General features: G+C 38.3%; 110 protein-coding genes. 93 read left to right on the forward strand and 17 right to left on the reverse strand.

The genetic code is table 11. The features are described 5' to 3' along the window. Positions 1 to 795: 795 nt before the first annotated feature. Complete coding sequence (locus ACX9YW_RS14370; protein ID WP_460347545.1) at positions 796 to 2,058, forward strand: MFS transporter; 1,263 nt, start codon at positions 796 to 798, stop codon at positions 2,056 to 2,058. Between the two features lie 25 nt (positions 2,059 to 2,083). Here ACX9YW_RS14370 and ACX9YW_RS14375 read toward each other — a convergent pair whose 3' ends face one another. Further along, positions 2,084 to 2,284: a hypothetical protein gene (locus ACX9YW_RS14375; RefSeq protein WP_460347547.1), complete on the reverse strand. Its 201-nt coding sequence runs from the start codon at positions 2,282 to 2,284 to the stop codon at positions 2,084 to 2,086. A 285-nt stretch (positions 2,285 to 2,569) separates the two neighbouring features. Here ACX9YW_RS14375 and ACX9YW_RS14380 point away from each other — a divergent pair, with 285 nt between their 5' ends. The 7 genes from ACX9YW_RS14380 to ACX9YW_RS14410 all read left to right on the forward strand — a co-directional run bounded on the left by ACX9YW_RS14380 (position 2,570) and on the right by ACX9YW_RS14410 (position 11,566). Beyond that, positions 2,570 to 3,022 carry a MarR family winged helix-turn-helix transcriptional regulator gene (locus ACX9YW_RS14380; RefSeq protein ID WP_460347549.1) on the forward strand — a complete coding sequence of 151 codons (453 nt, stop codon included), beginning with the start codon at positions 2,570 to 2,572 and terminating at the stop codon, positions 3,020 to 3,022. Between the two features lie 3 nt (positions 3,023 to 3,025). Continuing rightward, positions 3,026 to 6,133, forward strand: coding sequence for an MMPL family transporter (locus ACX9YW_RS14385; RefSeq protein ID WP_460347551.1), 3,108 nt, complete (start codon positions 3,026 to 3,028; stop codon positions 6,131 to 6,133). Positions 6,134 to 6,289: 156 nt separating this feature from the next. After that, positions 6,290 to 7,372 (forward strand): Fe(3+) ABC transporter substrate-binding protein, encoded by a 1,083-nt coding sequence (locus ACX9YW_RS14390; RefSeq protein ID WP_460347553.1) that lies wholly within the window; start codon positions 6,290 to 6,292, stop codon positions 7,370 to 7,372. After that, a complete protein-coding gene (locus ACX9YW_RS14395; RefSeq protein ID WP_460347555.1) occupies positions 7,372 to 9,015 on the forward strand; it encodes an ABC transporter permease in 1,644 nt (547 codons plus the stop codon). The genes ACX9YW_RS14390 and ACX9YW_RS14395 overlap by 1 nt, the downstream gene beginning before the upstream one ends. Next, positions 9,015 to 9,683 carry an ABC transporter ATP-binding protein gene (locus tag ACX9YW_RS14400; RefSeq protein ID WP_460347740.1) on the forward strand — a complete coding sequence of 223 codons (669 nt, stop codon included), beginning with the start codon at positions 9,015 to 9,017 and terminating at the stop codon, positions 9,681 to 9,683. The genes ACX9YW_RS14395 and ACX9YW_RS14400 overlap by 1 nt, the downstream gene beginning before the upstream one ends. A gap of 456 nt (positions 9,684 to 10,139) precedes the next feature. After that, positions 10,140 to 10,607, forward strand: coding sequence for a MarR family winged helix-turn-helix transcriptional regulator (locus ACX9YW_RS14405; RefSeq protein ID WP_460347557.1), 468 nt, complete (start codon positions 10,140 to 10,142; stop codon positions 10,605 to 10,607). A gap of 53 nt (positions 10,608 to 10,660) precedes the next feature. Next, the gene (locus ACX9YW_RS14410) at positions 10,661 to 11,566 is read left to right on the forward strand and encodes an alpha/beta fold hydrolase (RefSeq protein ID WP_460347559.1); all 906 of its coding nucleotides are present in this window, start codon (positions 10,661 to 10,663) and stop codon (positions 11,564 to 11,566) included. A 72-nt stretch (positions 11,567 to 11,638) separates the two neighbouring features. Here ACX9YW_RS14410 and ACX9YW_RS14415 read toward each other — a convergent pair whose 3' ends face one another. Further along, positions 11,639 to 12,682, reverse strand: coding sequence for a YeiH family protein (locus tag ACX9YW_RS14415; RefSeq protein WP_460347561.1), 1,044 nt, complete (start codon positions 12,680 to 12,682; stop codon positions 11,639 to 11,641). Between the two features lie 120 nt (positions 12,683 to 12,802). Here ACX9YW_RS14415 and ACX9YW_RS14420 point away from each other — a divergent pair, with 120 nt between their 5' ends. The 4 genes from ACX9YW_RS14420 to ACX9YW_RS14435 all read left to right on the forward strand — a co-directional run bounded on the left by ACX9YW_RS14420 (position 12,803) and on the right by ACX9YW_RS14435 (position 16,045). Then, positions 12,803 to 13,696, forward strand: a complete 894-nt coding sequence (locus tag ACX9YW_RS14420; RefSeq protein ID WP_460347563.1) for a LysR family transcriptional regulator — start codon at positions 12,803 to 12,805, stop codon at positions 13,694 to 13,696. Between the two features lie 117 nt (positions 13,697 to 13,813). Next, entirely contained in the window at positions 13,814 to 14,686 is an 873-nt protein-coding gene (locus tag ACX9YW_RS14425) for a carbon-nitrogen hydrolase family protein (RefSeq protein WP_460347565.1), read from the forward strand. Positions 14,687 to 14,701: 15 nt separating this feature from the next. Continuing rightward, a complete protein-coding gene (locus ACX9YW_RS14430; RefSeq protein WP_460347567.1) occupies positions 14,702 to 15,373 on the forward strand; it encodes a GNAT family N-acetyltransferase in 672 nt (223 codons plus the stop codon). Beyond that, positions 15,374 to 16,045, forward strand: a complete 672-nt coding sequence (locus tag ACX9YW_RS14435; protein WP_460347569.1) for a GNAT family N-acetyltransferase — start codon at positions 15,374 to 15,376, stop codon at positions 16,043 to 16,045. A gap of 46 nt (positions 16,046 to 16,091) precedes the next feature. Here ACX9YW_RS14435 and ACX9YW_RS14440 read toward each other — a convergent pair whose 3' ends face one another. Both ACX9YW_RS14440 and ACX9YW_RS14445 read right to left on the reverse strand, forming a co-directional pair. After that, on the reverse strand, positions 16,092 to 17,096 hold the full coding sequence (locus tag ACX9YW_RS14440; RefSeq protein ID WP_460347571.1) for an LLM class flavin-dependent oxidoreductase: 1,005 nt from the start codon (positions 17,094 to 17,096) through the stop codon (positions 16,092 to 16,094). Between the two features lie 637 nt (positions 17,097 to 17,733). Beyond that, positions 17,734 to 18,543: a C39 family peptidase gene (locus ACX9YW_RS14445; protein WP_460347742.1), complete on the reverse strand. Its 810-nt coding sequence runs from the start codon at positions 18,541 to 18,543 to the stop codon at positions 17,734 to 17,736. A gap of 236 nt (positions 18,544 to 18,779) precedes the next feature. On the opposite strand from ACX9YW_RS14445, the gene ACX9YW_RS14450 reads away from it, so the two are divergent. The 34 genes from ACX9YW_RS14450 (at position 18,780) to ACX9YW_RS14615 (ending at position 47,549) form a co-directional block, all read left to right on the forward strand. Beyond that, positions 18,780 to 20,897, forward strand: a complete 2,118-nt coding sequence (locus ACX9YW_RS14450; protein ID WP_460347573.1) for an EAL domain-containing protein — start codon at positions 18,780 to 18,782, stop codon at positions 20,895 to 20,897. Positions 20,898 to 21,104: 207 nt separating this feature from the next. Then, complete coding sequence (gene flgM / locus ACX9YW_RS14455) at positions 21,105 to 21,383, forward strand: flagellar biosynthesis anti-sigma factor FlgM (RefSeq protein ID WP_460347575.1); 279 nt, start codon at positions 21,105 to 21,107, stop codon at positions 21,381 to 21,383. A 15-nt stretch (positions 21,384 to 21,398) separates the two neighbouring features. After that, positions 21,399 to 21,884 carry a flagellar protein FlgN gene (locus tag ACX9YW_RS14460; RefSeq protein ID WP_460347577.1) on the forward strand — a complete coding sequence of 162 codons (486 nt, stop codon included), beginning with the start codon at positions 21,399 to 21,401 and terminating at the stop codon, positions 21,882 to 21,884. A gap of 22 nt (positions 21,885 to 21,906) precedes the next feature. Continuing rightward, positions 21,907 to 23,346, forward strand: coding sequence for a flagellar hook-associated protein FlgK (gene flgK / locus ACX9YW_RS14465; RefSeq protein WP_460347579.1), 1,440 nt, complete (start codon positions 21,907 to 21,909; stop codon positions 23,344 to 23,346). Between the two features lie 12 nt (positions 23,347 to 23,358). Continuing rightward, entirely contained in the window at positions 23,359 to 24,267 is a 909-nt protein-coding gene (flgL, locus tag ACX9YW_RS14470; protein WP_460347581.1) for a flagellar hook-associated protein FlgL, read from the forward strand. 18 nt (positions 24,268 to 24,285) lie between these two features. Continuing rightward, positions 24,286 to 24,918, forward strand: a complete 633-nt coding sequence (locus ACX9YW_RS14475; protein ID WP_460347583.1) for a flagellar brake protein — start codon at positions 24,286 to 24,288, stop codon at positions 24,916 to 24,918. Positions 24,919 to 25,194: 276 nt separating this feature from the next. After that, entirely contained in the window at positions 25,195 to 25,866 is a 672-nt protein-coding gene (locus tag ACX9YW_RS14480; RefSeq protein WP_460347585.1) for a hypothetical protein, read from the forward strand. Between the two features lie 95 nt (positions 25,867 to 25,961). After that, complete coding sequence (gene fliS / locus ACX9YW_RS14485; RefSeq protein WP_460347587.1) at positions 25,962 to 26,342, forward strand: flagellar export chaperone FliS; 381 nt, start codon at positions 25,962 to 25,964, stop codon at positions 26,340 to 26,342. A gap of 10 nt (positions 26,343 to 26,352) precedes the next feature. Beyond that, positions 26,353 to 26,709, forward strand: coding sequence for a flagellar protein FliT (gene fliT / locus ACX9YW_RS14490; protein ID WP_460347589.1), 357 nt, complete (start codon positions 26,353 to 26,355; stop codon positions 26,707 to 26,709). Positions 26,710 to 26,891: 182 nt separating this feature from the next. Beyond that, entirely contained in the window at positions 26,892 to 27,206 is a 315-nt protein-coding gene (locus ACX9YW_RS14495) for a hypothetical protein (RefSeq protein ID WP_460347590.1), read from the forward strand. Positions 27,207 to 27,321: 115 nt separating this feature from the next. Then, entirely contained in the window at positions 27,322 to 27,960 is a 639-nt protein-coding gene (locus ACX9YW_RS14500) for a glucosaminidase domain-containing protein (RefSeq protein ID WP_460347591.1), read from the forward strand. A gap of 175 nt (positions 27,961 to 28,135) precedes the next feature. Beyond that, positions 28,136 to 28,528 (forward strand): flagellar basal body rod protein FlgB, encoded by a 393-nt coding sequence (flgB, locus tag ACX9YW_RS14505; RefSeq protein WP_460347593.1) that lies wholly within the window; start codon positions 28,136 to 28,138, stop codon positions 28,526 to 28,528. Then, positions 28,528 to 28,989: a flagellar basal body rod protein FlgC gene (flgC, locus tag ACX9YW_RS14510; protein ID WP_460347744.1), complete on the forward strand. Its 462-nt coding sequence runs from the start codon at positions 28,528 to 28,530 to the stop codon at positions 28,987 to 28,989. Before flgB ends, flgC begins: the two co-directional genes overlap by 1 nt. Before the next feature lie 11 nt (positions 28,990 to 29,000). After that, on the forward strand, positions 29,001 to 29,303 hold the full coding sequence (gene fliE, locus ACX9YW_RS14515; RefSeq protein ID WP_460347595.1) for a flagellar hook-basal body complex protein FliE: 303 nt from the start codon (positions 29,001 to 29,003) through the stop codon (positions 29,301 to 29,303). Between the two features lie 35 nt (positions 29,304 to 29,338). Then, complete coding sequence (gene fliF, locus ACX9YW_RS14520; protein WP_460347597.1) at positions 29,339 to 30,937, forward strand: flagellar basal-body MS-ring/collar protein FliF; 1,599 nt, start codon at positions 29,339 to 29,341, stop codon at positions 30,935 to 30,937. 6 nt (positions 30,938 to 30,943) lie between these two features. Beyond that, a complete protein-coding gene (fliG, locus tag ACX9YW_RS14525; protein WP_460347599.1) occupies positions 30,944 to 31,954 on the forward strand; it encodes a flagellar motor switch protein FliG in 1,011 nt (336 codons plus the stop codon). Continuing rightward, entirely contained in the window at positions 31,938 to 32,768 is an 831-nt protein-coding gene (locus ACX9YW_RS14530) for a FliH/SctL family protein (RefSeq protein WP_460347601.1), read from the forward strand. The genes fliG and ACX9YW_RS14530 overlap by 17 nt, the downstream gene beginning before the upstream one ends. After that, positions 32,752 to 34,074 (forward strand): flagellar protein export ATPase FliI, encoded by a 1,323-nt coding sequence (gene fliI / locus ACX9YW_RS14535; RefSeq protein ID WP_460347603.1) that lies wholly within the window; start codon positions 32,752 to 32,754, stop codon positions 34,072 to 34,074. The genes ACX9YW_RS14530 and fliI overlap by 17 nt, the downstream gene beginning before the upstream one ends. Further along, positions 34,071 to 34,502: a flagellar export protein FliJ gene (gene fliJ, locus ACX9YW_RS14540; protein WP_460347605.1), complete on the forward strand. Its 432-nt coding sequence runs from the start codon at positions 34,071 to 34,073 to the stop codon at positions 34,500 to 34,502. Before fliI ends, fliJ begins: the two co-directional genes overlap by 4 nt. A 17-nt stretch (positions 34,503 to 34,519) precedes the next feature. Next, the gene (locus ACX9YW_RS14545; RefSeq protein WP_460347607.1) at positions 34,520 to 35,140 is read left to right on the forward strand and encodes a MotE family protein; all 621 of its coding nucleotides are present in this window, start codon (positions 34,520 to 34,522) and stop codon (positions 35,138 to 35,140) included. 36 nt (positions 35,141 to 35,176) lie between these two features. Beyond that, entirely contained in the window at positions 35,177 to 35,740 is a 564-nt protein-coding gene (locus ACX9YW_RS14550) for a flagellar biosynthetic protein FliO (protein ID WP_460347609.1), read from the forward strand. Between the two features lie 131 nt (positions 35,741 to 35,871). Beyond that, positions 35,872 to 36,495, forward strand: a complete 624-nt coding sequence (gene fliP, locus ACX9YW_RS14555; RefSeq protein WP_460347746.1) for a flagellar type III secretion system pore protein FliP — start codon at positions 35,872 to 35,874, stop codon at positions 36,493 to 36,495. Positions 36,496 to 36,510: 15 nt separating this feature from the next. Beyond that, positions 36,511 to 36,780: a flagellar biosynthesis protein FliQ gene (gene fliQ / locus ACX9YW_RS14560; RefSeq protein WP_460347611.1), complete on the forward strand. Its 270-nt coding sequence runs from the start codon at positions 36,511 to 36,513 to the stop codon at positions 36,778 to 36,780. Positions 36,781 to 36,785: 5 nt separating this feature from the next. Beyond that, a complete protein-coding gene (fliR, locus tag ACX9YW_RS14565; RefSeq protein ID WP_460347613.1) occupies positions 36,786 to 37,556 on the forward strand; it encodes a flagellar biosynthetic protein FliR in 771 nt (256 codons plus the stop codon). A gap of 3 nt (positions 37,557 to 37,559) precedes the next feature. Continuing rightward, positions 37,560 to 38,651, forward strand: a complete 1,092-nt coding sequence (gene flhB, locus ACX9YW_RS14570) for a flagellar biosynthesis protein FlhB (RefSeq protein WP_460347615.1) — start codon at positions 37,560 to 37,562, stop codon at positions 38,649 to 38,651. Beyond that, on the forward strand, positions 38,648 to 40,681 hold the full coding sequence (flhA, locus tag ACX9YW_RS14575; RefSeq protein WP_460347617.1) for a flagellar biosynthesis protein FlhA: 2,034 nt from the start codon (positions 38,648 to 38,650) through the stop codon (positions 40,679 to 40,681). Before flhB ends, flhA begins: the two co-directional genes overlap by 4 nt. After that, positions 40,678 to 41,994, forward strand: coding sequence for a flagellar biosynthesis GTPase FlhF (gene flhF / locus ACX9YW_RS14580; RefSeq protein WP_460347619.1), 1,317 nt, complete (start codon positions 40,678 to 40,680; stop codon positions 41,992 to 41,994). The genes flhA and flhF overlap by 4 nt, the downstream gene beginning before the upstream one ends. A 1-nt stretch (position 41,995) precedes the next feature. Further along, positions 41,996 to 42,898: a MinD/ParA family protein gene (locus ACX9YW_RS14585; RefSeq protein ID WP_460347621.1), complete on the forward strand. Its 903-nt coding sequence runs from the start codon at positions 41,996 to 41,998 to the stop codon at positions 42,896 to 42,898. A gap of 9 nt (positions 42,899 to 42,907) precedes the next feature. Further along, entirely contained in the window at positions 42,908 to 43,261 is a 354-nt protein-coding gene (locus ACX9YW_RS14590) for a hypothetical protein (protein ID WP_460347623.1), read from the forward strand. 39 nt (positions 43,262 to 43,300) lie between these two features. Beyond that, positions 43,301 to 44,107, forward strand: coding sequence for a sigma-70 family RNA polymerase sigma factor (locus ACX9YW_RS14595; protein WP_460347625.1), 807 nt, complete (start codon positions 43,301 to 43,303; stop codon positions 44,105 to 44,107). A gap of 56 nt (positions 44,108 to 44,163) precedes the next feature. Beyond that, positions 44,164 to 44,808, forward strand: coding sequence for a response regulator transcription factor (locus ACX9YW_RS14600; RefSeq protein ID WP_460347627.1), 645 nt, complete (start codon positions 44,164 to 44,166; stop codon positions 44,806 to 44,808). Between the two features lie 99 nt (positions 44,809 to 44,907). Next, positions 44,908 to 45,723, forward strand: coding sequence for a CheR family methyltransferase (locus ACX9YW_RS14605; protein ID WP_460347629.1), 816 nt, complete (start codon positions 44,908 to 44,910; stop codon positions 45,721 to 45,723). Between the two features lies 1 nt (position 45,724). After that, positions 45,725 to 46,762: a protein-glutamate methylesterase/protein-glutamine glutaminase gene (locus tag ACX9YW_RS14610; RefSeq protein WP_460347631.1), complete on the forward strand. Its 1,038-nt coding sequence runs from the start codon at positions 45,725 to 45,727 to the stop codon at positions 46,760 to 46,762. A 31-nt stretch (positions 46,763 to 46,793) separates the two neighbouring features. Next, the gene (locus ACX9YW_RS14615; protein ID WP_460347633.1) at positions 46,794 to 47,549 is read left to right on the forward strand and encodes a magnesium transporter MgtE N-terminal domain-containing protein; all 756 of its coding nucleotides are present in this window, start codon (positions 46,794 to 46,796) and stop codon (positions 47,547 to 47,549) included. 37 nt (positions 47,550 to 47,586) lie between these two features. On the opposite strand, the gene ACX9YW_RS14620 is transcribed toward ACX9YW_RS14615, so the two are convergent. Further along, positions 47,587 to 47,814 (reverse strand): hypothetical protein, encoded by a 228-nt coding sequence (locus ACX9YW_RS14620; protein ID WP_460347635.1) that lies wholly within the window; start codon positions 47,812 to 47,814, stop codon positions 47,587 to 47,589. 399 nt (positions 47,815 to 48,213) lie between these two features. Here ACX9YW_RS14620 and ACX9YW_RS14625 point away from each other — a divergent pair, with 399 nt between their 5' ends. The 8 genes from ACX9YW_RS14625 to ACX9YW_RS14660 are packed head-to-tail and all read left to right on the forward strand — an operon-like array spanning position 48,214 to position 55,613. Beyond that, on the forward strand, positions 48,214 to 50,709 hold the full coding sequence (locus ACX9YW_RS14625) for a flagellar hook-length control protein FliK (RefSeq protein ID WP_460347637.1): 2,496 nt from the start codon (positions 48,214 to 48,216) through the stop codon (positions 50,707 to 50,709). A gap of 16 nt (positions 50,710 to 50,725) precedes the next feature. Beyond that, positions 50,726 to 51,205 carry a flagellar hook capping FlgD N-terminal domain-containing protein gene (locus ACX9YW_RS14630; protein WP_460347639.1) on the forward strand — a complete coding sequence of 160 codons (480 nt, stop codon included), beginning with the start codon at positions 50,726 to 50,728 and terminating at the stop codon, positions 51,203 to 51,205. 33 nt (positions 51,206 to 51,238) lie between these two features. Then, a complete protein-coding gene (locus ACX9YW_RS14635; protein WP_460347641.1) occupies positions 51,239 to 52,162 on the forward strand; it encodes a flagellar hook-basal body complex protein in 924 nt (307 codons plus the stop codon). Between the two features lie 48 nt (positions 52,163 to 52,210). Next, the gene (locus ACX9YW_RS14640; RefSeq protein WP_460347643.1) at positions 52,211 to 52,630 is read left to right on the forward strand and encodes a flagellar basal body-associated FliL family protein; all 420 of its coding nucleotides are present in this window, start codon (positions 52,211 to 52,213) and stop codon (positions 52,628 to 52,630) included. A gap of 37 nt (positions 52,631 to 52,667) precedes the next feature. Further along, positions 52,668 to 53,633, forward strand: coding sequence for a flagellar motor switch protein FliM (gene fliM / locus ACX9YW_RS14645; protein WP_460347748.1), 966 nt, complete (start codon positions 52,668 to 52,670; stop codon positions 53,631 to 53,633). Beyond that, complete coding sequence (gene fliY / locus ACX9YW_RS14650; RefSeq protein WP_460347645.1) at positions 53,634 to 54,761, forward strand: flagellar motor switch phosphatase FliY; 1,128 nt, start codon at positions 53,634 to 53,636, stop codon at positions 54,759 to 54,761. A gap of 36 nt (positions 54,762 to 54,797) precedes the next feature. After that, the gene (locus ACX9YW_RS14655) at positions 54,798 to 55,160 is read left to right on the forward strand and encodes a response regulator (RefSeq protein WP_495995319.1); all 363 of its coding nucleotides are present in this window, start codon (positions 54,798 to 54,800) and stop codon (positions 55,158 to 55,160) included. A gap of 42 nt (positions 55,161 to 55,202) precedes the next feature. Continuing rightward, entirely contained in the window at positions 55,203 to 55,613 is a 411-nt protein-coding gene (locus ACX9YW_RS14660) for a TIGR03826 family flagellar region protein (protein WP_460347647.1), read from the forward strand. A 29-nt stretch (positions 55,614 to 55,642) separates the two neighbouring features. On the opposite strand, the gene ACX9YW_RS14665 is transcribed toward ACX9YW_RS14660, so the two are convergent. Further along, entirely contained in the window at positions 55,643 to 56,428 is a 786-nt protein-coding gene (locus tag ACX9YW_RS14665) for a flagellar motor protein MotB (protein ID WP_460347649.1), read from the reverse strand. A 12-nt stretch (positions 56,429 to 56,440) separates the two neighbouring features. Further along, positions 56,441 to 57,232 (reverse strand): flagellar motor stator protein MotA, encoded by a 792-nt coding sequence (gene motA / locus ACX9YW_RS14670; protein ID WP_460347651.1) that lies wholly within the window; start codon positions 57,230 to 57,232, stop codon positions 56,441 to 56,443. Positions 57,233 to 57,510: 278 nt separating this feature from the next. Between motA and ACX9YW_RS14675 the strand changes: the two genes are divergently transcribed. The 15 genes from ACX9YW_RS14675 (at position 57,511) to ACX9YW_RS14745 (ending at position 71,582) form a co-directional block, all read left to right on the forward strand. Continuing rightward, positions 57,511 to 59,520 (forward strand): chemotaxis protein CheW, encoded by a 2,010-nt coding sequence (locus ACX9YW_RS14675; protein WP_460347653.1) that lies wholly within the window; start codon positions 57,511 to 57,513, stop codon positions 59,518 to 59,520. A gap of 18 nt (positions 59,521 to 59,538) precedes the next feature. Next, positions 59,539 to 59,976: a chemotaxis protein CheW gene (locus ACX9YW_RS14680; RefSeq protein ID WP_460347655.1), complete on the forward strand. Its 438-nt coding sequence runs from the start codon at positions 59,539 to 59,541 to the stop codon at positions 59,974 to 59,976. Between the two features lie 13 nt (positions 59,977 to 59,989). After that, complete coding sequence (locus ACX9YW_RS14685) at positions 59,990 to 60,466, forward strand: chemotaxis protein CheW (protein ID WP_460347657.1); 477 nt, start codon at positions 59,990 to 59,992, stop codon at positions 60,464 to 60,466. Positions 60,467 to 60,483: 17 nt separating this feature from the next. Then, positions 60,484 to 60,927, forward strand: a complete 444-nt coding sequence (locus tag ACX9YW_RS14690; protein WP_460347659.1) for a YaaR family protein — start codon at positions 60,484 to 60,486, stop codon at positions 60,925 to 60,927. Positions 60,928 to 60,967: 40 nt separating this feature from the next. Beyond that, positions 60,968 to 61,396: a flagellar basal body-associated FliL family protein gene (locus tag ACX9YW_RS14695; protein ID WP_460347661.1), complete on the forward strand. Its 429-nt coding sequence runs from the start codon at positions 60,968 to 60,970 to the stop codon at positions 61,394 to 61,396. A gap of 44 nt (positions 61,397 to 61,440) precedes the next feature. Further along, complete coding sequence (locus ACX9YW_RS14700; RefSeq protein ID WP_460347663.1) at positions 61,441 to 62,328, forward strand: flagellar hook-basal body protein; 888 nt, start codon at positions 61,441 to 61,443, stop codon at positions 62,326 to 62,328. Positions 62,329 to 62,353: 25 nt separating this feature from the next. Beyond that, on the forward strand, positions 62,354 to 63,187 hold the full coding sequence (locus ACX9YW_RS14705; RefSeq protein ID WP_460347665.1) for a flagellar hook-basal body protein: 834 nt from the start codon (positions 62,354 to 62,356) through the stop codon (positions 63,185 to 63,187). Between the two features lie 113 nt (positions 63,188 to 63,300). Next, positions 63,301 to 64,794, forward strand: a complete 1,494-nt coding sequence (gene fliD, locus ACX9YW_RS14710; RefSeq protein ID WP_460347667.1) for a flagellar filament capping protein FliD — start codon at positions 63,301 to 63,303, stop codon at positions 64,792 to 64,794. A gap of 751 nt (positions 64,795 to 65,545) precedes the next feature. Continuing rightward, positions 65,546 to 66,790 carry a flagellin N-terminal helical domain-containing protein gene (locus tag ACX9YW_RS14715; protein WP_460347669.1) on the forward strand — a complete coding sequence of 415 codons (1,245 nt, stop codon included), beginning with the start codon at positions 65,546 to 65,548 and terminating at the stop codon, positions 66,788 to 66,790. A gap of 359 nt (positions 66,791 to 67,149) precedes the next feature. Then, complete coding sequence (locus ACX9YW_RS14720; protein WP_460347752.1) at positions 67,150 to 67,251, forward strand: flagellin; 102 nt, start codon at positions 67,150 to 67,152, stop codon at positions 67,249 to 67,251. Between the two features lie 498 nt (positions 67,252 to 67,749). After that, a complete protein-coding gene (flaG, locus tag ACX9YW_RS14725) occupies positions 67,750 to 68,106 on the forward strand; it encodes a flagellar protein FlaG (RefSeq protein ID WP_460347671.1) in 357 nt (118 codons plus the stop codon). 18 nt (positions 68,107 to 68,124) lie between these two features. Continuing rightward, entirely contained in the window at positions 68,125 to 68,700 is a 576-nt protein-coding gene (locus tag ACX9YW_RS14730) for a DUF6470 family protein (protein WP_460347673.1), read from the forward strand. 164 nt (positions 68,701 to 68,864) lie between these two features. Next, complete coding sequence (locus ACX9YW_RS14735; protein WP_460347675.1) at positions 68,865 to 70,934, forward strand: methyl-accepting chemotaxis protein; 2,070 nt, start codon at positions 68,865 to 68,867, stop codon at positions 70,932 to 70,934. Between the two features lie 101 nt (positions 70,935 to 71,035). Then, the gene (locus ACX9YW_RS14740) at positions 71,036 to 71,308 is read left to right on the forward strand and encodes a ubiquitin-like small modifier protein 1 (protein ID WP_460347677.1); all 273 of its coding nucleotides are present in this window, start codon (positions 71,036 to 71,038) and stop codon (positions 71,306 to 71,308) included. A 1-nt stretch (position 71,309) separates the two neighbouring features. Further along, positions 71,310 to 71,582 (forward strand): MoaD-like domain-containing protein, encoded by a 273-nt coding sequence (locus ACX9YW_RS14745; RefSeq protein ID WP_495995320.1) that lies wholly within the window; start codon positions 71,310 to 71,312, stop codon positions 71,580 to 71,582. Positions 71,583 to 71,594: 12 nt separating this feature from the next. On the opposite strand, the gene ACX9YW_RS14750 is transcribed toward ACX9YW_RS14745, so the two are convergent. Beyond that, complete coding sequence (locus tag ACX9YW_RS14750; RefSeq protein WP_460347681.1) at positions 71,595 to 72,572, reverse strand: nuclease-related domain-containing protein; 978 nt, start codon at positions 72,570 to 72,572, stop codon at positions 71,595 to 71,597. A 644-nt stretch (positions 72,573 to 73,216) separates the two neighbouring features. After that, positions 73,217 to 75,055, reverse strand: a complete 1,839-nt coding sequence (locus ACX9YW_RS14755) for an aldehyde ferredoxin oxidoreductase family protein (RefSeq protein WP_460347683.1) — start codon at positions 75,053 to 75,055, stop codon at positions 73,217 to 73,219. Between the two features lie 183 nt (positions 75,056 to 75,238). Here ACX9YW_RS14755 and ACX9YW_RS14760 point away from each other — a divergent pair, with 183 nt between their 5' ends. Continuing rightward, on the forward strand, positions 75,239 to 76,267 hold the full coding sequence (locus tag ACX9YW_RS14760) for a ThiF family adenylyltransferase (protein ID WP_460347754.1): 1,029 nt from the start codon (positions 75,239 to 75,241) through the stop codon (positions 76,265 to 76,267). Positions 76,268 to 76,315: 48 nt separating this feature from the next. On the opposite strand, the gene ACX9YW_RS14765 is transcribed toward ACX9YW_RS14760, so the two are convergent. Next, on the reverse strand, positions 76,316 to 76,474 hold the full coding sequence (locus tag ACX9YW_RS14765) for an FbpB family small basic protein (RefSeq protein WP_460347685.1): 159 nt from the start codon (positions 76,472 to 76,474) through the stop codon (positions 76,316 to 76,318). Between the two features lie 284 nt (positions 76,475 to 76,758). Here ACX9YW_RS14765 and ACX9YW_RS14770 point away from each other — a divergent pair, with 284 nt between their 5' ends. From ACX9YW_RS14770 to ACX9YW_RS14785, 4 genes are read left to right on the forward strand one after another with little or no spacing between them, the layout of a single operon-like run. After that, on the forward strand, positions 76,759 to 77,007 hold the full coding sequence (locus ACX9YW_RS14770) for a hypothetical protein (RefSeq protein ID WP_460347687.1): 249 nt from the start codon (positions 76,759 to 76,761) through the stop codon (positions 77,005 to 77,007). 60 nt (positions 77,008 to 77,067) lie between these two features. Further along, positions 77,068 to 78,174, forward strand: a complete 1,107-nt coding sequence (locus ACX9YW_RS14775; protein WP_460347689.1) for a GerAB/ArcD/ProY family transporter — start codon at positions 77,068 to 77,070, stop codon at positions 78,172 to 78,174. Beyond that, positions 78,161 to 79,744, forward strand: coding sequence for a spore germination protein (locus ACX9YW_RS14780; protein WP_460347691.1), 1,584 nt, complete (start codon positions 78,161 to 78,163; stop codon positions 79,742 to 79,744). The genes ACX9YW_RS14775 and ACX9YW_RS14780 overlap by 14 nt, the downstream gene beginning before the upstream one ends. Continuing rightward, positions 79,741 to 80,970 carry a Ger(x)C family spore germination protein gene (locus tag ACX9YW_RS14785; RefSeq protein ID WP_460347693.1) on the forward strand — a complete coding sequence of 410 codons (1,230 nt, stop codon included), beginning with the start codon at positions 79,741 to 79,743 and terminating at the stop codon, positions 80,968 to 80,970. The genes ACX9YW_RS14780 and ACX9YW_RS14785 overlap by 4 nt, the downstream gene beginning before the upstream one ends. A gap of 28 nt (positions 80,971 to 80,998) precedes the next feature. Here ACX9YW_RS14785 and ACX9YW_RS14790 read toward each other — a convergent pair whose 3' ends face one another. Beyond that, a complete protein-coding gene (locus tag ACX9YW_RS14790) occupies positions 80,999 to 81,901 on the reverse strand; it encodes a YitT family protein (RefSeq protein WP_460347695.1) in 903 nt (300 codons plus the stop codon). Between the two features lie 205 nt (positions 81,902 to 82,106). Between ACX9YW_RS14790 and ACX9YW_RS14795 the strand changes: the two genes are divergently transcribed. The 5 genes from ACX9YW_RS14795 (at position 82,107) to ACX9YW_RS14815 (ending at position 87,241) form a co-directional block, all read left to right on the forward strand. Continuing rightward, on the forward strand, positions 82,107 to 82,937 hold the full coding sequence (locus ACX9YW_RS14795) for an amino acid ABC transporter substrate-binding protein (protein WP_460347697.1): 831 nt from the start codon (positions 82,107 to 82,109) through the stop codon (positions 82,935 to 82,937). Beyond that, on the forward strand, positions 82,924 to 83,625 hold the full coding sequence (locus ACX9YW_RS14800; RefSeq protein ID WP_460347756.1) for an amino acid ABC transporter permease: 702 nt from the start codon (positions 82,924 to 82,926) through the stop codon (positions 83,623 to 83,625). The genes ACX9YW_RS14795 and ACX9YW_RS14800 overlap by 14 nt, the downstream gene beginning before the upstream one ends. A 15-nt stretch (positions 83,626 to 83,640) precedes the next feature. After that, positions 83,641 to 84,378: an amino acid ABC transporter ATP-binding protein gene (locus tag ACX9YW_RS14805; protein WP_460347699.1), complete on the forward strand. Its 738-nt coding sequence runs from the start codon at positions 83,641 to 83,643 to the stop codon at positions 84,376 to 84,378. 783 nt (positions 84,379 to 85,161) lie between these two features. Continuing rightward, positions 85,162 to 85,890: a response regulator transcription factor gene (locus ACX9YW_RS14810; protein WP_460347701.1), complete on the forward strand. Its 729-nt coding sequence runs from the start codon at positions 85,162 to 85,164 to the stop codon at positions 85,888 to 85,890. Next, a complete protein-coding gene (locus ACX9YW_RS14815; RefSeq protein WP_460347703.1) occupies positions 85,868 to 87,241 on the forward strand; it encodes a sensor histidine kinase in 1,374 nt (457 codons plus the stop codon). Before ACX9YW_RS14810 ends, ACX9YW_RS14815 begins: the two co-directional genes overlap by 23 nt. A gap of 71 nt (positions 87,242 to 87,312) precedes the next feature. On the opposite strand, the gene ACX9YW_RS14820 is transcribed toward ACX9YW_RS14815, so the two are convergent. After that, positions 87,313 to 88,236 (reverse strand): helix-turn-helix transcriptional regulator, encoded by a 924-nt coding sequence (locus tag ACX9YW_RS14820; protein WP_460347705.1) that lies wholly within the window; start codon positions 88,234 to 88,236, stop codon positions 87,313 to 87,315. Positions 88,237 to 88,449: 213 nt separating this feature from the next. Here ACX9YW_RS14820 and ACX9YW_RS14825 point away from each other — a divergent pair, with 213 nt between their 5' ends. Together ACX9YW_RS14825 and rodA are read left to right on the forward strand one after the other, a co-directional pair. Beyond that, positions 88,450 to 89,220, forward strand: a complete 771-nt coding sequence (locus ACX9YW_RS14825; protein ID WP_460347707.1) for a DUF4931 domain-containing protein — start codon at positions 88,450 to 88,452, stop codon at positions 89,218 to 89,220. A gap of 70 nt (positions 89,221 to 89,290) precedes the next feature. Beyond that, entirely contained in the window at positions 89,291 to 90,463 is a 1,173-nt protein-coding gene (gene rodA, locus ACX9YW_RS14830; RefSeq protein WP_460347709.1) for a rod shape-determining protein RodA, read from the forward strand. Between the two features lie 23 nt (positions 90,464 to 90,486). Here the strand turns inward: rodA and ACX9YW_RS14835 are convergent, their stop codons facing one another. The 4 genes from ACX9YW_RS14835 to ACX9YW_RS14850 form a co-directional block, all read right to left on the reverse strand. Continuing rightward, the gene (locus tag ACX9YW_RS14835) at positions 90,487 to 91,563 is read right to left on the reverse strand and encodes a Ger(x)C family spore germination protein (protein WP_460347711.1); all 1,077 of its coding nucleotides are present in this window, start codon (positions 91,561 to 91,563) and stop codon (positions 90,487 to 90,489) included. Continuing rightward, positions 91,560 to 92,648, reverse strand: a complete 1,089-nt coding sequence (locus ACX9YW_RS14840; RefSeq protein ID WP_460347713.1) for a GerAB/ArcD/ProY family transporter — start codon at positions 92,646 to 92,648, stop codon at positions 91,560 to 91,562. The genes ACX9YW_RS14835 and ACX9YW_RS14840 overlap by 4 nt, the downstream gene beginning before the upstream one ends. Positions 92,649 to 92,666: 18 nt before the next feature. Then, on the reverse strand, positions 92,667 to 94,160 hold the full coding sequence (locus ACX9YW_RS14845; RefSeq protein ID WP_460347715.1) for a spore germination protein: 1,494 nt from the start codon (positions 94,158 to 94,160) through the stop codon (positions 92,667 to 92,669). A gap of 113 nt (positions 94,161 to 94,273) precedes the next feature. Then, positions 94,274 to 95,239, reverse strand: coding sequence for an ABC transporter substrate-binding protein (locus ACX9YW_RS14850; RefSeq protein ID WP_460347717.1), 966 nt, complete (start codon positions 95,237 to 95,239; stop codon positions 94,274 to 94,276). A 180-nt stretch (positions 95,240 to 95,419) separates the two neighbouring features. On the opposite strand from ACX9YW_RS14850, the gene ACX9YW_RS14855 reads away from it, so the two are divergent. From ACX9YW_RS14855 to ACX9YW_RS14875, 5 genes are all read left to right on the forward strand, one after another. Beyond that, positions 95,420 to 96,421: a FecCD family ABC transporter permease gene (locus ACX9YW_RS14855; protein ID WP_460347720.1), complete on the forward strand. Its 1,002-nt coding sequence runs from the start codon at positions 95,420 to 95,422 to the stop codon at positions 96,419 to 96,421. Then, on the forward strand, positions 96,418 to 97,473 hold the full coding sequence (locus tag ACX9YW_RS14860) for a FecCD family ABC transporter permease (RefSeq protein WP_460347723.1): 1,056 nt from the start codon (positions 96,418 to 96,420) through the stop codon (positions 97,471 to 97,473). The genes ACX9YW_RS14855 and ACX9YW_RS14860 overlap by 4 nt, the downstream gene beginning before the upstream one ends. Positions 97,474 to 97,723: 250 nt before the next feature. Further along, the gene (locus ACX9YW_RS14865; protein WP_460347758.1) at positions 97,724 to 98,542 is read left to right on the forward strand and encodes an ABC transporter ATP-binding protein; all 819 of its coding nucleotides are present in this window, start codon (positions 97,724 to 97,726) and stop codon (positions 98,540 to 98,542) included. Continuing rightward, positions 98,535 to 99,344, forward strand: coding sequence for an IucA/IucC family C-terminal-domain containing protein (locus tag ACX9YW_RS14870; protein ID WP_460347725.1), 810 nt, complete (start codon positions 98,535 to 98,537; stop codon positions 99,342 to 99,344). The genes ACX9YW_RS14865 and ACX9YW_RS14870 overlap by 8 nt, the downstream gene beginning before the upstream one ends. Next, positions 99,301 to 99,546: a DUF2573 family protein gene (locus ACX9YW_RS14875; RefSeq protein WP_460347726.1), complete on the forward strand. Its 246-nt coding sequence runs from the start codon at positions 99,301 to 99,303 to the stop codon at positions 99,544 to 99,546. The genes ACX9YW_RS14870 and ACX9YW_RS14875 overlap by 44 nt, the downstream gene beginning before the upstream one ends. 82 nt (positions 99,547 to 99,628) lie before the next feature. On the opposite strand, the gene ACX9YW_RS14880 is transcribed toward ACX9YW_RS14875, so the two are convergent. Beyond that, positions 99,629 to 99,760 carry a YuzL family protein gene (locus ACX9YW_RS14880; RefSeq protein WP_460347728.1) on the reverse strand — a complete coding sequence of 44 codons (132 nt, stop codon included), beginning with the start codon at positions 99,758 to 99,760 and terminating at the stop codon, positions 99,629 to 99,631. Between the two features lie 220 nt (positions 99,761 to 99,980). Between ACX9YW_RS14880 and ACX9YW_RS14885 the strand changes: the two genes are divergently transcribed. The 7 genes from ACX9YW_RS14885 (at position 99,981) to ACX9YW_RS14915 (ending at position 107,463) form a co-directional block, all read left to right on the forward strand. Next, the gene (locus ACX9YW_RS14885; protein WP_460347760.1) at positions 99,981 to 102,350 is read left to right on the forward strand and encodes a 3-hydroxyacyl-CoA dehydrogenase/enoyl-CoA hydratase family protein; all 2,370 of its coding nucleotides are present in this window, start codon (positions 99,981 to 99,983) and stop codon (positions 102,348 to 102,350) included. A 49-nt stretch (positions 102,351 to 102,399) separates the two neighbouring features. Then, on the forward strand, positions 102,400 to 103,575 hold the full coding sequence (locus ACX9YW_RS14890; RefSeq protein ID WP_460347730.1) for an acetyl-CoA C-acetyltransferase: 1,176 nt from the start codon (positions 102,400 to 102,402) through the stop codon (positions 103,573 to 103,575). A 15-nt stretch (positions 103,576 to 103,590) separates the two neighbouring features. Further along, the gene (locus ACX9YW_RS14895; RefSeq protein WP_460347732.1) at positions 103,591 to 105,375 is read left to right on the forward strand and encodes an acyl-CoA dehydrogenase FadE; all 1,785 of its coding nucleotides are present in this window, start codon (positions 103,591 to 103,593) and stop codon (positions 105,373 to 105,375) included. A 195-nt stretch (positions 105,376 to 105,570) separates the two neighbouring features. Next, entirely contained in the window at positions 105,571 to 105,927 is a 357-nt protein-coding gene (locus ACX9YW_RS14900; protein WP_460347762.1) for an arsenate reductase family protein, read from the forward strand. 83 nt (positions 105,928 to 106,010) lie between these two features. After that, positions 106,011 to 106,394: a glycine cleavage system protein GcvH gene (gene gcvH / locus ACX9YW_RS14905; RefSeq protein WP_460347734.1), complete on the forward strand. Its 384-nt coding sequence runs from the start codon at positions 106,011 to 106,013 to the stop codon at positions 106,392 to 106,394. A 390-nt stretch (positions 106,395 to 106,784) separates the two neighbouring features. Further along, complete coding sequence (locus tag ACX9YW_RS14910) at positions 106,785 to 107,132, forward strand: toprim domain-containing protein (protein WP_460347736.1); 348 nt, start codon at positions 106,785 to 106,787, stop codon at positions 107,130 to 107,132. Positions 107,133 to 107,139: 7 nt separating this feature from the next. Further along, the gene (locus ACX9YW_RS14915) at positions 107,140 to 107,463 is read left to right on the forward strand and encodes a thioredoxin family protein (protein ID WP_460347738.1); all 324 of its coding nucleotides are present in this window, start codon (positions 107,140 to 107,142) and stop codon (positions 107,461 to 107,463) included. Positions 107,464 to 107,684 lie beyond the last annotated feature (221 nt).

The raw sequence follows: 107,684 nt of genomic DNA on the forward strand, positions 1-107,684 counted from the left end.
CACATAATTTCATTATAGTCTTAGATTCTGTAACTCAATCATTTACACAAAATAAATTACACTCCCGTCTCATGGACAAAATGATCAAGCAAACAGCTCAAAATGTCTATGAAACGGAGTCTCATGGACAAAAAGACCAAGCAAGCTACTAGAAATGTCTATGAAATAGCGTCTCATGGACAAAAAGACCAAGCAAACTGTTGAAAATGTCTATGAAACGGAGTCTCATGGACAAAATGATCAAGCAAACAGCTCAAAATGTCTATGAAACGGAGTCTCATGGACAAAAAGACCAAGCAAGCTACTAGAAATGTCTATGAAATAGCGTCTCATGGACAAAAAGACCAAGCAAACTGTTGAAAATGTCTATGAAACGGAGTCTCATGGACAAAAAGACCAAGCAAGCTACTCAAAATGTCTATGAAATGGCGTCTCATGGACAAAATGACCAAGCAAACTGTTGAAAATGTCTATGAAACGGAGTCTCATGGACAAAAAGACCAAGCAAGCAGCTCAAAATGTCTATGAACCAGCATCTCATGGACAAAATGACCAAGCAAACACCTCAAAATGTCTATGAACCAGCATCTCATGGACAAAATGACCAAGCAAACACCTCAAAATGTCTATGAAACAGCATCTCATGGACAAAATGACCAAGCAACACCTCAAAATGTCTATGAAACGGCGTCTCAAAGAAAACAACCTTTGGTACAAATGAAATCTTTGTCCAAAATATTGAACAAAATTAAATTTATTGGTAAAATAAATCCCCTATCGGAGAGGAGTTGAATTATGGAATCCAACAATCTAAATAACTCAACGATTCCAGCAACAGCCCCAAAAACTAATATCTTTACAAATCGAGCTGTCTTGGCGATTATGTCGTCTAATTTCTTGTTACAACTCGGAATTTGGGTGCGGAATTTTGCGATTCTTTTATACGTAACGGACATCACAAACAACGACCCCATCTACGTGTCATTGATTTCGGTCGCCGAGTTTGCGCCAATCTTCATATTTTCCTTTATTGGCGGAACCTTTGCGGATAGATGGAAACCGAAGCTCACGATGATTTGGTGTGACTTTCTCAGCGCCATCTCAATTGGTATCGTATTATTAGCCTTGATTTACGGCTCATGGCATGCCATCTTCTTCGCGACACTAGTGTCAGCAATTTTATCACAGTTCTCCATGCCATCGGCGATGAAACTGTTGAAGCAACATGTGCCAGGTGAACAAATTCAATCGGTAATGGCGATGTTCCAATCGTTAATGGCAATCTTTATGGTCATCGGTCCGATGATCGGTACCTTTGTTTACCAACGATATGGAATCTACACCTCTATTTCCGTCATGGGTGCGATGTTTCTTTTATCAGCAGTGGTTTTATTAGTTCTTCCTAAAGATTTAGAGAAAGAACAAACCGAAGCGCATGATTTCAAAAAAGAATTTGCAGACGGATTTCGTTATGTGACTAATAGTAAGATTTTAAAAACGATGGGCTCGGTGTTCGCCGTTTGTGGTTTAGCGGTCGGACTAATCTCCCCACTTGGAATCTTCGTGGTGATGGAAAACCTAGGGAAGTCGAAGGATTTCCTTCAATGGATTCTCATGGCGAATGGGGTCGGGATGCTGCTCGGCGGTGGAATTGTTATGACCATTTCTAAAAAAATATCTCCGCAAAAGCTATTGGCCATCGGGATTTTTTCCAGCATGCTCTTTACGGTTGGCATTGGCTGGTCAACTAGTGCGACCTTAACCATTGCTCTACAAGTACTAAACGGCATGTTCTTCCCATGCATTCATATCGGGATTAACACGTTGATTCTCAAGAATACCGAGGAAGCTTTTGTTGGTCGCGTAAATGGGGTACTGAACCCGTTGTTTATGGGGTTAATGGTCATCGGCATGTCAGCTACAGGTGTAGTAAAAGAACCATTGACGTTATTTGGGGTTTACTTAGTTGCAGGTGTTTTGTTTTTACTGGGAGCACTTCTTGTCGTACCCTTATTTAAAATCAAAGAAAACCAAACAGCTCAAGCAGCTGTTGAATAACTGTAAAAACAAAAACCACAGTCGTTTAGTATGACTGTGGTTTTTCAATCAAAAGATGTTTTTCTCTTTCCACTTCCATGGCTGAAACAATATAAGCAAAGCCATTTAATAGAAAATAAACGAAATTAGATTGAACTTGCTGCTTTTCACCTAAGTAAGTGTTGAAAATCATACAAACGGAAAAAAACACCACAAAACATAGAGCCATTCGGTTTAAAATGATCATTCAAAAACCACCTCTTTATAAGGGTTTATAATAATCATATTGTATGATGTCTAGTCTTATTCGGACATTTCCTCCCAATCTAAAAAATCAAAATGTCTCAAATTAAAATGTAATGCTAGGAAGCTCCCCTTGGCGATAAGAATTTCCTGTTAAAATTACCGATTCCTTCAAAAAATAAAATAATTGACCTTCCCATTAGATTTGATTATAGTTAAATCCGTAAATAGTTAAATAGATGAACTATTAAATAATTGAATAAACACGAAGTGAGGTGAATAGATTTTTATGTCTAAAGCAAAAATTGCCGATTTGGTCAATCGCTACATCAATGTCTCCCATTCGGTTGAGAAAAAGGCCGGCGCCCTTGTCAAAGAGCAAATTGGCAGTGACCTTACCAATGATCAACATTTCACCCTTCGCTATATCAATCAGGTTGAGACTTGCACATCCTCAGAATTAGCGGAGGTATTTGATGTGCAAAAAAGCGCCATCACCGCCATCATTCAACGGCTTTGGGAAAAAGGCCTTATCGAACGAACTCGAGATGAAAAGGATCGTCGAGTTGTTTATTTGACGTTAACCGAAAAAGGGCTGGAACTGTATCAGAAGGCTGAACAACGAATCCATCACCTCGTCGAGTCCTTAATTACTCAGTTTGACGAAACGGAAATCAAACAATTTCTAGACACGTTTGAAAAATTAAATGGAATTCTAATCAATTACAAATTGGAGGAATAGGCAGTGAATGCAATAATCAAAAATAAATGGCTTGTTCTAATTGCTTGGATTGCCATTGTCGTTGGACTGTTCATGGTTGCCCCTAATATGGCCGACCTCGTCCGCGAAAAAGGCGAAATAAAAGTGCCGGAAGGATACTCTTCGACATTAGCACAAGAAATAATGGACGAAGTGAAATCTGACAATGGGTCTCAGGTGGCATTAGTTTTTCATAATGATAAAAAACTAACAGCAACCGAAATCAAAGAGGCTGAAAATGCCATCCATAAGCTAGAAAACCAAAAAGACGAGCTTGGCATTAAGGAAATGATCAGCCATTTCAACGAAAAGAGCTTAGCAGACCAGCTCGTTTCGAAAGACGGCAAGTCAATCCTCGCTTCTGTTACGGTTGACTTTAAAGGACGGACTGCTACCGAGGTAAGCGATGCTTTATACGAAGCCATCGATGATGCGAAAGTTGACCACTACTATACAAGCGGTTGGATGATTAGCGAAGATTTGATGAAAAGTTCTGAAGAGGGCTTGAAAAAAACTGAGGGAATTACCGTTGTCTTTATCCTTGTCGTTTTATTACTAGTGTTTCGCTCAGCGATTGCACCGATTATCCCATTAGTAACAGTGGGTTTCTCGTATCTTGGGGCACAGTCAATCATCGCGATACTTGTTGATCGGCTGGACTTTCCAATTTCAAACTATACGCAAATTTTCTTAGTCGCTATTCTATTCGGTATTGGAACCGACTATTGTATCCTGCTGTTAAGTCGCTTTAAAGAAGAGCTTGCCGGGCAGAACAGCATTCCGGAAGCCATCGTCGAAACCTATCGGAATGCTGGTCGTACCGTCTTTTTCAGCGGTGTTGCCGTCATGATTGGTTTTGCGGCAATTGGGTTTTCGAAATTTATTCTTTATCAGTCAGCAGTGGCTGTTGCAGTTGGTGTAGCGCTATTATTAATCGCCTTGTTCACGATTGTGCCGTTTTTCATGGCCATTTTAGGTTCGAAAATTTTCTGGCCATCGAAAGCGAAAGCGGAGCATGGCGATAGCAAGATTTGGGCATTTTTCGGAAACTTCTCCTTATCGCGTCCAATCCTAGCATTACTCGTTGTTGCCATCGTTTGTGTACCATTCTTGATTAAATATGATGGTAAAATTTCTTTTAACCAATTAGAAGAAATTAGCGGTGACGTCAATTCGATTAAAGCGTTTAACGCGATTGCCGAGTCTTTTCGTGCGGGTGAATCAATGCCGACTAAGATTGTCTTAAAAAATGATGAAAAAATGGACTCTGTTGAATACATCGGCCTTGCTGAAAAAATTAGTCAGGAGCTAGAAAAGGTTGACTATGTCGATACTGTTCGATCTATTACTAGACCCACAGGTGAACCAATTGAAGAATTATTTGTTGCCAATCAAGCAAAAACCTTGGAGGAAGGGCTTGGCCAAGGAAAAGAAGGTCTTGATAAAATTAGCGAAGGCTTAAACGAAGCGGGCAGCAAATTATCGGAATCCGCTCCACAACTTGAAGATGCCACCAAAGGCATCAACGACCTAATTACTGGAACGAACGACATTCAAAATGGGCTAACGGAAATTCATACAAACCTTGCAAAAATTGAAGCTGGGATTCGCCAAGGCTCAGTCGGCTCGGATCAACTCAAAAAAGGTTTAGCCGATGCTAAATCTGGAGCAGAAGAGTTGTTAGCTGGTTATAAGCAACTTTTAAAAGGCTACCAAGACATTAGAGGCAATCTCGCTAATCTTGAAAACGAATATACAAAAGTAGGGAATGGTTTAACGGCATTAAATAATGCTTTAAAACAAATTAAGGATGAAAACTTCACCTATTTAGAAGGGAAGTTCCAAGGCCTTGAAGGCGAGATGGCATACCAACAAGTAAAAGGAACCATACAAACGCTTCAACAACAGATGGAACCACTTTCCTCAGGCTTAAATAGGTTAAATGCTGGTCTAACGCAATTGAATGGTGGAATGACGCAAGCAAATACTGGTTTTGCAAAAGCTAACGACGGTGGGCAAGAGCTTGTTAGCGGTCTTGAGCAATTAATCGCCGGTATCGAAAAGCAACAAGCTGGACTTAATCAGTTAGCAGATGGTCAAGGTCAAATCGTTTCAAACATGCCAAAGTTGACTGGCGGACTAGGTGAAATCAACAATGGCCAAAAGCAATTGCTTGCTGGTTTTGGTGACTTAGGCGGTCAATTAACGCAATTAACCGAAGGACTTGGGCAAAGTTCTGAAGGGTTAAATAAAGTTTCGGAAGGGCTTGGCTCAGCGAAAGACTATTTGAGCGGACTAACAGAGTCAACAAGCGACAGCTTCTATATGCCGAAAGAAGTTCTTGAAAGTAAGGATTTTGAACAAGCTTTAGATGTCTATTTATCTGAAAATCGCAAGATTATGACGCTAGATGTCATTTTTAAATCCAATCCATATGCCAATCAAACCATTGACAGAATTGAAGATGTGAAGGTAGCTGTAGAACGCGCGACAAAGGGCACGAAACTAGAAAATGCCAAAGTCGCGGTAGGTGGAATGACAAGTGTGAATAACGATTTACGTACTGTTTCAGGAGAGGATTATTCTCGTACCGTTGTGTTAATGTTAGTCGGAATCTCGATCATCCTTGTGTTCCTTTTCCGTTCTTTAATCATGCCAATCTATATTATTGGCTCACTGATTTTAACGTATTTCACATCAATGGGTATCAATGAAACCATTTTCGTTGACATCCTTGGCTATACCGGCATAAGTTGGGCCGTGCCATTCTTCGGCTTCGTTATATTGATGGCGCTTGGTGTCGACTATAGTATTTTCTTAATGGATCGTTTTAACGAATATAAAGATCTCTCAGTCGGTGAGGCCATGTTTATTTCGATGAAAAAGATGGGCACGGTTATTATCTCTGCTGCGATAATCCTTGGTGGTACGTTTGCTGCGATGATGCCATCAGGTATGCTGTCACTTTTACAGATTGCAAGTATTGTATTAGTAGGATTATTTTTATACACCTTCGTGGTTCTACCGATGTTCATACCAGTCATGGTAAAAAATTTCGGCAATGCGAACTGGTGGCCGTTTAAACGAGTTTAGATTAGAAGATTAAGAGAACGTCTCCTTTAGGGGACGTTCTTTATTTTGTCACAAAAATTTCATTTACATAGTTGACTTGAGAATGATACTCAATTAGAATGAGAATGTGATTGATAATAATTATCATTTTCAGGTAATATATGGGGGTTAAACAATATGAAATTATCAAAATTATGGATTACCATTTTAGCAAGTATCATGTTAGTATTAAGTTTGGCAGCTTGTGGGGCAAACGATAACGCCTCGGACTCTGATAACAAAAAAGAACCGAAAGAAGACACCGAAGAAAAAGTTGTCAATGTATTTACAGCTAGACACTATCCTGTTGACGAAGAAGTCTTCAAAAAGTTTACAGAAGAAACAGGTATTACTGTTAATGTAGTAAAAGCAGAAGCTGAAGAATTAATTGAACGTCTGAAGCGTGAAGGTGAAAGCACAGCAGCCGACCTATTCATTACCGTTGACGGTGGTGTCCTTGCCAACGCGAAGAAAAATGACATCTTACAGCCGGTATCATCAGAAGTAGTGGAAGCAAATGTACCGGAAAACCTTCGTGATGCAGAAAATAAGTGGATTGGAATGGCTACTAGAGCTCGTGTTATTGTATATTCCAAAGACCGAGTAACGCCTGATCAATTGTCTACATATGAGGACTTGACAACTGACAAATGGAAGGGAAAAGTGTTAGCGCGATCCTCAACGAATCTTTATAACCAATCACTCTTAGCTTCGTTTATTGAATTAAACGGCGAAGCACAAGCCGAAGAGTGGGCAGCAGGTATCGTGAAAAACTTTGCGCGCCAGCCAGATGGCGGTGACCGCGACCAGGCAAAAGCGATTGCAGCAGGTACTGGTGATGTAGCCATCATGAATACGTACTATGTAGGACTTATGTTGAATTCTGAGGACTCTGAAGAAGTCAAAGTGGCAGAAAACATCGGTGTGTTCTTCCCGAACCAAGAAACGACAGGTACTCATATTAACATTAGCGGAATTGGCTTAACCAAACATGCAAAACATCCAAAAAATGCGACTAAACTAATCGAGTATATGACTAGCGTAGAAGCACAAGAATATATATCAGCGAACAACTATGAATTCCCAGTAAACCCAGAAGCAGCGAAAGCAGAATTACTGCAATCTTGGGGCGATTTTAAAGCACAACAGTTAAACTTTGATACATTAGGAACTCATAATGCAAAAGCACTTGAAATTTTTAACAAAGTAGGCTGGAAGTAATGAATCCGAAAAAGATCAAACGTTTCGTTCGTAAGGAACTTAACGGCTGGTGGATTATTAGTATTATTGGAGCGGCGGTCGTGTTACTGCCACTCCTTTTCATCTTATTCTCCATATTTCAAGAACCGAATGAAAACTGGTACCAGGTCCGCCAATATTTATTGAAAACATATGTGGCAAATACGTTCATTCTAGTGGGATTAACAGGATTGTTCACCGCTTTTCTAGGTATAACTTTAGCTTGGCTAGTGGCGGCTTACGATTTTCCATTGAAAAAATTCTTTCGTTGGGGCTTAATTCTGCCAATTGCCATTCCTCCGTATATTGGTGCCTATACCTATCGTACGATGTTAAGTTACACCGGAGTCGTTCAAACAACACTTCGAAATCAGTTTGATTATCAAATTGACCCAGAGTTACTGGCAGTATCATCACTGCGCGGGGCGATTTTTATTTTCACGATTTTTTTGTTTCCATATGTTTATCTCATCACTCGGCCATTTTTAGAAAATCAAAGCTCGGCCTTTATTGAAAATGCACGACTGCTTGGTAGCAAGCCTTTGGCACTATTCTTTAAGGTCATTCTCCCTCTTTCACGGCCAGCAATTGTGGCAGGAACGGTACTTGTGGTGTATGAAGTATTAAGTGACTATGGAGTAACCAGTTATTTTGGCATCCATACCATCACAACGGCTATTTTTCAAACATGGTTTGGCATGTATGATGTCAATACCGCTTTAAGACTTGCCGCCTGGCTCATGGTCGTTGTCGTTGGTTTGTTTTTTCTCGAAAGATTACTTCGCAGTCGTCGGAGGTATAATCTTAGTACAAAGTCTAGACCAATCTCGCCGGTGAAACTAACTGGCATGAAGGCACTGCTAGCAAGTCTATATTGTGGCATTATATTATTAGTGGGATTTTTGATCCCGGTCATCCAGCTTGTTTCCTGGGCGAAATTAACCTTTGTAAAAGTGTGGAATGAAACCTTTCTTGATCTTTTGGGCAACACCGTATTTATTGGGGTGATATCGAGCGCGATTATTATCATCGTGGCCGTAATTGTCGCCAATGTTTGCCGGAAACAATCGACCATCTCATTTGTTTTGGCAAAAATTGTGACCGCAGGCTATTCGATTCCTGGAGCCATCATCGCAATAGGCGTTCTAGCCTTGTTCATATCCCTGGATAAATGGTTAGCTCCTGTGTATTCGGCTATGGGATTAGGCAACGCCCCACTTGTTTTAAGTTTATCGATTTCGATGTTGATTTTTGGCTATACCATTCGATTTATGGCGACAGGGTATAATGCTGTTGAAGTCGGTTTTGAAAAAATGGGTGCTAAATTTAGTGAGGCGTCAAGAATGTTGGGCTTAGGTATGACGAAAACCTTCTTTCGGATTGATCTACCTTTGATTAAAGGAGCCTTATTGAGCGGCTTTATTCTAACCTTCGTTGAAATATGCAAAGAGCTACCATTAGTCTTACTTTTACGGCCGTTTAATTTTGAAACCTTGGCCACTAAAACGTTTCAATTTGCCAAAGACGAGCGTATACATGAAGCATCAGTATCATCGTTAATGATTATTGCCATCAGCATTTTATCGGTTGTGGTCTTTCAATGGATTGAAAGGAGAAATAAATGATGAATATTGTTGAGATAAGCAAACTTTGTTTTTCGTTTTCCAAAAAACAACCAGATGTCATCAACGATTTTTCGTTCTCGATTCGCGAGGGAGAAATTGTCGGTATTCTAGGTTCGAGCGGCAGTGGAAAAAGCACGTTGCTACGTCTTATTGCCGGGTTAGAACTACCAAGTGCAGGTTGGATTAAAATCGCCCAACAGCCTGTCGTGACGGATAAACTCTTTATTCACCCCGAGGACCGCGGAGTTGGCATGGTCTTTCAAGATTACGCTCTGTTTCCACATATGACCGTAAAGGATAATATTTTGTTCGGGCTTTCCAAACTGCCTAAAAAAGAACGGCAAGGCCGTCTGGAGGAAATGCTTGATCTTGTTCATATGAGAGGCTTCGAAAAACGATATCCCCACGAACTAAGTGGTGGACAGCAGCAGCGGGTAGCCTTAGCACGTGCCTTAGCACCGAAACCAACCGTCCTATTAATGGACGAACCGTTTAGTAATTTGGACGCCGACCTAAAGGAATCGATCCGTGAAGAGCTTCAATATATTTTAAAAAAGGCCAATATGACCTGCATTATTGTCTCCCACGATCACAAAGACATTGAATCCATTTGTGACCGTAGCATCGTTATAGGGCAGACACCGACTCGAAAAGAAAAAGTCATATGAAGAAGCAGATTCCTATGAGGAACCTGCTTTTATTTTTGTGATTTGCTTAAGTTTGAAGGAAAATAACGTGAGTTTTATAGCTTTTACCCAAAAAGGGCAACCTTTTAGCTAAATTTCAGCAATTTTTAGAAGAAATGGTATAAAATCTGAGATCTTTCTAAAAATAAATGCCCAACTTTTACGCTTTATGCCCAACTTTCCCCCGATATGCCCAACTAAAAAATTATATGCCCAACTTTTCGCAACTTATTTCCAACTTTTCAGATATATGCCCAACTTTTCGTAACTTATTTCCAACTTTTTAAATAAATGCCCAAGTTTCTATCTTTATGCCCAACTTTTCCAGGATATGCCCAACTCTCAATTAAACCCATGCATTTCAAAAAAACGCTTAAAGTAATTTAACATTTAACTTTACTTAACTATTAACCGTCGTTTATAATAAAGTCATAAGAGGTGATCGAATTGGATTCAAAAACAGCCAAAATTTGCAGCCAGATTATTGATTATTCTAATGCCTTAAGCGCACTTTTCCTAGAAGATTATAAAAACCTAACTACCGATGAATATGCGGAACTCTCGACTAAACAACAGGTCATACTGGAACTACTTCGCACCGAAAATCGGACGGTGAACGAAATCTCGCATTATTTTGGTATTACCGCCAGTGCGGCTAGCCAATTAATTTCGAAACTCGAGAAACAAGGCTACGTAAAGCGCGAAATCAACCCGGACAATCGTCGTGAAATCATCGTTCACATGGGTGAAAAAGGACAGCAATACAACGAAATGGTCGATCGAAACCAGCTTTATATCATCGAAAAGTATTATGCTGAGCTGCCCCAAGAGGATTTAGAAAAACTATTAGACATTCATGAAAAGCTATACCATATTGCGCTAAAAGCCCAAACAGAGAAGGAATAAATTTTTTTTATTTAATATTTAAGTAAAGTTAATTATTAAGGAGGCTAACCTATATGAAAGATTTAACAGTGCAATTAAACGATGGTCGAAAAATTGGTTATATCGAATATGGTGATCCAAACGGAATTCCAGTCATGTTTTTCCACGGCACCCCAGGGTCAAGATTGCTGTTTTTAGAGGATGATGAAACCTCCAAGGAATTGGGAATCCGGCTTATTTCCTTAGACCGACCTGGTTTTGGAATTTCTACCCAGAAGCCGAACCGGACTGTTCTCGATTGGGCAGACGACGTGAAGGAAGTAGCTGATCACCTAGGCATTGATAAATTTTCGATTATTGGCGTTTCTGGAGGTGGAGCCTTTGCAGCCGCCTGTGCTTACAAGCTACCGAATCGGGTGACAACAGTGGCTTTGGTCTCCAGTACAACTCCATGGGAGAACGGAAAAGCTCCAAAAAGTGAGATGCGAGCAAACAAAATTGCCTTTTTTCTTGCAAGAAGATTACCTTGGCTCTTAAAAGCGAGTTACCGTGCCCAAAAGAAACTGATCCACCAGCACCCAGAAAAGTTTATGAAACAAATGAAAGAAGGTAACAAACACTTACACGAATGGGACCGCCAATTTTTACAAACCGAAGAGCAGTTGAAAGGGACGATGATGCATTTAGGAGAGGCTTTCCGAGTCTCAGTAGATGAGTGCGTCAATGAACCAGCCTTACTTACAAAACCATGGGGTTTCTCGTTATCTGATATTGAAATTCCTATTGATATTTGGCATGGTGAAGAAGATACAATGGCGCCAACCCAAGAGATCAAAAAAATCGCCCCAACCATTGCTAATTGTCAAACTCACTATATTCCAGGGGCCGGTCATTTTCTGACTGAAGATAAAGAAACATGGGAGAACATTTTAAAAACGATCATCGATCATGAAGAAAAACTAATAAAGACAGCCCTTTAATATAGGGAATATAGGGTATAGAACCGATTGTTCTGTACCCAAACCATATTTACTCTCATGGGACAGTTATTTTTAGACAATAAAATAAGCTAATATAGAGAGGCAGATTGAAGTAATCCCCATTGCGATTAACGGTCTTAATGCTTTCGTACGGAGATCCCTCAGACTTACATTTAATCCGAGTCCAACCATTGCTGCTGTTAAACACCAAGTAGTAAGCTTTGAAATACCATCCATCCATACCTTTGGTACGGGAATAGCTGGGCCAAGAAGATAACTTCCAATAACGCTCATCAAAATGAAACCGATTAGAAACCATGGAAATTCAACCTTAGTCTCAGATTGTTCTCTAGATCCATTTCTTTTCATGATGTAAATAAAAATGAAGCACAGTGGAACAAGTAAAAATACTCGGCCTAATTTTGCAAGTAAACCTGTCGCAAGCGCATCTTGTCCGCCTGTTGCTGCAGCTAAGGCAACGTGGGCAATTTCATGCAAGCTGATTCCTGACCAAATGCCAAATTCGACATCAGACAACGGTAAGAAGGGCCGTAATATCGTATAAGAAATCGCAAAAATGGTTCCAACTAAAGCAATAATGCCTACTGCTATAGCCGTATCTTCATCTTTTGATTTAATGATGGGCGCAATGGCTGCGATGGCTGCAGCGCCACACACTCCTGTTCCGACTCCAAGAAGAAGTGAAATGTTTTTATCCGCCTTCAACAATCGAGCTAGCCACACCGTTACCAAAATAGCAAAGAGTATTACTCCAGTATCTCGAATGAGCAATCCCCAACCATCCTGTAACACCGTTCCAATATTGAGCTTTAGTCCATATAAAATAATGGCAACCCGTAACAATCTTTTCGAAGAAAATACGATACCCGAACGGAGGATGTCAGGATAACCAAAAAATTGCCGATACAAGACAGCAATCACAATCGCGGATGCTAATTGACCGACATGATCAAATCCAGGCATTTTTGCCAAAAGATAGCCTAGTGAGGCAATGATAAAAGTAAAGCCGATTCCACCAATCCATTTCCCAAAAGCTAAAGATTTTTTCTTGGGATTAATGGGTTCTTTATTTGCTCTAGCGTATTGCGCTTCCATCTCAACACCACCTTATCCTAAGAATAATTCTTTTCTATTCATAAGAAAAATAAATATTTATGATGCTTATCATAAGTAAAATCATATAATAAGAAATAAACGGAAAAAGGGTTGATAACAATGGATCAACATTTACATGTCTTTGTTAAGGTAGCTGAAATGGGAAACTTCTCACGTGCGGCAGAGGAGTTGCATATGACACAACCTGCAGTAAGCCAATATATTCAAGCTTTTGAGCGTACTATGGGGACAAAATTGTTGGATCGCAGCAATAAATTCGTAAAGCTTAATAAAGCTGGAGAAATTGTCTATCATCACGCAAAGGAGATATTAGGCCTATATAAGAAAATGCATTATTTAATAGATGATCTAACCAACAAGGCGAGTGGACCTCTTGCAATTGGTGCAAGCTATACATTTGGAGAATACGTTTTGCCACATATTATGGCAAAAATGCATGAGGACTATCCATTGATTACTCCTGCCATTACGATCGCGAACACAAAGGAAGTAGCAAACTTAGTACTGGGGCATCAATTAGATATCGGAATTGTGGAAGGGGAATTCAAAGATAAAAATCTAGTCATCGAACCTTTTGCTGAAGATTCTATGTTTCTAGTGGCTTCACCAAAACATAGATTGGCACAAACAAATGCAGAAATTAACCTATTGGACTTAGCAGAAGAAACATGGATTATCAGGGAAAATGGTTCTGGAACTAGGGAAGTAACGGAGAAAATGTTCCGATTATTTGAAATGACTCCGAAGAAAAGATTAGAATTTGGAAGTACCCAACTCATTAAGGAATCAGTAGAAGCCGGCCTTGGTATTAGTCTGCTTTCTTACTGGACGATTCGTAAAGAACGTTCAATAGGAGCTTTAACCGTCTTAAATGTGAGGGGACTTCCAATTAAACGGAAATTTTCAGTTCTTTTAAGGTCTCCATACCAGACAAAAGCATTAAACGTATTTTTAGAACTATTAAGAGAAAGCAAGGCACTATGTGATGGTTGAAGAGTTTTACAATAGTTGGAAATCCCTCTAAAATAAACACTTGAGTTGCCTTTAGTGATAATTTTGGATCATTCATCTATAATAAATGTATTAATTTAGGAAAGTGAGGGATTTACGATGCAGCTTCGCGTATCTGCTGTCCAATATCATTTACATACGATTCACTCTTTTGAAGAGTTCGCTCATCAAGTCGAGCATTATATGAAAACGGCTGCCGAATTCAGCAGCGATTTTATTCTTTTTCCGGAGTTTTTTACGACTCAATTAATGTCGATTGGTAAGGAAGGTCGGGCATTGACAATTGATGAACTACCGGAGTACACCGAACAGTATCGTGAATTGTTTAGTAAACTGGCTAAGCAATACGGTATGCACATTATTGGTGGAACCCATGTGATTAAAAAAGGGGACAAGCTTTATAATGTCGCCCATTTATTTTATCCAGATGGTCGGGTCGGAGAGCAGGCAAAGCTTCACATTACCCCAACCGAAGTGAATGAGTGGAATATGTCGGCAGGTGAAGGGCTTGAAGTTTTCCAAACCGAAAAAGGCACGATCGCGATGTTAACCTGCTATGACATTGAGTTCCCTGAAATTGTTCGTATCGCGAAGGCAAAGGGTGCTGACGTGATTTTCTGTCCTTCCTGCACGGATGATCGTCATGGATTCCACCGCGTTCGTTATACAAGCCATGCCCGTGCGATTGAAAATCAAGTGTATGTTGTGACAACAGGAACCGTTGGCGCACTTCCAACCGTTGACTTTATGCGTTTAAATTTCGGTCAGGCTGTTGTAATCACACCAAACGATGTCCCGTTCCCGCCAGAAGGCATCGCTGTTCAAGGGGAAATCAACCAGGACATGATTGTTACCGCTGATCTAAATCTAGAGCTATTATATCAAGTTCGTAAAAGTGGTTCGGTCACAACATGGCGTGACCGCCGCAGCGATCTTTACCCGGATTGGGAAAAAGAGGAGTTTTCTAAGTAAGGGGGACATTGAGGCATGTATCGAAAAGAGTTTTTCGTTTTCGACGGTGACCGGCCAGTCCCGGCTGTCATTCGAAATTATCAGGTACAGGACTTTCCCGGCTTAATTTTAATCCAACAAGAAAGCTTTCCTCCACCGTTCCCATCAGAATTATGGTGGAATGAAGAGCAGTTGAAAAACCATGTCACACTTTTTCCGGATGGGGCTTTATGCATTGAAGTTGACGGCGAAATCGCCGGTTCCATGACGGGATTGCTCGTCGATTTTGACCCGGCGAATCCCGACCATTCTTGGGAGGAAGTCACCGATAATGGCTACATCCGCAACCACAAACCGGACGGTAACACATTGTATGTGGTCGATATCAGCGTTCGTCCAAAGTTTCGAAAGTTGGGACTTGGCAAATGGTTAATGCTCTCCATGTATAATGTTGTCGTGCAACTAGGTCTCGATCGTTTGCTTGGCGGCGGCAGAATGCCCGGTTATCATAAACATGCTGCGTCGATGTCCGCCGAGGAGTACCTGGCTGCGGTTTTGCGTGGTGACATAAAGGATCCTGTCATTACCTTCTTAATGCGCTGTGGTCGCACACCTGTAAAAGTGGTCGCCAACTATTTAGAGGATGAAGAATCCTTGAATTATGGAACATTAATGGAATGGAAAAATCCGTTTAAGGGGGAAAAGTAAATGGAATATGTAAGAATCACGAATATTGAAGATTCTTTGTTTGCGCAAATGCATCAGCTCATGCAAGATGTTTTTCCAGCAGAGGAAGTGTTGGAATATGCGCTTTGGAAGGAGCCGCTCGAGGATCCAGGCATCCGCGTGTTTGTGGCCGTTCATGAGGGCAAAGTGATCGGAGCGACCGAATACCGTTACTACGAAGATTTTAATGTCGCGATGACTGATTTTACCATCATCGGCCAAGCAGGTCTTGGAATTGGCGCATTTTTAGCAAGTAAGCGTGCTGAAGATTTACAAGCTTTAGCCACTGCTAATGGTAAAAGACTAAAAGGCATGTTCGCGGAAATTTACGATCCATACCGAGTAGACCACTATGAATTTGGTGGCGTTAAGCCAATGGACCCGTATGTTCGTCGCGAAGTATTGTCCCATTTAGGCTACAAACGCTTAGACTTCCCGTACGTTCACCCATCCTGGAACAATGATGGCGAAGCGGTGGAAGGATTGGACCTTTGCTTCCTACCGATGGAGGCAGACCACAGCCAATTAGAAACCTCCCTAATCGTGGCGTTTCTAAAACGCTATTACACCGTGCTACCAAATAAGCCACAGGCATGGTATGACATGGTGGAAGGGTTAGAGTCCAAAGAATCAGTTGCTTTATTACCATTATAAAAAAAAACAGCAGCCACAGACAAATTTCGTCGTCGCTGCTGTTTTTTTATTTTACCAACTCTGAAACAATTTCAAATGAGCGAAGCCGTTCCTGATGGTTATAGATCATCGCATTGACGATCATTTCATCGACTTCTGTTTCGGCTAGGAATCTCTCCAATCTTTGCTTCACCTTTGTCGGTCCACCCACAATGGATGAGCCGAGTTGTTTTTCTAATGCTGATTTTTCATAAGCGCTCCATAGCTCATCCATATTTTGAACTGGTGGCTGGAGTTGAGTCGGTTTGTTACGAACTAAGTTCAAGAATGTTTGTTGCATCGATGTGGCTAAAAATTCTGCCCGTTCATCGCTGTACGCCGCTATTACATTCACCCCAACCATTGCATATGGCTTATCTAATGCCTCGGATGGACGGAAACTCCGGCGGTATAAATTTAATGCTGGAATCGTATATTCCGGTGAAAAATGACTTGCAAATGCAAATGGTAACCCCAGATGCCCAGCCAATTGGGCGCTAAAGCCACTTGAACCGAGCAACCAAATTGGTACGTTCAAACCCTCACCTGGAATGGCGCGAACAGGGATACTGCCGCTAGCTAAACTCGGGTCAAAATAAGCACGGAGTTCAGCAAGCTGTTCCGGAAAATCCTGCCCATCACTTCGGCGATCTCTTCGTAATGCATGAGCTGTTAATTGATCCGTCCCTGGGGCACGACCAAGGCCTAAATCAATTCGACCTGGATAGAGGCTTTCTAAAGTACCGAATTGCTCAGCAATGACAAGTGGCGCATGGTTTGGGAGCATAATTCCACCAGACCCAACTCGAATGGTTTTCGTTCCTCCTGCAACATGACCGATCACAACAGAGGTTGCTGAACTCGCGATTCCAGGCATATTATGATGCTCAGCAAGCCAAAAACGGTGATAGCCCCATTTTTCAGCATGTTGTGCCAAATCTAGCGTGTTGCGCAAGGACTCGGTTGCAGAGCCACCAACCGTAATCGGAGCAAGATCCAAGATAGAAAAACGAATATCTTTTAAAGACGACATGTTACGTCACCACTTTCACAATCATTAGTTACCCTTTTATTTTAGCAATAATATTTAGTGTATCAAAATGTTTGGCTTTTAATATCCAAAGAGGTAGATTAGGAAACCAACTTCAAAGTTATTCCCAAACCCAGAGGTCGCTGGTAAGTTTGGGAATAACATTTTTAAAGTCATTCCCAAACTCGGAGGTAGTAGGTAAATTTGGGAATAACATCAGCAAAGTTATTCCTAAACTCGGAGGTCGCCGGTAAGTTTGGGAATAACATCAGCAAAGTCATTCCTAAACTCAGAGGTCATAGGTAAGTTCGGGAATAACATTAGCAAAGTCATTCCTAAACTCAGAGGTCATAGGTAAGTTTGGGAATAACATCTGTAAAGTCATTCCTAAACTCAGAGGTCATAGGTAAGTTCGGGAATAACATTAGCAAAGTCATTCCTAAACACGAAGGTCGCTGGTAAGTTTGGGAATAACATCAGCAAAGTCATTCCCAAACTGGGAGGTCATGGGTAATTTTAGGAATAACAACGTCAAAGTCATTCTCAAACTTGGAGGTCACAGGAAAGATTCATCAGCTACCTACCCATCCACCCACACAAAAAAAGCACATAAAAAAGGCAGAATCCCACAGGATTCTGCCTACTCTTTATGAAACACAATGGCCTGAGAACCCATTTGCTCCCATGCCTTCACAAAATTGTTCCGATTAACCTTTTTATTTTTCCCGCCGTATGGGTCATTGATATAAATATGGTCTTTATCATAACCCGTCATCACGACACTATGCATTTTAAAAGTCACACCAACTGGTCCTTGCGGCGTTTTCCAGGTTTGCAGCGGGGCGACCTGTGAAAATGATGAAGTGGTTATCACCCAAACTGGCTCACCTTGGGCAACACTTTTTATCAAAGAATAAAAGGATTGATGAGTTAGATCTTCGGCACGCTTCCCAACATAGGCTTTAGCTAGTTGAAAAATAGGTCCATGATAAACCCCTAACCCAGGTCCATCCTCCATATTTCCGACAAAGCCAACATTCGGATTGCCGTATTTGCCGTCTTTATACTTTAGTGGAACGCGTTTTATTTTATCAGCGAGCTCATTTTTCGTCACATCGACGCCGTGAAAATTTAGCAACATTGCCAAACTAGTAACCTCGCAGCCATTATATAACCTTGGTGCATCCATTTGTTTTAAAAGTGGTACATCCAGAACGATTTTTTCGGGTAGTTTAATTGGTTTTGGCAGTGGAGGCTCTGGCATTTGCGCTTCAATTGGCTTGCTTGCCACAGTGGAAAATGGTTGTTCAGGTGCTGTATCTCTACTGGTTGCTACCTTAACAGGTTCAATCGTTGGTTGAGACGTAGGAAAAGGCAAGTAGTCCCAGTAGAACCCAAGGAACAGTACCGTTGCACCAAACAAAGCGGTGATACCAATCGTCAAAAACATTTTCAAAAATAACTCCCTCCTACCACTCTAGAAGTTAAGTAAAATAAAAAATGGTGCCTGAGCACCATAATTTAATAATAACCTATTTTCGAAGAATTACAATGTACAAATAATGAATAAGAGTCATTAGACTTTTGAGATAAATATTTATGTTTTTCTAAACATTTTTCATTTTCTTACCGATAAGAAAGAATAGACTAACTGTCTTGACAAATAATTTGAGGAGGTGATTCTTTATGAAAAATTACCTTCACGACGAAGTGTTTTTTTCGAGTATTTATAATACCCATTTTGACAAAAATATTGATGCTTTTTTTGTAATAAATAATAAAGGAAAGTTTATTATCGTCAATGAATCTGTCTGTCGATTAACTGGTTTTTCTGAGGATGAACTATTAAAACAATCCTTCACTTCCATTGTTAATGAGGAGGATATTAAGGATGTTAAGAGTACTCTTGGTAAAATAGTAAAGGGAAAAAAAGAAACATTCAATATTAACATTGTTACTAAAGAATGTGAAAAGATTGATTTGATAATATCGGCATTTCCAGTCTTGGATGAGCAAAAGTTGATTAGGATTGCTTGCTTCGCCAAAGATAGTAAAGATGATAATAAAGATAAATTACAAGTTGAAATCTTAAGAAACCAATTTATAAATATATTAAATTCGATTGATGTTTGTTTTTGTTCCTTTACCCCTGAAACCACTCAGATTAACCCAATATCCACGAATTGCGAAAAAATATTTGGGTATGCTGTTGAGAATTTTAGAAATAAACCTTTATTTTTGCAAGAAATGATTCATCCAGATGATATAAATATATTAGAAAATATTAATCAAAAACTATTGGATGGAAAATCCGTCAAGGGTGAGTATCGGATTATAAACGCTGATAGTCAAATAAAGTGGGTACGATCAAGCACAATTCCTGTCTTCAATGATGAAAAAGAATTAATTCGAATGGATAGTATTGTGATTGATATTAGTCAACAACGAATAGCAGAAGAATCATTGAAGTTTATAGCATTTCACGACACATTAACAGAACTTCCCAATCGAAGAAAGTTTTTTTCACTGATGAAGGAAGCAATTGAGTTAGCTGAGGAAACTAAAAAGAAAATGGCAGTTTTGTTCATTGATCTTGACCATTTTAAATTAATTAATGAAACACTTGGTCATAAGACTGGAGATGGAATTTTACAAATTATTGCAAAACGTCTAGTTGATTGTTTAAGCCCAACTGATGTGGTTTCCAGGCAAAGTGGAGATGAATTTACTATCCTCCTTACAGAAATAAATGACATAATAGATGTGGAACTTGCAGCCAAAAGGTTACTTCAGACCATCACTCAGCCCTTACATTTAACCGGTCATGATTATACCTTAACAGCCAGTATTGGGATAAGTATCTACCCTGATCACACTTTGAATCCAGAAGACCTTTTGAAACAAGCAGACTATACGATGTATCTTGCGAAAAGTAATGGAAAAAATACGTTTCAATTTTATAGAAAAGAAATGACAAAGAATATTGGCAGGACTATGGAACTTGCACAAAGTTTATTGAAAGCATTGGAGAAGGATGAGTTTAGCCTTCACTACCAACCGATCATTAACGTGAAAGCACAAGAAATTGTTGGTTTAGAGGCGTTGCTACGTTGGAACCACACGAAAATTGGAAATATCTCACCGGTAGAGTTTATCCCGATTGCCGAAAATCTAGGACTTATCATTCCTATTGGAAAATGGATTATTCGAACAGCTTGTACACATGGAAAGCAGATGCATGATAAAGGGTTTACTTCCATGTATATTTCAGTCAATGTTTCTGCCAAACAATTCGAGGAAAAGCATTTTGTAAATGATTTGTTAAATATTTTAAATGAAACAGGGTTTAACCCTAACTACTTAAAAATTGAAATTACTGAAAGTACAGTTATGAAGGATTTAGAAGATTTAACAATCAAACTTCGATTATTAGAAGAATTAGGAATTGATGTTTTACTTGATGATTTTGGAACAGGGTATTCTTCCTTAAGTTATTTGAAAAGGCTTCCAATTAGAAAATTGAAGATTGACAGATCCTTCATTCAAGATATCGATGTAGATATCAATCAAGAATCAATTATTCGAACGATTGTGACAATGGCAAAAAGTTTAAGAATCGGTGTAATAGCAGAAGGAGTAGAACTTGAAAGCCAAATGTCTTTCCTAGAAGGAATCGAATGCTTTGATTTACAGGGATACCTCTTTAGTAAGCCAGTTCCTTATGAGGTAATAAACGAATTACTTCAGAAGTGGAATTGGCATAATTCCAAAAATCAGTATGAGATGCAGCTTGGAGAACCGTAGTGGTTCTTCATTTTTTTTGGAATCCTAAACTTTTAAAAAAATATGCCGATTAAACGTAATAGTTGGATTTTCTTTCATAATTTTTATCCTGTAAAGTTAATGAAAGATATTGACAAATTTGATAAAATAATAGGATAAATATGTTCTTTTAGTAATCATACTTTTAAAATAACCGAAAATACAGATAGAGTTAAGGAGGTACGTAATATGAGAATCAACGATATGAAATATGGTCTATATTCCTATCAAAATCAACAGAACCGTTCAAATATAGCTAATACACCTAAAAAACCATTAAACGTATCAGATGATGTGAAAATCTCCACACTTGGGCGGGAAATTTCACAAACAATGATGTCAGAGCAAACCCAACGGCAAAATCGGATTCAGGAATTAAAACAACAGATTGAATCAGGAACCTATAAGGTTGATAGCAGTAAGATTGCTGATAAGATGTTGGATTTCTGGAAAAGCAATTCAAAATAGGAGACTGACTAAATCATGGATTCTATAATGGCAGTTATTAATATCTTGAACCAACAGGTAGAAACTCATAAGAGATTACTCGATATAGCAAAAGAAAAAAGAACCATCCTTGTTGAAGGTCATTTAGAAAGTCTTCAAACGATTATGCTCCGTGAAGGCGAATGTGTGGAAAAAATTCAAAAGCTCGAAGAACAAAGAATGCAATTTGTACAGAAATATATTATGACCAAGGGGCTTAAGGTTTCAAATTATTCTCTTGAAGAATTGATTCAGCTTGAAATGGTTGAGCCTTTAAAAAATAGGTTACAATTCATTGCTAAACAGCTCCGAGAATTAATAGAGGACATTACTTTATTGAATGAGAGTAATCAGCAATTAATCCAAACCTCTCTTTCCTACATTCAATACTCTATCGCAATGTTCGTCCGCAAAGAACCGGCCATTGGTTACGGGCCGAATAACACCAATCGATATGCCAGTCTTTTAGATGCAAAAGTTTAAATATTAAAAGGAGGGAGAAAATATGGCTTCGACGTTTCATGGGTTAGAGGTTTCAAGAAGAGGTTTAGTTGCCCAACAAATGGCCCTAAATACTACTGGACACAATATCGCGAATGCTAACACGACCGGATATACGCGTCAACGCGTAGAAACACAGGCAAGTAAACCGATATCTGTCAATGGGTTACAATTAGGAACAGGGGTAGAAATAGCGAAAATTGTTCGTCTTAGAGAAGATTACTTGGATGTTCAAATTCGAGGGGAAAATAAAAACACTGGATATTGGGAAGCAAAAAGTGATACATTTTTAAAAATCGAAGAATTATTAAATGAACCCTCCGATACTGGACTTGCTAATTCGCTCGATCAATTTTGGGCTGGATGGCAGGAGTTAGCGAATCACCCGGAAAGCGCTTCTGCTCGAGCCGTTGTTCTTCAAAGAGGTTTAGCTGTATCCGACACGTTTAAAAACATTATGGCATCCTTAAATAATATTGAGATGGATATCAAAAATGTGATTGAAACAAAAACGAAAGAGATCAACTCTATAGCCAAGCAAATCGCAGAGGTAAATGATCAAATTGCCCGTTTAGTACCAAATAATTATCAACCAAACGATCTATATGACCAACGGGATGTCTTGATAGATCAATTATCTAAATTGACTAGTGTAAAAGTCACCCAATCAACAAATGGAATGGTTGATGTTTTAGTTGGAACGGAAAAATTAGTTTCAGGTAAAAATACGAACGAACTTACAATTGATTTTGATCCAACTACAGGATTAGTAGATCCTTCCAAAATCAAAATAGGTGGGAATACGGTTACATTAGAAGGCGGAGAACTGCTTGGCCAAATTGAATCCTTTGGTACAACAACTGGTGGAGCTGAATTGATCTTACCAAATATCAAAAAGCAAATTAATCAATTAGCAACTGGGTTTATGAATGAAGTAAACAAAATTCACCTTAGTGGGATGAATTTAAATAATATTGATGGGACATCTAATCAAAAGTACAATTTCTTTGTCGGGAATGATGCTACCGATATTAATGTTCATCCTGAAATTATTAAATCCCTGAATTGGATCGCTGCTGCGAAAGAGGAATCACCAGGAAATTCATCTTCAGGGAACGGTAAAAACGCTCAAGTGATAGCAGATATTCAATTTGGCACGATTAACTTTAATGGATCAGATTCAACCATTAGCGATTTTTATCGTAATATTATTGGAAAACTTGCTATCGATTCGCAACAATCACAACGTAATCTTGAAAACTCAGAATTGATCGTTAAACAAATCGAAGTGAGACGCCAGTCCGTATCAGGCGTATCTTTAGATGAAGAGATGACTAATATGATAAAATTTCAACAAGCATATAATGCAGCTGCCCGCGTTATTACAGCGATGGACCAATGCTTGGATAAAGTAATAAACGGTATGGGCAGAGTAGGACTGTAGGAGGTTAAACAAATGAGTCTACGAGTTACCCAAAGCATCCTCAACCAGAATTTGTTATTTAATTTACAGCGTGGAAATAGAAGTATGGAGAAATATCAGGACCAGTTATCTACCGGGAAAAAAATTAACAAACCATCTGACGATCCAGTAACAGCTGTAAGAGGAATGTTTTATCGTTCTTCGTTAAATGAAATTGATCAATATAAAAGGAATTTGGATCATGGGTTATCGTGGATGACAGCTACTGACGAAGCTCTTAATGAGGTAACAGAAGTTATGCAACGAGTGCGAGAGCTCACTGTACAGGGATTAAATGGTACAAATGATCCAGCAGCACGATCGGCGATTGCTGAAGAAATTAATCAATTAAAAGAGCATCTTGGGGAAATTTCCAATTCGCAGTTTGCGGGCAAGTATATTTTTGCTGGAACTGATTTAAAGAATCCTCCATTTCGCTCTGACTCAGCGATACAGAATTCTATTAAAGAATTCAGGAATGATAATCATGAAAAACTAGAACTGCAAGTAGGAATGTCAACAAACATCCAAATTAACGTTCGAGGTACTGATATTTTTAATAATCAGGATATTGGCGGATTGTTTAATGTGCTAACGGACATTGTTAATCATCTTTCAAGTAATAGTAGTGCCAATGGGGATTATCTTGATAAACTAGATAAACAAGTAGATAATATATTAAAGGAAAGATCTGATTTAGGTGCGCGGATGAATCGTATTGAGTTAGCGATGTCGCGAATAGATGGACTTGAGGTTTCTACTACTCGCCTTCTATCAAAAGAGGAAGATGTTGATATATCGCAAGTTATCATGAATCTTAAAGCTCAAGAAAATGTCCAACGTGCTGCACTTTCAGTGGGGGCTCGAATTATTCAACCCACATTAGTAGATTTTTTACGTTAAGTTAGTTAGGTGGATTCTATGTATCTTAAAGTAAATCAAACTATTATTGTAAGTTTAGAGATAGAGGATAGATCATTTCAGTCAATCGTGGCAGAGGTCAGTGAAAAGGAATTTAAGATTACCTTGCCGGTTGAAGGAATCGAGTTACGGAATCTACCGGCAAAAACGAAGGTCGCGGTTTTCTTTTACACAGAAGATAATCAATTCAAATGCCAAACTGAAATTTTGGGGAAGACAATGGACCAAATTCCTTTATATCGAATCCAAATGCCTCCCAAAAAAGATATTATTAAAATACAAAGAAGAGATAATTTTCGTGTGAAAAGCAATTTATCCCTTCAAATAAATGATTTGGAGCTTAGCACAATCAATATTAGTGCAGGTGGAATGCTGTTTTCATGTAGTAAAGACCAAATACATAATGTTGGAGACGTAGTATCTGGAATCCTCTTTATTCCTGGTGTAGATAATAAGATATCTAATTCCATTCCCTTTACAGGAAAAATCAAACGAATTCATTCTATCGCTGAAAGGGAAATAATGAATGTCGCATTGGAGTTTTTTGGATTGAATAACCGTGATCAACAGAGTATCGTTCAATACTGTTTCCAAAAACAGAAACAAAATCGTTTAATACAAAAAAATTTATAGCTATAACAAACCCTTCATTAAAAAGTAGGGTTTTTCTTTTGGAAAAATATTCCCTATTAGTCAAGTAGCTAAGTTTACAATTACTTTCACATTAATTTATAATAGATTTAATATTTGATGTTGAAATTTGAAACAAGTAAATGGTGAAAGAAATTTTATTGATATCCTCATAAAATACCATTCAATATCGAAATATTTATCGAAAAGAAACAAAATTAATTTGATAAATTATTTTTGATATGCGTATAATAATAATTCTGAAAAGGAGTGATTTTGGTGGCTTCCAAAAAAGTTAATCGTAAATGGACAAAAAAGGAAATTGAGGTAATGCTTCAATATATTAAGGAACGTCAGGAAGAGGGCTCCATAAATATTACAGAGTTATTAGAAGAAGTGGCGCAACTACTAAATCGTGGATATCAGTCCGTTAACTATAAATACTACGCAATTCAAAAGGAATTGAATGAACAACAGAATAAAAAACTAAAAGATTTTACCTTTATGACGATCAATCAAACTGAAGTTCCAGTAATTTCAACAGAAGTCATTCATGATAAAACTTTTGTATCAAAAATAAATTCTCCCACTACTTCAGTAAATGGAATTGATTTAATAGATATTCTTTCAGGATTAATCACAAATGTTCAACAACTTCCAGGAATTGATTTACATGTTCTTCTTAGAAGTCTGTACCAGTTAAGCAATATGGCGATTCAAAATCATGCACCAATACTCAATATAGAACATCTAACCAAATTAGAACATCAACTAGCCGTTGAGAAAAGAAAAAATGAGCAATTGCAATCAAAGCTAGCGAATATTGCAAGTGAAGTTAAGATGTTTAGCCAATTAGACGATGCAGAAAAAATTAAGGATTTAAAATCATACAATACACGGTTAAATCTAATCATCAATGATTTTGAAGAACTACGGAAATTAGGAAGCTAATTTTATGAAAATAATTGATTCGCTCCTTAACTTTGTGGCAGCCTAACCGATAACTATGAATATGAAGGAAATGTTATAAGAGAGGAGCAAAGAAATTGGCTTTTAGTAACCCTTATCAAACCTATCAAAAACAAGCAATTACAACCTCTAGGCCGGAAGACCTAACATATATGCTTTACCAGGGTTTAGTGAAATATATTCGAATCGCGAAAAGTGGATTGCAAAATAGCAATTATGAGGAAAGTAATGCTAACAATCTTCGTGCACAAGATATTCTAACGGAGTTAATTATAACGCTAAATAAAGATTACCCGATTTCAGCTTCGTTGCACTCGATGTATGATTATATGAAGCAACGTTTGATTGAGGCGAATATTAGTAAAAACTTGCAAATATTAGAAGAGGTCGAAGGTTTTGCTGCAGAATTAGTGGAAACTTGGTCCGAAGCTATGAAACAAATGAAAGTAAAAAATTGAGGCATTAATAATGATTGAATTGCTTAAGAAAATATTTCAAATCACTTTAGATTTAGAGCGGGCTATTAATGAGGAACAGTATGAAGAGTTTGAAAATTTGCTGCAAATTAGACTCGCTGCGATGAGTGAAGTGGATGAATATAAAGCAAATCATGCTGGTAAGAATTACTCAGATAATGAGAAACAAATATTGAGGGACATAGTCCAATTGAACCAAATGATTACAAAGAAAACAGAAGAGCTTCATAACCAAATACAGCAATCTATGAATAAAGTTAATGCAGATAAACAATTATATAAGTACAAACCGTATTTCAAACAAACTAGTGGAATTTTTGTGGATGAAATATTAGGTAAAAAAAGGTAGGAGTCAAGTTACTTCTACCTATTTTTGTATTTCGTGAACACGAATAAATGGTGATATTTGAATTTAAATATTGCGTAATCACGAAATAGGTTTTCGGTTAATTTTTGAAATTTATCAGATACAATATCTCTAGAAATATTTGTAGAATTATGTCGGCTTCTCCGGAAGAGAGGAAGTTTCACTTGAATAAACATTCAAATATATCTTTCAATCAAAATAAAACAAAACTATATAACTTTTTTGAATACCAAAACAGGAAGCCCTTCTTTAAGAATCAAATGCATATAACAGTAGGAAATCCCATTAATGAAACGTATTTTTTGGTGAAAAATGTCGTATTTAGGGACAAGCAAATCCTTGTACTGCAAAGAGAAAAAGGTTCAAATACAGTCATTTTAGTAGAAGCAAAGATTGTAAACGGGAAACTAGCTTATATCTCAAAGCTTCAGGATGACTTTTTTGGTGATGTAAGTCAGATGTTAATCGGGAATATCTAAGGGCTACAGGGTTGAATAATAGCGTCGATCACGTACATGCGCGGTCCGCGCTTTTTTTATGACTTGTCATTATTTGGATTATTTTCGTTAAGATAGAGTAAAAGGGTGAATGAATATGAGTATCGGTGATGAATGGTTTATTAAATCAATGATTGTGAATACGCTTTATCGAACGGAGAAACAACAATTTCCTCAGTCAAAATCAGTTGAACAGGAATTAAATAATAAGAATTTCTCCACCATTATTAACCAATTATTATCTGAAAATAATATGCAATTAATGCTTCCAACCTTACCCATCGCTATTAATTCCAATATTAATCTAAATGGAGAAATACAATCAATTCGTTTTCAATCTATAAGTGCTGAACAGTTGAATCAAAGTTTAGATGGCAAACTGAAAGGAATGGGTGAAATATTCCTCCGTGAGGGGAAACGTTTTAATATCGATCCTGCGCTATTGGTGGCAATAGCTAAGCACGAGACAGGGAATGGTCATTCAAATGCTGCTCATGAAAAAAACAACATTGCCGGGATGATGGGTTCGAATGGTTTAAAGACATACGAATCTGTCGAAGCAAGTATCATCGATATGACCCGGAATCTAAGTAAAAATTATTTGGATATAGGACTAACTAGTATTCAAAAAATCGGAGCCAAGTATGCACCTATCGGAGCAAACAATGATCCAACTGGACTTAACAATCATTGGGTTAATGGGGTTACCAAATACTATGATCAATTAAGAGGGTAAAATTATCCAATTATACCAATAGTTGTTTTCGACAATATCTACCAATCTGTGTCAATATCAAAAATATTGTAGAAATATGTCTTCTGGTTGTAGTATTCTATAAAAAACTAACTCGTTTTGATGTCTAATCGAATTTCTATCAAAAAGTCAAATTTAGGTGGAAGGAGTGAAGAGTTTGAGCCAAGTAAATCTTTTACATGCAGCGCTAAATGCATCAAGCTTGCGCCAAGATGTTATTTCAAATAACATCTCCAATGCTGAAACACCTGGATATAAATCGAAACAAGTCGTGTTTGAAGAGATACTTAAACAACATGTAACTAATCAAATGAGCTTTAAGGGTATTCGAACAGATTCACGTCATTTACAAATTGGTAGACAAATGGATCTGCCTTCACCTCAAACTGTGGAATTAACTGAAACAGTTGTCCAAAACAGTGGAAACAATGTTGATATTGAAGAAGAAATGACCCGGTTAAGCAAGAATGCTTTATGGTATTACACATTAACTCAGCAACTTAATAGTGAGTTTCAAAAATTGTCGATAGCCATTAAAGGAAGGGTATGATACATATGTTTAATTCCTTAAATATTAGTGCTTCCGCTTTATCAGCCCAAAGGCTAAGAATGGATGTCATATCTTCAAATATTGCCAATGCTTCCTCGACAAGAGGTACATATATAGACGGAAAATGGGAACCATACCGACGCAAGATGGTCATGATGGAACCAAGAGAAAAATCATTTGAACAGGTGTTACAAGGCGAAATGCAAAAACAATCCGATTCATCGTCTAAGTTAATGGGGGTGAGGGTAACAGGTGTTGTGAATGATGTCTCTCCTTTTAAAATGGTTTTTGAGCCTACACATCCTGATGCAAATGCAGAAGGGTTTGTAATGATGCCTAATGTAGATTTGTCAAAAGAAATGGTAGATTTACTTTCGGCATCAAAAGCATATGAGGCAAATGTAACAGCGTTTAATACAGGTAAATCCATCATGTTAAAAGCATTAGAAATTGGGCGTTAGGAGGATTTTAATTGGACATTTCACGGGTCGGTAGTGATTTTATCAAAATCAATCAAAATACCTTTCAAAAAACATCAATTGAGCCTATATCTAAGGACTCATTTGCTGGTGTTTTAAAAGGATACTTGCAAAATGTAGATACAACGATCAAACAATCCTCAGAATTAACTAATAAGTTGGCAACTGGGGAAATCAATAATATACATGATGTGACGATTGCGGCACAAAATGCGAAGGTGGCTTTAGAGCTTACTGTTACGGTAAGAGATAAGGCAGTTGAAGCTTACAATGAAATTATGAGAATGCAATTGTAACTGTAAATATGTTAGAAAGCTGGGCATGGTGAAAAATGAATCGATCATGGATAGATCAAACCAAACAAACTAAAGACCTCTTTGCCAAATATTGGAGTGCCCGTAGTTCGAAACAGAAGGGACTAATAATTGGTACATTCCTTTTCCTTTTCGTTACTTTTTCTACCTTTATTTTTTTTGCATCTCGTCCACAGTACGTTCCGTTGTACACAGGACAATTAACCCAGCGTGAAGTTGGAGATATTAAGGCGGAGTTGGATAAGCAGGGGTATTCAAATTACCAACTATCGGAAAATGGAACGATGCTAAATGTTCCTCGTAAAGATGCTCCTGATCTTTTAGTGAGCCTTGCCGCAGCAGGATATCCAAAAGACAATAAAATTAATTACGATATTTTTAGTAATAATCTTACTTTTGGGGCTACTGATCGGCAATATGACATTCTTGAGCGAGAAGCAATGCAGAATAAGTTAGCAGATGTTCTTGAAAATGTAGACGGGATCAAAAATGCCGAGGTTATTTTAACATTGCCTAAGGAATCGGTATTTATTCGGCAAGAAGATGACCAACAAGCAAGTGCATCTGTTTTCGTTGATGTGGAACCGGGAGTACAACTAAACAATCAACAAATTAGAGCCCTATATACCTTAGTTTCACGCGGCGTACCAAAACTTCCAATCGAAAATATAACGATTGTTAATCAATATAGTGAACCTTTAGCCTTGGTAGATTCTCAATCAGGGGATAATTCGGTCGAAAAATATGATGAACAACGGAAGATTCAACAAAATGTTCAACGCGATATTCAACAAAGTATTCAAAGTTTACTTGGCACAATCCTAGGTACTAATAAAGTATATGTTCATACGTTTGTTCGATTAAATTTTGATAAAATCAAAACGCAAGAAAATATTGTACAGCCAACAGGCGAAAAAAATAATGGTTTGCCAGTTAGCTCCGAAAAAGTGTCAAAATCCTTCAGTGGAGAAGGCGGAGGCGCAGGAGGAGTTGTGGGTACTGGTCCAAATGATGTTCCTGGATATGTCGGGACAAATTCAGGTGGGGAAAGTAACTATGAAGAAGTACAGGAACGCGTAAACTACGAGGTAAACAGGATTAATAATGAAATTACGAAAAGCCCGTATCAGATTGAAGATATTACGATTAACGTTGGCGTAGAACCACCTAGTTCAGATGAGACAAACTCCTTATCAAAAGAAGCGGAAGAAAATATCCGAAATATTGTTGCCAATACGGTTCGAACGGCACTTGGTCATCCGGAATTATCCGATGAAGAAGTAAATCAGCGAATTACTATCTTTAAACACACATTTGCTGAAAATACACCTAGTGAAAGTAAAATTGCGAACAATAATTGGATGTATATAGGAGGTATGGTGGCTGCTGCAGTCGTTCTTCTTGGGCTGATTATAGCTTTCGCACTTCGCAGAAGATCAAACCATGTAGAAATAGAAGAAATTGCTGCAACTCATTCTCAACCGGCAATTGAAGAAGTAGATTACTTTGCAGAAGAGGATATGGGAATAGAAAGTCAGTTGAAAAAATTACTGGACCAAAGGCCTCAAGATTTTACAAACGTGATTAAAACTTGGCTTCATGAAGAGGAGGCATAACAGCTCATGGCTACGTATCTAAGATTGAATGGAAAACAAAAAGCAGCCATTTTGCTGATATCGATGGGGAAAGATACTTCCTCTAAAGTTTTTAAACATTTAACGGAAGAAGAAATTGATCAGCTTACCTTGAGTATCGCCAATATACGCAAGGTGGATGCAAAGGAAAAAGAAGAAGTTTTAAGAGAGTTTCATGAAATGTGCATCGCCCAGGATTATATTAGCACCGGTGGGATTTCATATGCACAAGAGGTTCTCGAATCTGCTATGGGTAAAGATAAGGCTAAACAAATTATCCAAAGACTAACAGCGCAACTTCAAATGAAACCATTTGATTTTGCTCGACGTGTTGATGCGATGCAAATATATAGTTTCTTACAAAACGAGCATCCTCAGACAATAGCGCTGGTCTTAGCTCATTTAGAACCGGAGCAAGGCTCACAAATTCTTGCCTCGCTTCCTACTGATCTTCAATCTGATGTTGCAAGAAGGATAGCGTTACTTGAACAAACTTCTCCAGAAGTAATTAAAGAAGTTGAAAATATCTTAGAACAAAAACTGGCTACTACAATCCGCAATGAATATAGCGTGGTCGGAGGAATCGAATCGATTGTCACCCTATTGAATGGAGTCGATCGAAGTACGGAAAGAAGTATCTTAGAGCAGCTTAGCTTGAATGACAAAGATTTAGTGGAAGAAATCAAAAAGAGAATGTTTGTGTTTGAGGACATCATTGGTCTTGATAAACGAGCGATTCAAAGGATTATTCAAGAGGTTGATAATCAGGATTTAGTACTTGCCTTAAAGGCTGCAAGCCCAGAGGTGAAAAGGACTATTATGGAAAATATGTCGAAACGGATGGCAGAATCATTCGAAGAGGAAATGCAATATACTGGCCCTGTTCGAATTAGGGATGTAGAAGAAGCACAAGGCAGAATTGTCTCCATTATTCGCCGACTAGAAGATACCGGTGAAGTAGTGATTGCAAGAGGTGGTTCGGATGACCTATTACTCTAAAGTATTTAAGGCTTCTCACCTTTCTGTTGTAAAAGATGTAAAAGTCATTTCGCAGACACAAGTTCCAAGTCAAATTCAAAATATTGGAACTGATCAACCTATCCAGCCAGTTATTGATTTGGCAAAAGAAAAAGAAGTGGCTCATCAAATCATCCAAGAAGCACAGTTAAAGGCTCGGGAGATCATCAAAGAGGCTGAGCAAAGGGCTAGCCTTATTATTGATGATACAGAAGAAAAGGCTTCGATGTGGTGGAAAGAAAATGAACAAAGGTTAGAGAACCTTTCACAAGAGGCTAAGGACAAAGGTTTCCAGGAAGGGCTGAACATTGGTAAAAAAGAGGCAGAGGAAAAAATAAATCAAGAATATAAACAAAAAATAGAAGAAGTCCAAGCTTTATTGGAACATGCCTACAAACAGAAAGAAACAATCATATTAGAGGCAGAGCCATTTTTACTTGAATTGAGTTATGCGATTTCTTCACAAATCATAAAACAGGAATTAGAAAGTTACCCGGACAAATTTATGGAACTCATAAAACAGCATATTCTCCGTTTCAAGGAGAAAGAATTTATTACTGTGTGTGTGCATCCAGAGGATTTCGATTTTATTCAATCGCAACGGGCACTATTACTTGCTGTTGTGAATGGTGAAACGGAAATCAAAATCATACCAGATCATTCTGTTTCACCAAAAGGCTGTATCATACGGACAGCCTATGGGAGTATCGATGCTCGGATTGATACTCAAATCGAGGAGATTAAAAAAGTGATACAAGAAGCCAGGAGGGTTCCTGAAGGTGAAGTTTTCAGCTGAACATTATATTAAATTGATTCGGAATTGCGATCCAGTTCGAGTAAACGGGAAAATAACGCAAATAATTGGGCTAACAATTGAGTCACAAGGCCCAGATGTTCGAATTGGAGAACTGTGTTATATTTACCCAACGAACTCGTCAACCCCTATTCAGGCAGAGGTTGTTGGAATCAAGGAAAATAAAGTTTTGTTGATGCCTTTAGGGGAAGTGAGGGAGATTGGGCCAGGTTGTGATGTGGTTGCAACTGGGAAACCGATTACGGTAAAAGCAGGGAATCAATTACTAGGTAGAATATTAGATGGATTAGGTCAGCCGATGGACGGGAAGCCACTTCCACTAGGTCTAGAGGAAGTTCCAACCTATACTCAGCCTCCTAACCCACTTACTAGACCTCGTATTCATTCCCCTCTTGGGGTAGGAGTTCGAACGATCGATGGATTGCTTACAATGGGGAAAGGGCAAAGAATTGGAATATTTGCTGGTAGTGGTGTTGGAAAGAGTACGCTTCTTGGAATGATCTCAAGAAAATCAACTGCCGACGTTAACGTGATTGCTCTGATTGGAGAGCGTGGGCGTGAGGTATTAGATTTTATAGAGCAAAATTTAGGTGAAGAAGGTTTGAAAAAATCTGTCCTAATCGTTGCAACTTCTGATCAGCCAGCGCTTATTCGAATTAAAGGGGCATTAACTGCCACATCAATTGCTGAGTATTTTCGCAATCAAGGAAAGGATGTATTGCTTGTAATGGATTCTGTTACACGGTTTGCGATGGCAGGTCGTGAAATCGGACTAGCAATTGGTGAACCGCCTACAACAAAAGGATATACACCATCAGTATTTGCCATGTTACCTCAATTACTAGAACGTTCCGGAACAGGACCAGTTGGGTCGATATCCGCCATTTATACAGTACTTGTTGATGGTGACGATATGAATGAACCTATTGCTGATGCAGTCAGAGGTATTTTAGATGGACATATCGTGCTAAATCGTGCTATTGCAGGTAAAGGCATATTCCCTGCTATTGATGTACTAAATAGTGCTAGCCGGGTCATGACCGATATTACTTCCGAAGAACATCAAATTGCCGCCCGTAACTTTAAACGATTACTGGCTGCCTATAAAGAAGCAGAGGATTTAATTAATATTGGAGCCTATAAAAAAGGTTCGAATCGGGATATTGACATGGCGGTAAGGCTTAAAGGACAAATGGATAGCTTTTTGCACCAAGGTATTTTTGAACCATCTGAATATGAAGAGGCTACTTCTTTTATCATTTCACAATTTGGAGCGATCATGAGATGAAATTTAATTTTTCTTTTCAAAAAGTTCTTGATTTCAAAGAAAAAGAGAAAGAAATCGCAGAGCAAGAATATGGCATGGCCAAGATTCAACAACAAGAGCTAGAAGAGCAACTTGGGAATTTGGAAAATGAGAAAAACCAGTTCTTTGCTCATTACGATCACGTTCATCAGAAGTCGATTTTAGAAATTTTAGACGCCCAAACAGGAATTGATTATCTAAATCATCAAATTAAACAACTAGAATCTAAGTCGCATCAAATTCAGCAGGAAGTTGACCAAAAATACGATGTTCTGATTGAAAAGACACAGGAATCGAAAATGTGGAATCAATGGAAGGAAAAGTCGAAAGATATCTTTCAGAAACAACTACTTCAAAAGGAACAAGCCATGTTGGATGAAATGGCAGTGATTAGGTACTTCCGTAAGTAATAAGGAGAATGGGAAAAATGAAAGAAAAAATGATTGAGAAATTAGGCAGTATTTTTTATTTATGTTTATTTCCGATTCTTTTTTTTGTTATTTTTGCCGGAGTAAGTGTCTTTTTTTTTGATACACCAATATGGAAATATCTAACCTTTGCGGGTTCAAATAAAAATGAAGCTAATCTTTCAAAAAGCAGTGATGATTGGGAAAATCGTTATCATGATATCGAATTGGAATTAAAAGAAAAAAATACAAAGATTTCAGAATTGGATCAATTGCTTCGCTCCAATCAAAAAAAGGTTAATGAGCTAATTAAGAATAATGAGGATTTACAAAATCAGTTAACAACAAAAAAATATCAGGATTTTCATAATCAGATGCAGCAAGTAGCTGAACTATACGAAAATATGACACCATCAAAAGCGGCTTCAATTTTCCAAACAATGCCATTAGAGGAAGTTGTTCAAATCGTGTTATTTCTTGATCGGGATCTACAAAGTGACATTATAGAAAAAATGAAGGATACCAAAAAAGCTGGACAGATTACATTAATCATGAAAGAGGTATCGGATTTAACGGAATATGATGAAACAACATTAAAACAACATATCAAGAAATTAACGACCCAAATACAACAAAAGTAGAATTATGGGATAATTACTCCAAGGAAGGAGATCAGCATGAAGAACTCTTCTCGTTTTATTCTCTTACTGTTATTGATTTTTTTGTTTTCTCAACCACCCACCATCCTAGCAGAAGGCTCCACATCCTCTAAGGAGCCGATGGTCTACGATACGATGAAAAAGGAGGAAGGAAAGGCATCAAAACCTTCACCAGAAGTCGTAGAGGGGTCATCAATTAAATTAATTCCCTCACTTATGAAATTTCTATTTTCATTTATTTTAGTTATCGGTTTATTAATTTTATTGTTGCGTTATTTAGCAAAACGAAACCAAGCATTAACTGCAAATGGTCCCGTCCTACCATTAGGTGGCTATCCTCTTGGTAATAATAAATCTATTCAAGTGGTGATGATTGGACAAACGATTTATATCGTTGGAGTTGGTGATGACATTAGCTTAATTCGAGCCATTCCACCAGGGGAAGAATACCAGCATCTATTAGAGAGCTATGAAAATCAAGGAGAATCTTCTAGCTGGCTCTCAAATGATTCAAGGATGGCATGGACATCTGTTTTCGAAAAACATTTAAAAAAGATGATAAAAACGAATCGGGAGGAATAGGAACTATGATTCGAAAATTTACCATCATTCTTCCATTCCTTTTATTAGGGTTTATTTCAAATGTACATGCGGCCGAAACAGTAGGGACAATCCTACCAGGTCTAGACTTGGGCGATAGTAAAGATCCTGGTATGGTATCCGACACTTTACGAATCATTATATTAATTACTGTTTTATCCATTGCTCCTTCATTCTTAATTTTAATGACAAGTTTTACTAGGGTTGTGATTGTTCTAGGATTTGTAAGAAGTGCTATAGGGACACAACAAATGCCGCCAAACCAAGTGTTAATCGGCTTGGCATTATTTATGACCTTTTTTATTATGGGACCAACCTTCTCGCAAATCAATAAAGAGGCATTTCAACCGTTTTTAGCGGGTGAAATGACGCAAGAAGAAGCGTTTGATGCAGCAAGTACCCCCTTAAAAGAATTTATGACGAAACAAACAAGGGAAAAGGACTTGGCTTTATTTATGAATTATGCCAAACAAGAAAGGCCAAAAGAGATTAAGGATATACCGCTTACTTCATTAGTTCCGGCTTTTGCGATTAGTGAGCTTAAAACCGCTTTTCAAATGGGTTTTATGATTTTTATCCCGTTTCTCGTTATCGATATGATTGTCTCGAGTGTGCTAATGTCTATGGGGATGATGATGCTTCCCCCAGTCATGATCTCACTCCCTTTTAAAATTCTATTATTCATCTTAGTCGATGGATGGTACTTAATCACAAAATCCATATTAGTTAGTTTTTAGGAAGGGGGGATTTGTATGTCTACTGAGATGTTATTACGTCTTGCAGAAGAAACCATTTATACAATCCTCATTGTCATTGCACCTGTATGTGGTGTCGCATTATTAGTAGGTTTATTGGTTAGTATTTTTCAAGCCACCACACAAATTCAAGAGCAAACACTGGCATTTGTTCCGAAAATTGTTGCTGTTTTTATTTGCCTGCTTTTTTTCGGTGGATGGATGCTGAAGCAGGTTGTCAATTTTACCGAGAACTTATTAGGTAGTCTTTCTAATTTTGTGGGGTGAGAACCATGGAGACATTTTCCTGGTGGAGCTTTTTACTCGTATTTGTACGAATTACTACCTTTATGGTTGTTGTACCTGTATTTTCGGGGCGACAAGTACCAAACATTTATAAGATTGGTCTTAGCTTAGTACTCACAGGATTATGTATAGGGGTTATCAATGATCCAATCGAAGAGCCTCCTTTTGAAACTCTGATTTTATTAATCTTAAAGGAATTCATGATTGGGATTTTTTTAGGGCTAGTTCCGAAAATCCTCTTTTATGCAGTCCAAATTGCGGGAAGTATGCTGGATATTCCAATTGGATTTTCGATGGCTAGTCTCTTTGATCCAAGTTCTGGGGTAAATGTCCAATTAACAGGGCATTTTAAAAATATTTTTGCCATTTTAGTCTTGTTGGCAACAAATGGACATCATCTTCTTATACAAGGGATTTTAGCCAGCTTTGATTGGGTTAGTCTTGAGACGCTTGTTCCTTCCTTTTTAGATGGGAGTTTGTCTACGATTTTGATAGATAATGTTCAGAAAATGTTTTTAATTGGGTTTATGATGGCTGCGCCCATTCTTGGGACTATGTTTGTATTAGACATTGCTTTGGGATTAATGGCAAAAACAGTTCCTCAAATGAATATTTTTGTCGTTTTTCCACCTATTAAAATACTATTACATTTTTCAATCTATATCGTCGTTTTACCTAGTTTTTTCTATCTTCTAAAAGTACTATTTGAAACGATGTTTGAATCGATGTACGCGATATTACAAGTAATGGGGGGGTAAGGGATGCTCCGTCTAGATTTGCAGTTTTTTTCTGGAGAAAAAACGGAAAAGGCCACACCACATAAGCGAAAAGATGCTAGAAAAAAAGGGCAAATTGCCAAGAGTATGGAAGTATCGCCGGCCTTTACCTTACTATTCACTTTTTCCTTTTTATTAATCTTTGGCAAACACATGCTAGAAGGCATGTTAAATATCTATCGGCACTCCTTTCAAGAATATCTGCTCTGGGATGTGACGATGTCAAGCACGCGAGTATTATTTAATCAGTTAGTAGTCGATTCGGTCAAATTGGTCGCTCCGATTTTTCTAGTTGTCGTATTGGTCAGTTTGGTAGCTAATTATATCCAGGTTGGATTTATGTTTAATCCCGACTTATTAAAAGTTAAGTTTGAAAAGCTCAATCCGATTCAAGGGGCTAAGCAAATACTTTCCATTAAATCACTAGTGGAATTATTAAAAGCACTTTTCAAAATTCTCATTATCTCGTTTCTTTCGTATAAGTTGATCATGGGCAAAATGCCTGATCTAGTAAAGATTAGTGAAAAAGGGATTTGGGATGCAACAAGACTGATAGGGTTACTTTCGGTTCAAATTGGTATCGTGATTTCCGCTAGCTTAATTGTATTATCCGTATTTGATTATTTATTTAAAAAGCATGAACATGAAAAAAAAATCCGCATGTCTAAACAAGATATTAAAGATGAGCATAAGAAGATGGAAGGGGACCCACATGTTAAGGGGCAACGTAAAGCAATCCAGAGGCAAATGGCTCAAAATCGGATGATGCAAGATGTCCCAAAAGCGGATGTGGTCATTACGAACCCAACACATTTTGCTGTTGCGATTCGTTACGATATGAAGGAAATGATAGCTCCAATAGTGATCGCAAAGGGTCAAGACCATGTTGCCCTAAAAATAAAAGAATTGGCAAAAGAAAATAAAATTATGATTGTTGAAAATAAACCTCTAGCACGGGCGTTATTCTCTTCTGTAGAAATCGGGGAAGCTATACCAGAAGATTTATTTAATGCAGTCGGTGAAATTTTGGCCTATGTGTATTATCAAGAGGGTAGGTATAAGGGGATGATGGCATGAAAATAAAAGATATATCGGTATTAATTGTTGTCATCATGATTGTCGCCATGATGATTGTTCCTTTACCAACTTTATTATTAGATTTTCTATTAATCTGTAATATTTGTATATCCTTATTGATCTTGTTGGTATCAATGAACACAAAGGAACCATTGGAATTTTCTATTTTTCCAACGGCGATATTGCTTACAACCTTATTTCGGTTAGCGCTAAATGTATCAACAACTCGTTCGATTCTCTCAAAAGCTGATGGTGGTGCAGTCATCGAAACATTTGGATCATTTGTTATTGGTGGGAACGCTGTCATTGGTTTTGTCGTGTTCCTAATTTTAGTTGTCATTCAGTTTATCGTTATTACGAAGGGGTCTGAGCGTGTTGCTGAAGTTGCAGCACGATTCACCTTAGATGCCATGCCGGGTAAACAGATGAGTATTGACGCGGATATGAATGCAGGATTAATAAGTGAACAGGATGCGCGCTTACGCCGTAGAAAAATTGAACAAGAAGCAGACTTTTATGGATCAATGGATGGGGCTAGTAAATTTGTAAAAGGGGATGCTATTGCCGGGATTGTTATTTTGATCATTAATGTTATTGGTGGTTTTATCATAGGTATGACGATTCATGGAATGGGATTTGCTGAAGCGGCTAGTACGTTTACCCTATTATCAGTGGGTGACGGACTAGTCAGCCAGGTGCCAGCACTGCTAATTTCAACTGCCACAGGGATTACTGTTACCCGTGCTGCTTCGGAAGGGAATTTAGGTACAGATATCATCCAACAAATCTTCAATTATCCGAAGTTATTGTATATTGTGGCTGGAATGATATTACTTCTCGGTGTCTTTACACCAATTGGTCCTTTCTTAACCCTTCCTATAGCAGGTTTGCTTGGATTTAGTGCTTATACAATGCAAAGAAGCGCCCAGAGGGAAGTGGCTGCAGCAAATGAAATAACGATGGAGCAAGAGGAAGAGGACATTCGCAGCCCTGAAAAAGTGATTAATCTATTGCAATTGGATAAGCTAGAGCTAGAAATTGGTTATGGACTTATCCCACTTGCCGACCAAAAGCAAGGTGGAGATATATTGGACCGAATTATCATGATTCGTAGACAATTTGCAATTGAATTAGGGCTTGTTATTCCGACAATCCGAATCCGAGATAATTTACAACTTCCACCTAATGAGTATGTATTGAAGTTTCGCGGAAGTAAAATTGCGGTAGGGGAAATTTATTTAGATCATTTCCTAGCGATGAACCAAGGTACAATGGATGACGAGATCGATGGAATTCAAGTCATTGAGCCTGCCTTCGGTTTACCAGCAACATGGGTGAATATTGAAGCGAAGCAAAAAGCAGAACTATTAGGATATATGATTGTTGACCCACCTTCGGTCATAGCTACTCATTTAACAGAAGTTTTAAAAAGATACGCGTTTGAGCTTCTAGGGCGGGAGGAAACGAAGGAGTTAGTCGATAATCTAAAAGAGACCCATCCTAGTCTAGTAGAGGAACTTGTACCAAATCTTATGTCAATTGGAGAAATTCAAAAGGTATTAAGAAATCTCCTTCGCGAACAAATTTCGATTAGGGATTTACCGACTATCTTTGAAACGTTAGCCGATTATTCTCTATATACAAAGGAACCGAAAGTGTTAACAGAATATATCAGACAATCATTAACCCGACAAATTACAGAGCAATATGCAGAAAATGGAGTCATTCGGGTACTGACAGCTGGTTCTACATTGGAAAAGGGGATATCAGACAGCATACAGCAGACAGAGTCCGGAACCTATTATTTAGCGATGGACCCTCAAATGGTCCGGAAAATCACAGAAGAATTACATGAGCAAATAGCTCGGGTGATGAAAGCGGGAGGACAACCGATATTCCTAACTTCTCCTTCCATCAGAATGTATTTAAAGCAGCTAGTTGACAAGATTATGCCAACTGTACCGGTACTTGCTTATACAGAGCTTGAACCAGAAACAGAAATTCAAAGTATAGGAGTGGTAAACATTTGAAAACGAAAAAAATCATTGCCGATACAATGCCGCTCGCTTTAAAAAAGGTGCGACAAGAGTTAGGGGAAAATGCCATTATCGTCAATACGAGAGCCATTAAGACGGGTGGTGTATTGGGCTTATTTAAGAAACAAAAATATGAGGTTACGGCTTATTCCATGGATATAGGAAATGCGAAAGAGGAGCAATCTTTTAGCGTTGAACAGCCGAAATCCATGACTGAAAAAAGGCATCCCGAAATGAAAAAATTTGATAATCATAGAGTGGAAATCGAGAATAATATTACAAGCTATAATCAAAATCCGCAAAAACGATATCAATATTTTTCACAATCTCACATCGTTGAGGAAAAGTCGGAGTCAGCACTAAATGAATCTTCAGAGGTTGAATCAGCACCAAGTATTGAAACTTCCGTACCAAATAAACTCAAAGAAAACAATGAGCCATTACTTGATGAAATAAAGCAAATGAGAAAACTAATGATGAATTTTATGATGAACAATCAGGATTCCAAATCGGTGCCCTCGGGTTTAGTGAAATGGGTAAATCTTTTAAAAGCCCAGGGCGTTCAAGAAGAAGTTATTGAATTTATAGTTGGTACGTTATTTAAAAAATTCGAAGCCATTTCAACCATATCTGATGATGAAATAAAGCAGGAAATCATCGGAATTATTCAGGAGATTTTTCAAAAACGTCTACCTGAAACAAATGCAGTACGGGAGAGTACCCGCATTATCAATGTGGTCGGGCCAACTGGTGTTGGAAAAACAACATCGATTGCCAAATTAGCAACGGAACAAATTTTAAAACAAAAGCGAAGAGTGGCCATGATTACAACAGATGTCTATCGGATAGGGGCAGTTGAACAGTTGAAAACTTATGCCGGCATCTTAAATGTTCCGATTGAAGTAGTTCGTTCAGCCGAGGAATTGGAAAAGGCTTTGGATACTTTAAAAAATTTTGATCTTATTTATATGGATACAACGGGACGTAATTATAAAGAGGTAAAATTTCTTGATTCGGTAAATGAGTTCTTAAAACAGCCGATTGAAAGTGATAGTTATTTAGCCTTAAGTTTGACAACAAAGTATGAAGATATGAAGATCTTGTTAAATCGATTTTTGGGCAGTCCAATTAAAAAGCTTATTCTTACTAAATTCGACGAAACGAGTAGCTATGGCTCTATTCTAAATATTGCTTTTGAATTTCCATATCAAATAGCCTACATTACCAATGGTCAGAGTGTGCCAGAGGATATTACAACTATTGATCCAGCGATACTTACTAGTTACTTATTAGGAGATGTTAATTAAGATGGATCAAGCACATAGTTTACGAGAATATATGAATCGGCTCAATAGGCAGCAGCATCCACAGCCGCCACTCAAAAAACATTGGGCAAAAATCGTGACTATAACGAGTGGCAAAGGAGGAGTCGGTAAATCTAATTTTACTGTTAACTTTGCTTTAGCCCTTCAAGAAGCGGGAAAAAAGGTTTTAATTCTAGATTTAGATTTATCAACTAATAATATCAATATTTTGATGGGTACAACACCAAGATATAGTTTAATTGACGTTTTATATCAACAAAAAGAAATTTTAGATGTAATCGAAAAAGGTACATCAGGTATTGAATATATCTCAAGTGGTCTTGATTTGGATTATCTTATGGATTTAGATGAAAATACACTTGCATTTTTTTGGAGCCAAATTGAAGCACTGCAAACTTATGCTGATTTCATATTATTAGATACAGGAGCGGGAATATCGAAAGAATTAATTAATTTTATTCTTGCTTCGGATGAAACGATTATCTTGACAACTCCAGAACCAACGGCGATTGCCGATGCATATGCAGTTTTAAAAAATGTCATGCGCTATACAAAAAAGGTATCAAAATTTCATTTAATCGTTAATCGTGCTCATACTTATGCAGAGGCAGTAGAAACTTCTCGTTCCTTAAAAAATGCTTGCCGAAGTTTCCTTCATTTTGATCTTCCAACTTTAGGATTTTTATTGGAAGATACTCATGTTAGGCAAGCTGTTAAAGCACAAATGCCATTTTATATTACAAGTCCAAATTGTGTTGCTGCAAAGAATATTAGAGAAATCGTTCATTCCTATTTACCTGATTATCATAAGAATTCTTCCGTTCAAACCACTGGACTTAAGGGTTTTTTTGAAAAATTATTGTCTTTGAAGAAATCAAGAAAATAGGTGGGGTATATGGTCGGGAATTTGCGTTTTAACTTTATCATTGGAGTTGCTGCCTGGTTAGGTACGTTTTTATTTTCCTTACCAAATAATACGTGGCAAACCTCCTTATTTAGAGGGTTAATTGGTTTTTTTATCTTTTTTATCTTCTCCTATTTCATCCGTTCGATCATACACATCATTATTTCGATGAAAGATGCTGCAGTGAAGACACCAGAGCAAGAAAAAAAGGCAGAAGACTTGCGTTTCGCTGAAACAGACGAAATAGAGCAAGTAACGGAAGATATTCAAGATGATGATTCAATGTTCCAATCGATTCCCCTGCACTCTTTGCATAAAGAAGCTGGGTTAAATAGATCCGAATAAATCAAAATCTTATCAAAATAGCGGTAAGAGGGGGGATATATGTTGAGACCAGCTGTCAAGGATTCTTTGGCAAATATTTCAGTATGGAAAAAGTATCGTGAATGCAATGACAATCTATCACATGAAAATCTTGCTAAGCAATATTTATATTTAGTCGAGCAAATGGCTAAACGGATCAGCCAGCACATCCCGCAACGATTGATTCCAAAGGAAGACTTAATGGGCTTTGGTTATATCGGCTTACTTGAAGCAATAAAGAAATTTGATTATAAAAAGGGCTATCAATTTGAAACATATGGACTGTGGCGAATTAAAGGGGCCATGCTAGATGGTTTACGTAAAATGGACTGGGCAACACGTGGAACAAGAGAAAAAGCAAAAAAATTAAATAATGCTCTTCGATTATTAGAGCAGCAATTAATGCGTGAGCCAACCGAAGAAGAACTGAGCGAGTACTTAAATATGCCACTTGAAGAAGTCCATCAGGCAATGGCGACCTTAGCGTTATCTACTCTCCTTTCTTTAGACGAACCAGTTGGGTCAAACGAAGAGGAAGGCAAACAACAATCCCGCATTGATCAAGTAGTGGACCAGTCTATAAAATCTCATGATAATCAATTGTTAATGGAGGAATTCCGCCATATTGTCATAGAGTGTATCAACTCTATGCCTGAAAAAGAAAGACTTGTGATTTCTCTTGCTTATTATGAGGGGTTAGCACAAGTTGAAATAGCTGAGGTGTTAAATCTGACAAAGGGACGAATAAGTCAAATTCATTCCAGAGCAACACTTCGTCTCCGGCAAAGTTTGGAAGCAAAAGGGTTTTCATTTGATTCCTTTCAATGATTGAATATAGTATAATGGTTTTAGCCTTATAGTATATCCGACATTTTGAGGTGTAAATGATGATCCGTATTTTACTAGTCGATGACCACCCTTTACATGTTGAAGGAATAAAATTAATTATCGAAACAGAACAAGATATGAAAGTTCATATAGAGACATCTAGTATCCAAGCGCTTGAGACTGTTAAAACGAATTCATTTGATGTCATGCTATTTGATCTACAAATGCCTGAAATGGATGGCTTTGAATTAACGAAAAAAGTGATTGAGGTGGATCCGAAGGCGAAAATTCTTATTTATTCCGGATTTGAAGTCTATCCACATTTAGAAATGTTGATGGATTCAGGGTCTATTGGATTTCTTTCCAAAAACGCTACAAAGGAACAATTAATAAGGGCCATTCGCTCTGCCTTGGACAATGAGATGGTTATTCCCTTCCCGTTGTTTAAAGAAATCTATAATAGAGCACTACCAATGATTCACCTAGATAACGTAAGCGAAAAAATTCAGTTAAATGAAAAAGAGAGGGCAGTCTTATTGCAATTGGTAAAAGGAAAGAAGAATAAGGAAATCGCCCAAACTTTATTTGTTGGTCAGCGGTCTTTAGAATATTGCTTAACAAGTCTCTTCCAAAAGTTAGGTGTACAAACGAGAATTGAAGCAGTTGTAAAAGCTAAAGAAATGGGAATCGTTGATTTCTAGGAAGAAGGTTAGCTGAATACCTTCTTTTTTTGTGTTTTCATAAACTTTTTAAGATTCTTACCGATAACAAAATTACTAGCTAGTTCATACAGGGGGATTATGATGCAGGATTTTGGCTTAGATAAACTATCTGAACTTGTATATGATTATTGTGGGTTGCGCTATTTTGATAGACTCTCTGTATTAAAAGATAAGACTACCAAAAGATTACTAGAACTAGGAGTATCTTCCTATTGGGACTATTGTAGTTTTATAAAAAAAAATAAAAGTGAATGGGATATCTTAGTTGAAATATTAACCATAAACGAAACTTATTTCTACCGTGAAGAATCTCAGTTGGTTGAGTGTTGCTCCGTCATTTTACCTCAATTAAAAGAACAAATAAAAAATCGTCCAATACGAATTTGGAGTGCGGCCTGCTCTTCAGGTGAGGAACCGTACACGATTGGAATGTTATTACAGGAAAGCGGAAATTTTAAAAATGGGGAAATAGAGATTATTGCCACAGATATCAATAAAAAGGTACTTGAAAAGGCTAAGAAAGGCTGGTATCATCAAGGATCCTTTGCTTTTCGCAGAATTCCCAAACCTTTAATGGACAAGTATTTCTCAATTGTTGATGGCGGGTATAAAATAAGCGAAACACTTCAAAAAATGGTTGAATTTAAGTACTTAAATCTTCTCGATGAAGGTAATATATCCCAGATTGGAGAAGTCGATATCATTTTTTGTAGAAATGTTCTTATTTATTTTGATCAGGATACCATTAAACGGGTTATTGGTCATTTACATCAAAATTTAAAACCAAACGGATACTTGTTTCTTGGCCATGCCGAATCGATTACAGAACTTGGCTTAGGCTTTAAAAAAGTTGACTCAGATAAGACTTTTTATTATCGAAAGGAACTTGATTAATATGAAACAGTATGGAGTATTAGTAGTGGATGACTCCGCATTTATGAGAAGGGCGATAAGTCAATTACTCGAGAATGATCCACAATTTTTTGTGGTAGGTATTGCTAGAAACGGAGAGGACGCCGTCGAAAAGGTTCGTCGCCTTAGACCCGATCTAGTGACAATGGATGTTGAAATGCCCAAAATGAATGGTCTTGAAGCATTGACTGAAATCATGAAAACATCTCCAGTACCTGTTGTCATGTTAAGTTCAAAAACGGCTGAAGGAGCAACCGAGACGATACAGGCATTAGAATTAGGGGCTGTCGATTTCTTTCTAAAAGAAAATCTTATTAAAGATAGAGAGAATCAAGATGTCCTTCTTGATTTTTATCATCGCTTAAAGGAGATTGCAGGGGCGAAGCTTCAAAATAAGAGCTCAGTTGATTATTCGGAGGGAATTCAAAGAAAAAAGAAAAATAGTAAGATGACAGACGTTATTTTTATTGGCTGCTCTACTGGTGGACCATCTGCATTACAATCGATTCTTCCGCGTTTCCCAAAGGATTTTCCTATACCTGTTGTAGTAGCCCAACATATGCCTATTGGATTTACAAAGGCATTAGCATTAAGGTTTAATAGCTTGTGCCAATTAGAGGTAAAAGAGATAGAGAACGGTGAGTTGCTTCAACCAGGAAGAATATATATTGCTCCCTCTGGTTTCCAAACCTTATTTAAAAAAATAGATAGTTCGATCATTTTCAAAGTAGTTGAGCAGGTCGAAGAAAAGGTTCTCTTTAAGCCGTGCATAGATATCAGCTTAGCGTCAGCAGCTCCTATCTTTCAAGACAGGCTTTTAACTGTAATTTTAACTGGTATGGGTTCTGATGGAATGATCGGTTGTGGATTAGTGAAAAAATTTCAAGGTCATGTTTTTGTTGAATCTGAGGAATCAAGTGTTGTTTATGGAATGCCAAAATCAGTTATGAATGCTGGCTATGCAGATGGACAGTATCCATTATCAAGAATGTATCAAGAAATTGAGTCATTTGTTAGGTAACAAACAAGGTGAAGATAGAGCAGGTGGGTAAATGGTAAAGGAAAATGGGAGTAAAAACAAAGAAGTAAATAAAAAAAAGAATCCAGGTTTTTTTGCAAAGATTGTTTTTTTATGGATCTTACCATTCATATATTCTATTAGCCTTGGTATGACGATTTTGCATTTTTCAGGGGTTTCTTTATCCAAACAAATAAAATGGATGGATAAGCAATCAGATTTTTTATTTGGTAAAAATGAAATCACCTCACCCCAGTCCAATACATCTGGTGTTCCATCAATAAATGATGAGAATAACGTAAATAATAATGAAATAGATTCGCAAATACAGGATAGTCCAAAACAAAATGAAACGCAGGAAAAACCTCAGATTGATGAAAGTACACGCGCGTCATCGAATCAATATTCTGTATCGGAAAGTATGTCAAATATGGACCCAAGCGTTGCAGCCAAGCTATTAAGGAGTATGAGCGAGGCGGATGCTTTAATGGTTCTTAGAGAACTTAGCGTTGACACACGTACCGAGATTATTTCGGAAATGCCAGTAGATGCTGGGGCACGATTTACTTTGGCCTTAGCCAATGGAAGTGATATTGACAGCACTACCAATTCTTCTTCGCAACTCTATCGATACATGAAGCCGGAACAGATTGCTGGGGTTCTAATGGGGATAGAGAATAGGGAGGAAATTCTAAGGCAAATAAGACGATTAGACCCGTTGAAAGCTTCCGAAGTCCTTTCGCAACTAGACCCCGAAATTGCTGGGTGGATTATAACCCGGATGAATTAAGTTACCAAAAGGAGCCGCATTATAGCGGCTCCTTAATTTAGTAAAGCAAATAGCTATAAAATTTAAAGAGCAAAAACCCCGAAATCATTCCAATCGAAGTAATCATGAAAAAGATACTAATAAGTAAAAGCCAATTAACATTCGAAGAAGATTTTTCAGAGAGAGTTCGAAAATAGCGTGAATTTGCTCTATCCCAATTAGTATCTGGCTCAGTTAAAAAGAAAACGCTCGTATTTCGTTCATCTCCCCAGCGAGTATCTTTCATGTTAATAAATCCCACCTCACTCATAGAGGAGTTAGTAGAAGAGGTACGAGACTGCCATAATGTTACAAGACTAAAGACCACTAAGGAAAATATGAAACAAATGATTATACCAGTAAAAACCTCCATACCTTACCTCCCATATCCAATTATTTTTCCTAGTTTTAAAGTGAACTCGTTCTCTTTGTTAGTAAAAGTATATTGCCATTTTTTAGATTTTATACATTATCCGAAAAATATTCTTTTTGATAGTTTCATACACTTTGATAAAATCCGTTATTTTAATCAAAATAATAAATGTTTGTTTGATGGTTAATCAAAAATATCATGACGAATATTGTAAGTTGCGTTATAATATGGTGAATAGGATTAAGTTATCCAAACGAAAGGGGGATAATTTATTTGGAATTTACTCCAATCCAAATCAAACAAAAAAGTCAAACAGGTCAAACAAATCTTCAAAATGAGAGAAAGAGTAAGTTAAATATTGATTCTGTCCTGAGAATTAATAATTTTGAACAGATTTTGACGATGTTTCTCACTACCTCTTCCACAGCAGAAGTAGTAGAAAACGCAGCCCCCCTTTTACATAAGGAAAAGGATAATCCGGAGGGTGAATCGGAAGAAACAAATAATCAAAATCTATTAATATTGAACGCAGTTCCGAAAACGGAAACAGCCATTTTTTTAGACGTAGAACCGAACCGCGAGGTAAGTCAGAATCATTCAGAATTAGAAGTGCATAAAACAATTGGTCTGAATACTTCAAAATTTGCAGCACAAGATATACATTTGCGTCTATCAAACCCCGTGGTGCAATCAGATCCAATAAAGTTTAATCAACAAGAGTCATTTGCAATAAATCCAACTGGAGTGATAGTACCAGGGGAAGAATTATTAAATCCAACTAGAGTGCAAGCACAAGAAGAAGAATTATTGAATCCATCTAGCGTGCAAATACCAGAAGATGAATTATTGAATCCCTCTAGCGTGGTAGTACTAGAATCAAAAGTACCGAAACCTGAAAAGGCAGCAATAATAGAAGGGGATGCACCAATCCCTATAACGTTAAAGGGATCAGAAGGGGATGTTCCGAATCTTGTGAAGGTAGTATCCTCCGAATTTGAGATGCCTAAATCTTTAAAGGGAGCAACTATAGAAGCTGCTGTATTTCCCACTACTGATTCCACCATTAAGGAAGCAGGATTACAATATCCTATAAAGGAAGCATCACCTGGAAACGTTGTACAGTCTCCTGGCGATTCTGCTACTCAGGAACAACTCATACGGAATACGCTATATGAATCATCGAATCGTGATTTCGTGACAACTATCCAAAATGGAACGGAATCAACACAGGCTGTAGAACAAACAACGTTTCAAAATACACAAAAGATGATAGTACCTAATGGCCAAGAAAATTCTACTATTATCGAACCAATTCAGGATCAACACGCAAATCTATTCAAGAATCACTTAAATATAGATTCTAATAGGGCTGTTTCAATACCGGAGCAAAGTCATGATTTAAATTTGACGGGAACTGGACTAGAACGAGAAGAAACAAGTCATGTTGCTGATTCAGATTCTAAACAGTTAAAGAACCAAAGTTCAAATGGACTGCAACAGAATAGAGTATTTGAGCACTCGGTAATGGACCTGCAGGTCGAAAGTCCAAAGACTCCAGAATCATCTAAAATTGGAGTTCAATCTCGACCCAATCTGGACTTAGGTGAACTAGTCGATCAAAATCAATTAATGAAAGAACCAAGCCTAGGCGTAATCTCAAATCAATTAAACCGAGACCCAGGTCAGGTGATTGGCGAGGGACATTCAAACATTCAACAGCCTAAGACCATTAAAATTCAATCTAACGAAGCTCCGTTTCAAACGGAAAAACAATCAATCGTTTCAGTTGAAATGGAACCTCTAGATCAAAATAAGCTAGAACAAAATCAAGCAGTAAACCAAAATACTTATCGTTCAAATCCGGCCAAAACCGGAACATATGAACAGATAGATTTAATTGTGGATCATTCAATGGAACAAACTGATACAAACGTTTCATTACCAAAAACTGACAATCAATATGCTCTAAATGAAGAACTTGAGTATGCGAGAAGAAAATGGACCGTTCAACAATTATTATCGGAGCAACCGACAAAAACAGTTAACCCGCAAAATGAAAACCAAGTTCGAAACATTCTCAACAACTTAAAAACCTCAAATGGTGCATTAGAAAAAGAAATCATGTTCAATGAAAAGAACATGGACGTGGATTCAGATGTAAAAAAGAGGCTTATTCTAGATAAAAATTTGGTAATAGGCCAACCTGTACCACAACCGCATTATACCAATCAGAGTATGCAAACGGTTAGACAAGAATCACCACCAGTTATTCATATGGCCAACTTCCTGCCAGAAATGGAAAGTTGGTTAAGCCAAAATATGAAAATACTAAGTGGGGACCATGGTAGTATGGTAGCTAAGCTTTCGTTATTCCCTGAACATTTTGGGCATATCGAGGTGAAAATTACGACCAACGGTGGAAATGTATCTGCAGAGATCGTAACTGAAACTCTAATCGCAAAAGAATCATTAGAAGGTCAGTTACCTCAACTAAAACATTCTTTACAGCAAAGCGGTTTATACGTTCAAAAAATAGATGTTGTTCAGCAGCTAGCAAATACAACAGTAGACTTAAATCAACCTAACATGTCGTTTTCACAAAATGGACCAGGTTTTTCAAATGAACAAAGGTCCTCTCAATCACAACCAATGAGCGCAAAGAAACAAGCCAAGGTTGAAGAATTACCTGAACTAGATTCAGAGAGTGAAATATTTTCATATGGTTACTCCTCTAGAAAGTCAGTTTCAAGTATTGACTTCACTGCATAAAAAGGAGGAAGGTTAAATGGGTAGCTGGGTAGACATAGCTAAAATACCTAAAAATTACTCTACTTTTACAGAGACATTTGAACAGAAAAGTATAATGGGCAAAGATGATTTCCTAAGAATTCTTACCGTTCAGTTGGCAAATCAAGACCCTTCCAGTCCGCTTCAAGACCGGGATTTTATTGCGCAAATGGCGACGTTTAGTTCCTTAGAACAACTAACCAATTTGAATACGACCTTTTCTAAGTTTATGGGTCAACAAATGAGTCAGCATGCATCAGTAATTGGAAAAGAGATTACGTGGATTTCCCCGGAAACTCATCTACCTGTAAGTGGGATTGTGGAAGGTATCTCAATTAACAGTGGAATATACTATTATCACGTGAAAAATGAAAAAATCCCGATAAATATGGTATATGAGATCAAGGAACATGTGGAAAAACCAACAGAAGTGCCAGTAGAAGAACCTGTTGAGGGACCTGAAGAAGGAAATAATTAATTATTACTACTAAAAACTTAGGAGGAAATAAAAATGATTAAATCACTATACTCTGGAATTTCTGGAATGAAGGGTTTTCAAACGAAGCTTGATGTTATCGGTAATAACATTGCCAATGTTAATACAGTAGGGTTTAAGAAAAGTCGTGTTCTTTTTCAAGATATTCTAAGCTCCAATATGGCTGATGCAACTGCTCCGTACAGTAGACGAGGTGGTCTAAATCCTATGCAGGTTGGTCTTGGTTCAAGAATTGCTTCGATTGATACTGTTCATACGCCAGGAAGTCCTATGACAACGAATATTGGGACGGATGTAGCGATAGATGGACCAGCATTTTTTGTTGTCAGAACGGGAATTAACAGTGGGGAAACCTACCTAACAAAGGCTGGAAACTTTACTCTAGATGGGGACGGAAATCTAGTAAATGCTAACGGAATGTATGTTATGGGGGCTGTTACTACTGCTACAACACCTCCGGTAGCTAGTGAAGTACCAATCAGAATTACGATAGACGATGTTGCAGTTGGTCCGAATAATACAAAATTAAAATTCACTTCTTATGCTGTTGATTCAAATGGTTACGTTGTAGTGGTTCGTGAAGATGGGGTAAGTGGAAAATTAGCAAGAAACAGCTCTGGTCAATATTACTTAAGTACGAATGATGCATCTGTAGAAAATATCTCGATTGCAACAAAAGTTGTCCAAAACCCTGGTGGTTTAGAAAAACTTGGAAACTCTTTGTACGACGAAACAGGAAACTCTGGAAACTCAAGGTTTGGACGTATTGAAGATATTAAGGGTGGAAAAATGTACGCTGGTGTCCTTGAAATGTCTAACGTAGATTTAACAGAAGAATTTACAGAAATGATTGTGGCACAAAGAGGATTCCAAGCTAACTCAAGAACCGTAACGACTTCTGATTCCATTTTAGAAGAAGTGGTAAACTTAAAGAGATAATAGGTAAGTTGCTTAAACTTCTAATATCTCTTTAAAGGTAGGAATTTCATGAATGCCAAATTAAAAATTATTATCCTTATCATTCTTGCCGTTCTTTTAATAGGAGGAGGAATTGGATTTTTCCTCTATCAATCATCCAAGGATAAAACCGAAGAACTGTCAGCCGATGAAATTTTGGAAACGATTGTAGAAACAGAAACGATTACCACAAATTTACGCACAGGTGGATTTGTTCAACTGAGTTTTAAGATCCAAACCAGTTCTAAGAAAGCAAAAGTAGAACTGGAAAAACGGGATTTCCAAGTCAAAAATGTGATCATTAAACTTTTCTCATCATTAACTGAAGAAGAGATTAATAGCCCTGAAGGAACGGTACAGTTTGAAGAGCAAATGAAGGAGCAAATAAGTAAATTGATGCAAGAAGGCCATGTGGTCAAAATATATACGACAAAGAAAATGATTCAGTAACGCGAGGGAGTAGTTAGGGGGATTTCAATTGCCTGATGTGTTATCGCAACAAGAAATTGATGCTCTTTTATCGGCCTTAAATAACGGTGAAATACAAGCAAAAGATATAAATGAAAGTAAGGATAAGGTAAAAGTATACGATTTCAAGCGTGCTATGCGGTATTCGAAGGAACAACTGCGTAGCATTACTAGAATTCATGAGAATTTTATACGGTTAATAACCTCAGTTTTATCCTCTCAGCTAAGACAGTACGTACAAATTGAAATTGACCTTGTCGATCAGGTTACATTTCATGAGTTTATTACGTCTATCCCACCAAGGACGATTGTCAATTTATTTGATGTGAGTCCGATGGAAGGGAAACTAGCGTTGGAAATTAACCCACAGATTGCTTATGCGATTGTGGAGCGTATGCTTGGTGGACAAGGGGATAACACCGATCGAAATGGTATCCTAACTGAAATAGAAACGGCATTAGTTAGAAAAGTTTTTTCTCGTGCATTTGAATTTTATCGTGATGCTTGGGAAAATATTGGCGAAATTAATGCCAAATGGGAAGCTATTGAAACTAATCCTCAGTTTATTCAGATGGCCTCTCAAAATGACACGGTAATTATTATTGTGATGTCGACAACGATTGGTGACATTAAGGGGCGGATGACCTTATGCCTTCCGCATTATACCTTAGAAGCAATGCTTCCGAAATTGTCAACCCAACAATGGCTATATTCGATGGCGAAGACGGATGCGCCACAACAAGAAAAACTAAAACAAAATTTAGATAATGTTGATGTATCAATGGTCGCAGAATTAGGACGGGGAACCTTATCTGTTTCAGATTTATTAAATCTACAAGTCGGAGATGTCATAGGGATTGAAACAGGTAAAGTGCGAGTCAAAGTAGGTCAATTAATAAGATTTTTAGGTAATCCAGGGCTTCAAAAAGGTAGGTATGCGGTACAAATTGATGAAGTCAAAGATTCGGAAGGAGATGAACTATAGATGAGCCAGGGATCACTTTCCCAAGATGAAATTAATGCTCTATTTAATCAACTTACCTCAAAACCGGAATTATTAGTCAGCGATTTTTTAAGTGAAATAGAGCAGGATGTATTAGGCGAAATCGGAAATATATCATTAGGTAGTTCAACGACAGCTCTTTCCACATTATTAAACCAGCGTGTACAGATTACTACACCGACTTTGTCCGTAATTGAGCGTGAACAATTGGAGAACATGGTCGCGGAAAAGTCTGTAGCTGTACATGTTGATTATACAGTAGGGATTCGTGGTAAAAATCTGTTAATGATTAAAGAACAGGATGCCAAAGTCATCGCCAATTTGATGATGGGTGGAAATGGTCTAGAAATTGAACCGGAGTTTACCGAGCTTCATATAAGTGCTGTTCAAGAAGCGATGAATCAAATGATGGGTTCCGCGGCGACATCGATGTCGCAAATGCTAAAACAAAAGGTGGATATTTCACCTCCGGAGATTGATCTAATTGATATCCCTCCACATAAAATGGATAATTTGACCGATGATATCATCATTCGTGTGAACTTCCAATTGACGGTAGGGGATTTAATCGATTCCAATATGATGCAATTTATTCCTCTTTCTTTTGCAAAGGAAATGATTCATTTAATCTTATCACCGAACTCAGAGGAAATGGCGCCTACTTCAACAATGCAGGAGCCTGCAGTAACTGTTCAAACTGTTCCAAGTCAGCCTGTCGTTTCTCCGGCACCGGAATATCAACCTATTCCGCAGCAGGAGCATCAGAGTCAAGCCAACGCAAATGTACAAAGAGTGGAATTTTCGAATTTTACAGAAAGCCCTACACAGAGACCCGTTGGTGGCAATCTTGATATGCTTTATGATATTCCTTTGGAAATTACGGTAGAATTAGGGCGAACAAAACTTCCGATTCGGAAAATATTAGAGTTAGGACCAGGAGCGGTCATTCAACTGGATAAATTAGCCGGTGAACCTGTCGACATTTTAGCAAATCAAAAGCTAATCGCTAAAGGTGAAGTGGTTGTAATTGAAGAAAGTTTTGGTGTTCGGATTACAGATATCATGAGCCCGGCGGATCGCTTAACCAAAATGACAATCGATAAAAAATAGATGGAATTTACTTAAAGGGTAGGAGGATACAAGATAATGGCTAGGGTTTTAATCGTAGATGATGCGGCATTTATGCGTATGATGTTAAAAGATATTTTGACAAAGAATGGACTTCAAGTAGTAGGGGAAGCTGTAAATGGAACGGATGCTTTTGAAAAGTACAAGGAACTTCAACCCGACGTTGTAACAATGGATATTACCATGCCAGAAAAAGACGGGATTACAGCTGTTAAAGAAATTAGAGCGGCTTATCCACAAGCAAAAATCATTATGTGTTCTGCAATGGGGCAACAACCAATGGTATTAGACGCCATTCAAGCTGGCGCAAAAGACTTTGTTGTTAAGCCATTCCAAGCAGATAGAGTAATGGAATCTATCAAAAAGGTATTAGGCAGTTAGAATCTATTTATATTTATAAGATTCTAAACTGGAGGATACCTTATGACTTCAAATCTAGGTAATTGTATAAGATGCGGAAAATTATTTTTGAAATTTAGGGATATTTGTCCGGATTGTTTTCAAAAACAAGAGGATGATTATGAAAAAGTATCAGGTTATTTAAGAAAACATCGGACTGCAACCATTTCCCAAGTAAATGAAGATACCGGTGTGACGATCACGCAAATTCGTCAATTTATATTAGCAGGACGGATTAGTGTTACGGATTTACCTAATCTTTCCTATCCATGTGAGAGTTGCGGAAATTTAATCCGTGAAGGTAAAAGATGTCTCTCGTGCCATCAAACGATTAACCAATTATCGGCGCAAATGGAGAAAAGTAGCCAAGAACAAGCAAAAGAGAAAGAAAAACGAACTCATTCTAGTGTTTATAAAGCAATCGATAGAAGATAAAATAAAAAACCTTCAAATCTGAAGGTTTTTTATTTTCGTAAAATGATGATATTCACTCGACGATTGGCTGCTCTATTTTCGGCTGAATTATTAGGTTTAACCGGCTGATACTCTCCATAACCTGTATAACTCATGCGTTTAGGATCGATGTTTTTACTTTGAAAAAAATGAACCACTGATGCGGCACGTGCGCCTGACAATTCCCAGTTAGAGGGGAAGTTTGAAGTACTAATCGGTTGATTATCTGTATGACCTTCGATAATAATCGAATGGTCTACCGTTTTAAGGAGCCCAGAAATACGATCCAGTATTGGAATAAAGCCAGGTTTTAAATGATCGCTACCAGAATCAAAGCTAATGCTTTCTTTTAAAGTAATTTTGATTCCTTCCTTCATATCTGTCAGACTGATGGAGGCATTTAATTGGTTTTGGTCGATATATTTTTGCAGTTTTGCTAATAAATCCTGTAATTGTTTCTCGTCCTCTGTCATCGGAGGCTTTTCTTGCTTTTCATCCTTGTCAATAGGAGGCTCTTTTTCCTCAGGATCAGGCTTGTTCTCAAGAGGTATATCAGTCCCAGTTAGACCAGAGTTGTTTGGTAATGTCCCACTATTTGATTCGAAAATCGACACCGAATTAAAAGCTTTATAAAGAGATTGAAGCATTGCATTGGCCTTATTTTCATCTTCAGCACGCATGGAAAATAAAACGATAAATAAGGCTAGCAGCAATGTGAGTAGATCCGCATAGGGAATCAACCATGACTCATCAATGTGTTCATCTTCATGTTTCTTATGACGTCTTCTTTTAGCCACGGTAACCCTCCCCTATTTTTCAGATACTGCGTTCATACTCGCTAATTCCTCGGGTAATAAATAAACATTTAATTTATGTTCCAATTGTCTGCTATTCATTCCCTCTTGTAACGAAAGCAGTCCTTCCACCATTATCTGACGAATTTCGATTTCATTTCTGGATAAAAGCTTTAATTTATTGGCCATTGGATGCCATAGGACATAGCCGGAGAAAATCCCCAACAGAGTCGCGATGAAGGCGGCAGCAATGGAATGTCCTAGCCTCTCTATATCTGTAAGGTTACCTAAAGCAGCAATTAACCCAACAACTGCTCCTAGTACTCCTAAAGTAGGAGCATAGGTACCAGCCTGTGAGAATAGGAGTGCTCCTTTTCGATGGCGTTCTTCAATCGCATCGATTTTTTCAAGTAAAACGTCTCTAGCAAATTCGGAATCATTTGTATCAATAATGAGCTCCACACCTGCCCGTAAAAAGGGATCTTCAATCCCATCCAATTCGCTTTCTAAACCTAGTAAGCCCTCTTTTCTAATAATGGTAGCCCATCTTGTAAACATTTCGATGATTTCCTTTTTAGAAGCGAATTTTTGACCACCGCCAAAAATGATTTTGAATAGTTTTGGAAGTTTCTTAATCTCTTTCATTGGAAAGCTGACAAATATCGTAGCTGCCGTCCCACCGAAGATAATAAGGTAAGCAGCAGGGTTGTTAATGAGAGAGATTAAGCTTGCTCCTTTCAAAATCATCCCAATACCAATCGCTAATAAAGCAAGAATAATTCCTATGAGCGTAGATGGTTCTTTCATGATGTCCCTCCCCTTATATAAAGGTAATTATTTTGATGATTTTTATACTATTATATCTTATTTTACTCTGATAGATAAGACAACAGTTTGATTAATTTCATACATCTATCAAAATTTTAATCAAATAATAGCAAACAGATGTAAAAATCATCAAAATGATAGTCGGATAATCAAAATATATGATAAAATGGAGAAAATTTATAATTATTCTTATCCAAAAAATACATCCAAATTTTCTAGGGGGAATATAGAAAGATGCGATTAAAGGGGGCAATCAAATGGATTTAAGCAGTTATATCAATATGTTCATCGAAGAATCCAGAGAGCACTTGCAGACGATCAATGATGAATTATTAAAACTTGAAATAGAACCAGAGAATTTATCCATTATTAATGAAATTTTTCGTTCAGCCCATACGATTAAAGGCATGGCAGGAAGTATGGATTTCAATGATTTAGCCACTTTAACACATCAAATGGAAAATGTCCTTGATCTATTAAGACAATCCAAATTGAACGTTACCTCTGAAATAATGGATGTTATCTTTCAGTGTGTCGATATTATCGAAAAAATGGTTGATGATATTGAAGGCGGAGGTACCGGACATGGCGACGTGGTCGGAATCGTCCAAAAGCTCACGAAAATCCAAAACCCTGACCAAGCTTCCTCCACCGTGTTGGATGCATTAAATGAAGTGGCTGCTGCCGTCGAAATGCCCATTGAGGATTATCATTGGTCAGCCATTAACGAAGCAAAGAGTATGGGGAGTTCCCTTTTTCAGATTACGATCATTCTAGACGAAAATTGTGTCATGAAATTTGTTAGAGCCTATATGGTTCTACAAATAGTCGAAGAATTAGGGGAAATGATTGGAATCCAACCATCTATAGAACTAATAGAAGAAGAAAAAATCGACCAACAATTTTCAATGATGATGCTATCGAACTATGAAGCTTCTGAAATCCAAACGAAACTGCTTAATGTCAGTGAAGTGAAGGAAGTCCTAATTGTTGATAAAACAAACCTAGATCCATCTGAACGGAAAGCACGCGACAATAATGAAATCGTTGTCAATGAACCGGCTAAACAAGGAGTCGAGCAAAAAGATTCAAATCAAACGCAAAAAAGAACTCGAACCAAATCGATACGGGTTGATATTGATAAACTAGATATTTTGATGAATTTATTTAGCGAATTGGTCATTGATCGCGGACGACTGGAACAGATTGCGCGTCACTCGTCCTTAAGTGACTTGAAGGAAACCGTTGAGCATATGACGCGTGTCTCAACAGACTTACAAGGAATTATCTTAAATATGAGAATGGTCCCTGTTGATCAAGTATTTAACCGTTTCCCACGGATGATTCGGGATTTAGCTAAGGAACTGAATAAGAAGATTCAGTTAATTGTAGAAGGTGCAGAAACGGAATTAGATCGGACAGTTATTGATGAAATTGGTGATCCACTAGTTCATCTTTTACGAAATGCCCTTGATCATGGTTTAGAGACAACCGAGGAAAGACTAGCAAACGGCAAGAATGAGGAAGGTACACTTTTATTAAGAGCGTACCATAGTGGAAACCATGTTTTTATTGAAGTGAAAGATGATGGTAGAGGAATTAACCGTGAAAAGGTGTTAAACAAGGCCATTGAACGAAATGTCGTTTCCCTGATGGAAGCAGAAAGTCTGACAGACCAACAAGTCTATGCATTACTTTTTTCGTCTGGCTTTAGTACAGCGGACAAAATATCCGATATTTCTGGCCGAGGAGTAGGGCTTGATGTCGTTAAGTCAAAAATCGAATCATTGGGTGGGAACATAACGATTGATTCCACACTTGGTCAAGGCTCATCCTTTTTAATTCAACTTCCTATGACCTTATCGATTATGTATTGTATGCTTGTTAGGTTGGAAGAAGAGACATATGCTATACCATTTAGCTCGATTGTAGAAATAACTAAAATTTCATCAGAGCAGATTGTCGTTCTACAAAACCAAAAGGTGATTCAATTACGTGGACAAGTCATCCCATTGGTCTATTTAAAAGAAATATTTAATGTCCCTTCTAGTGAAGTAGAATCTGAGCAGCAACAGTTATTTATTGTCATCGTTCGAAAAGGTAATAAGACAGTTGGCCTGGTTGTCGATGCAATTCAGGGACAACAAGAGGTTGTCTTAAAGTCTCTTGGCACATATTTAGCTAACTTATATGCCATCTCAGGGGCCACGATCCTTGGAAATGGGGATGTAGCATTAATCATTGATTCTAATCAGCTTATTAGCTAGAAAGGATGAACTATCAATATGGAACAAGTAAAAATAGTCGTCTTTAACTTGGGTGATGAAGAGTTTGGTTTAGACATTGATCATGTGCACTCCATTGAACGAATCTCTCAGATCACTAGGGTTCCTAATGCCCAAGCATTTATTAAAGGTGTCATGAATCTACGTGGGCAAATTACCCCGGTTATTGATCTTAAAAACATGTTAACAAAAGGACAGGTAGAGATTACCGAAGAATCACGAATTATCATTGTCAAATATGAGGAAATGATCTTAGGGTTCATGGTGGACCAAACCAATGATGTACTGGATCTCACATCCGATGAAATCGTATCAGCTTCCGCAAGCGGACTTGACATAGACTATATAGAAGGAATTGCCCAAATGGATAGTCGATTAATCATGCTATTAAATTTAGAAGTATTAATGAAATCTACTAGCATGAAATTGGAAGAGTAAGAGAGGGAAACGTATGGAGAATCAGTTTCAGGATTTACAAGCGATTATATTTAAAGCCGGGAACGACGAATTTGCTGTAAATATTCTTCAAGTCGTATCCATCGAACGGATGCAGGCAATTACTCCGTATCCGAATCGTTCCCCCTATGTATTAGGGGTCACGACTGTACGAGATACCGTAACCCCTGTTGTGGATATGAGTTCGGCGTTAATTGGTGAACCAGTACAACCTACAGAGGATACCCGTTTAATTATCGTCCAAGCCTTCGACAGCTCTTTTGGATTGGTTGTTGATTCAGCAACAGATATCATCAATATCGAAGGTCATTCCATCCAACAACCTCAATTGTTGGAAACAAATCAAGTATCTTATTTAAAGGGAATTGCAAATATAGGGGAACGTTTATTGGTCCTTTTAGATATTGAAAAACTATTGGAAGACACGACTAATTTAGATGAGTTAAGAGAGATTATTCAAAGCATGGCATGAAATAAGGGGTGAAAGTCTTGAAAATACAGGATTCCTTAAGATTTAATGTTGGTGAAAATCGCCCAATCCCAATGGATAAGACTTCACCCAACCAAGGTTCTTTTCAAAATATGATCAAATCCTATTCCAAGGAACTGACACAAGAACATCTTCAACAATTACTGCAAAACTTGGATAAGCAAGGTCAGCAATTAAGTGAAAAACGAACGTTCCATGAGTTAAAAAAATACAGAGATTTAGTGAAAAGCTTCATGAGTGAAGTGACCAAGCACGGTGTTGGTTTATACCAAACAGAAATTTGGGATATGTACGAAGGTAATAAGTCATTAAAAACCGTGCAACTAATAGATCGCGAGTTAGTAGAGCTAGCCGATCATGTGTTAAATCAACAAAACTCTAGCCTTTCTGTATTGGAAAAAGTAGGAGAAATTAAAGGTATGCTAATCAATCTCTACACTTAGCAGCGAGAAATATCTTAATAAAGATTAAGGGGCACTTCATATGAATGTCTATAAGAAATCGATTCTAATTATTGTAGTGATCACCTTGATTGGTATTGGCGGATTCTTCATTTGGGATCATTTCCTCTCTGGGAAAAACGATAAAGGGGCAAAGGAAGAAACGATTGATGAACTTATTAAAAAATCAGTCGATACCGAAACCATCACAACAAACATAGCTGACGGCGGCTTTGTAAAAATAAAATTTAAACTTATCACGAACACAGCCAAAAATGCTGAAGAGCTACGAAAACTTCCATTTTTGACAGAGAGCACAATTATTAAATACTTCAATGGCTTAAAAAAGAAAGAAATTATTGGACCTGAGGGATTTTTTAAAATCGAAACTGAGGTTAAAGCTGAGCTCAACAAAAGTATTGGACACGATTTTGTTACAAAGGTTTACATAGTGGATAATGTCGTTCAATAAAGAAAGCTCAAAGATTTATTTTTAATTGAAAGGGGGAGGAACAGATGATTAGAGGATTACATACGGCTGCATCAGGGATGTTTTCACTTGAACGTAAACAAGAAGCTTTAGCGAATAACCTTGCAAATGCCCAAACCCCGGGATATAAGAAGGATGACGCCGTCTTGCGAGCATTCCCTAAGTTGGTCCTGCATCGGATGAATGATTTTAATGAAGCGGGGAAAGTGGTACTGAATGGAACCGTTCTAAACCCAGGTGCATTACCTCCAATTGGTGAGCTATATAACGGCGTTTATACCCAAGAATTAATTCCAAGCTTTACTCAAGGCTCATTCGTCGAAACATCCAATCCATTAGACATTGCGATTAATGACCAAGGACTTCCAAGACAAGAAATAGATGGGCGTCAGGTTAAGCAAACAGCCTTTTTTGCTGTACAGCTTGCTGACGGGGAAATTGGTTATACTCGAAACGGAAAATGGGATGTTGATGCCAACGGTAACTTGGTGACATCAGAAGGTTACGCTGTTCTGGGAGCTAATAACCAACCGATAGGGATTCCGATTGGGATTAGTAAAGACGATCTAACCATAACTGATAACGGACAGCTACTTGCTTTTGCTAATGATCCAGTAAGAATGAGAAATATTGGACAACTTGGCATCGCCATTTCAACTAATCCAATGGAGCTTAAACGTATAGGTGGCAATGTTTATCAAGCCGAAACGCCTTTACCGATTGTTCAAGGGGATACGGCCAATCAAGGAATATCTCTTCAACAAGGTTTCATTGAACAATCCAATGTTGACCCAGGACAAACGATGACCGAAATGATGGTAACGTTAAAAGGTTATGAGGCTAATCAAAAAGTGATTAGCGCTTACGACCGTTCCTTAGAACAATTATATTCAGTTGGAAAAATCAACGGGTAATTTATGATGGAAAGGAAAATTCATTGTGAATACATCACTATTCATTTCATCCGGCGCCTTACAGGCTTATCAGCAAAAAATTGATACATCTGCCAATAATATCGCTAATGTGAACACAACAGGCTATAAACGAAAGGACCAAAGCTTTTCAGAAGTTTTAGCTTCACAACTTAGCAATCAGGTACCTGTTAAAGGTGAAGGCGGAAGACTTACACCAGATGGTCTTCGAGCAGGTAATGGCGTTCGGACCGGTTTTACACAGATTAATCTTGAGCAAGGGCAACCGATCCAAACCGATAATCCGTTTGATTTAATGATCAAAGGAACTGGATTTTTCCAGCTTGGAATCCCTTCTGCTGATGGTGAAACAGCAGCTGGAATTCGGTACACACGCGATGGAAGCTTTCATTTGAGCCCAAACCCAGATAATCCAAGAAACTATTTCATGGTTCATGCAAGTGGTGGATATTTGCTAGATCAATCTAGAAATCCAATCCAGCTAGATAGCCAGTTTGAAGTGAACATTCAATCGAATGGTCAAATTCAATTAAGAAGTAAAAATGATGCTGGAACAACTTATCTATCCCGTCAGCAGGTGGGAATTGTCGATATTGAAAATCCGCAGCTATTAAAAAATATCGGCGATAATCAATTTGCCAATGAAGAAGCCGGGAATACTGTTCGGGTATTAGAATCGAATGAAATCCAGCTTTCTTCAGGATTTTTAGAGGGGTCGAACGTTGATTTAATGAAAGAAATGACTAATCTAATGTCGACCCAGCGTGGCTTTCAATTGAACGCTAGAGCCGTTTCCTATGCGGATCAAATGTTGGGAATTGCAAATAACATTTTAAAATAAATTTTGGAAGGAGACGATTTTGCGTCTCTTTTTCTCTAGTTTAAGTTGATTAAACTCTTCAGGTACTTTTCCGATAATAAATACAAAGTATGTTTTAAAGGGAGGGGAATTCCATGATAAACAGTACGAATACACTTAGAGTCAGCGGACTAGCCTCTGGAATGAATACAGACGAAATCGTCGACAGCCTCGTCAAAGCTCAAAGCGCCAGATTAAACAAAATGCAGCAAACAAAAATTTTAACAACATGGAAATCGGATGCCTACCGTGATGTAAACAAAAAAATTGATGAATTCCGTAAAGCGATGGAAGGCTTGCGTTTGCAATCGACTTTCAATAAGCAAGCGGTGACTTCAAGTCATGCAGGCGTTGAGGTATCATCAGCCGGAACGAGTACCCAAACAGGATTTACAATTTCAGAAGCGGTTGCTCCGAAAGCGGCTAAGCCAGCTATGGTCAGCTTTGACAGCAAAATAACGAGCGGATCTGCGAAACTGGGAGAAGAAATTAAATTTGTTCTAAATAATAGGGAAATTACTCTGAGCTCCGAAATGACCTATGACCAAGCTATTAGCAGAATCAATGACTTAAGCGTTGAGACCAATGTTAGGGCAGCCAATGTAGGTGGCTCATTAGTGTTGACATCGATGGCACCAGGTAAAGATTATAAGATTGATATTGAATTTTCGAGTGGAGAGGATAAATTTGGAGCTATTAATCGATCCAACGGCTCAGATGCTGAACCTGGTAAGGTAAAGATTAACGGAACAGAAATAGCTATAGCCTCCAATAAATTTGTATACAATGGTGTATCCTTTAACATCAAGGAAGATATTCCTGCCAATAGCAATGTCTCTATTAAGGTAAGTAGCGACACTCAAGGGATATTTGATAGTATAAAAACTTTTGTAGATAAGTACAATGAACTAATCTCTGATTACAATGGCAAACTAAACGAAAAGCGCTATCGTGACTATCCTCCTTTGCTAGAATCCCAGAAAAAGGATATGAAAGAAAATGATATTAAGCTATGGGAAGAAAAAGCGAAGAGTGGATTATTAACAAGAGATTCTACGATTCAAAGTTTTTTATATGAGATGCGTAATAGTCTCGTGACTAGTATAGAAAATAGTGAGATTTCGGCTGGATTTAAATCTTTAAAAGATATTGGTATAAGTTTTTCATCCGATTACAGCGAAAACGGAAAACTAATATTAGACGAGGCAAAGTTAAAAGGAATCTTGCAAACGAATCTTGAAGATGTAAAAAAACTGTTTACGATTAAAGGTACTGGAGAAAAAGACTCCTCTACGACAGCAACAGATAGAAACATGCATCAAAATAGTGGTTTTGGTTGGCGTATTTACGATCGTTTAAACGTAGCTATTAGTGAGCTCGGTAATTTAGCAGGTTCTCCAAACTCGTCAGTCGATACAAAAAGTAATATCGCCAAACAACTAAAAATGCTAGACTCCAATATTTATAGAGAACAAGAAAAAATAAATTCCTATGAAAAAAGATTATGGAGACAATTTACGGCAATGGAAAAATCATTGCAACAACTAAATAGCCAAGGATCTTGGCTTTCACAGCAACTAAATATGTAGATATAAAAATAGCCCAAAAGTCATTCAATAAGAATGGCTTTTTTTGGCTTATAAAAGTTTTTCTATAATTTAGCAAAATATACTAAACAAAATTTTTGAATAAACGATAAGTAATAGCAACAGGGCTTTTTGATAGAATTTTGATACTCACACTAAACAAAAGGTGTAGATGATCCGATAAAGATTTATGTAGAGATTTAAATAAATCTACATAATGAAAATTTATCAAAAAGGCTAAACGATTCAATTTAACTTCCGATAAATAGAATTAGTAGAGGGAAAAAGTTCCACGTGAGGGATGGTCGCGTTGCTTATTGTAGGCAGAGAGATTGGACAATCTGTCATCATCGGAGAATCGATTAAAGTTACTGTTTTCCAAATCAATTAGAAACTTCAAGTTGCCATTGACGCTCCAAACAATATTCGAATTTCTTATGAAAAACAACAAGCACAAAAAATTAGAAAAATTAAAAAGCGAGTTCAAATCATTTGCGATACGATAGTCATTGGTGAGGACATATAAGTTTCAATTCTTTAAACGGAATAAGGCTTGCTACTTTTCGCAATGGATGCTCCAAAGAAAATAAGTATTTATCGTGAAGAACTAGTCCAAAACTAGTGCAAGTAATTGCATATCTACATTCTAGATTTTAGTTTTTTTGATAGGTTAATAGGCCCATTGGGTTTATTATATAGTTTTAAAAAATCGGGGTTTTCCCCAGAAAAAATTATAAATTAGGAGGAAAAAATTATGCGTATTAATCACAACATCGCAGCACTTAACACACACCGTCAGTTGAATACTGCATCAACTGCACAGTCAAAATCAATGGAGAAGTTAGCTTCTGGCCTTCGTATTAATAAAGCAGGAGATGATGCTGCAGGCCTATCCATCTCCGAAAAAATGCGTGGACAAATTCGTGGCCTAGATATGGCTGCAAAGAATGCACAAGATGGTATTTCGATGATTCAAACAGCTGAAGGTGCCTTAAATGAAACTCATGATATTCTTCAACGTATGCGTGAATTGGCGTTACAGGCTTCCAATGATACTAATACAACCGATGATCGTGATGAAATTCAAAAAGAAATGAATCAACTTACATCTGAGATTTCTCGTATTGGTAATAATACTGAATTCAATACGAAGAAGTTATTGAATGGGGATGTTTCAAGTACTGGATCCAATGCTAAACAACAAAAGTATACAATTTCTGCAGCTGATATTCAAACTGTATTTGGTAGTGAATCAACAGCGTCCTACAAGTTGAAAATTGGGGGCGAAGAGTACACAATTACAGGTAAAGATGATGTCGCTCCAGGAACAACTCCTACTGCGACATTAGTTTCTAAAACAATCACTATTGGAACTGATTCTTCTGCTGGAACAGTTGATGATATCGTCGCTGGATTAACCCTTCTTGCATCTCAAGACTCGAACCTTGCTATTAATAATTTTAAAATTTCTAAAGGTGGTAGTGGAGAGCTTGTAATCGAAGCAAAAGCTGACGGACAGTTTGCTGGTGCAGCTGGAAAAGATTCTGTAATTGTAACTGCTGGAGATGCTTCTTACTTAAGTAGTGCTACATCTGGGGCAGATGGTACAACTGGAAAAGCTAAAATGCAAATTGGGGCAAATAAAGACCAATTCTTTGATGTTGAGATTTTAGATATGCGTTCTTTAGCATTAAAAGTATCTGGAAGTTCATCTGGTGGTACTCACGGAGTAGAGAGTGATGCAAAGTTTACTACAACTGCAACTACTGATAATAGTGGAAATGCTGAATATGCATTAGATGTGAAAAGTGCAACAACTGCTTCTGCTGCTGTAAAAGTTATAGATAACGCGATTAAATCAGTTTCACAAGAAAGATCTAAATTAGGTGCGTACCAAAACCGTTTAGATCACACTATCAACAACTTAAATACATCTTCTGAAAACCTAACCGCTGCGGAATCTAGAATCCGTGACGTAGATTATGCTTTAGCTGCTTAGACAGCAACAAGCACAGTCGTCCTAGCTGGTAACGGCTAGAGATTATTATCGGGTGAATTGCTGGAAAACCCTTAGAGCTTTTCTTACCACAACGAAGTTGGAGACGACAAGCGTGATGGTTTGAAAAAAGAAAAGATTGGGCAATCAGCAGCCAAGCTCCTGTCTCGAAAGAATGGAGAAGGTTCAACGACTAGGATAAACCATCTAAGGCTTTTCGGCTATGATGATGAAATCCATAGGTGAAACAATGTATCATCAGCATTGCGAATCCGAAGTGCCCGACCCCTACTAGAATGCTAGAGGGTGAAGATATAGTCTAGTCATTTATGAAAATAAATGTTCGCACGATGGCGAAAGAAATGATGACTCAAACTAAGAATTCTATTCTTTCTCAAGCAGCACAAGCAATGTTGGCTCAATCGAATCAGATGCCTCAAGGTGTATTACAACTTTTGAGATAATTGGTTAGAAGGGCGTCTAGCTTGGTAACGAGCTAGAGTATTACTGGGTGAATTGCTGGAACTTCCTAAAGCTTCATCAACCACAACGTAACTGGAAACGGTTAGCGTGAAGGTATGAAAATGGTGAAGATGAAACAATGGATAATCAGCAGCCAAGCTCCTGTGAGGAAACTCTGGAGAAGGTTCAACGACTAGAGAACACGGTCTAAGGCAAATGCTATGACTATGAATCTCGTAGGGCAGTATAAACTGTTCGAAGTGCCCAGCTCCATTGAAATACATGGATGAAGATATAGTCTATTCTGTGACCGAAAGGCATAGCGGCAAAGCAAGCCAACCAACAACCACAAGGGGTTCTACAACTTCTTCGTTAATAATACTATCTTTAAAAAGAACTCTAGTTTTACTAGGGTTCTTTTTCTATGTACATAATTACTAAACTTTTCTTAGTAGAATCCGATAATGCTATTAATGAACATTTAGGAGGAGTAGGGGAAAATGTTAGATAAGGTGTTGAATAATTCTAGTAGTCAATTAACGCAACCAAAAGTTGATAGTATTCCTAAGATGAAGGAAATATCCCCCGAGAACCGTGAACAATCACAGCCAGAACCACAAAAAGAGTTTCTTTCAAAGGATAAAACAGAGAAGCTTGTGAACAGTATGAATGATTTTCTGAAATCCTCCAACACCCATTTGAAGTTTGAATTTCATGATGAATTGAAAGAATACTATGTCGCAATTGTTGACGATACGACAAATGAAGTGGTGAAGGAGATTCCTCCAAAGAAACTATTAGATATGTACGCAGCGATGACCGACTATTTAGGTTTATTAGTAGATAAAAAGATTTAATGATTGGCGGTGAAACTCGTGCAGCTCCCACAAATTCGTTTACAACAAACCTATGCGCAGATTGGCCTTCGAATTAGTCAGCCTATTCAAGAAATACAGCAAAAGCCTGCCGATCTATCCATTACCCAGGAATCTGCAAAGTTGTCAATCGAGCGAAGGCCCTCCAAACTAATCATCGATGATGAACAAGCCTGGAATGAACTTGGGTTTAAAAATAATGGCACATTTTTAGCTGATGAGGTTCTATATGCTCGACAGAAATTTTTGGAGAATGTTGCGGCTATAGCTGAGGACGGAAACCAACTAGCCCAGATTGAGAATAATACAAATGCTTTAGCTAATATTGCTGCGGAAAATGCTTACCAACCCCAACTAGATTATAATCTTGGATTTCTCCCAAGTCCTGGTTCAGTAAAAATCCAATTCACACCAACGGAAATTCATCTTGATTGGAAAAGAGGCGGAGTCGATATTCAAGTCACTCCCCACCGTGCCGAACATCAATATACTCCAGGTAAAACAGAGGTTTACTTAAAGCAAAAGCAGCAGCTTCAAATTGATTTTGTTGGTACAAATATTAATAAGCAATCTTAAATAAAAATGCAATCTTCCTGGGATTATTATATAGAAATAACACCTTTTGAACATTTCTACCTAAACAATCTAGAGAAACTACCGATAATTAATAGTATTAGTAAAAATATAGAGGCAAAATCATCATTAGGTAGAAGAGAATTTTAAAATTAAGGAGGATTGGCATGAAACTACCTTTTAATACAAAGATCCCTTTTAAAACCAAGATACCTTTTAATAATAAGCTAAATTTAAATACGAAAATAAATAGGAAAAGTGTGAAAACGAAGCTCATTGCTAGTATGACTGCAATCGCGTTAATTCCAACCATTTCTATTGCCATTATTTCTAACAGCATCACACATAATGTAATGGAAAAAGAATTGGCTTCCTCCACCTTTGAAGTAACCAAACAGGTAAGTCAGAGTTTAGATTACCGGCTAGATGGTGTCGCGAATCAAATCAATATGTTAGCCCAGAATGTTTATTTTAAAAACTTTAATTCAATGCAATATGCAGCTGAAAATGGTTATTACTTATTATCCGGAACACAAATTACATCATCAGACTATTCATCTGTTTATTTTGGAACACCGAAAAGGGAGTTGATCATTTCACCAAAACAAAAACTACCTGAAGACTATGATCCAACCCATCAGCCTTGGTATATCGGGGCCGTACAGCGAAAGGGAGAAATTTTCTATAGTGATCCCTATAAGGATACAAGTACTGGAGAAATGGTTATATCGCTGGCTAGAGCTATAAGCGATTCTAAAGGAAGTCTTGTCGGTGTGGTAGGCGTTAATTTAAACCTTGTGAATTTTTCCCATTCTCTAAGTGAAATTAACATTGGTAAAGACGGATATATGACGGTTGTTGGCAGAAATGATAAATATATCACCCATCCGGTAGATGAACAAATCGGAACAACCAATGTGACAAAAATAAGCTTATGGAATGATATAAAGAAGGATAAAGAAGGCTACGGTTATTTTACCTTAAAGGGTCATGAGAAGCTTGCAACCTATGTAACGAATGAACGTACGGGGTGGAAGTTTATTGCTGAATTAGACAGGCACGAAATTACCAGCAGTGCAGATAGCATTAGGACGATTGGTTGGCTTTTAACACTTGTATTCGGAGTATTTTCAGCTGTATTTGCTTATATCATTGGTAGAAGAATTTCTAACAATGTCCTTGCAGTAAAATCAGCATTAGATACAACCGCAAAAGGTGATTTCACCGCGAGAGTTTTCGTTAAAACAAATGACGAATTTAATGCTTTGGCACAAAGTTTTAACCAAACGATGGAGCAATTGTCCTCTTCCCTTCAAAAAGTGGAAGAAACCTCTAAGACTGTAATGGAAACATCCGCTCATTTGTCGATTATGACGGAAGAGACGAATGCTTCTGTATCTGAGGTTGCATCTGCTATTGAGCAAATTTCTCAAGGGGCCACCTTACAATCTAGAAATATTCATGTGAGTTTTGATTCGATGAGAGACTTGTCCCAAAAACTTGATGTCATTTCTCAAGCCACTGAAGATATAAACGATGTGTCCCAACGCTCGATGGGGTTAAGTAATAAAGGTTTGGAGAAGGTACTTCTTTTAGCGGATAAGGCAAATGTAACGAAGACTTCTACAGATGAAGTTGCTACAATTGTTAAAGAAGTCGAAGTTAAAATGGGAGAAATCAATTCCATTATCAGTGCTATTACCAAAATTACTGATCAAACGAATCTTCTTTCCCTTAACGCATCGATTGAATCGGCTCGTGCAGGTGAGCACGGCAGAGGTTTTGCTGTCGTTGCCAATGAAGTGAGAAAGCTATCTGAACAATCAAGGGCTTCCGCAGTTGAGATTAAGAGAATTGTTGATAGTATTCAAGAGGTTGTGAAAGAAGCGGTTAAAGCGATGGAACGCACAAACCACGCAGTTGCTGAACAAGATGTAGCGGTGACCGAAACAAAAGCAATCTTTAATGACACCTTAGCGATTGTCCACGAGTTAGCGAAGAAAGTGGAAGAAGTTCAAGGTTCTGTACAAGAAAGTCAAACGAATAAAGAAACGGTAACGCTGGAAATGGATAGCATTACCGCGGTTTCTGAAGAAACGGCGGCAGCGACCGAGGAAGTTTCCGCAACAACAGAGGAAATCTCAGTAACGATGTCTTCCTTTACCCAACGTGCAGCAGGCTTAAAAGAGCTTTCCGAACAGCTGGATAATGAAATTAAGAAGTTTAAATTACAATAATGATGATGGAGGAGTCTTCTTAATGAAGCTCCTCCTTTTTATGGATGACATTTAAATGGTTTCATTTTATGATAGGCTTATGGTGAAAGGAGCGGATGGGAGTGCAGGTAAAGGTATTCGCAAACCTTCGCGTTATTTGTGGAGGCGTAAGTGTGGATGTAGTGCCAGATGGAAATCGAGTGGTCGATGTCCTAGATAAGATGATTGAGATGTTTCCAGATTTGAAGGACGAGATTTATACTGAAGAAAAGAAACTTAAGCCCTTTGTGCATCTTTATGTGAATGGCCGCAATATTGTTCATGCCCAGGACCTTGAGACGGTGGTTAGCGAAAGCGACCAGCTCGCTTTATTCCCACCAGTAGCCGGTGGATAAGATGGCGAGTTGTGAGTTGGAATTTCGCGGAATTGCGCTAGCCCACTTGGGAATGTACTTTGTGGAATTGGGAGGGTGTTTAGTGACCGAGACCTTTCCATTTGTCTATGAAGGAGAAGGGTGGAGGGGAGAGCTGCTTTCCGAAACTGAACTCTCCTTTACCGCCGTGTTCAAGGTTAATTCAGTGGCTATTCGTTTTACCGCTGATTCGGATGCCTTGCTAGCTGATTTAATTAAAAATTACCGTTATAAGACATTTCGTATTGGAGGATAAGGCTACTCGGTCTTATCCTTTTATGGTTTCCTGCGGGATAAATGGTGTTGAATAATAGACTCGTCCTTTATTAATCCCGGTGTGTGTAAGATTCATCTCCGCTAGTAATCTTGAAGCCAGTTGCCTTGATTGGATTAAAGTAAACTCACGAAATTGTTGATTTGTTATAGTTGGACCAAAAATGAGAAAGTAATCTTGTACGGCTTTAATGTGCGCGTTCTTGGATTTGTGGTGACAAATGAGACACTCCCAAGTTCCGTATGTATGAATCATTGGAATCGTTAGACAAAGAGGACATTGGACACCTGGTTTGACTTCAGTTATAGAAATTTCATATTTTGATAGGATGTCGATATCAAGAGGAGTATGATATTTTAAAAGTAGTTTTCTCAGGCGTTTGCGTTCTTTTAGCGGGATTGCTTCCTTTTTAAATGATCTTTCAAACACTTGTATTTTTTCAATTAAGTCATAACCATATCCGAGGTTCCAATAGTTATCTGGGGTGCCAAAAGGTGATTCAATCTTAGTTGCAGGATTGGCCATCGTGATGAGGAAATCAATAGGGATTGGGGAGAACTTGTATGTTTGTAGCCAATCAACAAATTGTAGTTTTTGTAGCTTGACTTGTGAAAATGGATTTGTGATCGGTTTCTCATTTTGGGTGAATTGATTATTTTTTTTATCATATATAATGGTGCCGGTTAGGTTTTTTATTTCGTCGGTAATAATAAAGTTGTTTGAAGTGACTAAAGCATCAATTTGATAGTAGGTTTTTCCATTAAACAGCCTAATGCCTTGGTAAATATCAAACTTATCTTGATCTAATAGGGACAAATAGTAATCTACCTTTTTTTCACCCTGAAAACCTGCTTTAAAGCTGGCATAATCTCTGTTCATGATATCCAGTTTTGGGTGGTTTGGGTTAATTCTTGGTTTAAGAGCTTCGATTTTTGCGAGAATTCTTGGTTCTTCACGTTCAAGTACAATCATACGTATGCTCCTTTGCTTGTTTTATTTTTTGAGAAATTTGCATCATTTTTTGAGAGTTTTTTTCAATTTTTAAAGAGATTTGCTTGGTTTTTAGCTTAAAATGTGTGGGTTTTAAATGAAAATCATCAATTATGATAGAAATTGGTCGTTTAAGACATGTTTATATGCCCAACTTTTAGGGGATATGCCCAAGTTTCAGCAGATATGCCCAACTTCAAAATTATATGCCCAACTTTTGAACACTTATTTCCAACTTTTCAGATATATGCCCAACTTTTGAGCACTTATTTCCAACTTTTCAGATATATGCCCAACTTTCAAAACATATGCCCAACTTTTCAGGTATATGCCCAACTTTCAAAGCATATGCCCAACTTTCAGCACATACCCAAACCCCAGCTAATCGGCCAAAAAAGAACACCTCACTCTCATAAGAAAATCCAAATAAAGGGAAACCTCTAAAGCACAAGGGGGGATTAACACGAAAATCGCAGAGGGTAACAACATTTTTAGAGGAAGAAAAATACACTTTTATCATACTCCTACACGAATCAAAGCGCAAACTCCAACCACAAAACTCCAACCACAAAACTCCAACATAAAAAAGCCCCCTCCACAACCGAAGGGGACCTACCATTACATCATTAAACCTCAGTTTCTTCAACTGCGCCATCAGCTAAAATTCCCAACTCCACCAGCTTTTCAACTGGCACGACGCCATCCTTCCAACCACGGACATTATAGTACTCTTCTAGCATAATATCCATGCGACTTACGGAACCGGCACTATTACCCGTAGCAGGTTCTTCGGTAAAACGCTTCGGTAAGAAATCGTCTTCACGCTTATTAAATCCAGCCAAATTATTATAGTAACGCTCTAAATTGTAAATACGCTCACCAGCAAGCATGACATCTTCAGCCGTCATTGGGATACCCGTCATTGCACTGTATTGCTCCGCATAGTGCTCGGCATTTTCAGAAAATGAGCTGAACTTACAAATATTCATAGAATCCGAGAAGGATAATAGATCTTGGAATACTTTTAATAACTCACCCTTGCCTTCTGGTTCCAAACGATCGGTCGGTTCAGGAATACCAGCAATTTCACTAGCGACGGTATAACCCCGTAAGTGACAGGCACCGCGGTTACTTGTTGCATAGCCAAGGCCGATCCCTTGAATACCGCGTGGGTCATAAGCCGGAATCGATTGGCCTTTTACAGACATGGAAAGTTCAGGTGCGCCCCACATTGCTGTTGCACGGGCTGGACCTTCAGCTAGAACGCCGCCAAAGCCTTCACGGTAGGCGATCTTACGAGTCCAGTCAATCATCGAGTCGGCATCGCCCCAATCAAGCTTTTCCGAAATAATACCCTTTTCATAAGCTTCCATTGTGGAAGAGAACATGTTACCTAGCTCGATGGTGTCCATACCATACTCGTTGCAGCGGTCAATCAAATAGGCGATTGCTTCCGAATTGCTTAAGCCGCTGTTCGCTCCAAGTGCCCAGGCAGACTCAAATTCAAAGCTCTCCACCCGTGTTTTATACTTGCCTTCCTTTACCTCGACTTCAATTTTACAAGCAACGGGGCAGGCATGGCAGGTGTTGTTGGCCACTAGCAAGTGCTCGTTTACCCATTCACCGCTGTGCTTTTCGGCTTCATCCCAGTTGGTAAACTGCGAATTCTTGGTCGGAAGGGCACCCACTTCGTTGATTAAGTTCGTTAAAACATTTGTTCCGTAAACGGATAATCCACCTTTATTAGGTGCTGTTAAGCCACCTTCCAAAATCGCTTTAACTGCTTTTTTGTTGGCTTCTTTATATTCATTTTCATGTTTCGCTACAGGCAAATTGCCTTTTTGCGCTGCTTTAATAACGATGGCCTTTAATTTTTTGTAACCAGCCACGGCAGCCGTCCCACCACGACCAGCTGAGCGATCATGCTCGTTAATAAAGCTTGAATAACGAACTTGGTTTTCACCTGCTTGCCCTATCGCCATGACACTTAGGTCTTCCGCACCATACTTATCCTTCAACGCTTGAACTGTTCCGCGCGTTCCTAATCCCCAAAGCGCTGAGGCATCGCGAATCTCAGCTTGCCCGTTTTCAATGTAAAGATAAACGGGCTTGTCGCTTTTTCCTTTGAAAATAATGTTGTCCACCCCAGCCCATTTTAGGCGAGCAGCAGTCCAGCCACCCATATGGGAGTCGGTAACCGTTCCAGTCAAAGGAGACTTGGTTACCACACATAAGCGACCACTCATCGAGGAGCGTGAACCCGTTAACGGACCAGTCATGATACATAAAATATTGTCCTCAGATAACGGCTCAACTTCTGGACCATTGTCTAAAACGTACTTAACCCCTAATCCGCGGCCACCAATGTACTTCCTGGCATCGTCCTCATTAATTTGTCGATAATCGACGGTACCGTTTGTTAAATCAACGACGACCTCTTTGTTTTTAAATCCTCCTAGATTCATGAGAATAGGGCACCTCTTTCATGATTTATTAAAATTATACTCTTATAAAATATTAGCTACTACACTATTAAATTCCTTCAATATTTCTAATATTTATTAAATTTCAAAATATCAATGCAGATAAAATAGAAAACGTTATAATAGGAGAAAGGATTCATCCTTCAAAATGAGGTGAACGACATGATGGAAGGTCTACAACGTTATTCTCGGCAAATACTTTTTCAGCCAATTGGGAAAGTTGGGCAACAGAAATTAATGCAAAGTAGAGTGGTGATCGTGGGGATGGGGGCGTTAGGGACGGTGATTGCCAACCATCTTGTGCGAGCTGGTATCGGTACCATTCGATTTATTGACCGTGATTTTGTCGAATTATCCAATTTACAGCGGCAATCTCTCTTTACGGAGGAGGACGCGCTCCAACAGCTTCCAAAGGTTATCGCAGCAGAAAACATCTTGCGAAAAATGAATTCCACTGTGATATTGGATCCCATTTTAGCCGATCTTAATATGAATAATGCCGAAGAGTTACTTCAGAGCTATGATGTCATCATAGATGGCACCGATAATTTTCTAACACGGTATTTAATCAATGATGTGGCTATTAAACATGATATCCCATGGGTAATGGGCGGGGCAGTTAGCTCAAGAGGCATGTTTGCGACGATTATACCGGGTAAAACGCCATGCTACCGCTGTCTATTTCCAGATATTCCGGCAGGTTATGGAGAAAATTGTGATACGGTTGGGGTACTGTCAGCCATTACCGATATTATTGGTTCATTCGAGGCGGTTGAAGCGATAAAGCTACTTGTTGGGGCTCCTACCAATCCGAATCTGGAACAGCTTGATATTTGGGATCATTCCTCTTTGCAAATGGATGTCAGCCAAGGCAGGAATTCAAACTGCCCAGCATGCGGTCATCATCAATTCGATTTCCTCGAAAGTGCAATGAGTCACCAAGCGACCTATACCACACTATGTGGACGTGATACGGTGCAAATGGTTCCAAGAAATCTTCAACCTTTTGATTTTACTAAAATAGCAGAAGGACTGGCGGGGATTGGACAGGTAAAACAAAACGCCTATTTGCTCCGTTTCCAGCCAAATGAAGAGATTACGATGGTTTTATTTAAAGATGGACGTGTCCTTATCCATGGAACGGATGATGTCATAAAGGCTAAAAGCTTTTATGCAAAATATATCGGGACCTAAAATCCAAATAAAAATGCGCCACCTCTGATAAGAGTGGCGCACTTTTATTTATATGATCCGCTTTCTTTTTACAGAAGGTTTCGGACTAGTCGTGTATTTATCATCAATTTTTCGCTCAATCCGCTCGAGCTCAATAGGGTCTCTTTCAATTTCCTGTTTTGCTTTATTAACAAGCTCCGAAAAGCTTTTACTTAATCGTCTGTTCATGCTAATCTCTCCCTTTGATTCTATTATAACCCTAGTGAATATGTTAATTTCATCAGAACTTTTACAATTCAATGAACTTTTCACTCTTTAAAATAGTCTTAATATTTCTTACCTTAATAATAAACGAATAACGGGTCAGTTTTGTTACTAATTTATTAAAATTTTATGAATATTTACCTAGATTTTAAATAATGAATCCAAAGGCTGGGATTTTTCCTGTTTAATTTTTCCTATATAGGAAAGATTAAATTAAGACTACAATTTGATATCTGGTGAGGCAAAAAATGATTACCTTAGCTTATTTCTTAGTGTTTTCGATGTTATCTTTAGTGATAGCCGTTATTGATATGTATTTTTTGAATCAGCCGGTTGAAGTTTTTTTCCAAGCCGTGATAACATCTCAATTTATCACGAGGAAATGGTGGGTTTTTTCAGGTGCGACTTTTGGATTAATCTATTCTCTTGTGTCCGATTACAAACGTTATAAAGGAAAAAGAAACTCTAGAGAAGAAGTTAGTGAAAATCATCAGTGATTTTTTCAAGGGGGATTTTAAAAAAACTCACTAGGTGAAAGATGAATGGATGATTGATATATGAAAGAAAAAATATCATTATGGCAGCTCTTTATTTTAATCATACTATCCACACTCGGGAGCAGTATCGTGGTGAATATCGGAGTAAAGGCTGATAATAACGCTTGGATTGCCATTCTAATCGCATGTCTTTCAGGGTTATTTCTTGTTTATCTCTATTTGCAATTACTTTATTGGTTTCCGAAAAAGAATCTATTTGAAATACTTGATATTTGCTTAGGTAAGTGGGTTGGACGATTGATTGGTTTTTTGTACATTACCTATTTTTTTCTACTGGCTGCCTATGTTGTAAGAGATTTTGGTGAATTAATGGTATCGACGATTTATTTATTGACACCGATTGAATTTATTCATCTAACATTGATTCTATTGGTGTTATACATCGTCATGCTTGGCATCGAAGTACTTGGAAGATCAGCTGAAATCTTTTTTCCGTATGCATTTGTCTTTTTACTATTTGTTGGTCTTGGGATTGTTTTCTCTGGAGAGTTGAAGCTTGAGAACTTGGAACCCATCCTCCAGGATGGTGCAATGCAAGTACTAAATCCAGCACTTAGAGAAGTTATCCATTTTCCATTTGGGGAATTCATCGTATTTATGGTGATTATTCCCTATACCACTTTATTTAAAAAAGCAGCTAAAACGAGTGTCCTAGCTTATTTGGTTAGTGGACTGTTGCTAACCTACTCGTCTATCCTACAAATTTCAACTTTAGGGGTGTTAAAGAATCGGGTTAATTTTCCACTTTTATCAGCAGCGAGAAATATTTCTCTCTTGAATTTTATTGAACGTGTCGATTTACTGATCGTATTTATTATGATGTTAGGTATTATTGTTAAGGTTTCTATCCTTTTTTATGGCGGCTTAAAAGGTCTTGAAAACATATTTCATTTACCCTATCGTTCTTTTGGGTTTCCGATGGCGATGATTATTGCGTTATTTTCGATATGGATTGCAGAGGATTTTCCTACTTACACTCTTAAGGGGATTGTTTTTCTCTCTCATTATATACAAACGATTTTCCATATAGTGATTCCAACCCTGCTTGTTGCTATCGCGTTTTTTAAAAGGAGAAAAGGAGAGGTGAATCAACTTGAGTCTCTTTAAAAAAATTTTTCCAGATTTATATTCGAGAAGGCAAGCGGAACCGAAAGAGCTTGTCGACATGGAACAGCGCTATTTAGGCAGAAATTTAATGGAGAATAAAAATTCGCTCCAAGAAATTTTTGGGAACAGTTTTGATTTTACCGTTTCGGAAATAAAATTTTCGAACAAAAAGGGCTACATGATTTATTTACAAAGCATGGTTAATCCAAACGAGATAAATGACAGGATTGTTCAGAAAATCAATGAATTGAATCAGGCCAATAAAATCATTATTACAGATGCTGACTTAGTATCAGTAAAGGATGACTTCTTTTCAGGCTTATTAATGCGCATATCGAATGAATACCGGAGACTTATTAGTGATTTATTAAATGGCAATGTTTTGATTCTGATAGACCGACACCAACAAGCACTATCCATTTCAATAGAGGGAGTTGAAACTCGCTCCATCCAAGAACCGAGTACCCAAACTATTATTCGCGGTCCAAAGGATGCTTTTACCGAATCATTATCGACCAATATGAGTTTGCTCCGTCGAAGAATTAAAAATCCGAAACTGCAATTTGAGAACTATGTGCTTGGTACAGATACAAGGACAATGGTCGTACTGGCCTATTTAGGTGGAGTGGTTAATAAAGGAATTGTTGAGGAGGCTAGGAAACGAATAAACGCCATTGAAGTAAATGCAGTGCTTGATTCAGGAAATATAGAAGAGGTTATTACGGATCATTCGTATACCCCTTTTCCGTTAACCTTTAACACGGAGCGGCCTGATGTCATCGCAGCAGGAATTTTGGAAGGAAAGATTGGGATTATTGTGGACGGAAGTCCGTTTGTTTTATTAATTCCTGCAGTGTTAACTGATTTTTTTCAAAGCTCAGAAGATTATTATCAGCCTTATTTTATGTCATCGTTTATCCGTATAATACGGTACATATCCTTTATGATCTCGTTAATTCTCCCTGCGATTTATGTCTCGATTGTTACTTACCATCACGAATTGATACCGACAGAGCTTTTGATAAGCATCCAAGCACAGCGAGAAGGAGTTCCTTTTCCGGCAGTGATTGAGATATTAATAATGGAAATTACGTTTGAAATTTTAAGAGAAGCTGGGGTACGGATGCCCCGTGCCGTTGGTCAAACCGTTTCCATTGTGGGTGCATTAGTCATTGGACAAGCGGCTGTGGAAGCAGGGCTTGTATCGAATGTGCTAGTCATTGTCGTCGCTTTTACGGCAATCGCCTCGTTTGTATCGCCCATTTATAATTTTTCGATTTCAACGCGACTGTTACGATTTGTATTAGTATTTGCTGCAGCGCTTTGTGGTTTATATGGGATCTTACTTTTTCTCATCTTCATGGTTGCTCATTTAGTAAGCCTCCGCTCCTTTGGTGTTCCTTATCTATCACCCGTTGCACCGTTCATTGTTGAAGACCAGAAGGATGTTTTTGTCCGTTTTCCGGCTTGGTCTAATAAAATCCGGCCAACTTATTTAAAACCTGAAAAACTCGTTAGAAATGAGAAGACCCATCAACCGGTACCTCCTGAAAAGGGGGAGAAATCATGAGGTTATTATTCATCCCCTTTGTTCTCTTGCTTTTTGTGCTAACTGGCTGCTGGGACAAGCTCGAATTAAATGATGTATCCATTATTACAGGGATTGCTATCGAAAAAGGAAAGGATTTTCCGTACAAATTAACGGTTAGCTCGATTAATTCATCAGAATTTTCGAAGACAGGTGCACAAGGCAATACCCCCAGCACCACTTTTAGTCTGGAAGGAAATTCTGTATCGGAGTTGGCGTATAAAATGAATGTCGGACTAACGAGAAAACAGATTTATTCGCATACAAGAATAATGGTGATTGATGAAGAGATTGCCCGAGAAGGGATGGTAGAGTTCTTGGATTTTATTGAACGAAGCGGAGAATTCCGAAATGATTTTAATTTGTTAATTGCGAAGGGCGTAAAGGCTTCGGAAATCTTAAAGATTGCCTATCCATTACAAAAGGATCCATCGATGAAGATTCATAATCAAATTCGATCCCTTTTACAAAATTGGGGTGGTGACCCTCATGTTCGTCTAACCGATTTTATCACGTCATTAGTAAAAGAAGGGAAACAGCCAGTAGCTGCTGTGGTTACGATTATAGGTGAGCCGAAAAAAGGAGAAACGGTTGATAATAATAAAAAACTGAGCTTGGATACAATCGTCACGATGGATGGAGCGGCTGTATTTAATTTGGATAAATTAGTGGGTTGGATGTCACTTGAGGATACACGTGCTTATTTATGGACCCAGGATTTAAAAACCACAAATTTAAGTGTTCCTTGTGGAGGGGAGGATCAAAAAAAGAAATTTAATGACATTCGAATTATCTCGACATCAGCGAAAAAGGAAACAAAAATTAGGCATGGAAAGGCAAAATTAAAAGTGAAAATTATTGCAGAGGCTGAAATTGTTGGGACACAATGTTCCGACTCTTTAACGGATCCAAATACGTTTGATCAATATGAAAAACAAGCAGAAAAATATGTTGAACAGGAAATTACTAGAACCATTAAAAAGGTACAAGATGAATACCAGGTTGATATTTTTGGGTTTGGCGAAGTCTTGAATCGTTCTAATCATAAGAAGTTTCAAAAACTCAAACCAAAGTGGGATCGGATTTTTTCCGAAGGAGATCCAAAAGTCGAAGCGACGATTTTTATCAGACGATCAGGAGTTCGAAATGATAGTTTCCTTAAGGATTTAGATAAATTGAAGAAAGAAACGGAGGGTGCCCCAGATTAAAAAGACATAACAGAAGTTATGTCTTTTTTTAATGAATGTCCTTTTTCTTAAATCGTCCACCTCGAACCTCGGAAATATTCGCAACGGCTAAGAAGGCGGATGGGTCTAATTCCTCAACAATGTCCTTTAATTTCGCTTCTTCCAAACGAGTGATCACACAAAAAACGACCTTTTTGTCATCTCCAGTGTAAGCACCTTCACCGTTCAGGTAAGTGACGCCACGCCCAAGTCGGGCTATAATGGCCTCGCCAATATCCTTATATTTTTCGCTGATAATCCAAGCGGATTTAGATTCGTCAAGTCCGGCAATGACAATGTCAATGGTTTTGAAAGCAATATAGTAGGCTAGTAAGGAGTACATGGCCCTATCCCACCCGAACACGAAACCGGCAACGCCAAATATAAAAATATTGAAAAACATGATGATTTCGCCAACTGAGAAAGGTGACTTTTTATTAATTAGAATGGCCATAATTTCCGTCCCATCTAATGATCCACCGTAGCGGATGACAATCCCGACTCCTATGCCAAGGACAATCCCACCAAAAACAGTGGCAAGTAATAAATCATCGGTGATTCCAGGAACATGATGTAATAGAGAAGTGGTGACGGATAAGACAGCAATTCCAAGAAGAGTTGATAAAGCAAACGTTTTTCCTATTTGCTTATACCCAATAAAGAAAAATGGGATGTTTAGGATGAAGATAAATACCCCGAGTTTAAACCCAGTAAGATGGGAAAAAATAATGGATATACCAACAATTCCACCATCTAAAATTCGATTTGGGACTAAAAACTCCTCAAGTCCGACTCCCATCAATATGGCGCCAAAGATAATAAAAAACGTTCTTTGAACCAGTTTTACTTTTGTTAGTCCTTTATGTTTTGTTTGCTGTGCAAGTTGTTGCTGCACAAGTTGTGTTTCGTTCATAAATCCCCTCCAAAAAAAATCATGTGACGTAATACTATTATACCATAAGTTCTTTTTTGTTATCTTTTTTAACATTTAATTATTATTGATAAATTCCCAATAAACAGAGAAAACTAAAAATGTGTTTTTTCCTTTACAAAATTGAAAAGCTTGTTTTATGATAGGTAATGCCGACAAAAACTATATGAATTAAGGAGATTAAAAAATGAAAAAATTCACAATGATGATGGCGCTATTTTTAAGTTTTACATTTCTTTTAGTAGGCTGTGGCACATCAGATGATAAAGCAAAAGAGGAAAATAAAAATGGAGAATCTGCTTCTAGTGGTGACAAGGATTTATTAGCCACAATTAAAGATGAAGGTGTGTTAACGGTAGGCACGGAAGGTACATACCCACCATTTACTTTTCACGATGATAAAGGGGAATTAACCGGTTTTGACGTGGAAATTGCAAGAGAAGTCGCTGAAAGAATGGGTGTTGAAGCGAAATTCATGGAAACTGCATGGGATGCGATGTTTGCTGGTTTGGATGCCAAACGTTTTGATATGGTTGCCAACCAAGTTGGAATTCGAGATGACCGAAAGGAAAAATATGACTTTTCCCAAGGATATATTTCTTCGGCTGCTGTTTTAATCGTTAATGAAAACAACAATAATATTAAGTCCTTTGAGGATCTTAAGGGGAAAAAATCAGCCCAATCGATGACAAGTAACTATGCAGATATAGCGAGAAAAAATGGTGCAGAAATTGTTGGTGTGGAAGGCTTTAACCAAGCGGTTGAACTGATTACAACGAATCGTGCCGAAGCAACGATTAATGATAAATTGTCATTTTTAGATTTTAAAAAGCAAAAGCCGGACGCACCTGTTAAATTGGTTGATACTGCCGATGATGCATCCCAAAGTGGATTAATGTTCCGTAAAGGCAATGAATCCCTTGTGAAAGAAGTAGATAAGGCTCTTCAATCAATGATTGAAGATGGAACATATCAAGAAATTTCCGAGAAATGGTTTGGTGAAAATGTTCTTAAGTAGTATTTTTCCTGATCAAGAACGATTAGATATTTTGATTTCGATTGCCTCAAGTTCCCTTCTCCCTTTGGTGAAGGGAGCTATTTTTGGTTCCATTCCGCTAGCCATTATCACGTTTATTTGTGGACTGGTGTTAGCTATTTTTACGGCTCTAGCTAGAATTTCAAATGTGAAAATTTTTAAAGGTATGGCCAATTTTTATGTATCAGCGATTCGTGGTACGCCATTACTCGTGCAGTTATATATACTCTTTTTCGGTTTAGCCCAGGTGGGGATTATCATTGATCCATTTCCTGCTGCTGTTATCGGTTTTTCCTTGAATGTCGGAGCCTATGCTTCAGAAATTATCCGGGCAGCGATTCTATCGATTCCAAAAGGTCAATGGGAAGCAGGATATTCACTAGGGATGTCTTATTCACAAACGTTAATAAGAATTATTTTACCCCAGGCTTCAAGGGTTTCGATTCCACCATTATCAAATAGCTTTATCGGTTTAGTAAAAGATACATCACTTGCATCGCTTATTTTAGTAACAGAAATGTTTCGTAAGGCTCAAGAAATTGCAGCAGCGAAATATGAAGTTCTCTTGCTTTATACGGAGGCCGCAATCATCTATTGGGTCATTTGTTTCTTCCTTTCCATCATCCAAGGACGGATTGAAGTAAGGCTGGATCGCTATGTTACAAAATAAGGGGATGTGTTGAAAATGATTTCCGTAAAAGGCTTAACTAAGCATTTTGACAAGCTTGAGGTATTAAAAGGGATTGATTTAGAGATAGAAAAAGGGAAAGTGATTGTATTAATTGGCCCATCGGGGTCAGGCAAAACAACCTTTCTTCGGTGTTTAAACGTGTTGGAAACACCAACATCAGGGATGATAACGATTGGTGATGAGAAGCTCGACTTTTCCCAGCCCGTTCCTAAGAAAATGGTGGCTAGTTTCCGCCGTCAAACCGGCATGGTGTTCCAAAGCTATAATCTTTTTCCTCATAAGACGGCTTTGGAAAATGTGATGGAAGGTCCGATTACTGTAAAAAAAGAGCCTAAGGAGAATGTAAGACAACGAGCTGAAGTCTTGTTGGCAAAGGTAGGCTTAGGTGATAAGCTTGATTATTACCCATTTCAACTGTCGGGTGGACAACAACAGCGTGTGGGAATCGCTCGCGCTTTGGCAATGGAGCCGAAAGTCATGTTGTTTGATGAACCAACCTCCGCTTTGGATCCCGAGCTTGTTGGTGAGGTATTAAAAGTCATGAAGGATCTTGCTAATGAAGGAATGACGATGGTCGTCGTCACCCACGAAATGCGCTTTGCTAAAGAAGCGGCCGACGAGGTACTTTTTTTGGATGGGGGAGTCATTGTCGAAAGAGGAAAGCCTGAACAGATTTTTGTGAGCCCTAAACATGAGCGTACGAAACAATTTTTAAGTTTAATTGAAAAATAGAGGGACGCCTTTTGCCGGAATTAGAATGGACTCTATAATGATTAGGTTCATTTTAATTGGTGAAGGCGTCTTTTTTGTGGAAAAACAACTCAATTTTATTAAAAGAAGTCATCCCTAGCCATTTTTGATTAAAAAAATGGCTATTTTAGGTTGTTTTAATATGAAATCGAATCATTTTATAGAAAACTTTAGAGTTTGGTACTTAATTTGTAAACTTTTGATTATTTTTAGCGAAATATATGCCCAACTTTTTATTGTTATGCCCAAGTTTTAGCATATATGCCCAACTCTGAAAGAATATGCCCAACTTTTCGATACTTATTTCCAACTTTTCAGTTATATGCCCAACTTTCCATACATATGCCCAACCTTTAAAAAAACAGTTACCTGTTCCTGAAAAATCAAAAAGTTGCCCATTTCCGCAAAGTACTCAAAAAAAAGGGCGGAATCACTTTGGATTCCGCCATCTATAAGAAAAAGGGAGGTTTTTGCCACTAATGTTGTGGCGAAAAAGTTAGTGTTCAAAATGACCATTTATCATCATTATTACTGACAAGGTTCCTTCTGGTAACGGCCCCACCATCACCTTTATAACCTCATCGTTTTTAATAACTAGTAATTTGTTTCCTTGATTAAAGAATATAAGATACCAGTGTAGATGATATGAAGAAGTTATGTGGAAATTGTGAAGATGAAAGAACGGTTGAAATTATGATAATTATATGAACTCGCCAAAAAATCTTCGCAAAAATAGTATGATGGGAATGGAAGGATGTGAGCACTGTGACAAAAGTATTAATTGTTGATGATGAAAGTGGAATTGTTGAAGTACTCGAGGCTTACTTAGAGAGACATGGTTTTGAAACCGAATCAGCTGAAAATGGTGTAGAGGCACTAAGGAAAGTTAAATCATTCGAGCCGGATTTATTGATCCTTGATTTAATGCTACCCGATATTTCTGGAGAAGAAGTTTGCCGTCTGGTCCGTATGGAATCGGATGTCCCCATTCTAATGTTAACCGCGAAATCATCTGAAGATGACCGAATCAATGGTATTGTCATCGGTGCAGATGATTATGTCACCAAACCCTTCAGTCCAAGAGAAGTCATTGTCAGAGTCCAAGCTATTTTACGACGTACCCAAAAGATGCAGACTCCCAAAACCGAAGAGGTCGAGTGCCTATCTTTTAATAAAAAGCATTTAACGATTAACCATATTAAAAAAGAAGTGATTGTCGGTGGTCAGTCTGTTACCTTAACGCCAATTGAATATAAATTATTAACGAATATGGCTGAATATCCCGGGCGAGTTTATAGTCGCCTCGACCTTTTAGAAAGAATTCAAGAGGAAGGGATGTTTTATGAAGGCTATGAAAGAAGTATCGATACGCATATTAAAAACTTGCGCAAAAAAATTGAAGTAGATACAAGAACTCCAGAGTACATTTTAACCGTGTTCGGTATGGGCTATAAGTTTGGAGGCAAAAGGGATGCTGCAAACTTTACGCGCTAAAGTTCTCTTTTATCTTTTGTTAGTGTCCATGAGTGGGATTGTCCTTGTCAGTCTCTTTGTCCAGGGGGGATTTGAAGAAAGTTTCCAGAGCTACTTGGATACGAATCGGAAGGACCAAATTCGCCGGGTCGAAGAGGAATTAAAGAAAGAATATAATGAAAAAGGCTATTTTACAGGTGAAAAAGCTTTTTATATTATGCATGAACACGGTTTAATGGATCAGTTATTTTACCTTGTCTATGACGAATATAATCGACTCATTATTGACTCGACCTCGGTAAGAAGTCTTTTGCAGGAATTAGGAATTAGCAGTCCTCGTTTTTCAGAGGAAAACTTTCAAGCACAAACGTATTCCATTCAATTAAGGGATAAAAGAATCGGGAGGATGACGGTATTTTATCCGATTGAACTAATTGATGCGGAATCCAATTTTCTAAAAGCTATCCAACAATATATTATTGTCGCTGTAGCCTTAACGATTCTTCTTTCCTTTATTATGAGTATCCTGTTTTCGCGAAAATTAACGGAAGGGTTTCAAAAATTATCACAGGGGGCGAAGGCGTTAAAACAGCATAAACTCGATATTGAAATTCCTCTTGATCATCTCACGGAAGAAATGAAGGAATTAGCGATTTCCTTTAATGAGTTGGCGAATTCGTTAGCTAAAGAGGAAAGGTTGCGCAAGCAATTTACTTGGGACTTGGCTCACGAGCTGCGAACACCGCTGGCAACATTACGGAGTCAAATTGAAGCCTATCAAGACGGGATATGGGAGCCCACTCCTCAGCGTTTAGAGCAAAGCCATGAGGAATTAATGCGCTTAGTCCGACTTGTGAATGAAATTGAAAAGCTGTTAGCTGCGGAAAATCCGCAAATAAGACTTGATAAAGTGAGATTAGAAACCACAGAGGTTTTACGAAGAATGTATGAATCCTTTTCACTTCCATTTAAACAAAAAGGGGTGGAATTGAAGGTAGAGATTCCCGATGAGACACATCACTTTTGGGCAGATAAAGACCGAATGGTTCAAATATTAACGAATATTATTAATAACGCCCTTAAATATACGCCAGAGGGTAAAGCAGTAACCTTATCGGTCGTTGAAACCGATGAATTGGTCGGCTTTTCAGTAGATGATGAAGGTTCTGGTATTCCTGAAGAAGATATTCAGCATATTTTTGAACGATTCTATCGCGGAGATAAATCGCGTGATCGTAAAACAGGTGGAATTGGCATAGGACTCTCGATTGTCAAAGCACTCGTTGATGCCCATAACGGGGAAATCGAAGTCGAGAGTGAAATCGGCCATGGCACCACCGTCACCATCCTCCTACCAAAAGAAACACTATAACATTTGAGGGACAGTCCCCACACTTCACCGCGGTGAAGTGTGTGGGGACTGTCCCTCATCACGTTAAAGTGCTAAAGTGCGGGCCGGTTGTCTAGGATGGTTTGGCCGAGTTGACGGAGGTCGTAGCCTTGGTTTCCTAATAGTTCTTCTCTTAAGGGTTGACTGGTAAGTATGTTTGTAAATACCGTTAATGCCTCTTGATTATCATTTGTCCATTTTAAGACGAAATCAAATTGTTCTTTGCCTATTGGAATAAAGTCGAGATTGAGGTATTCTGCTGCTGCTTTAATTCCAAACGTTACATCAGCCGATCCCCTCGTAATATGAGAGGAGGCTGATAGATGATTCCACTCCTCTATATCATAGCCAGAGATTGAATCGGGACTAATTTGCTCCCTAGCTAGTAGCGAATCGAATAAAAATCTCGTTCCAGAGCCCTTTTGCCGGTTGACAAAATTGATATCTTTACCTACTAAATCTTTCAGTCCACTAATCCGTTTCGGATTCCCTTTAGCCAAAATAAACCCTTGTTCTCTTGCAGCGAACCGAATCACCGTTATTTTTTCATGAACAAAAAGCTGGTGAATAAAGGGAACGTTATATTCCTGTGATGAAGGGTCTAGTAGGTGAACGGCCGCAACATCACATTGCCCGCGATATAGCATCATTAACCCTTCTAAACTACCGATAAAAGTAGGTTGGATTTGTAAGGGAGTCTTTCTACTAGAAGCGTATTTGATCAATTGTTCTAATAATAAATCATGACTGCCTGCCAACCGGAGCGAATGTGTAAAAGAAACCCCATTTGCCCCATCTGATTGTCTGCCAGAAGGTGCCTTCTGCTGCTCTTTAAATCGATCTAACTCTACCTGTTCAATCCTCATTTTATTGCCAATTTTAAAGGCCTGTAATTCACCTCTTTTTATTAACTCATATACTGTATGCTTTGATATTTGAAATAGCTGTGCCACTTCATCAGGTGTGTACACCTTCACTTAAATTCCCTCTTTCATTATTATGGTCACCCTAGCAAATAGCTTCACCCTAAATTTTATCAAGCTTTGTCTAGTTCTGTTAGGTTTTTTGATTATTATTCCATTATTTGTTGAAATTTCCTCAACATACTTCAAGCACAAACATCGAAAACTACCCCGTTTTTCATTAGAATAGAAGAAAGGTTATCAATTGAGATAGGAGAGGTAGACCAAATGGGGAAAAACCATCTACATTTTAACACAGTCATCGGTCGGCAAAAGCCAGAAAACATTCGTAATAAAGAAAATCCATGTCCTTTTTGTGCAAGAGAGGACCTAACTGATATTATCGACACAAATGGTCCAATCATTCTCTTAAAAAACAAATTCCCCGTACTCGAGAATACCTTTCAAACCGTTCTAATTGAAACGGATGATTGCCAAGGCGAGATTTCGCAATATGAGGATACCTTTCTAGAAACATTATTATCTTTTGGAATCCGCCACTGGATGGAGATGGAGGAGTCTGGCCAATATCAATCAGTGATTTTTTTCAAAAACCATGGTCCATTGTCTGGTGGGACGATTGCCCATCCACATATGCAAATCATTGGTTTGCATGATATTGATTATAAAGAGAAGATTAATAAAGAGTGCTTCATGGGGCATTTAATTGACCAACGTGATGGTGTCGAATTTACGCTTTCGACTCAGCCAACCATTGGTTTCTATGAATTTAATGTTCGCATGACAAATCCATCCGAACAAATAAAGGCCTTTGCCGACTATTTGAAAACAGCCGTTTCTTACGTAATAAATGATTTCCCATTTCGTTGTACGAGCTATAATCTGTTTTTCTATGACTTTGCCGGTGAAATTTATGTAAAAATAGTACCGCGCTTCATTACGACACCGATTTATATCGGCTATAGCATCCCACAGGTGCCCAATAATTTAGTTTGGATGACGGAAGATATTCAAAATCGATATTTTAATTCCTTTTGATACCTGTTGTGATACTTGTCAAAAAAATTTATAATATAGCTTTCGAGTGTTTTTTGAAGGAGCTTAAACTATGAGTACGAACCAAACATCTACGTCTAGACTTGATTATAATTTAATACTCATTCTGTTCTTATTATTTATGTCAAGCTGTATCTCCATTTACAGTGCCCAAAAATCAGGCCAATACCAAGACAATTTTTTAATCAAACAAATTGTATGGTACATCGTCGGCTCTGGGATTATTGCGACCATTATTCAATTTGATTCGGACCAACTTAAGAAACTCAGCTGGTATTTTTATGGATTCGGGATTTTTTTGCTACTGTTTCTCCTTGTTGCGCCGCAATCAATAGCACCTTATATCAACGGGGCGAAAAGCTGGTTTAAGGTACCCGGAATGGGCTCTTTACAGCCATCCGAGTTTGTTAAGGTATTTATCATCCTAGCCCTGGCTCGAGCGATTGTTGAGCATCATCATAAATTTCAATTTAAAACAATTCAATCGGATTTTTGGCTCTTAATCAAACTGGGACTAATAACCTCATTCCCATTAATGCTCGTCATGCAGCAGCCAGATTTAGGAACATCGCTTGTTTTTATTGCGATTTTTCTAGGCATGTTATTCATCTCTGGTATTACTTGGAAAATTCTAGTTCCACTATTAGGCTCAGGTTTGTTACTAGTTGGTACCATTTTTTATTTTGTCCTTTGGCAACCAGATATTTTAGAAAAATATCTTGGCGTCAAAGAATACCAATTTGGCAGAATCTATTCTTGGCTCGACCCTTATAATTATCAAAGTACCACCGGATTCCAACTAACCCGCTCCTTATTAGCGATCGGCTCGGGTGAAACAACAGGAAAAGGCTATGGACAGCGGGAGGTCTATCTTCCGGAAAGTCATACCGACTTTATTTTCAGTGTTATCGGAGAGGAATTTGGTTTCATCGGTGCAAGTGTTTTGATCAGCTTGTTCTTTTTATTAATATACCAAATCACCAAAATCGGGATGGAAACGAAAAATGATTTTTATAGTTATGTATGTGTTGGCGTCATTAGCATGATTACTTTCCATGTGTTTCAAAACATCGGCATGACGATTGGAGTGCTACCGATAACAGGGATCCCACTACCATTCGTCAGCTATGGAGGGAGCTCGTTAATGGGTAATATGCTCGCCATCAGTTTGATCTTTTCCATTCGATATCATTATAAGAAGTATATGTTTTCAACAACAGAATAGCGGAGGAGATATTCCCTCCGCTCTTATTCAGTTACCCCTGATTCCAAAATTTTCACATCGGTCTTAACCTTTACTTCTAAAGATTGGTACGCGTCGCTATTTTCCCATTCTTCCGTTATATGAGCTTTTCGATCCCTAGTCCGAATAAAAAAACCAAATCCGACAGGATCAATTTTTTTCTCTTGAAACCCTTTAATAAGTTTTTCGCATTCCCTCGTAATTTCTTCCTCAGTATACTGTTCAATTTTCTTTATTATTGCAGGTGTCAGTTTTTTTCCGGTATGTTCACGAATAATCCCATCCACTTTGATTTTTAGAGTAATTTGATAGGGCTTTTTTTTCGTTAATATTAATTTATGTTTCGATGAGATACTGCGAATGACAGCTATATCCCGGTCAATTTTAACCATATGGGCACCCTCGCTATATTTATCGACCATTAGTTTGAAAAAGAACATTTTTTCCTTTTCAACAGTATCGACCATTTGCAGTTTATTGCCTGTAAATAGACCTAAGCCTTGTAATTCAAGATGTTTATCACTCATTTTTTTTACCATTGGCATGTATCCGGTTCTTCCTAATTGGTAATAGTCATGAAAAAAAAGGTGCAGATTTGTTTTTGGTAGGTCCTCTTGTTTGATATTATGTCTTAATAATTCCGAAAGAAACATGGCATTGCCCCTAAAACCGAAGTTTGAATTTAACAGTTCTTTTGTGCTTCCATCTACCACAACTAAAAAAAGTCTTGCACCAATACTCGGATTCCGTTGAGGAGCATCCAAATAGTCAATGAGACCATCTTGAGCTAATTCCTTACTAAATAAAAAAACTTCAAGACTACCTTCTGAGATGGGGTTCGAAGATTGCCTTTGTAAATTATTGATTAAGTCCCTACTCGTCGCAGCAATAGCAGATGCGGTAACGTTTTCGACTGTTTTATCAGGCTGGAAATTATATATAAGAGTTGTTCCTTCGATTAAATCGCCCTCAGCCCGGTCATATCCTCTGCCAATTTCCAGAGAAATATCATCGAGAATTTCACTTTGAACACAACCAGAAAGCAAAACCAATAGGACGAAAAGCATCACATATCGTTTCATGTTTTCTTCACCTTCTTTGTTACCAGTACGGCTATAAACAAAATGGGAATATATAAAAAATGAAAATATAAACCCATTCTTGAAGCGATATCATTTAATAAATTTACTTCTATTCTCGTTTCGAAAAAATTGATACAAATTAAACATAAAAACGCTATGAGTATAACTCCCTTTTTCTTCCTAAGATTGACTGTCCTTTTTAAAATACGCGAAGCGCACCAAATGGAAAGACAAAGATTTGGTAAAATAATCAAACACCAATTGGCAATCCCGATATATTCAAACCGTTCAACAAAAGGCATATGAACAATTTTCCACATCGTTAATGTGGCCCATACTGTTTGCTCAAGCTGCTTTTCAGAAAAATAGGCAAACGTAATCAAGGTGACGATTGTATATAGAATCATGGTTGAAAGAAGAGCCAAATGAGCAAACCTTTTCGATTTTTCCGGATTTTTGATATAAGGATAATAAAATAATAATGTTTCGTATCCTAGGTAGGTTAAGGACATGTCTTTTGTGGCATTTAAAATGTCGGTTAGTTTATGGTTCAATATAGGCAACAAATTTTCAAAATTAGAATACGGGAGATTAAAAGCAAACATGAACACTAAGTAACTCGGTAAAATTGAACTAAAAAAGGCGATTCCAGTTACCGCCCGGAACCCTCCGTATATGATATAGATAATCAAAAGCAGGAATCCTAACGAAAACCAAAAAGTCTTAAATTCAGGAAACATCCAAACTTGAATAATTTCGATAAAAGTTCGAACAACCGTCATTGCTAAAATTAGAAAGTAAAAGAGAAATAGGAAACTAATAAAATTGCCTATCTTTTTTCCTAAAATAAACGTGTGCGCACTAATTAAATCCCCATCTACTGTCTCGACAATTTTATACATCATCGATAAAATAATATGAACGGTTAGACCAGCAATAATAACGGAAATCCAGGCATCATAACCTGCTGATTTAGCGATGATTCGTTGAAAGCCAAGTACCCCGATTCCAATTTGCATAGAACTGATGAGAAAAAAAACAAAAAAGTGCGAAACCTTTGCATTCTCCGGAACAGAAATTGACATCTAATACTCCTCCAATGGCTATTCGTCGATGTCCTTTTTTTCTTTTGCTTTTCTTGTACTATAACGAACCGGCTGATTCGTTCTTAAAAATTGTGGCCTTAACGATTGTCTAGTGAATGGCAATCGAACTAATGAATCCTTTAAATCGGTTACTCTTAACGGATAAATCGGTTCTAGAAAAGGTCTCCCGAGTGATGTTAGTCGAATTAAATGGGTACATAGAATGCAAAAAGCAAAAACAATCCCTAATAGCCCCCAGAGGACCCCAAATATTAAAAAGGGGAATCTTAATAACCGGATCGTATTGCCCATTTTGTAAACAGGTGTGGTAAAAGAAGCAAGTGCAGATAAAGCAACAATTATTAGTAATACATTGCTTGTTAACCCTGCCTCTACGGATGCGGTTCCAATCACGATCCCACCAACGATACCAATTGTTTGTCCAACTTTAGTTGGCAGTCGGGCCCCGGCCTCTCTTAACAGCTCTATCGTAAGCTCTAGAAAAATGGCTTCTAATATTGGTGGCAGTGGTACCTCACGCCTAGAAGTAATAAGCGTACCCAATAAGTCTTTAGGAATAAGTTCGTAGTGATATGTCAACACAGCCACATATATCGGTGTGATTAAAATGGAGAATAGAACGGCAAAAAGACGTATCACTCGGAAAAAGGATGATAATACCCAGTTAAGAAAATAATCTTCAAACGAACCGAAAAACTCTACTAAGGTTGTGGGTGCAATTAAAGCATGAGGTGAACCGTCGACCAAAACAGATATTTTCCCTTCTGCTAAAATAGCCGCGATACGGTCAGGTCTTTCTGTATCTAATAAAAGTGGAAAGGGAGTATTCTGGTTGTCAGAAATCAATTGCACAATATAAGAGCTATCGATAATCGTGTCAATTTCAATTTCTTTTATTCTTTGAATGACTGTTTTCAAATTTTCATGGTCAGCAATTCCATCAATATGTAAAACGGCCACTCTAGTTTTCGACAATTTTCCGATCGTAAATTCTTCAATTATTAATTCTTTAATTGGAAGACGTTTACGAATAAGATTTAAATTTTGACCAATCGATTCGACAAATGATTCTTTAGGACCAATAACGCTAAACTCAACCTCAGGTGGAGTAATGGACCGGACAATTTCTTTCTGTGCCGCGATAAAGGCAAAGCGTTTCACTTCAGTTTCAATCGTTAGTAGGATGTATCCATTCATCAGTTTTTGTTCAATTTGAGATGGATCATCGCTTATATCAAAGTCTGCAATTGGTAGCAATAATTTAATATCTTCTAACTCATTAAATTCACCATCCAAAAGGTAAGGCAACACATTTTCTTGAAAAATTGCTTCATCAATTACTGTTGACATAAATGAAAAACCAAAGCGAACATTCGTTTTTTGGTTAACATAAAAGACCTTTTTGAAGTCAGAGGAGCGGACGAGGAATTTTTCCCATTCCTCTTTTTCCATATCTTTTTTTACTTGGCTTTTAAAGAACCAGCTTTTCATCTATATCACCCCCCAATCGACAATACCCGTATTATTTGCTAATTTTGGAAGGTTTATGAATGAGATGTTGGGTACAGAAAAAAAACCTGTCAACGACAGGTTTTTCATGATGTCTATTTTATTAAAATGGCTTCCATATCATCTAACATGAGGTTTGCGGCTAAAACGCCTCCAGCTGTGTTCCAAATGGTATCAGATACTTTATGAATATTCCCCGCCTTCACTACCTCTAGGTTTTGGAATAACGGATCATTAATCCATTCCTCTTCAATCGCTGTTGCTTTATTGTCGCCTTCTTCATAAGTGAAATAGAAAAGGATATCTCCATCCATAGCTGGAATGCGTTCCTTCGTTACGCCTCTTTCGGCAAAATCATTCACGTCTTGGCTTTCTGGGCGGGCGAAGCCTAGTTGATCTAAAATCACCCCAGAGAAAGTATCTTTATGATAAATTCGAACGTCTCCCGCCATAAAGCGAACCATTGAAACCTTCATATTCGTTTGATTGCCAAGCTTTTCTTTTAACGAGGCAATATGATTATTGTAATGATCCAAAACTTCTTGGCCTTTTTCTTCTTTATTAATGGCTTTTGCATATAGTTTAAAGTTCTCTTGCCAGTCTCCGCGAAGAGTCTCAGCAAATACTGTTGGGGCAATCGCTTTTAACTGATTGTAAATTTCTTCTTGACGCATTTTGTTTCCGATAATTAAATCCGGTTGTAAGGCGGCGATGGCTTCAACATTTACCTGACTTTCCAGCCCAACATTTTCAACTCCATCCATTTCGTCGGCAATATGCTCATACCATGGATGACCAGTCCATGATTGAACAGCACCAACTGGTTTAACGCCCATAGCTAGTAAAGCTTCGGTCCCTTCGTTAGTCAAGATGACGATTCGCTCCGGGGTTTTTTCGAGTGTTTCCTTACCCATTGCATGTACTACAGTGTAGCTGGTATCTTCACTTGCTTGTTTAGTAGTTTCATTGTCTGTATCTTTTTCTTCATTCCCACCGCAAGCTGCGAGAAGGAAGAGCATCATAATCGCGAAAAGCGAAAATATCGATTTTAATGATTTCATTTTTTAAATAACCTCCTAAAATTTATGTATAATGATAATCATTTTCAATTACATGATAATCATAATAAGTGAGGGATTGGTTGTCAACTGTTTAATTGAAAATGATTTTCAGAATCATTGACATGAATTCTCAATTACAATAAACTTATCATGTAAACCATATAAGAAAGGTTCTATCCAATGTTTGCAAACAGATTTTCAAGATCAATCGGTCTCATTATTACTTTATTAACTCTACTATTCTTTATTTGTATAAGTATTGTATACGGATACACGGATACATCCTGGAAAACAGCACTTGATACTTTCATACACTATAATGCTTCAAACGAGCATATCGTCATTAGTTCGATTCGATTACCTCGTGCTTTAATTGCTGCATCGGTAGGGGCAAGCCTAGCCATATCAGGTGTATTGATGCAAACTTTAACGAAAAATCCACTAGCATCACCCGGTATTTTTGGAATTAATGCAGGCGCTGGCTTCGCAGTAGTAATTGCTGTTAGTCTGTTTTCCGTTGTCACTCTTCAAGCGTTTACTTGGTTAGCTTTTTTAGGAGCGGGAGTAGCCGCGATAAGTGTTTATTTTATAGGATCCATTGGTCGCGAGGGTTTAACTCCAATGAAACTAACCTTGGCTGGAGCTGCGATGTCGGCTATGTTTGCTTCTTTCACCCAAGGACTTCTTGTCATTGATGAGGCAGCGCTTGAACAAGTTCTATTTTGGTTAGCTGGGTCAGTGTCCGGTAGAAAACTTGAGAGCTTAATGTCGGTGCTTCCTTATTTAGCAATAGGTTGGCTTGGTGCCATTCTGCTTGCTACGAAATTGAATGTTTTAGCAATGGGGGATGATGTGGCAAAAGGTTTAGGCCTAAATACCGCCATTGTTAAAATTGGAGTTGGAATCGTAGTTGTATTACTTGCAGGTGGAGCAGTAGCCATCTCAGGACCAATTGGTTTTATTGGAATTATTATTCCTCACATTACAAGATCAATTGTCGGAATCGATCATCGCTGGGTTATCCCATTCTCCGGATTATTAGGCGCTATCTTGTTATTGGCAGCCGATGTCGCAGCTAGGTATGTATTAATGCCTCAAGAAGTCCCAGTAGGTGTAATGACAGCTATCATTGGTACTCCTTTTTTTATTTATATTGCTAGAAGGGGGTTCAATGCTAGATGAGTCAGTATAAAGGGTTACGGATTTTACGCGGGAAAATTTCGTTATTAATAGATAAAAAGGCTCTTAAAGTCTTCTTGACGTTATTGCTCGTTTCTTTTTCCATATTCGTTATTAGTACAGGAATGGGTGATATGAAAATTAGCCCTATCAATGTATTAAAGGTGTTTTTTGGTGGTGGCACGAAAATGGAACAGCTTGTTGTTCAAAACTTTCGTCTACCACGAATTATTGTTGCGCTAATGGTCGGCATGGGACTTGCTGCTGCAGGAGGGATTTTACAAGGACTGATTCGAAATCCGTTGGCCTCTCCAGATATATTAGGGATTACCGGGGGAGCTTCCTTTGCAGTAGTTGGTTTTTTAGCCTTTTTTAGTGATGAAAACAATTCACTAACCGTTAGCATTGAATGGATGCCAGTCTCAGCGTTCGTAGGTGCGACTGTTGTTGCATTACTTGTTTATTTTCTTGCTTGGAAAAATGGGGTTTCACCAATCCGGTTGGTTCTAATTGGAATTGGTATCTCGGCCCTTATGCAAGCTTTTACCACACTTATGATGATCATGGGGCCAATTTATCGGGCAAGTCAAGCTAATATTTGGATCACAGGGACAGTCTACGGATCCAATTGGAAGAATGTCACGATTATTGTTCCATGTACCTTGGTCCTTATCGTAATCACTTTGCTTTTAGCTAGAAATGTCAATATTCAGGAACTTGGTGATGAAATCGCTACCGGTGTCGGTAGCCAAGTTCAAAAACAACGATTTTGGCTTTTAATAGTAGCGACTGCGTTAGTTGGAACTTCTGTTGCTTTCGCGGGTGGAATAGGTTTTGTCGGGTTAATGGCACCACATATGGCAAGGAGACTAGTCGGTTCTGCATTTGGTGCGTTACTTCCTGTTTCTGCCCTGATAGGGGGAATTTTAGTAATGGTAGCCGACCTCATCGGTAGAACCATGTTTTCTCCTCTTGAAATTCCTGCAGGAGTATTTACAGCAAGTATAGGTGCACCTTACTTCATCTATCTACTTTTTAAAACGAGGAATTTATAAGAAATTAGAGCGGATTATTACCTTTTTTTCTACTATAATCAAGGCTGTGTAAAACCTAAATCTTGTTTTTAATAGCCTGTTGATTGGAGCGAAAGGCACTCGACTCCTGCGGGAGATAGCGGCCAGGGTGAGACACCGCAGGAGCTGAAGCGACGAGGAGGCTCACCGGACGCCCCGCGGAAAGCGAGTGCCTGAAGCGGAAATCAACAGTCTACTCTAACACAGTCTTACGAAGGAGTGCTTTGGTGTGATGCAGGCAATTGAAACGAAAAACCTATCATTATCCTACGGCGATACGCTGATTATAAAAGAATTAGATTTAAAAATTCCAAAAGGCGAAATTACCGTATTTATTGGCGGTAATGGTTGTGGAAAGTCAACCTTGCTTCGCTCCATTGCCAGACTTTTAAAACCAAAGAATGGGGCCATTTTATTAGACGGCGAATCGATTGCCAAACAGTCGACAAGAGAAATTGCCAAAAAAATGTCGATCCTTCCACAATCACCAACAGCACCAGAGGGGTTAACCGTCCTGCAGTTGGTCAAACAGGGGAGATATCCTTACCAAACTTGGTTAAAGCAGTGGACAGAAGAGGACGAGAAAAAGGTGCAAAACGCCTTAAAAGCGACTGGCCTTATTGATTTAAAAGAAAGAACGGTCGATTCTCTATCAGGTGGCCAACGACAAAGAGCATGGATTGCGATGACCTTAGCTCAAGATACAGACATTATTTTATTAGATGAACCAACAACCTATCTGGATATGACTCATCAAATAGAAATATTAGATCTACTTTTTGAATTAAATGAGACAGAACAACGAACCATTGTTATGGTTCTTCATGATCTAAATTTAGCCTGCCGATATGCCCATAATATTGTCGCGATTAAAGATAAAACCATTTTTGATCAAGGGAAACCAGAATATGTGATTAATAGTGAGCTTGTGAAACATGTATTCGGAATGGATTGCCAGATAACGACTGACCCATTATTCGGCACACCGCTTTGTATTCCTCATGGCAAAGGACGCTGTGTCCTGTCGAAAGTAGCGGTTGTCAATGGTTAAGGCAAGTTCGGTTGATATCACGACACTTTCATGGTTTCGATTAGGAGAATCGGTTAATACAGATCCGCTTACGATAGAGTTGGATCGTTTACTATCAGGTGAAATGGAAAGCTATCTTCAGAAAGTTATGGTCGGGATTGGTGCTCCAAATGAAAAGGTAGCAGCCTCCATATTCATGAAAAGATATGCTTTTTTTGCGGTCATGGCTCTTTTCACCATGTCACATTCCGATCGCAAAATAAATATACAAACAAGCAATGTGACACTTGTATCTCATTTTGAAGATGGGCATTGGTTGCCTAGGTTTTTCTTAAAAGATTTAAATCTTTATGAGAGTAATGAAGTCCGTGAAAAATGGAGAGAAGGATACATAAAAGATCTTTTTGTTACCCATCTGTATCCATTAATGGACCAGCTTTCGAAAGTAACAAATGTATCTAAATTAATTCTTTGGGAAAATATTGCCGTTTACCTATTTTGGTTATATGAAACGGTCTTAGTAGATTCTTCTGATGAACAAAAGCAGAAAATGGAAGAAGATTTTCGATACTTGTTTTACGAAGCACCAGGATCATTATTCGGGGATTACCATCAAAATCCACTGACTCAGTTTGATGGCGAAAAAATATTTTATCCAGCTGCAGGTAAAGAAATACGGACGAGGAAAACATGTTGTTTCAACTATAAGCTTGTTGGAAACCAAAAAAGATGTAATACTTGTCCTTGTTACAGATTGGATGAAGAAGGCAGGTGTCAAAATGAACAAAGTTTTTGTACAACAATTCGAAGCGTTAATGAGTAAATACAGTGAACTCCTTGTTGGAGAATCAAACGAAGAAGTTCGTGAAAAAGTCACCATATGGGCTCTATATTCCCATGTCGCCAAATCAATGCCAGCCCTGGCCAAACACTGGAACGAACTCTACCCAGAAGCCAAAACCGAAATGAGAAAACTAATGGAAGAAATCAAAACCCTCAACGAACAACATCGTGCAAACAAATAAAAAAAGAAAGCACTTTAACACTTTAAAGCATGTGGGGACTGTCCCCACATGCTTTAAAGTGTTAAAGTGCTTTTTGATTGGGTTATCGTTTGTATTGGTTGTTTTGGCTGTTTACTTTGTTTTTGTGTTGGGCTTCGTTACCAGGACCGGCGTTACCTTGAGCGCTCGCAGCACTTACGGCTGCTTTTGATGGATCTTTTTGACGTTTCGCCATAAAATTATCACCTCGAGTATTATCATGTCCAATGGAGGGATTATTTGTCGTAAAAAAAATAATTGTACTTTTCATAAAATTGCCGTTTTCTGATTGCTTAAATTTTCAAAATATTTTATATTTATAGTATCAAGTTAAGAAATTCGCTGGAGCGAAATTTTTTTTAGAATAAAAATGAATGAGTATTCATTCAACAATCACAAAGGGGGAAATGAAATTGATCCAAAGTATTAAAAAGGCGGCGGTTTTAGGATCTGGAGTTATGGGCTCTGGTATTGCAGCCCATTTAGCAAACATTGGGATTCCTTCGCTATTACTAGACATTGTACCTCCTGTTTTAACTGAGGAAGAAAAAGCAAAGGGATTGATCTTAGAAGATAAGGAAGTCAGAAATCGATTCAGCGTTTCGGCATTACAAAAGCTCTTAAAGCAAAAGCCCGCACCCCTAACTTCAAAGGGCCATTTATCGTTAATTGAACCAGGTAACTTAGAAGATGATATGCACAAACTTGCCGAAGTAGACTGGATAATTGAAGTGGTCGTTGAAAATTTATCAGTAAAGAAAAGAGTGTTCGAAAAAGTAGACCATTACCGTAAGCAAGGAAGCATTGTTAGCTCAAACACATCCGGAATTAGTGTTGAAGCCATGTCAGAGGGCCGTAGCAAGGATTTCCAAAAGCACTTCCTTGGGACACACTTCTTTAACCCACCGCGTTACCTAAAGCTTTTAGAAATCATTCCTACGAAACAAACAGCACCTGAAGTGCTAAACTTCATGAAACAATTTGGTGAAGACATCTTAGGTAAAGGCGTCGTTGAAGCAAAAGATACCCCTAACTTTATCGCAAACCGAATCGGAACCTATGGTCTGCTTGTAACCGTCCGCGAAATGATAAGAGGTGGTTACACTGTTGGTGAAGTTGATTCAGTAACAGGACCTTTAATTGGTCGACCCAAAAGTGCAACTTTCCGGACATTAGATGTTGTAGGGCTAGATACATTTGCTCATGTAGCCAAAAACGTCTATGACCAAGTGGACGAGGCTGAAAAAGACGTGTTTAAAGTTCCGGGATTCATGCAACAAATGTTAGAAAAAGGCTGGCTAGGAAGCAAATCCGGTCAAGGGTTCTTCTTAAAACAGGGGAAAGAAATTCTAGAATTAGATCCCAATACATTAGAATACATTCCGCGTAAAAAGCTGCATGCACCTTCAGTTGAGCTAAGCAAACAAGAAAAGGGTCTGGCCAACAAAATGAAAGCGCTTGTATATTCAGACGATCGCGCCGGCCATTTATTATGGAACATCTTTTCTCCCGTCCTAGCCTACTCAGCCGAGTTACTGGGTACAATTGCAGACGATATCGTCGCGATTGACCAAGCAATGAAATGGGGATTCGGCTGGGAGCTGGGACCATTTGAAACCTGGGATGCCATCGGTTTACGGAAATCAGTAAGTAAAATGGAGTCGGTTCCAGCCTGGATTAATCAAATGCTCGAAAATGGACATGAAACTTTTTATAAAGAAGAGGTTGGCAAACGTTACTTTTATCAAAAAGGCGAGTACATTCCAGTTCCTGAAAATCCAAAAGTTATAGACTTAAAGCGACTAAAAAAAGAAAAGCGTGTCATTAAAAAGAATGCCGGGGCAAGCTTAATTGATCTTGGTGACGGTGTAGCCCTTCTAGAATTTACCTCTCCAAACAATGCTATTGGACTAGACATTTTGCAAATGATCAATTTCGCCATTGATGAAGTCGAGAAAAACTATAAAGGCCTTGTCATCGGTAACCAAGGCAAAAACTTCTGCGTTGGGGCAAACATCGCGATGATTCTAATGGCCGCTCAAGATGATGATTTTTATGAACTGAATATGGTTGTCCGTCAATTCCAGCAAACAATGTTGAAAATTAAATATAGTAAAAAACCGGTCGTAGCGGCTGTATTTGGAATGACCCTTGGGGGTGGAACAGAAGTTAGTTTGCCTTGTGCCGCGATTCAAGCGTCCTCTGAAACCTATATGGGGCTTGTTGAGGTCGGTGTTGGCCTAATCCCAGGTGGTGGCGGAAATAAGGAACTTTACCTGAAGTTTTTAGAAAGCATGCCAAAAGGTATTGATTTTGATCTCCAAAAAGTAGCAAATAAAGTGTTTGAAACGATTGCCATGGCGAAGGTTTCGACTTCAGCTGACGAAGCACGGGAAATGAATTTCTTTAACAGCAATGCTGGTATCAGCGTAAACGGTGATCACCTACTCTATGACGCCAAGCAAAGAGTAATCGACCTTCATGACAAAGGATATAACCCACCTGTTCGTAAAAAAATCCCTGTCGTCGGTGAAACAGGTTATGCAACTCTATTACTAGGTGCTGAAACGATGAGATTATCGGGCTATATTTCCGATCATGATATGAAGATTGCGAAAAATTTAGCGTATGTGCTTGCCGGTGGAAATGTGCCATATGGTACCGAAGTTGATGAGCAGTACTTATTAAACCTTGAAAAAGAAGCTTTTTTAAGCCTGCTTGCTGAACCGAAAACGCAAGCCAGAATGCAGCACATGCTATTAAAGAGCAAACCATTGCGCAACTAAAATACTAGACCGATAGATCAGATAGATTTATGGAGGGAGAGGAATTCTTTTGAGAGAAGCGGTTATCGTTGCTGGGGCAAGAACACCAGTGGGTAAAGCGAAGAAAGGAACTTTAGCCCATGTTCGACCGGATGATTTAGGGGCATTAGTGATACGGGAAACCTTGAAAAGAGCGGGAAATTATGAAGGAAATATTGACGACTTGATTATCGGTTGTGCTGTACCAGAGGCAGAGCAAGGATTAAACATGGCAAGACATATCGGTGCCTTAGCCGGGCTTCCGTCTAATGTACCGGCCATTACCATCAATCGTTTTTGTTCATCTGGATTACAAGCAATCGCTTACGGAGCACAAAGCATTATGTTGGGTCACTCTGATACGGTACTGGCAGGTGGTGCAGAATCGATGAGCTTAATCCCTATGGTCGGGCATACCCCCCGTATCAATGTAAAATTAGCCGAAACCGCACCACAATATTACATGGGTATGGGCCACACAGCTGAAGAAGTGGCTAATCGATTTGGGGTGTCTCGTGAAGACCAAGATGCCTTTGCGATGAGAAGTCATCAAAAAGCGGCTCGCGCGATTCAAGAAGGTAAATTTGTCAACGAAATCGTCCCTGTGGAAGTTGTTCAACGCTATGTGGACGACAATCATAAATTAACGGAGAAAAAAGTGTTCTTTTCACAAGATGAAGGTGTTCGTCCTGACACAAGTATGGAAGGTCTTGCCCGTTTACGTCCGGCATTCTCCGTAACCGGATCCGTTACAGCCGGCAATTCATCACAAACTTCTGATGGTGCTGCAGCGGTAATGGTCATGGATCGTGAAAAAGCGGAGTCGCTCGGTTTAAGGCCACTGGCGAAATTTCGTTCGTATGCCTTAGGAGGTGTCCCACCAGAAATTATGGGAGTTGGCCCAGTTGTCGCGATTCCAAAAGCGCTAAAGCTTGCAGGCTTGGAGCTATCGGACATCGGCTTAATCGAATTAAACGAAGCCTTTGCGGCTCAAGCCATCCAAGTCATCCGCGAACTAGGAATCGATGAAGAAAAAGTAAACGTAAATGGTGGCGGAATTGCCCTCGGACATCCACTTGGCTGTACCGGAGCGAAACTAACTTTAACCCTTATCCATGAGATGAAACGCAGAAACGAACAATTTGGCCTAGTCACGATGTGTATCGGTGGCGGAATGGGTGCTGCGGGTGTGTTTGAACTACTATAAAAGGGGGACATTATTATGACTAACCAAATCGATCAATTAATTAAAGGCGGAAGCTTTTTAATCGAAGATGTTTCAAAAGATCGACTTCTGACACCAGAAGATTTTACCGATGAGCATCTAATGATAGCGAGAACAACGGAAGACTTTATAGCAAATGAAGTTTTACCACAGGTAGAGCGCCTTGAAAATCACGAATTCGACCGTTCAGTAAAATTATTAAAACAAGCAGGTGAATTGGGGCTACTTGGGGTGGACGTACCCGAAGAATATGGCGGTCTAGGGCTTGATAAAATTAGCTCAGCCCTTATTGCCGAAAAAATGGCTCGTGCCGGAAGTTTCTCGATTTCCCACGGTGCCCACGTTGGAATCGGGTCGTTACCAATCGTGCTCTTCGGTAACGAAGACCAAAAGCAAAAGTACCTGCCGGACCTAGCAACTGGTGAAAAATTAGCAGCATACGCTTTAACAGAACCAGGTTCAGGATCTGATGCACTGGGTGCCCGCACCACGGCAAAACTTAATGCGGAAGGAACTCATTACATCCTAAACGGTGAAAAGCAATGGATCACCAACTCTGCCTTTGCTGATGTATTTGTTGTTTATGCTAAGATTGACGGCGAACATTTCTCGGCATTTATCGTAGAAAGAGACTTCCCAGGTGTTTCAACAGGTGCGGAGGAAAAGAAAATGGGAATAAAGGGTTCATCCACCCGTACATTAATTCTCGATGATGCACAAGTTCCGGTTGAAAACCTACTCGGTGAGGCTGGAAAAGGCCATGTGATTGCCTTCAATATTTTAAATATCGGGCGTTATAAGCTTGGAGTAGGTGCGGTTGGCGGTGCCAAATCTGCTTTTGAAATGACCGTTAAGTACGCAAACGGGCGCAAGCAGTTCAATACGCCAATCGCTCAGTTCAACCTTACAAAGGAAAAGCTAGCGACAATGGCATCACGAATCTATGCCACTGAAAGTTCGGTTTACCGTACGGTAGGACTATTTGAGGACCGGATGAGCAAACTTTCCGATGAAGAAGTAAAAAATGGTAAAGAAGTTGCTAAATCAATCGCAGAATACGCTATCGAGTGCTCCCTTAACAAAGTATTTGCAACTGAAACATTAGATTATGTCGTCGATGAAGGTGTGCAAATTCATGGTGGATACGGCTTTATGCAAGAATACGAAATCGAAAGAGCTTATCGAGATTCCCGAATCAATCGAATTTTTGAAGGAACCAATGAAATCAACCGTTTATTGGTGCCTGGCACCTTTATTCGTAAAGCTATGAAAGGAGAGCTACCTCTTTTCCAAAAAGCACTACAACTCCAAGAAGAGCTGATGATGATGATGCCGGAAGAGCCAGACGATGAGCCGCTAGCACAAGAGAAATACCTAGTGAAAAATGCGAAGAAAATTGGTTTACTTGCCGCAGGTCTTGCAGCGCAAAAATTCGGAAAGGCGCTTGAAAAAGAACAAGAAATTTTAGTGAATATTGCCGATATTATTTCCAATGCATATGCAATGGAATCGGCTTTACTTCGTACAGAAAAGGCGATAGCAAAAACAGGACTCCAAAAGAATCAACAAAAGCTTCTTTACACTCAAATTTTCTGCCAAGAAGCCTTTAATGAAATTGAACAGCATGCAAAGGAAACATTAGTAGCCACAGAGCAGGGTGATGCATTAAGAATGCTAATCTCTGCATTACGAAAATTTACCCGCCATACGCCAATCAATGTTGTAGCGAAAAAACGGGAAGCGGCTAATAAAATTATTTCAGTAGAAAAATATACAGTATAATTTAGTAGGGGCTCCCTTTCATAGAGGGGCCCTTTTTGAAAAAGATTTTTTCGAAGGAGAAGGATTTTTAGGAGGAAAGTCGAATTTCCCTAAAGTATGTATTTTTTTCAAATATTTTCTCACTTTATTAGAAAAACATAGAAGAGTATGCTACTATTCAATTGTATGAGTTTTGTCGATTGGGTGGTGAAAATGTTGAGTTTAACCTTTTTCGGGTATCCGAAATGTGGAACTTGCCGAAATGCGAAGAAATGGTTAGATGCCCACAATCTTACATATACGGAGGTCAATGTCTTTGAAACACCTCCCTCAAAGGAACAACTAAAGGAAATGTTTCAATTAAGCGCTGTGGAACTTAAGAAATTTTTTAACACAAGCGGGGAGCAATACCGAGAACTTGGCTTAAAGGACAAGCTTAAGACTGCCACAGAGGATGAAATGCTAGAGCTGTTAGCTAGCAACGGTCGTTTAATCAAACGGCCACTCCTTACAGATGGAACAAATGTAACGATCGGCTTTAAAGAGGAAGATTATGCAAAGACCTGGTTATAGTCCATGGTAAAATGGGGCAAATTTTTCAAGTATGCAACTCATCATATTTATAAATAGATGAAATATTTTATGGAGGGATAAGAATGAATACACCTAAAGAATTACGTTATTCAGAAGAGCATGAGTGGGTACAAGTTGAAGGAGAACAAGTTCGTATTGGAATTACAGATTTCGCTCAATCAGAATTGGGAGACATCGTTTTCGTTGAACTACCAGAAGTTGGCGATACTGTAACTGCTAACGAGCCATTCGGTAGCGTTGAATCTGTTAAAACTGTTTCGGAGCTATACGCACCAATCAGCGGAAAAGTGGTTGCCATTAACGAAGATTTAAGCGATAACCCAGAATTTGTAAACGAATCTCCATATGAAAAAGCTTGGATGATCCTCGTTGAACCATCTGATACAAACGAAATCGACAGCTTAATGACAGCTGAGCAATACGAAGCAATGGTTAAAGAAGACTAATCATGTAGTAAAAACACCCCGAAAACAATTTCGAGGTGTTTTTTTTGGCTGTGTTAAAAGGCAATGTTTTTTTAGCACCTGTTGATTGGAGCGGAAGGCACTCGACTCCTGTGGGATTAGCGGCAAAGGTGAGACCCCGCAGGAGCAAAGCGACGAGGAAGCTCACCTGACGCCCCACGGAAAGCGAGTGCCTGCAGCGGAAATCAACAATCTACTTAACCAATCTTTCTTTTTTAAAATAATAGTCATAATTCGCATTCAATTGCCTATACATACTTATAAACACTATAAAGACAGGCAATATAATGGTATAGTTTAGATACAAGGTTACACCAATTTGTCACATTTGGAATACTTTATTGTACAAATATTATTCGATGATAGGTGATCATGATGATGGATAAAGTCATTATTGTTGAAGGAACCTCAGATAAGAAAAAGGTTGAAACGATTGTGAAAGAACCTGTTGAAATCATTTGTACAAACGGAACCATGAGCTTATCCAAAATGGATGATTTAATTGATTCGCTCCTTGAAAAGGAAGTGTATATATTAGTTGATGCTGATGCAGCCGGAGAAAAGCTGCGCAGACAATTTAAACGGGAATTTCCTGAGGCGGGTCATTTATATATTGATCGTTCCTATCGGGAAGTAGCTACGGCACCAAGCTATCACATCGCGACAGTACTAATGTCGGCTAATATTGATGTCCATTCGGAGCATTTAGAAAAAGGATGAAATTTACATGATTGAATATAATCAGGAACAGTTGAAAGAGTTTTTATCTAGCAATCAATCCGGGATTATTTATTTATATACGCCACTATGCGGAACCTGTCAGACAGCCTCGAAAATGTTAAATGTGGTGGAGGCGCTACTCGAATTACCCTTTCTTCAGGTTAACCTCAACTATGCTCGCGATGCGGCGTTATCGCTAGGGATTGAAAGCGTTCCTTGTCTACTAATCGTAAATGAGGGGAGACTAATAGAGAAAGTGTACGCTTTCCATTCAGTACCTTATTTATATGAAAAACTTAATCATTGGTTCGATGCAAAAAAGGTGCGCTAACTGTGCATCTTTTTTTTTGGTGAAAGGTGATTAAACCCATATAACTGAAATTAAACCCGTATAACTGAAATTAAGCCCGTATAACTGAAATTAAACCCGTATAACTGAAATTAAACCCGTATAACTGAAATTAAACCCGTATAACTGAAATTAAACCCGTATAACCGAAATTAAACCCGTATAACTGAAATTAAACCCGTATAACCGAAATTAAACCCGTA

The sequence above is a fragment of the Pseudoneobacillus rhizolycopersici genome, assembly GCF_054786815.1.

Bases quoted from the DNA above. Each gene is read 5' to 3' on its own strand.
- ACX9YW_RS14755 (WP_460347683.1), bottom strand. From the start codon at position 75,055: ATGAATCTAGGAGGATTTAAAAACAAAGAGGTCGTCGTTGATTTAACA.
- ACX9YW_RS14895 (WP_460347732.1), top strand. From the start codon at position 103,591: ATGACTAACCAAATCGATCAATTAATTAAAGGCGGAAGCTTTTTAATC.
- ACX9YW_RS14550 (WP_460347609.1), top strand. From the start codon at position 35,177: ATGAAGAACTCTTCTCGTTTTATTCTCTTACTGTTATTGATTTTTTTG.
- ACX9YW_RS14695 (WP_460347661.1), top strand. From the start codon at position 60,968: ATGAATGTCTATAAGAAATCGATTCTAATTATTGTAGTGATCACCTTG.
- ACX9YW_RS14850 (WP_460347717.1), bottom strand. From the start codon at position 95,239: ATGAAATCATTAAAATCGATATTTTCGCTTTTCGCGATTATGATGCTC.
- ACX9YW_RS14370 (WP_460347545.1), top strand. From the start codon at position 796: ATGGAATCCAACAATCTAAATAACTCAACGATTCCAGCAACAGCCCCA.
- ACX9YW_RS14675 (WP_460347653.1), top strand. From the start codon at position 57,511: ATGGATTTAAGCAGTTATATCAATATGTTCATCGAAGAATCCAGAGAG.
- fliG (WP_460347599.1), top strand. From the start codon at position 30,944: ATGGCTACGTATCTAAGATTGAATGGAAAACAAAAAGCAGCCATTTTG.
- ACX9YW_RS14805 (WP_460347699.1), top strand. From the start codon at position 83,641: ATGATTTCCGTAAAAGGCTTAACTAAGCATTTTGACAAGCTTGAGGTA.
- ACX9YW_RS14445 (WP_460347742.1), bottom strand. From the start codon at position 18,543: ATGTTTTTGACGATTGGTATCACCGCTTTGTTTGGTGCAACGGTACTG.
- ACX9YW_RS14750 (WP_460347681.1), bottom strand. From the start codon at position 72,572: ATGATTGTACTTGAACGTGAAGAACCAAGAATTCTCGCAAAAATCGAA.
- ACX9YW_RS14855 (WP_460347720.1), top strand. From the start codon at position 95,420: ATGTTTGCAAACAGATTTTCAAGATCAATCGGTCTCATTATTACTTTA.
- ACX9YW_RS14785 (WP_460347693.1), top strand. From the start codon at position 79,741: ATGAGGTTATTATTCATCCCCTTTGTTCTCTTGCTTTTTGTGCTAACT.
- ACX9YW_RS14380 (WP_460347549.1), top strand. From the start codon at position 2,570: ATGTCTAAAGCAAAAATTGCCGATTTGGTCAATCGCTACATCAATGTC.
- ACX9YW_RS14870 (WP_460347725.1), top strand. From the start codon at position 98,535: ATGGTTAAGGCAAGTTCGGTTGATATCACGACACTTTCATGGTTTCGA.
- ACX9YW_RS14765 (WP_460347685.1), bottom strand. From the start codon at position 76,474: ATGAACAGACGATTAAGTAAAAGCTTTTCGGAGCTTGTTAATAAAGCA.
- ACX9YW_RS14400 (WP_460347740.1), top strand. From the start codon at position 9,015: ATGAATATTGTTGAGATAAGCAAACTTTGTTTTTCGTTTTCCAAAAAA.
- ACX9YW_RS14700 (WP_460347663.1), top strand. From the start codon at position 61,441: ATGATTAGAGGATTACATACGGCTGCATCAGGGATGTTTTCACTTGAA.
- gcvH (WP_460347734.1), top strand. From the start codon at position 106,011: ATGAATACACCTAAAGAATTACGTTATTCAGAAGAGCATGAGTGGGTA.
- ACX9YW_RS14600 (WP_460347627.1), top strand. From the start codon at position 44,164: ATGATGATCCGTATTTTACTAGTCGATGACCACCCTTTACATGTTGAA.
- flgM (WP_460347575.1), top strand. From the start codon at position 21,105: ATGAGAATCAACGATATGAAATATGGTCTATATTCCTATCAAAATCAA.
- fliQ (WP_460347611.1), top strand. From the start codon at position 36,511: ATGTCTACTGAGATGTTATTACGTCTTGCAGAAGAAACCATTTATACA.
- flaG (WP_460347671.1), top strand. From the start codon at position 67,750: ATGTTAGATAAGGTGTTGAATAATTCTAGTAGTCAATTAACGCAACCA.
- ACX9YW_RS14790 (WP_460347695.1), bottom strand. From the start codon at position 81,901: ATGAACGAAACACAACTTGTGCAGCAACAACTTGCACAGCAAACAAAA.
- ACX9YW_RS14660 (WP_460347647.1), top strand. From the start codon at position 55,203: ATGACTTCAAATCTAGGTAATTGTATAAGATGCGGAAAATTATTTTTG.
- ACX9YW_RS14440 (WP_460347571.1), bottom strand. From the start codon at position 17,096: ATGTCGTCTTTAAAAGATATTCGTTTTTCTATCTTGGATCTTGCTCCG.
- ACX9YW_RS14715 (WP_460347669.1), top strand. From the start codon at position 65,546: ATGCGTATTAATCACAACATCGCAGCACTTAACACACACCGTCAGTTG.
- ACX9YW_RS14800 (WP_460347756.1), top strand. From the start codon at position 82,924: ATGTTCTTAAGTAGTATTTTTCCTGATCAAGAACGATTAGATATTTTG.
- ACX9YW_RS14395 (WP_460347555.1), top strand. From the start codon at position 7,372: ATGAATCCGAAAAAGATCAAACGTTTCGTTCGTAAGGAACTTAACGGC.
- ACX9YW_RS14795 (WP_460347697.1), top strand. From the start codon at position 82,107: ATGAAAAAATTCACAATGATGATGGCGCTATTTTTAAGTTTTACATTT.
- ACX9YW_RS14860 (WP_460347723.1), top strand. From the start codon at position 96,418: ATGAGTCAGTATAAAGGGTTACGGATTTTACGCGGGAAAATTTCGTTA.
- ACX9YW_RS14590 (WP_460347623.1), top strand. From the start codon at position 42,908: ATGGTCGGGAATTTGCGTTTTAACTTTATCATTGGAGTTGCTGCCTGG.
- ACX9YW_RS14595 (WP_460347625.1), top strand. From the start codon at position 43,301: ATGTTGAGACCAGCTGTCAAGGATTCTTTGGCAAATATTTCAGTATGG.
- ACX9YW_RS14910 (WP_460347736.1), top strand. From the start codon at position 106,785: ATGATGATGGATAAAGTCATTATTGTTGAAGGAACCTCAGATAAGAAA.
- flgK (WP_460347579.1), top strand. From the start codon at position 21,907: ATGGCTTCGACGTTTCATGGGTTAGAGGTTTCAAGAAGAGGTTTAGTT.
- ACX9YW_RS14430 (WP_460347567.1), top strand. From the start codon at position 14,702: ATGTATCGAAAAGAGTTTTTCGTTTTCGACGGTGACCGGCCAGTCCCG.
- ACX9YW_RS14420 (WP_460347563.1), top strand. From the start codon at position 12,803: ATGGATCAACATTTACATGTCTTTGTTAAGGTAGCTGAAATGGGAAAC.
- fliT (WP_460347589.1), top strand. From the start codon at position 26,353: ATGATTGAATTGCTTAAGAAAATATTTCAAATCACTTTAGATTTAGAG.
- ACX9YW_RS14770 (WP_460347687.1), top strand. From the start codon at position 76,759: ATGATTACCTTAGCTTATTTCTTAGTGTTTTCGATGTTATCTTTAGTG.
- ACX9YW_RS14655 (WP_495995319.1), top strand. From the start codon at position 54,798: ATGGCTAGGGTTTTAATCGTAGATGATGCGGCATTTATGCGTATGATG.
- ACX9YW_RS14545 (WP_460347607.1), top strand. From the start codon at position 34,520: ATGAAAGAAAAAATGATTGAGAAATTAGGCAGTATTTTTTATTTATGT.
- motA (WP_460347651.1), bottom strand. From the start codon at position 57,232: ATGAAAGAACCATCTACGCTCATAGGAATTATTCTTGCTTTATTAGCG.
- ACX9YW_RS14415 (WP_460347561.1), bottom strand. From the start codon at position 12,682: ATGGAAGCGCAATACGCTAGAGCAAATAAAGAACCCATTAATCCCAAG.
- ACX9YW_RS14685 (WP_460347657.1), top strand. From the start codon at position 59,990: ATGGAGAATCAGTTTCAGGATTTACAAGCGATTATATTTAAAGCCGGG.
- ACX9YW_RS14635 (WP_460347641.1), top strand. From the start codon at position 51,239: ATGATTAAATCACTATACTCTGGAATTTCTGGAATGAAGGGTTTTCAA.
- ACX9YW_RS14875 (WP_460347726.1), top strand. From the start codon at position 99,301: ATGAACAAAGTTTTTGTACAACAATTCGAAGCGTTAATGAGTAAATAC.
- ACX9YW_RS14615 (WP_460347633.1), top strand. From the start codon at position 46,794: ATGGTAAAGGAAAATGGGAGTAAAAACAAAGAAGTAAATAAAAAAAAG.
- fliJ (WP_460347605.1), top strand. From the start codon at position 34,071: ATGAAATTTAATTTTTCTTTTCAAAAAGTTCTTGATTTCAAAGAAAAA.
- ACX9YW_RS14845 (WP_460347715.1), bottom strand. From the start codon at position 94,160: ATGAAAAGCTGGTTCTTTAAAAGCCAAGTAAAAAAAGATATGGAAAAA.
- ACX9YW_RS14720 (WP_460347752.1), top strand. From the start codon at position 67,150: ATGATGACTCAAACTAAGAATTCTATTCTTTCTCAAGCAGCACAAGCA.
- ACX9YW_RS14390 (WP_460347553.1), top strand. From the start codon at position 6,290: ATGAAATTATCAAAATTATGGATTACCATTTTAGCAAGTATCATGTTA.
- fliP (WP_460347746.1), top strand. From the start codon at position 35,872: ATGGTATCCGACACTTTACGAATCATTATATTAATTACTGTTTTATCC.
- fliD (WP_460347667.1), top strand. From the start codon at position 63,301: ATGATAAACAGTACGAATACACTTAGAGTCAGCGGACTAGCCTCTGGA.
- ACX9YW_RS14640 (WP_460347643.1), top strand. From the start codon at position 52,211: ATGAATGCCAAATTAAAAATTATTATCCTTATCATTCTTGCCGTTCTT.
- ACX9YW_RS14865 (WP_460347758.1), top strand. From the start codon at position 97,724: ATGCAGGCAATTGAAACGAAAAACCTATCATTATCCTACGGCGATACG.
- ACX9YW_RS14425 (WP_460347565.1), top strand. From the start codon at position 13,814: ATGCAGCTTCGCGTATCTGCTGTCCAATATCATTTACATACGATTCAC.
- flgL (WP_460347581.1), top strand. From the start codon at position 23,359: ATGAGTCTACGAGTTACCCAAAGCATCCTCAACCAGAATTTGTTATTT.
- ACX9YW_RS14815 (WP_460347703.1), top strand. From the start codon at position 85,868: ATGCTGCAAACTTTACGCGCTAAAGTTCTCTTTTATCTTTTGTTAGTG.
- fliF (WP_460347597.1), top strand. From the start codon at position 29,339: ATGAATCGATCATGGATAGATCAAACCAAACAAACTAAAGACCTCTTT.
- flhA (WP_460347617.1), top strand. From the start codon at position 38,648: ATGAAAATAAAAGATATATCGGTATTAATTGTTGTCATCATGATTGTC.
- flhB (WP_460347615.1), top strand. From the start codon at position 37,560: ATGCTCCGTCTAGATTTGCAGTTTTTTTCTGGAGAAAAAACGGAAAAG.
- ACX9YW_RS14585 (WP_460347621.1), top strand. From the start codon at position 41,996: ATGGATCAAGCACATAGTTTACGAGAATATATGAATCGGCTCAATAGG.
- ACX9YW_RS14835 (WP_460347711.1), bottom strand. From the start codon at position 91,563: ATGAAACGATATGTGATGCTTTTCGTCCTATTGGTTTTGCTTTCTGGT.
- ACX9YW_RS14530 (WP_460347601.1), top strand. From the start codon at position 31,938: ATGACCTATTACTCTAAAGTATTTAAGGCTTCTCACCTTTCTGTTGTA.
- rodA (WP_460347709.1), top strand. From the start codon at position 89,291: ATGAGTACGAACCAAACATCTACGTCTAGACTTGATTATAATTTAATA.
- ACX9YW_RS14735 (WP_460347675.1), top strand. From the start codon at position 68,865: ATGAAACTACCTTTTAATACAAAGATCCCTTTTAAAACCAAGATACCT.
- ACX9YW_RS14375 (WP_460347547.1), bottom strand. From the start codon at position 2,284: ATGATCATTTTAAACCGAATGGCTCTATGTTTTGTGGTGTTTTTTTCC.
- ACX9YW_RS14605 (WP_460347629.1), top strand. From the start codon at position 44,908: ATGATGCAGGATTTTGGCTTAGATAAACTATCTGAACTTGTATATGAT.
- ACX9YW_RS14745 (WP_495995320.1), top strand. From the start codon at position 71,310: ATGGCGAGTTGTGAGTTGGAATTTCGCGGAATTGCGCTAGCCCACTTG.
- ACX9YW_RS14880 (WP_460347728.1), bottom strand. From the start codon at position 99,760: ATGGCGAAACGTCAAAAAGATCCATCAAAAGCAGCCGTAAGTGCTGCG.
- ACX9YW_RS14915 (WP_460347738.1), top strand. From the start codon at position 107,140: ATGATTGAATATAATCAGGAACAGTTGAAAGAGTTTTTATCTAGCAAT.
- ACX9YW_RS14435 (WP_460347569.1), top strand. From the start codon at position 15,374: ATGGAATATGTAAGAATCACGAATATTGAAGATTCTTTGTTTGCGCAA.
- fliY (WP_460347645.1), top strand. From the start codon at position 53,634: ATGAGCCAGGGATCACTTTCCCAAGATGAAATTAATGCTCTATTTAAT.
- ACX9YW_RS14450 (WP_460347573.1), top strand. From the start codon at position 18,780: ATGAAAAATTACCTTCACGACGAAGTGTTTTTTTCGAGTATTTATAAT.
- ACX9YW_RS14680 (WP_460347655.1), top strand. From the start codon at position 59,539: ATGGAACAAGTAAAAATAGTCGTCTTTAACTTGGGTGATGAAGAGTTT.
- ACX9YW_RS14840 (WP_460347713.1), bottom strand. From the start codon at position 92,648: ATGTCAATTTCTGTTCCGGAGAATGCAAAGGTTTCGCACTTTTTTGTT.
- ACX9YW_RS14475 (WP_460347583.1), top strand. From the start codon at position 24,286: ATGTATCTTAAAGTAAATCAAACTATTATTGTAAGTTTAGAGATAGAG.
- ACX9YW_RS14500 (WP_460347591.1), top strand. From the start codon at position 27,322: ATGAGTATCGGTGATGAATGGTTTATTAAATCAATGATTGTGAATACG.
- ACX9YW_RS14775 (WP_460347689.1), top strand. From the start codon at position 77,068: ATGAAAGAAAAAATATCATTATGGCAGCTCTTTATTTTAATCATACTA.
- ACX9YW_RS14620 (WP_460347635.1), bottom strand. From the start codon at position 47,814: ATGAAAGATACTCGCTGGGGAGATGAACGAAATACGAGCGTTTTCTTT.
- ACX9YW_RS14610 (WP_460347631.1), top strand. From the start codon at position 45,725: ATGAAACAGTATGGAGTATTAGTAGTGGATGACTCCGCATTTATGAGA.
- fliR (WP_460347613.1), top strand. From the start codon at position 36,786: ATGGAGACATTTTCCTGGTGGAGCTTTTTACTCGTATTTGTACGAATT.
- ACX9YW_RS14825 (WP_460347707.1), top strand. From the start codon at position 88,450: ATGGGGAAAAACCATCTACATTTTAACACAGTCATCGGTCGGCAAAAG.
- ACX9YW_RS14410 (WP_460347559.1), top strand. From the start codon at position 10,661: ATGAAAGATTTAACAGTGCAATTAAACGATGGTCGAAAAATTGGTTAT.
- ACX9YW_RS14760 (WP_460347754.1), top strand. From the start codon at position 75,239: ATGGAAGGTCTACAACGTTATTCTCGGCAAATACTTTTTCAGCCAATT.
- ACX9YW_RS14630 (WP_460347639.1), top strand. From the start codon at position 50,726: ATGGGTAGCTGGGTAGACATAGCTAAAATACCTAAAAATTACTCTACT.
- ACX9YW_RS14460 (WP_460347577.1), top strand. From the start codon at position 21,399: ATGGATTCTATAATGGCAGTTATTAATATCTTGAACCAACAGGTAGAA.